Genomic DNA, 115,343 nt, shown 5'->3' on the forward strand with positions numbered 1-115,343 from the left:
AGAGTGTTTACCGAAAACACTTACTTAGTAGCGGGAACCGGACTCGAACCGATGACCTTCGGGTTATGAGCCCGACGAGCTACCTACTGCTCCATCCCGCGATATTGGATTGCAAAGGTACGAATATTTTTCACAAATCCTAATTTTTCTTTTAAATAAAGGACTTTTATGAAAACTATTTTATTATTTGTATCTTTGTTTTATGGCAAAAATATTAAAAATTTATCCGGACAACCCACAGGAAAATCTTGTGAATGAGGTTATTAAAACTTTAAACAATGGCGGGCTGATTATCTATCCTTCTGATACGATTTATGCCTTAGGCTGTAATATTTTTGATATAAAAGCCATGGAAAAACTGGCTCAGCTCAAGAAAATGAAGCTTGAGAAGTCTAAATTCTCAATCATCTGTAATGATCTTAGCCATCTTTCGGACTTTACAAGACCTATCGACACATCAGTTTTCAGATTTCTGAAAAGTCATCTTCCGGGACCATTTACTTTCATTCTTGAAGCCAATAAAAGTTTACCTTTAGCTTACAAAGGTCACAAAACAATTGGTATCCGTGTTCCTGACCATCCGATTCCACAGCTTATTGTTGAAAAACTGGGTCACCCTATTGCATCTACTTCCATCAAAGATGATGATGAAATTATCGAATATTCTACTGATCCTGAGCTTATTGCAGAAAAATATGATCACCTGGTAGACATTGTTATTGATTCAGGGTATGGGGATAATGTAGCGTCCACTATCGTAGACCTTACTTCAGGAGAGCCTGAGATTATCCGTCAGGGAAAAGGGATTATTTAATTCAAAGTTTAAAGTTCAAGGTTTAGGGTACTGATATGAGTCTTACCGGGAAGTATTCTGTAGGAGTTTTGCTCACGTTTACTGTTTTGGCAGCTGCAATGCTTTATGGTTTTTCAGCTGTTACGATGATAACCGGAGTAAAAGGAATTACAGAAGTTAATTTTTTTCTCAGCAGAATTCCGCTATGGATCATTCTTATCATCGTATTTCTGTACACTGTTTTTATTGAAAAAAGTACTTTTTTACTTAAAGAAGAGAAAAGATACCCTATTGCATTTTATAGCAAAGCTGTTCTGAGCTTATATTGTATCTGTTTGATTGGCGGAGGTATTCTGAATGCAGCCATCCAATTTTTTACACAGGAAAAAATAAGCGATAAACTTCTCAACCTTGTTCCCATTTTTAGGAATAATTATTTTTTAGCTATTTTTACATGCCTTACCGCTGCTATTGTAGAGGAATTTCTGATGCGGGGCTATGTACAGTCCAGGATTGAAAAAATTTATAGCAACCCAACGGTAGGAATTATTATTTCATCTGTCTTATTTGGAATTTTACATAGTACTTACGGTACCGTAAGCCAGGTTCTCGGACCTTTCCTGATCGGAACCGTGTTTGCTGTATTTTATAAACGCTATTCAAATATTAAAATTCTGATCATCTGTCATTTTATGATTGATTTTATCGCCATGATGATGATGAATTTTATTGATATTAAACACTTATCTGTATTTTAACATTATGAAAATTATAACATCTCCTGCCAAATTAATGAATGTGGAAAATTCAACAGACTTGTTGAAATCTTCTACTCCGAGATTCATTGAAGACGCAGCATTGATACAGTCTTATTTAAAAGAAAAATCGCCAAAATATCTTTCCGAGCTTATGGAAATATCACCTAAGCTTGCTGATGAAAACTGGGAAAGAAATCAAAAATGGAAATCCAAACCTACAGCAAAAGAGTCTGCTCCTGCAATGTTTGCCTTTACAGGAGAGGTTTACAGAGGACTGGATGCCAAAACGCTGGATAAAAATGCGGTAGATTACCTGCAGAAAAACTACAGAATGCTTTCCGGGCTTTATGGTTTACTGAAGCCATCAGATAAAGTAATGCTGTACAGACTTGAAATGGGCCGCCCTTTTGAATTTGAGCAATACAGAAACCTGTACGAATTCTGGAGAGAAAAGATCACAGAACAGTTGAATTCTGAAATGAAGAAAGGAGAAATCCTGCTTCACCTTGCCAGCAATGAATATGGAAAAGTAATTGACAGAAAGAAGCTGAACCACAAAGTAATTGATTTTGATTTCTATGAACTGAAAGATGGAAAACTGAAGACCATTGTTGTGTATACAAAGCATGCCAGAGGCCTTGTGGTGAGATTCTGTGCAGAAACCAATGCCAAAACACTGGAGGATGTAAAAGCATTCAACTATGAAGGATATAGAATTGATGAAGAGAAGTCTACGGATACAAAACTGGTTTTTACAAGATAAATGACAATTTCAGCATTTAAAAAATATTTCAAAACAGAACTTTCCGATCTTTATACAGAGTCGGAAAGTATGTTTTTATCGTCTTTATTCATTCATCAGATTGTAGGTTTTGATCAGTTTCAGCAGAGAAGATTCTCTGAACAGGAACTTCTGATTGATGATAAAGAAAAATTATCCCTTCTCGTTTCAGAACTTAAAACCGGAAGGCCCTATCAGCAGATATTGGGTGAAACAGAATTTTACGGAATGAAATTCTTTGTGGATGAGCATGTGCTTATCCCTCGCCCTGAAACGGAGGAACTGTTGGAAATTGCCATCAGGGAGATTAAAGATTCAAAGTTTAAGGTTCAAGGTTTAAAGATTTTGGATATAGGAACCGGAAGCGGAATTATTCCTTTGGTTTTAAAGAAACATTTCCCGGAAGCTAAAGTTTCATCCATTGATTTTTCTGAAAATGCATTGAAAACAGCCAAAAGAAATGCAGAACATCATCAATTGGATATCCGGTTTATTCATGCTGACTATCTTAATTTTGATCTGGCTGAAAATTATGACATCATCATTTCAAATCCTCCGTACATCGGGATTGAAGAAGAGATAGAAATTGCTGATTCTGTGAAAGAATTTGAGCCTAAAATGGCACTTTTCTCCCCTACTTCAGATGCCCTGATCTTTTACAGAAAAATTGCAGATGATGCTAAAAGGTATTTGGATGAGAATGGACTTCTGTTTCTGGAAATCAATCAGAAACTGGGACCTGAAACCCTGGAATTGTATCAGGATTTATCTGATGTCCAATTATTGAAGGATTTATCCGAAAATGACAGGTTTATTTACGGAAAAAAATAATTAATTACTCATACCATGATCATCAAATTACACGAAATCCATACTCTGAAAATTGCAGAAATTATCTCTGATGACATTATTATCCAGTCTGCTCAGGACGGGCTGGATCTTATGGGAGATATTTATTATCAGGGGTTTGATAAAGTTATTCTTCACGAAAAAAATATCACTCCCGAATTCTTTGATTTAAAAACAAAAATGGCCGGAGAGATTCTTCAGAAATTCTCAAACTATCGTATAGGATTAGCTATTGTAGGCAATTTCAACAAATATGAAAGCAAAAGCATGAAGGATTTTATTTTTGAAAGCAATACCGCAAGACATGTCAATTTTGTAAGCACTGTGGACGATGCGTTGAATAATTTTTCAAAATAGGCTATTTTTTAATTCTTTATATAAAAAAGGTGATTTTTTTCTTCAATTTCAATCATCAACACTTCAGTATTTACAGTTTTTTAAGATTTCTTAATACAATACGAAGATTTGCATAATAAAAACAATCTACCTGATTTATTAATTATGTAAAAATTTAAACTAAAAACTGGTAATTATTAATAGAAAACTAGAATTAATTCTATAAACACAAACGACTGGATATTTCTTTGTACATTTGCAAAAAACACGAGGGAATATGGATCTTACTTATTTAAGAGCTTACACGGCTACATAATCAATTTATTTTTTTCGGATAACTGCCCAGGTAGGCATAAGATATTTCTTTATGAAGTATACCTGCTATATCTGTTGATGAGCTTTTGAACAAAAGGTCTCATTAAGCTATTGTTTCAACATAGCAGTTCATGGTTTCAATGAACCGGAAATGATATCTATTGCCTTATGATTAAGACTACAAATATTCCTTTTTCTAAAAAAAACATACACACAGATAAAAAATTATTAAGACATCATGATTAAAAAATTATTTCTATCCATCGTTTTAGCAAGTTCGTTTTCTTTCGCTCAAGTGGGGATTAACACAGCCACACCTGATCAAAGTGCAATTCTGGATGTTTATAGCCCTAATAAAGGGATGCTGATACCCAGGCTTACCACAGCAAAAAGGGATGCTATTGCAAATCCTGCGAACTCTCTTCTTATCTATGACACCGACAAAAAATGTTTAAGTCAGAATATCGGGACTCCCACTAAACCGGATTGGCTTTGTATCAGCAGTAATGCTGTAAAAATGTTTTATATGCCAAGTGTTTCTTTTGACACTTCCACCACAGCCACTGGCCGAACTAAAGATTTATATACATTGTATAAAACCCAGTTTGGTTCTCCAAAGGCAAAGAGTACCAGTGCTCCGGCTTCAATTCCTTTTTTCCCGTCCAGTAAAGATCTTTACTATTATGTAACGGATGCTGACCCCAATGTATTCAGTAATATTTCTATTTCAGATGATGGGGTAATGACTTATGATGTAAAAGCTGCAGCAACGGACTGTTCTTTTATCAATATTGTTTTCGTTGTTAAATAATTGATTGGGTTATGATAAAAAGCAGCTCAATGTTACGATATAAAAGATTTTTGTTTGCATTTTCCTTGTTTATTTTTTCTCAAAGCATTCAGGCACAGAATGAGCAGGGAACCGGTTATCCGTATTTTGTAAACTTTACTCAGGGATTACAGCCTCAGGAAGCTTATAAGGTGGCTACCAGCGGGGTTCAGAATGATGCAACCTTTACGACAGATGGTCTAAGGCTTACCCGAAGCGTCAATAATATCTCAGGAGGAGTAATACTTGCTGATAAAATATTCAAAAGTGACCAGGGAATCAAGTTTGAGTTTGAATTCGCCATTTATGGAGGAAACACTAACGGAGGAGACGGTATTTCTATCTTTTTGGTAGATGGTTCTATTCCTAAAGACCAGCTTAATCTGGGATATTTTGGTGGTGGATTAGGGTACAGTTTTGTACGTGGAGGTGAATCTACAGAAGGGCTTAGAGGTGCTTATCTAGGGATTGGTCTGGATGAATTCGGGAATTTTAAAACGAGCTTTAACCAGAGCGAAAGGGTCAGAAATGGAATATTCGGAGTAGGATTAGCTGACGGACGAAGCAATGTTTCTTTAAGAGGAAAGCGTGGAAATCAGTATCTTTCATCCGCTGAACCTGCAGGATATAACGGCTATCCATTGCTTTACAGCATCGCGACCAATGCTTCTCCATCCAGCACCAACAGATCAGCCTACCTGGATACGGCAACAGGAAAATATATCGGCATTAAAAATACAACTCTTCAACAATTCAGCATTGAAAGTGGCGGAACTACAATTCCTCAAAATGAAAGTGATGTAAGATTCCGTAAAGCATATATTACATTGGTTCCCAATCCGGCAGGCGGTTACAATATATCCCTGGAAATACAGCATGGAACAGTGAAAGAAAAAGTGATTGACAACTATTACTATCCTACTTCTCTGAAATATACCGAGACTACCATTTCCAACAGTACGGTAAGAACTCTGGATACTTCGGCACCTTCTACTTTCAGAATCGGATTTGCTGCTTCTACCGGAGCTGCCAAAAATATCCATTTACTGAAAAACTTAGGGGTTACAAGACCTTATGCCGCTGAAGTAACAGATGATTTGTTTGCAGGTTGTCCAGGGATAAAGTCAATCTATTATCCTTTGCTTAATGATGCTGCCTATTCTTCAGCAAGTGGCCAAAACCCGCCAACACTTTCGTATAACAACCTTGATTTTAACTCATTCCGTTTTTTAGATAACAATGGAGCCGTGATTCCTAATATAACAGGGAATGTTTATACCAGCAGTCAGGGAACATGGACCTACTTTCCTACTACCGGAGCGCTTTCTTTCAAGCCTGCAACGGGATTTACAGGAGTAGCCCAGGTACAGTATGACATTAAAGGTGGCGGAAGCAATGGTACTGAAGCACCTTACAACAAGGAAGAATACAGATCATTGCCGGCATTGGTACAGGTTACTATTTCAAGTGCCAATAACTGCAGTAAAGCCTGCGTTATCTCCAATAAAAATGTAACTCAGAAAATCACAAGATAACCTGATAAAACCAGCTTTTAAGAGCTGGTTTTTTTATTTTTAACAGGATTTTCAATAAAATACCGAACAGCATCTTCAATCGCTTTATCAATCGGCTGGTAGTGAACTCCCAGCTCCTCTACTGATTTCTGATTAGAATAATAATTACAGATCTGCAATGCCTTCATATTGGAGGTACTGAGGCTTGTTTTTATTTTAAATTTTCTCAAACCATCCCCCATTAATCCAAGGAAGCTCAAAAGCTTGTTGGGGATCGGGATCATAACCGGATTTTGCCCGGTAATACTGTTTACTTTCTTAAAAAATTCTCTGTAGCTTATATTTTCGTTGGCTAACAGATATTTTTCCCCGGTTCTTCCATTTTCAATAGCCTTTATTATTCCGGTGGCTGCATCTTCCACATTAACAAAGTTCTTCCCTCCTTTCGGATAGAATACCAGCTTCTTTTTCCAGGTCCAGAAGATAATTTTCCCGGAACTTGGCTTGCTGTCATATCCTCCGATCATAAAGGTTGGATTAACAATGATAATGTCTGTATTATTACCATTTTTTAAAAGATAGTCTTCGGCTTCCAGCTTACTTTGAGCATACAGCGAATGGGTAAAAGGATAGCTGTGTGGTGCTTTTTCACTCCCCGGAAATGCAGTGTTTCCATATCCTAAGGTATTTGCTGTACTTACAAACAAAAACTTTTTTACGCCCACTGCTTCTGCTTGGGTCAACAGATTCACAACGGCTTCATAATTCACTTTCCGGTATTCATCATAACGGATAAGATTCTGGCGTGTTTCTGCGGCGATATGAATAATACAGTCAATATCGGTAAGATGTACTGAAATATCGGACAAAAGCTCAGCTTCCACCAGCTTCAGATTTTTGTTTTCTTCGCCCAGCCAGCTGCTTTTCTTGCGCACCAGAGCAGTAAGAGAATAATCATTTTGTAATAATTTAAGGATAACATTAGTTCCGAGGAGCCCTGTTGCTCCGGTTACACAAACTTTTTTCATGCTTCGATTTCTCTTTTTATAGCCTGGGTCATTAATGGCAGTTTGATCCATATAGGTACAATTTTCATCACCAGCCAGCTGATTGGGTTCACCATAATTACGGAATCTTTTTTAAACAATTGACGGATGCAGTATGAAGCTACTTTATCGGGATTTAAAAGGGTTAGTCTTCCCATAAGACCTTGTTTTTCTATTCTTTCACAAACATCTTTATTGGTTTTCATTGCTCCCGGATTCACAACGCTTACAAAAACATTGGTATCTTTCAGCTCTTCATGCAACCCTCTGGAAAATGAATGGATAAAACTTTTAGAAGCAGGATATACGGTTTTAAAACCAATGGGAGAAAAAGCAGCCATACTTGAAACATTCAGAATATAGGCTTTGGGTTGTTTTAAAAGATTGGGGAGCAGCTGATGAGTGATCAGTGAAGTGGCCGCTACGTTGACCTGTAAAATAGTATTGATATAATCAGAAGAAGCTTCGGTAAATTTTTTGGTCCCACCAAGTCCTGCATTGTTGATCAGGATATGAATATCAAAAGAACTATTGAGCCATTCTGTAAGCTTCATCACATTTTCATGAACTGAAAGATCTGTTTCATAATAATGAACTTTTACCTCATACAGCCTTTTCAGATCCTCGGAAAATGCTTTGAGATTCTGATTGGGAAGGCTGATCAGGATGACATTGATCTTTTGTTTTGCCAGCTGTTCAGCAAATGATTTTCCGAGTCCCTGGCTTGCTCCCGTAACAACAGCAAATGATTCTTGGGTATCCATATGTTTATATTTTATGGTACAAAACTATCGTGAAAAGCAGGCTTAAATGTTCCGGATTATCTGAACGAACCGATTTTAAGCAGGAAAAAAAGAATAACCAATCAATTAAAAATCAATCAATTAAAAACAATAAAAAGTAAAAGTTTATAAACCGGAACTTATTTTCTGAACTCAGAAGGGGTTTGTCCGGTTACTTTTTTAAAAGTTGTATTAAAAGAAGTTTTAGAATTGAATCCGGATTCGTAGGCAATCCCCAAAATGGATAATTTGCTGTTGGATTCTTTCAGCAGTTTTTTGGCATAGTCCACTCTATATTCATTCACATATTGGAAGAAGTTTTTTCCAAAGCCTGTATTGATGACATAAGAAAGATGATGAGTAGAAACAGAAAGCATTTCAGCCAGTTTAATAAGATTAAGTTCGCTGTCCAGATAAGGTTGTTGAAGTTCCATAATCCCTTCCAGTAAGGCTTTAATCTTTAGTAATTCTTCATCAGAAATAAGTTTTCTTTTAACTTCTTCCGGATCAGAATCTTCATCGATAGAGATCAGTTCCTGTCTCTGCTTTTCTTCTAAAGGATAAATTTCCTTCTGTTTCAGGGAATAATATCCTACACAGTAAATAACAGATAAAAAGACTGCATTGATAAAGAAATTCAGTGATTTCGGATCATAGAACAGGTTATAAATCACATAGATAATATTCACAATAAGAAGTACCAGAATAATATATTCCAGCCAGTTCAGATTGATTCCTTCGGTATTGGATGAAAACTGCTGGATTTTTTTCTGATGTTTCCTGATGGTAATATAAGAAAGTGCCGTATAAAAGAGCGCCTGAATCAGGATCAGAATAATACTGAGATATTCAAATGGTTTTTCATACCCTGATTTTACCAGTATCAGGCACAGCACAAAAGCTGCAGGAAGCAACAAAAATTTAAAATCTCTGGACTTTAAAGGTAAAAGATGGATTGGTATAAAACAGCACACTCAGGTAAAAAACGATAGGGGTAAAAAACTGAATGCATCTGACCAAAAACAGAGAATGAAACTCCACTATTGAACCGGTGATGAGAAACAGCACTTCGTCCAGCCAGAAGGTGGACCACAAAAAAAGAAATATACCGAACCAGAAATTGGCTTTACGGTTTACTTTTAAAGGGTTGGCAAGCTTTAACAGAGAAAGCAAAACCAATGAACCATAGATAAGTATCACGATGAAACTGTTTAACTCTGATGTGTTCATTGGTTTTGATATTTGATTAAAAATAGTCTTTTATCCTATTCGTTTCCGTACAAAAATTTCATATCCTAAATAGATTAACGGAAGAGACATGATTCCTAAGAAAAGAATATTGCTCATGGCCAGCTGCGGATGCATTACAATAGAGTAAACCAACCCGAAAAATGCTCCTCCGAGGTGAGCGGCATGCCCCAGATTATCCCACTGCTTTGGATTCAGCATCATATACACTGAGTATCCGAAATAAAGCGTTCCAAATAACCATCCTGGTAAGAAGTTGACACTGATTTCATTCGGAGCCATGGCAATGGAAGCAAAAATAATTCCGGAAACCGCACCTGATGCTCCAATTGCGGAATACCAGGGCTGATTTTTATAAATCTGCAGACTGAATAAATTCCCCAGGATCATAGATCCGAAATAAAGAATCAGAAATCCTAGTTCTCCAAAGAAACTAATAACGACTCCCTGGAAAAAATACAGGGAAAGCATATTAAAAAACAAGTGCATAAAGTCTGCATGCAAAAATGCAGAACTGATGAGCCTTACATATTCTTTACGATTCGCAATCGCTCCGACATTGAATTTATATTTTTCAAATAATGCTGTATTATTGAACCCCATGTAACTAAAGATACAAGTGGCTGCAATGATAATGATAACAACTATATCCATTGTATTTGTTTATTTTATATCTGAACAGATCTCAGATCTATTCATTTTCATTATTGCTGTCATCCTGGAACAGGTCTCCAATCATTCCGCCGTCTTCATCCATATCTCCTGTAGGTTCAGGATCTTCATATACTTCAGGCTCTTCTTCTACGGGTTCAGGAATGGTGATATTGATGGCTTTTACTTTAAATTTCGTAAACTGGTTTCCAATGGCTTTTATTCCTTTTACCGCTATGAATTCATCAATATTTACCGTTTCCGGCTCACGTTCTTTTCCTTTATCTTTTGCAAAAATAATTTCTGCAGTAACATCGTTGGCAACAATTACATTTTCGATGAATGATTTCGGGTGGTCAGAAGGCATAAAAGTCTGTACATTGGTTGTATTTTCCAGTAAGAACCTCTTTATGAAATAAATATCTTTTTCTCCGTCGTAATAGATACAGGTAATAGGTTGGGCAGGTCTCCATTTTTCCAACACCAGATATTCATCATCAAAACGGTTACCCAAATCAAAGGATATCAGTTTTACCTCACCGTTTGTGTTGATGGTCAAAATTTTATCATCCCCTTTGAAACTTCCCAACAATGTACCTCTTGCATCAGCATTCAATCTTCTTACGGTATCATCAAACCAGATTTTTCTAGGTGCCAGAGTAGATACTCCTTCCTCTTTCATATCTACTTTCTTTACCGCATATTTAGTGACCAGATTTCCTTTGGAATCACGTCCTTTGATAGCGAGATCAGAGAAGTTAATCTCCATTTTGTTCTTTCTGATTCTAGGATTTGGTTTCAAAAGCACGGTTACAGTTTCCGCTTCTCCATTAGGATTGGCCGAGAAATAGAGTGTTTCAGAACCTTTTTTATCTGAAGCGAGTGGATAATCTGTATTTCGGGTAACTCCGGTTACAGAAAAACGTTTCATATAATAAGGTCCTTCCCTGCCTTCACGATAAATCATATTATAGACAGTTCTCTTATCATTTTTCTTCCATATCGCAACGTGAAGAATATCTTTTCCAATGAACGTTTTTGCTTCCACTTTTACGACCTTCATACTTCCGTCTTTTCTGAATGTGATAATATCATCAATATCAGAACAGTCAAACAGATACTGATCTTTCTTCAGAGATGTTCCAATGAAGCCTTCTTCGAAATTTGCATAGAATTTTTCGTTGGCTACGGCTACTTTTGTAGCATCAATGGTATCAAAGATTCTAAGTTCAGTCTTTCTTTGTTTGTCTTTACCGTATTTTTTCTGAATATTTAAATAGTAATCGATAGCATAAGCGATCAGGTTTGCCAGGTTGTATTTCACCTGTTCTATTTTGCCTTCCAGCGATGCAATATTTTCTTTAAATTTATCTAAATCGAATCTTGAAATTCTCTTGATTCTGATCTCTGTCAGTTTTAAGATATCCTCTTCTGTAACAGCTCTTAAAAGATGTTTGGTATGAGGTTTTAATCCTGCGTCAATGGTTTTCAATACATCTTCCCAGGTTTTCACCTCTTCAATATCGTGATAAATCCTGTTTTCGATAAAAATTCTTTCCAATGAAGAGAAATGCCAGCTTTCCTGAAGTTCATGAAGTTCTATTTCCAATTCTTTCTTTAGTAATGAAACCGTATGATCTGTATTTGTTTTCAGAATATCGGATACATTCAGAAACATTGGCTTATCTCCTACAATCACGCAGGCATTCGGAGAGATTGTTACCTGACAGTCTGTAAATGCATACAGCGCATCAATGGTCTTATCCGGTGAAACATCATTATGAATATGGATAAGGATTTCTACTTTATCTGAAGTATTGTCCTCAATTTTTTTGATTTTGATCTTTCCTTTCTCATTGGCTTTTAGAATAGAGTCAATAAGATCCGTTGTTGTTTTGGAGTAAGGAAGTTCAGAAATTACTAATGTATGCTTATCGGTTTGGGTAATTTTAGCTCTTGCTCTTACTTTTCCTCCTCTGTGGCCGTCATTATATTCGGAAACGTCAAGATAACCGGCGGTTAAAAAGTCCGGATATAATTCAAACTTCTTACCTTTTAAATAGGCTACGGATGCGTTAATAAGTTCATTAAAGTTATGAGGAAGTATTTTGGTGGAAAGACCTACTCCAATACCTTCTACTCCCTGTGCAAGAAGCAGCGGGAATTTTACTGGTAAATCAATAGGCTCATTATTTCTTCCGTCATAAGACTTGGTCCAATCTGTAGTTTTAGGATTAAAGACTACTTCCAGGGCAAAAGGTGTCAGTCTTGCTTCAATATATCTTGCGGCAGCTGCAGAGTCTCCTGTATAAATGTTACCCCAGTTTCCCTGGGTATCTATTAACAGTTCTTTCTGCCCGATCTGCACCATGGCATCTGTAATGGAAGCATCACCGTGTGGGTGATATTTCATGGTATTTCCCACGATATTGGCCACTTTATTGTAACGGCCGTCTTCCAGCTCCCGCATGGAGTGCATAATTCTTCGTTGAACGGGTTTTAAACCGTCATATATCGAAGGGATAGCTCTATCCAGAATTACATAGGAAGCATAATCAAGAAACCAGTCTTTGTACAGCCCGGAAACTTTTTTTAAGCTTTCACCCTCATGCGAATATTCTTCTGTCGTCATTTATTTTATCTTTATTAGCTTTCACTACCTTGTTTAGAGAGAGTTTTAAATCGTTTACTTGTTTTCTGTTCAAATAAGAGATCTGGTACTTCAGGATAGTAGAACCATTATTCTTACTGGAAACGGTAATGTATAATCTTTTAAAAAAGAGAATGCTTACCACATCATATTTTATCAGTTTGTATTTTGGAAATTCGTCGTGAAGAGGTTTATCTAAAAATGGAATAATATTCCTGTTTTTAAAATTCAAAGCTTCTCCATCACTGTCATATTCAAAGATCTGCCTTCCGCTGATGTAAAAGATAATCAGCAGTAAAGCGGGAACAATAATCAATAAATAACTTTCTTTACCCATTGCATTAAACCTATACTCATTAGCAACAAATGCGATTACACAAAATACTGTGGTCATCAAAAGCAATGTGCATAAAGAATTATAAATTGATACTTTATTACGGTTACTTAGTCTCATTTTATTTTTTTGGCTGTGTAAGTACTATAATTCCTACTTCATCCAAAGTTGTGCTTTTTTCAGTCTGCAATGGCTTTACACCAGTTTTTTTAAGTTGTAGTTTATTTAATTTTCTACTTCATCCAGGAGTTCTTTTTTATCAATATCCGTATCATCTTCTACCACGAGATTTTCAAGAATGAAGGTCTGTCTGTCCGGCGTATTTTTCCCCATATAAAATTCCAGAAGCTGATCAATCGTCTGGTCTTTCCCCACTACTACAGGTTCTAAGCGGATATCTTTGCCAATAAAGTGCTTAAATTCATCCGGAGAAATTTCTCCTAATCCTTTAAATCGGGTGATTTCAGGATTTTTCCCCAGTTCGTTTAATGCTTTTATTCTTTCTGTTTCCGTATAGCAATATCGTGTTTCTTTTTTATTCCTTACTCTGAATAACGGAGTCTGAAGGATATAAAGATGTCCGTTTTTAATCAGATCCGGGAAGAACTGCAGGAAGAAAGTAATCATCAGCAAACGGATATGCATCCCGTCAACATCGGCATCGGTTGCAATAATTACCTGATTGTATCTCAGGTCTTCCAGACTTTCCTCAATATTTAAAGCTGCCTGAAGAAGGTTGAATTCTTCATTTTCATATACCACTTTCTTGGTAAGCCCATAACAGTTCAGTGGTTTACCCTTCAGTGAAAATACGGCCTGCGTTTCTACATCTCTGGATTTTGTGATGGATCCGGATGCGGAATCTCCTTCGGTAATAAAGATCTGAGTATCTCCTTTCCTTTCGGCTTTCTGATCGTTATAATGCTGTCTGCAGTCACGAAGTTTTTTATTGTGAAGAGATACTTTTTTTGCTCTTTCTCTGGCCAGCTTCTGAATTCCTGAAAGTTCTTTTCTTTCTCTTTCGGAAATTAAGATTTTTCTCTGAATTGCTTCTGCTATTTCCGGATTTTTGTGTAAGAAATTATCCAGTTTACTCTTTAGGAAATCAATAATGAATGTTCTTACGGTAGGTCCGTTCGGTCCCATGTCATTGGATCCTAGTTTTGTTTTGGTCTGGGATTCAAAAACCGGTTCTTCTACATTGATTGAGATTGCTGCAATGATAGACTTTCTGATATCGGAAGCATCAAAACTTTTATTGAAAAACTCACGAACTGTTTTCACATACGCTTCACGGAATGCATTCAGGTGTGTTCCTCCCTGCGTTGTATTCTGTCCGTTCACGAATGAGAAATAGGTTTCTGTCTGTGATTTGTCAGAATGGGTAATGGCTACCTCAATATCATCATCCTTTAAATGGACAATAGGATAAAGGATATCACTTTCCAGTTCTTCTTCCAATAAGTCTTTAAGACCGTTTTCAGAATAATAGGTTTCTCCGTTGAAGAGAATCTTAAGTCCAGGATTCAGGTAAGCATAGTTACGGAGCATCCTTTCGATATACTCTTTTCTGTATTTGAAATGCAGGAAGATTTCGCCATCCGGAATAAAAGAAATTTCAGTACCGTTTCTGTCCGAAGTTTCTTTCTCATCAAAGTTTTCAGTGATCATTCCTCGGGAGAATTCAGCAACTTTCATTTTTCCGTCACGAAAAGAACGAACTCTGAAATAATCTGAAAGGGCATTTACCGCTTTGGTACCAACACCGTTCAATCCTACCGATTTTTTAAACGCTTTACTGTCGTACTTACCTCCGGTATTCATTTTGGAAACAGCGTCTACCACTTTCCCTAGCGGAATTCCACGTCCAAAGTCACGGATGGTAACTTTGCCATCATCCAGTTTTATTTCAATTCTTTTCCCTGATCTCATTCTGAACTCATCAATAGAGTTGTCAAGGATTTCTTTTAACAGGATATAAATACCATCATCAGCGGAAGAACCGTCACCGAGCTTTCCGATGTACATACCGGGGCGCAGACGGATGTGTTCCTGCCAATCAAGGGTTCTGATATTATCTTCGGAGTAGGTTGGGTTTATTTCTTGTGACATATATGATTTCAGCAAACATACAAAAGTACAAAATTGTCTAAAATTATCCGAATTTTTTCAACTTGTTTTTTTCAATATTCTGCTGTAATCATTGTATTATTATTAATCAAATTATATATTTACGAAATTATCAATATCGTGTGAAAAATTTATTTACTTTCCTCACATTATCTATAGTTTTATTCTTTTCCACATTATTTTCTTCACAGATCCCCGGGATGGTGAACTATAGTGATGAGGAAGGATTAAACTGCTCCTATACCTATCATCTGAGACAAGATAAAAATGGCTTTATCTGGATAGGCAGTGATAATGGCTTATTCAGGTTTGATGGAAAAGAATTTAAACAATACGGTAAGAAAGAAGGTTTAAAGAATATTGATATCATATCCTGTGAGCCTTTGCCCAATGGTGAGGTATTCATCCTTCCCTTTCTGAATGATTTTGCTTACTTAAAAAACGGCTGCGTTATCAATCTGAACATTAATGATTATGTAAAAAACCAGTTTTCCAGCTCAATTCCGAAAGTTACCCGTGACGGAAACCGACTTTATTTTTATGGAAATTTTAATCCTCAGAATATTTTCACCTACGAAAATGGAAAAGTTAAAAAGATTCCGGTTCCATTAGAGTATGAGAAAAGATCTTTTGCAACGCTCAGGTTTGAACCTCACACTTACAATCTTTATTTACATGATCCTCATCAGGGAGAAATACTTGTCTACAATATCATTACCGGAAAAAAACAACATTTGAAAGGAGGTATTGGAAATATGATCTGTGAAAAAGATGATCTGTTTGTGTTCTTACATAAAAATACAATTGAAATTTATCAACTCTCTGCTCCTGAAGGTCTAAAAAAGATCCGGTCTTATAATTGTGGTACACAAGAAAATGTTTTCTACGGACTTATTGATAAAAATAATAAACTGTGGCTGAATATAAGCAATGGAGGGGTTTTATATTTCAATCAATCCCTTACTGAAAAGAAGAAAGCCCTCGATACTCCTATCAAAATACTGGATCGGTATGTGATCAATAATGTTCTGGTAGACAAGGATGACAATGTATGGTTCAATTCGCGGAATAATGGTGTGTTTTTTATTTCAAAGTCTCTTTTCGCCAATCATATCAATTTGCCTGTACAAAGTAATTCTGAGTATATAAAAGCCATTGCAAATGATAATGGAAATATTCTTCTCGGCTACAATCATTCTGCCGGCGCTCTTATCAGCAAATACAATAAAATACAGAATATAACCCTTGACGAAGGAGATAAAGATGAAAATATTGCGGTTTATTTAAAAGGTACTATTTCTATTTTCGGGTTATCAGGTAAGGTTATTGTTCATGATATGGCCAATAACACTTCTAAAAAAATATACTGTTCGCTCAAAAATATTGTCTCTTACACCCCTGATTCCCTGTTTTTCTGTACTTCAGGCGGTTTACTGACCTACAGTTTAAAAAGTAAAAAAATAACCACGCTATTTCAGGAGCGGGTATACACGGTTTTCCCTTATGACAGGGAGAATCTGTTTATCGGCAGCTTCAGTGATCTGTACAAATATAATGTCAGAACCCGGAAAAAAACTTTATTTTTAAAGGGATACTATTTTACGGATATCAAAAAATTAGATGATGATACATATTTGGGATCTACCAACCTTTATGGGGTTATTATTTTTAATGCCAAAGGAATTATAAAAAAAATCGGAAAGAATAATGGATTAATCAATGACCAGGTAAAAAAAATAGAGGTAGAAAATAAAAATACCTTCTGGGCCAGCACCAATTCAGGGATATCCAGAATCGAACTGGCAGGAAAGGATCAACATATCAATAACTTCACCCAGACAGACGGACTGCCTTCTGATGCAGTAGCCGGTTGCGTAATAAAAAATGACACCATCTTCATTGGAACCTCTAAAGGACTTGGAATATTTTCCATCAAAAAACTACTGACTCAGGAAAAATTCATTCATAAAAAAGTAATCATTAACTCGGTATCCATTGAAAATAATGAGCATTATGACCTACAGAAAAGTCTGACTGCCTACCCCCACAATACGGTTATTTTTAATCTGAGCTTTCTTGATTATAGTTCATTGGGAAAAATAAGCTATAAATATAAGCTGGAAGGCCTTAATAATTCATGGCAGATCAATAATTCTTCTAAAATCATCTTCAACTCTATTCCGCCAGGCAAATATACCTTCCGGGTTTACGGTTTAGGATATAACGGAAAACAATCTTACACCTCTTCAGACATCACCTTTGATATAAAACCTCTGTTCTGGCAGACATGGTGGTTCAGGCTGATAGTAGCCATTTTCGTTATCGGAGCGCTATTGATGGTTATCTTTTCTTATCTGCATAAAAAACGGAATAAGAAGCTGGAAAAAATGGAGTATGAAAAGAAAATTGCTGAACTTGAACTTCAGGCAATTAAAGCTCAGATCAATCCTCATTTTATTTATAACTGTCTTAATTCCATTCAATTTCTACTGTATAAAAAAGATTACCGCGAAACAGAAAACTACCTGAATATTTTCGCCAAGATGATACGAAAAACACTTTATTATTCAGAAAAGACCTTCATGTCTATTAAAGATGAAGTGGAATATCTCACGTTGTATCTTGGTATGGAAAAGCTCCGTGTAAAAGATCTTTTTGATTATAAAATCAGCATTTCTGAACACGTGGATCAAAACTGGACAATTCCTTCTTTACTGATACAGCCTTTCGTAGAAAATGCCATTAAACATGGTATTTCAGGATTAAAAGACAGAAAAGGAGAAATTACCATCAGCTTTGAATATACTAATGTCTCTTTATGTATTACCATTGAAGATAATGGCATAGGAATCTCCAGTAAGGAAACTTTGAAAAAAGATAACTCCTTTGGGGTAAAACTTTCTCATAAAAGGATTGAAACTTTTAAACAGCTTTTTGATACCAATATATTTTTAGAAATCAATACCCTTACTGAAAATAACCGACAGGGAACACAAATCAAACTTTATATACAACCTTATGAGAAATAAAATACAGGCATGCATTGTTGACGATGAAAAAGATGGAAGAGATTATATTGCATTACTTATGGAAAATGAATTTCCCGAGATCAACATAGAATTTCAGGCTTCCTCCGTTGAAGAAGCTTATATTTACCTTATCAAAAGTTCTCCCGACATTTTGTTTCTGGATGTTCAGTTAGGTGATGGAACCACTTTCGATTTACTATCAAAGCTAAATGAAGTTCATTCCCAGATTATTTTCATCACTGCTTACGAAAATTTTGCTATTCAGGCGATTAAAAATGGGGCTACAGATTATCTTTTAAAGCCTATAAAAAAATTGGATTTCATTATTGCCGTCAATAAAGCGTTGGATCAGATTAAAAAAATGCAGCCTTCACAACCTACTCTTTTAAAAGATAACAGAATCATTCTTTCTACTCTTCAGGGATTTAAAATCGTGGATATATCCTCCATTATCCGATGCGAGGCGGATTCAAACTACACAACTTTTTATCTTACCAATAAAACTAAAATCATGGTATCCAAAACCCTTCATGAATTTGAACCTATACTTCTTGAACAGAACTTTTTCAGGATACATCATAAGCATCTTATCAATATTGATCACCTGCAGGAATACATTAAAGGGAGAGGCGGACAGGTAGTAATGAGCGATGAATCTGTTCTGGATGTATCGTACCGTAAAAAAAATGATTTTCTTTCTACAATAGGAAAAACGGAATAAAAGCATTTCCTGCGCACTTGCTTGCTCATCCTCCACACTTACTAATTGTTCCTGTTTTGTATTACGCCTCTTTTCTATTTTCGTCATGTTAAACAAAAAAAATTATCATGAAAATCACCAGAAAAGTACTCGAGAGAAATCAAATGAACTCCATTATCGGAGGAACAGGTTTTATTACCCCAAGCAGCCCTGGAGCTATTTCTCAGCCCCAGCCTCCCATTGCACCCAATCCACAACCCATTGGAGGAATTCCTTTTATCTACACAATGCCATGGAATGGATTACCATGGATTGAACCTAAATAACCATTTAAAGATACATTCCAGTCTGCAGATTGGAATGTTATTTTTTTAAAGAAAAACATCCGGTAGTATGATTACCGGATCAGAAAACAATGCAAAAAAACTGAAAAATCAAAAACATGAGAAAAATAACCCTCTATATTGCCATGGCTTGCCTTTTAACGGCATCCTGCTCCGATACAATGGAACAATACAACACAGAAGCTTCCCATTCTCAACTCATGAACAGGAATCTCACTTCAGAGGATGAAACAAAATATGCTGAAGAAGGAGAACCAACGGTATTAGGAGAACAGCTCCCCGTTCCTTACACGATTGAAAGCATGATGGCTGCCTACAAATCATTACTGGCTGAACCCAAAGCAGAAGGCAACAGATCACTGACTGCTGTGAATATCCGTTCTACACACAAATACATTAAATTCAATCCTACCACAGAGGATGAACTGGAAGCACTTCAGCAATCCGGCCTTATTCTTTATGATTATCCGCTGGACAGAGAAGTATTGGTCGTCGGTAAATTCTATCATGATCCCGATGTTCCCGCTGATCAGCCTACACCTCAATACGCAACTGTAAAGAACGAGACTCCCTTACCTGCCGGGGTTAGCTATGAAATTCTTCAGGAAGTGTATCTTCCCGAGGAGGATATCGAACTTTTAGGCACGGGCAATATGAATTATAAATTCGTCTATAGCCTGGTCCACAGGGCAGAAAATCTATCCGGCTTCACACCTTGGGAGCCAAGTGACTATAAGCCATGGGATAATATAGGAGAACCCGGGCAATGGTATCCCAATCCAAACCCTAATCCTGGAGGCGGTGGAGGTGGTGCCCCAATATATGGTACCATCCGGATCTTCGATACAAGATTAAATACACTGATCCCTTTTGAAGGCGCCAAAGTTACCGCCAAAAGGAGTTTGAGAACCAGAGAAGGCATCACCAATGCAAACGGTCAGTACGGATTGAGCGGCACCCCTTTTCCCAACAACAGAAATGTAGATTTTAAACTGCATATGGATAGAAAGCACTTTGTCATAAAGGATAATATGGTAAGGCCTTCCAATGTTGTACGAAATAATATTAAAAGTAACCATTGGAGCCATGACATCATGCCTGGATATGAAAACATGCAGGGCCATATGTTCAGAGCAGCCTACCGCTATTTTTATAAAGATATTGGGGGCCTACAAAGACCTGTCAGACCAAGTGGAAACCGTTCACACATTATAGCTAAGAATACAGCTAAAGATTGGCAGGGAATTAATTATGTTGCTTTTCCCTACCTGAAAATAGCAAGATTCCAGCCTGGTTCAACTACAGAATACAACTCTGATGACTATTTCTCAACTACTGTACATGAACTTGCCCACACATCTCATGTGATCAAAATGAACACCGGATTAGTTCAGTATTCACAGGTTAACTCTATGCTTCAGGAAAGCTGGCCATGTGCTGTAGAATGGTTTGTAACAGGGATAGAATACAGAGAAAGAGGTATTTTGAATTATGGAACTCCCAATTATAATCCGGCTAATCCTCCTGTATTTCCTAACCGTTTCGGGTATCAGTTCTGGAGTTTGAATACAAATTCTGACTATACAAGCTTATTCATCAATTTAGTTGATAACTTCAACGAGTTGGGACAGTCATTCAGTCCTCAACCTATGGGAACGGTAAATGACCAGGTTACCGGCTATACCTTAGCAAATATTGAAAATAACTTCCTCAAATATTGTTACGGATTAAGCAGTTTAAGTGTTCAGCTTAAGGCGAACAGGCCCGCAGGAGTAAGTAATGCACAGATTGATGTATTATTAAGCTCTTACTAAGTGTATTCCTTTTAAAATAATGACCATCCTGTTATGAGGATGGTCATTTTATCTTAATATCTTAGGCTGTGCACATTTTTTTTTCCAGCTGCCCGATCATATTTTTAAGCATTGCTGGTACAATCAGTTTATGGAAAGGCCGAACTGGCAGAAAATACAGAACTCCCCACCAGTTATGAAATTTTACCGTAGTGGATATGGTAAGGGAATTCTGGCTGCTCTCTCTTTTATTATGGTCAATCAAAAGAGAAACCCTGAAATCCAGATGTTTGTCATCTTCTCCCAGAATAATTTCGTTGCTGGTTTTACCAAACACCTTAAAAAGTCCTACACGCTCTCCTACTTCGCACTCAAAATTCTTCTCTGTTTGTTGTCTCTCATTTTCAGAACCTGTCTTCAAGCCGAATACTCCCATTGCTTTATTTCTGAATGCAAACATTTTCTTTCCCCATTTCGGTCCGCTTGTAAAAAAAGCTTTTCCAATTTCTGAGATATCAATATTTCCGGCAACATCTGTAAGTTCTCCCTGAAAACTATCAATATAATCGAAATCTTTTTTTGCCGGAGATAAAATAGACTTTTCGGGAAATTCTGTCTTCTTAATACTCATTGTCATTGTTTTATGGTTGTTGTCTAACAAATGTAAGTATCTTTCCATTGATTTAAAAGAAAATTTAAACAAATGTTTAGATATTTATATACCCTGAAACCAATCATTTGATCTTAAAATTTTCTATCATTCGAATTAACCTGTTATTTTCTAATTTTTATTACCATAAGTTCAGACTGTTGTAAATATTTCATTAAATTCGATCAACAAAACTGTTTTTATGATACAACTTCCTTTATCGAAACTTTCCAATGTTGGAACTACTATTTTTAGTCAGATGACTCAGCTTGCCAATGAAAATGAAGCCATCAATCTGTCTCAGGGGTTTCCTGATTTTATGCCGGATTCAGAATTGTTAAATCACGTAGATCATTTTATTAAAAAAGGCTTCAACCAATATGCTCCTCTTGGCGGAATGATTGGTTTAAAGGAAGAAATTGCACGGAAAATCGAAAACAGTCATCAGGCAATATACCATCCGGATTCTGAAATAACAATTACTGCAGGTGGCACACAAGCCATTTTCACGGCTATTGCCTCATTTATTAAAAAGGATGATGAAGTGATTATTTTTGAACCTGCTTATGATTGTTATGAGCCTACGGTGGATCTTTTCGGAGGCATTGTCAAACGATTTGAAATGAAAGCTCCTGATTATGAAATCAACTGGGCAGAAGTAAAAAACCTTGTCAGTGAAAAGACCAGAATGATTATTCTTAATAATCCAAACAACCCTTCAGGAAAAATCCTGAAAGAACATGATTTACAAGAACTTATTGAACTGGTAAAAGGAACTTCTATCCTTATTCTGAGTGATGAGGTATATGAAAATATTGTTTTTGACGGGAAACAGCATGTAAGCATCTGTAGATATCCAGAATTAAAAGAAAGAAGCCTTCTTGTAGCCTCTTTTGGAAAACTTTTCCATGTTACGGGCTGGAAGGTAGGTTATTGTGCTGCCCCTAAAATCTTAACGGATGAATTCAGAAAAGTGCATCAATTCAATGTATTCTGTGTAAACACTCCTATCCAGCTGGCTCTGGCAGAATATATGAAAAATGATGAGCATTATACTTATCTGAATCAATTTTTCCAGGAAAAGAGAGACTTTTTGAGAAAAGGTCTTGCAGGTAGTTCATTCGAGCTTCTGGATTGTGAAGGAACGTATTTTCAGGCGGTAAAATATGATAAAATTTCAGACAACAATGATTTTGATTTTGCTTCAGAGCTTACCATCCATCATAAAGTAGCCAGCGTTCCTTTCTCTTCATTTTATAAAAACAAGCTGAATGAGAATGTAATCAGGCTATGTTTTGCCAAGAAGCAGGAAACGCTGGAAAAAGCGCTTGAGAATTTATCAAAGCTTTAACAGCTATCTATTAATAACCAGCACCTATCTCCCGTTGATTTTTCAGATTGGCAAATCAAACTGCCGCCTTTATCTGTTTAATCAATGGGAGTTTTTATTTATAATATCATTCCTGTCCGATGAAATAAAGCAGATTAGCAGGTCGCTCCTCCGGAGCTTTATTGTTTACAGGGCTCCATTTTTTCCACTAACAGCAGATCCCGATGGGATCAATCCAGATCCTATGAGAGCTTACTGATAATAGAACGTATTTGTTCTTAAAATTAGAGCTCCGGAGGAGCGACCTGTTAATTTATACATAAATATTGATATTTAAATCTTATTATCGGACAGTAATCTTATAATACTATCATAATCAATAACGAATGTTTATTTTTATCATTAAATAGTGATTTATTTAGTTTGTTTTTCTTATTTTTATCTAAATCAAAAAAAATAATAAAACTACCATGAAAAGCAAGAATGTAAACAAAGGAAAAAAATTAACCCGAAAAGAGCTTCATAGCTTCAATGGAGGGCTGGGTGATGTAAGATGTACAAATTCTTCAGGGTATTGCGTATACATCGGCCCCGGATGTTCAGAACAAAAATGCCAGCTGCCGGAGCCTCTTGAAGCTGTTGAATAAAATAAATTACTTCATATCCGGAATCGGCCGGCTCAGAATGAGCCAGCCGATTTATTTAAAGATAATGGTTGATTGTGATCACCAGTATCAAACTATAAGAACATTCCTCCTGAAACTTCTATTCTTTGTCCATTGATCCATCTTGCATCTTCCGTACACAGGAAGGCAACTACTCCACCGATATCATCAGGAAGACCTACTCTTCCCAGCGCTGTAGCACCAGCTACCATGGCATTGATTTCTTCATTGTCTCTTACTCTTCCGCCACCAAAGTCTGTTTCGATAGCTCCCGGAGCTACAACATTGGCTTTGATTTTTCTTGAACCCAGCTCTTTGGCCATGTATTTCGTAAGCATTTCTACACCTGCTTTAATTGATCCATAAATAGAAGACCCCGGTGTTGCAAATCTTGCCAGCCCTGAAGATACATTAATAATCCCTCCTCCATCATTAATAAAAGGTAATAGTTTCTGAGTCAGGAAAAACACTCCTTTAAAGTGAATGTCTACCACATCATCCAACTGCTCTTCCGTCACTTCTGTAATCGGAGAATACAAGGCTGTTCCTGCATTATTGATCAGATAATCAATATGAGTACTTCCCGTGTTTTGTTGCAAATGATCTGTTACGTTTTTTACAAAACTATCAAAACTTTTGATGTCTTTTGTATCCAGCTGAAATGCAACGGCATTCCTTCCCATTGATTTTATTTCATTCACTACCGTTTCTGCTTCTTCTCTGTTGCTTCTGTAGGTAATAATAACGTCTAATCCTTTTTGAGCAATTTTAAGTGCTGAGTTTCTCCCTAATCCACGGCTTCCTCCGGTTACCAGTGCAATATTTGTTTTTGTGTTCATTGTATTTTGATTATTTTGATGGTACAAAGTTGGGATATTTTCAGACTGAAGTGTTTGCTTGAATCAATCTGAAATTTGCAAAATTCAAATCAGGAACGAAATTCCAATGGAGTAAAAGTAGTTTTCCTTTTAAAGAAATTGGAAAAATGGGCAATCTCTTCAAATCCGAGAGCGTACGATATTTCTGAAACGTTCCATTTCGTCTGTTTTAAAAGTATTTTAGCTTCCTGGATAATCCGGTCCGAAATAAATTCTGTGGTGGTCTTTCCGGTGCTTTCCTTTAATCTTTTATTTAAGTAATTGACATGAACTGCCAGCCTGTCCGCATAATCTTTTGCAGTTTTCAATTGCAGTCTCTGTTCCCAGGATTCAATAGGGAACTGCCTTTCCAGCAATTCTACAAATAAAGAAACCACTCTCATGGAAGCATCCTTTGAAGCTGATATTCTGGATGCAGGCTGTAATTTCTGTCCATAATGAATCAGCTCCAGAACATAGTTTCTGATAAGATCATATTTAAATACATAATCTGAATCTATTTCTTTTTTAATCTTTTCAAAAAGATTTTCAATCTCTTCTGCCAGTTCATTATCAATTTCAAAGATTGGTACTCCACCCGGCTGAAATATAGGAAGATCTTCCAGATTGTAGTACGATTTATCTTTAATGAAAAAGTCTTCGGTAAATACACAGAAACTTCCCGACTGATCGGGATCTTCAGGAACCCAGTGATAGGGAACTTTTGGAGTTGCAAATAACAGAGCATTTTGTTGTATTGAAATGACTTTATCTGCATATTCTGCCCTATTTTTTCCTTTTATAAAGCTTATTTTATAGTATTTTCTTCTGTTATATGGCATTTCAGAAGTAGTCTTTATTCTTTCGATTGTTTGGGCAATATCAAAAACATTAAAGTGACCGATGTCTTTGTGAAGTCCTTTTGGGAAAATACTTTCAAGATCTTTGCCCAGTTTGGCAGCCATCTCTTTATAAAAATCTTCCAGTGAGGTAGGTGCTACTTTTTCCATCGCAAATGATTTGTAAAAATCAAATATACGAACTTATCAACCAACCTTTTTGAAAAAGATTACAGATTGTCAGGCGAAGCCCAAAAGTCATTTAAACCTTAAAAATAAAACCTTATTAACCTATTGAAAAATTCAGTGTATTTGCCGATTACAGTTAATATTCATCATCAATATCATAATAAATATTTAAAAAAATCACATTTTTTTCTATACACAGTGATATAATTCATTTGTTTTTATTACTTTAGTCGAAACTAACCCATTAAAAATCAATCCAATGAGAAAACAAATCAGTGAAATCGGAAAAAAATTAAACAAGAAAGAACTAAGAACTATTAAAGGAGGTCTTATTAACTGTATGGAACCAGTTTTATGTCCTACCCCTTGTGAGCCATCGTCTGATCCCTATGGATGTACGATTATTTCTCCAAAATGTGCACAGAAAGAGTGCAGACCGCAGTTATAATTAAAGTACCATTTTATAAACAAAAAACTATGAAAAAGATAGAATTAAGCAAAGGTAGAAAGCTTGAAAAAAAACAGTTAAAAATGATTCAGGGAGGTATGTTGGATTGTATGGAACCGCAACCATGCACGGAATTCCCATGTGAAACTTATCCACCTGACGATGTCAGAAACTGTACCAAGATTTCTGTTGGTTGTGCACAAAAAATTTGCAGACCACAACCTTAGGATATTATCATTCACTAATCCTCAATTAAAACAGTATGAAAAATCAAGATTTAACGCACGGCAAAAAATTGAACAAAAAACAATTAAGAGTTATAACCGGAGGAAAAGAAATGTGTCTGCTTCCAGATCTTACTTGTAAGAAATTTTCTTTTACCTGTGCAGAATTGCAGTGCCAGCCTGGCATTGAATTGTAATCAGTCAAAAAAAACTAAACCATAAAAACTTTAATGAATGAGAAATCCTCATTTAAACAATGGTAAAAAACTCAATAAAAAAGAGCTGAAGACCATTAAAGGAGGCGTAATGATATGTAGTACCGGTGGAGCAAACGGCAGAGTTTGTGCACAAATTCATCCGTTATGCTATGAACCGGAGTGCCGAAGCGGCCAGGCAGAGTTAAGATGTACAGATATCGTTAATAACTGTGTGGTTTTCTCTCTATCCTGTATAGAGCCAAAGTGCCGATTCGATATAGGTATTCCTCTTTAAAGATAAGACACCAGAATCGCTTCCTTACCGGAAGCGATTTTTTTATCGATATGCATTTAGCTAACCGTACCCCCAAGATCCTTTAGCATCCATTTTCCCTTTATATATTCTGCACCATAATCATTTGTAAAGCCACTTCCTGAAACGTAAATATAAAAAACATTCCGATCTTTATCATGGGTTTGAATTTTGGAAATACTTCTGTCCGTTACATCAGTCACTTTTACATAATTGGTTTGCTTATCATAATCTTCTGAGGTAAACAACACTCTGAAATCAGGATTAATCTGGTGAAAATAATCACAATCAGTTTTATAAATCTGAAATGTAAAATGCAATTTTTTCATATTAATCATCCCATTATTTGGCTGTAAAAGCTCATAGAGCTGAGTAAATTTATTCTTCTCAGATTTAAATAAAGGATTCATATCATCAAAGTCATTGATCCCATCTCCATCTGTATCATTATTATCTGGATTCAGTCCAAAACTTGTTTCAAAAATATCATTATAACCATCCTTATCGGAATCTTTCATTAAAGCTTTAAGATTTATTTTAAACAGTTTTCCGTCTTCCAGTGCAGAATAATCATCATAACCGGGGAGTCCGGCCATTTTTACAATTTTCACCAGACTTCCTTCAAACTGAAGAAATCCATTTTTAATAATGGGAAGCTCCTGAATTTCGTTGATATAATAATGGCTAAAACTTAACCCCAGAAAATATGCTTTAGGCTTCTCATTTTCAATGGCCAGAAGCCAGAACCCTACTCTGTTTCGTCCTAACCCATACATTATATTATCTACCTTCTGCAAGGAATAAAGCATAAACTGGTCCGAGAATTTCTCTCTGAAAACTTTGAATTCATGATCCAGTCTTTTTTCCATTTTTACATATACTTCAGATCCGGCATGGGTATAAGATTCGGTACTATCTTGCTTAAAGCTCCGGTATTTTTTACGGTTACCGATTTCCAAATAATCTGCTTTTTCTTTCAGGATCTGTTTTACAGTATACGGTTTCTGTTCTTTATAGTTTTCAAAAACCTGATCTTGGCTTCTGGCAAAACATTTTTTTTCAACAGATGGAGAGCAGGAAAGAAATACAATAAAAATTACGAAATAAAAGATTCTCATAGTCAAGTTTAGCAAATGAATGCAAAAAACGCTCCCAAATACATGGAAGCGCTTTTTAATATAACTAACTTTAATACTTTTCTTATACGTTGAATCTAAAGTGCATGATGTCACCATCCTGAACAATGTATTCTTTACCTTCTACAGAAAGTTTTCCGGCTTCTTTTACTTTTACTTCAGAACCGTAATTTACATAATCATTATACTTGATTACTTCCGCACGGATAAATCCTTTTTCAAAGTCTGTGTGGATTACTCCTGCTGCTTGCGGAGCCGTCCATCCCTGTCCGATCGTCCATGCTCTTACTTCTTTTACTCCAGCTGTAAAATACGTTTGAAGTTTTAAAAGATCATAAGCTTTTCTGATCAAACGGTTTACACCAGGTTCTGTAAGTCCTAGCTCATCAAGGAAAATTTCTCTTTCTTCGAAAGTTTCAAGCTCGTTGATATCAGCTTCGATTTGTGCTGCCAGTACGACTACTTCAGCACCCTCACTTTTAGCCATTTCTTCAATCTTAGCGATCCACTCGTTTCCGTTTTTGATAGAGTTTTCATCTACGTTACAAACGTAAAGCACCGGCTTATTGGTCAACAACTGAACTTCTCCGATAATTGATTTTGCAAAATCATCAGTAGCAAATTCTCTTGCATTTTTACCATCTTCAAGAAATTTCTGTAAATTCTGAAGCGTTTCGTAAGTAAGAATATCTTCTTTCTTCCCAGACTTGATGAACTTTTTAGCTTTTTCAACAGCTTTACCTACGGTCTCAAGGTCTTTCAGCTGAAGTTCTATATCAATAATTTCTTTATCTCTTAACGGATCTACTGAACCTTCTACGTGAACAATATTTCCATTGTCAAAACATCTTAAAACATGAATAATCGCTTCACACTCACGGATATTGGCAAGGAACTGATTCCCCAATCCTTCTCCTTTGCTGGCTCCCTTTACAAGACCTGCAATATCAACAATCTCAACTACAGCGGGTAAAACTCTTTCAGGTTTTACGATTTTCTCCAGTTCAAACAATCTCTGATCCGGTACAGAAACCGTTCCAAGGTTCGGTTCAATAGTACAGAAAGGATAGTTTGCTGATTGAGCTTTTGCATTGCTCAGACAGTTAAAAAGAGTTGATTTACCTACATTCGGTAAGCCTACGATTCCACATTTCATATTGTAAAATTCAAAGTTTAAGGTTTAGGAGTAACTCAAGGAATCTTCAACTTTAAACGTTGCACTCAGAACCTTGAATTACGAGTGTGCAAAGATAGTGATTTTTAAGAGAGTTTCATAATAAAAAAATCTGTCAGTATTCTGACAGATCTTAAATGGTTTAGGTTCACCAGATGTTTTATGGATTGTCTCCTGTGGCATTCTGAGCAAGCGGAACATCATTGGGTGCTTCCTGTAAAGTTTTATCTAAAGTAAATAAAGATTCGTCTGTTGCTCTGTCACCACCAGCAATTTTTAATTTATCGATTAAGTTCTGAGCTAATGTTTCTTCTTCAATCTGTTCCTGTACAAACCATTGCATAAAATTCCAGGTTGCCCAGTCTTTTTCTTCCATAGAAAGGTCTGCAATTCTGTAGATAGCGGTGGTATTATCCACTTCATGCTTAAAAACACCGTCAAAACAAGCAGTAAGGTTTTCCGGATCTGCCGGAGGGGCAGGAATAGCTTCTACCTTTGGTTTTCCGCCTCTGTTCAGAATATATTCCATAAATTTGATTGAGTGATTTCTTTCTTCCTGAGCATGGCGGTAAAGGAAATTGGCAATACCCTGATATCCTTTATCATCAGCCCAAATTCCGTACGATAAAAAAACGTGTGATGCGTGAATTTCTTTGTTCATCTGGTCACTGAGTGCCTTTTCCATGTTGTCGGAAAGTCTTTTAGTATTCATAATGTTATATTTTGGTGATTATGGAATTAATCATGCAAAAACAGTTCCGATAACGTTCTTATGGGGCTTAAAAACCCTCCCTTCACTTTAAAAAAGAACTGATTATCAATTAATTAAATTAATAATTTATAGTTATTCTAAAATAAATACCAGCTCTGTTTGAGAACTGGTATTTACATTTATTATTGAGATTGCTTCACCTGAAGGTTTGCAATGACATATTGTGACCGGGTTTTAACCCAACTATTTAATTTTTCTTGCCGTATAATCACTTTCATTTCCTAATCTGTCGATGGCTTTGATTGCAACTGCATTCAATTTTTTTCCGTCTTTAGATTTAGGAATTTCTTTTGAAAGGGTATCAAGCGTTAAAATTTCTGTTTGCCATACTCCGTTGTATTGAGTGAAAAGTACCCATAAAAATACATCAGCGGCGTTTTTTGTACTCCAGCTTGTCTGAGCAAAGCTTCCATTATCAGCAATAAACAAGGTAGGAGTCTGCAATGGAACCGCTTTAATCCATGGAGATTTCGGAACTAATGCTTTTTCATTGTATGGTCCGTTTTTCAAAGCGGGAAGCATATTAGGGTTTCTGGTAAGCCCGGCAATGCTCCAGTGAATTTCTCCGGCATCATTTTTAAGGATATTTCTGGAAATAGCGATCTGATTTTTAATTTCCGCAGGACGGTCTGAGACTTTAATTTCAACAGTATTCAATCCTGGCCACAGGTGACGGTTCATTGTATTTTCAGATTGCCACCAGCTTAATAAGGCTTCAAAACTTTGTCCCTTGGAATCTATAGGCCAGTACAACTGTGGTGAGAAATAATCCACCCATCCTTTATTTAACCATAATTTAGCATCTGCATAAAGTTCGTCATATTGAGAAGATCCTACAATTCCTGCAGGATATCCGGGTTTCCATATTCCAAACGGGCTGATCCCAAATCTTACATTATTTTTTTCTGCATGAATTTCTTTATAGATACGTTCTACAAATTTATTCACGTTATCTCTTCTCCAATCTGCTCTGGATAAAGTCCCACCGCTGCTTACATAAGCACTCCAACTTGCATTATCCGGAAAATCCGCACCTTTATTATAGGTAGCATAAGGATAGAAATAATCGTCGAAATGCACAGCATCAATATCATATCTTTTTACAATATCTTTCACTACATTGGAAACATGACCTTGTGTTTTCGGATTGGCAGGATCGAACCAGTACATTCCATTCTTTAGTCTTACCACAATATCGGACAATTTATTGGCCATTGACAGCTTATTCACAGCACCACCGTTGGTATGATGCGCACGATAAGGGTTTAACCATACATGCAATTCCAGACCTCTTTTATGGGCTTCTTCAATCCAGAACTGAAGCGGGTCATAGTTTGGATATGGAGCTGTTCCTGTTTCTCCGGTCAGGAAGTAAGACCATGGTTCGATATTACTTGTATACAATGCATCTGCGGAAGGTCTGATCTGGAAAATAGCCGCATTGAAATTATTGTCCTTCAGCATATCAAGCATACTGATTGCTTCTGCTTTCTGTTGATCCACTGTAAGGTCATTTCTCGAAGGCCAGTTGATATTAGCAACACTCGCGATCCATGCTCCGCGGAATTCTCTTTTGATTTCCGGAAGATTGGTTCTGAAATTTTCTTCAGTTGAGGCTGCTGTTCCTGTTGCAGGTTTTACAGCTACCGGATTTACTTTTGGAGGGTTTGTATTGTTGGTTGGTTTTGTCGGATTCTTTGTGGAAGGTGTTTTTACAACATTGTTCTGAACGGAACATGAGGTAGTGTAAGATGCAAAAACGCCCAATAAAACGATAAGTTTTAATTTATTTATTCTCATAGTCACAAAACTACTTTAAAATTTATTTTTATTTTCAGAGATTATTATGCCAAAATAAGCATTTTAATGGGTGGTATAGAAAAAAAGCCTCGAAAATCGAGGCTTTGATTTTTATATATAAGATTCAGATTATGCTTTTGCAGATCTTTCTACTCTTTTTCTTTCTTCTTCTGAAAGGATTTTCTTTCTCATTCTGATGAAGTTTGGAGTTACCTCGATCGCTTCATCACCCTGGATGTATTCCATACATTCTTCAAGTGAGAATAAGATTTTTGGAGCAACACCGGTATCTTTATCTTTTCCGGAAGCTCTCATGTTGTTCAATTGTTTTGCTTCCACGATGTTTACTACCAGGTCTCCAGGTTTGTTTTGTTCACCGATGATCATCCCTGTGTAGATTTCCTCTCCCGGATCAACGAAGAACTTACCTCTATCCTGTAGTTTAGCAATAGAATATTCAGTAGCCGGACCGGTAGTTTTGCTGATCAAAACACCGTTGTTTCTTCCAGGGATAGCACCTTTGAAAGGCTTGTACTCTGTGAAACGGTGTGCCATGATAGCTTCACCGGCAGTAGCTGTCAACATCTGAGAACGTAATCCGATCAGACCTCTTGAAGGAATTTCGAATTCCATGTGCTGCATTTCACCTTTAGTTTCCATGATGTGAAGGTCACCTTTTCTCTGCGTTGCCAGGTCGATAACTCTCGAAGCAAATTCTTCAGGAACGTCAACAACTAAAGATTCATAAGGCTCACATTTTTCACCGTCTATTTCTTTGAAGATAACCTGTGGCTGACCGATAGTCATTTCGTACCCTTCTCTTCTCATTGTTTCGATCAAAACTGATAAGTGAAGAATACCTCTACCGAATACAAGGAATGTATTGGCATCGTCAGTCTGCTGAACTCTTAATGCAAGGTTTTTCTCTAGTTCTTTTGTTAATCTTTCTTTAAGGTGGTTTGAAGTAACATATTTACCGTCTTTACCGAAGAAAGGTGAGTTGTTGATAGAGAACGTCATGTTTAGCGTAGGCTCATCAATTGCTGTTCTTTCCAATGGCTCAGGATTTTCAAGATCAACGAAAGAATCACCGATCTGGAATGCATCAAAACCTACTACAGCACAGATATCTCCAGCTTGTACTTCAGTTACTTTTTTCTTTCCTAATCCTTCGAAAACGTAAAGTTCTTTTACTTTCCCTTTTACAATTTTACCTTCTGCCTGAGCAAGACCAATCCACTGAGATTCTTTGATCTCACCTCTTGTCACTTTCCCGATTGCAATTCTTCCTAAGAAAGAAGAGAAGTCAAGAGAAGTAATCTGCATCTGAAGATTTCCTTCTGTTACTTTCGGTTCAGGAACATATTGTAAAATACCATCTAACAGTGGTAAGATATCTTCAGTTGGCTCTAATGAAGTATTGAACCATCCTTGTTTTGAAGATCCATAGAATGTAGGGAAATCCAATTGTTCTTCTGTAGCTTCAAGGTTGAAGAACAAGTCAAATACTTTATCATGAACTTCGTCCGGACGGCAGTTTGGTTTATCTACTTTATTGATAACCACTAATGGTCTCAATCCTAATTCCAATGCTTTCTGAAGTACGAATCTTGTTTGTGGCATTGGCCCTTCGAACGCATCCACCAACAAAATAACCCCATCAGCCATTTTCAATACTCTTTCTACTTCTCCACCAAAATCGGCGTGACCAGGAGTATCAATTACGTTAATTTTTGTGTCTTTATAAGTAACAGAAATATTCTTGGATAAGATGGTGATCCCTCTTTCTCTTTCAAGATCGTTGTTATCCATAATTAACTCCCCACTCTCCTGATTTTCTCTGAAAATGTTGGTAGCGTGAATGATCTTGTCAACCAAAGTCGTCTTTCCGTGGTCAACGTGTGCGATAATCGCAATATTTCTAATGTTTTGCATAAAAGATTTTTACGGGTGCAAAAGTAGTGAATTTTAATGAAAAAATATTTAGTTATCTAAATATTTAATAATTTGTTTAAAATACTTATTTACAAGACAATAAAAAAGAGTGTCCGAAAAACACTCTTTAAGTTATTTATACACAAGCTTGTATTTCGCATGGATCTATTACAGGCGGTTCACCGCATATGATGTCAAACTCTGCACAATTACTGGAGAAGCCGGTTCCCCAGCCCCATCTTACGGCACATGTGTCTGCATCTTTGCATCTTACCATTCCTTTAACGATTCCTCCCTGAACTGATTTCATTTCAGTTCTGGAAATTTTTCTAAGATTTCTCATGTTGTTTTGTTTATTTGTTATTAGCATGATAAAAATATAAAAAAATATAACACGAAACATCATATTTAAATTTTTAACATTTTTAATATCAATGCCTTATCAATCGATAAAAAAACACCAGATCAATTAAAACCACAAGAATGAATTTCACTAGAAAAGACTTTTTGGATACTTTGTGATTAAAAAGAATCATTCCGGAAGCCGCTCCTAAAATTCCTCCTAAAAGAGAGATTCCTAAAAGCATGTTCTCGGAAATTCTCCATTGATGTTTTTTGGCTTGCCATTTATCAAAACCAAAGACACCAAATGTAATAAAGTTCATGACCAACAGAAAAGGAACCATTTTCAATTATTTTGATGCAAAAATAAAGTTTAATCTAGAGAAGGTACTCAAACTTATAAAAATGTCCGATAATTTAACCCATCTAAGAAAAGATTTAACAAATAAGGTATGGTCAAGATTAATCATTCTCATTTTTTAAACTTACAATGAAGACTATTTTAATGATCTTAATGTTTAAATTTGCTCTTCTAAAAATAAATCAATGACAGTACACGATCTGGTGGGCACCTACTCTATTGAAGGAAGCAACCAAGCGGAGTCCTCTACACCAACTTATCATGGTATATTGACTTTAACTATTGATGAGAACAATCGTATTATTGCCCAGTGGATGATTGGCGATCACCAGCAAAATGGAACAGGATTTTATAAAGATCAGATTTTAGTAATTAATTTCAACTACGAAGGAGAAGATGATAAAATCTATAAAGGAGTTGCTGTTTACCGCTGCCTTAATAAAGACATCCTAGATGGATTCTGGTCTGAGAAACACGGCAATCCACTGTATCTTGGCAGTGAATATTGTGTAAGAATTCAGAATTCTAAGATTGTCAATTAGTTTCTTCATCCAGCGAACAAAAAAATCTAAATAAAAAGAGCTGCCTTCACGAAGGCAGCTCCAGTAATTATTAAACTTTAAATAACTTATTTTTTAGCTTTTACATCGATGGCAATCTCGATATCTTTGCTGATCATCCATTCTGCAGGATCTGCTTCAGAAGTACCGAATTTAAGCCCCCAATCTGCTCTGTTTACAGTAAATTTAGCCTGAATAGCTGCTGAATTTTCAGCTACCTCTACTTTCGCAGGGAAGGTAACGTTCATTGTTTTTCCTGATAATGTAAGGTTTCCGCTTACTGTTTTATTAGCTCCTGCTACAGCATCTTTTGGTGCTTCTTTCAAATCTGTAACACTTGTAATTTTGAAATCTGAAGTAGGGTTTTTAGCTACATCAAAGAAATCAGGATTTTTAAGGTGAGCTTCAAGGTCTGCTGGTTTTTTATCTTTCTCTGTTACTGAAGCCGGATCTACTTTGATAGAATTCATATCAATAATAAAGTTTCCTGCAGCAACTTGTCCACCATCAATACTAAGATCTCCGGATTTTACAGTAAGTGTTCCCCAACGAGGTGCCATACCTCCTTTATGGAATGCTTTCCAGTTTACTACTGAAGCTACTGTATCTACTGCCAGTGTTTCACCTTTGCTTTCAGCTACTTTCTGCTCCTGAGCTGTCGCTGCAGACTCTGCTGATTTTTCTTTATTACATGATGCTAAAAGCAATCCTACTCCTACTAATGCAATTACGCTAATTTTTTTCATATTGAACTGTTTTAAAAAGTTTATTGAAATTTTGTTGTTTTCGGATACAAAAATAGAAAAACCTATTTGGAGGAGCCTTAACATACATCAAGAAATGTGGTATTTTTTATATTATTTGCAGTCATACATCCATTTGCGATACACATCCCATCTGTATTGGGAATCATAATGACTGGAGAAATCCTTCTTCTTTTGAGTTCCATTCCTGGAGCAATCTTCGGAATTATCTTTCTGCGGATTTCCTTTTACAGTCCATCCCGTATCAGAATAATCAGTATAGGTACCATCATTACCGTTTTTTAAAATTACAGTCCGTTCGTATTCCTGTACGCTGCATTTACATTTTTTAGGAACTTCCGGGTCAGTGTTGATACAAGAGATCATAAAAGAATAACAGATGAATAATGTAAATATTTTTCTCATGTTTATTATGGTTATTAGATTTTAGGAGAGCATAAATAAGTAAATATTCAAACATCATTTCATAAGAAACAGAAAATTAAAAATTAGTTATCAATCTATTTAAATATATTTAACAGACCAATGAAAAGAGATTAATACATTTCGATTTACATTTTCTCATTCCAAAACCTTATTTTAGCTATCCGAAAACAGAACAATGACGACCGTAGAATTTATACAGAAGCAACTCAATATTTCCAAAAAGAGCATCAACAATACTTTACAATTATTATCCGAAGACTGTACCATTCCTTTTATTTCCCGTTATCGAAAAGACAAAACCGGGAATCTTGACGAAATACAAATCGAGCAGATCTCAAAAATCAGCAAGCAATTTGAAGACATTGTCAAGAGAAAAGAATCGATCTTAAAATCAATAGAAGAACAGAATTCTTTAACTCCTGAACTTCAGCAAAGGATAGAAGAAAGTTTTGATATCCAGGAGCTAGAAGATCTTTATTTACCTTTCAAAAAACGTAAGAAAACCAAAGCAGATGCAGCCAAGGAAAAAGGACTGGAACCTTTAGCCAAAATCATTATGAGTCAGAAAAGCAGTGATCTTCTTTTTCTGGCTTCAAAATATCTTAACAGCGAAGTGAGTTCTGAAGAAGAAGCACTGCAGGGAGCAAGAGATATCATGGCAGAATGGATTAATGAAAACATGTATGTCCGTAAGAACCTCCGCAGGCTATTTCAGCGCAAAGCAGTAGTGACCTCCAAGGTTATAAAAGCTAAAAAAGACGAAGAAGAAGCCCAGAAATTCTCCCAATATTTTGAATGGGAGGAAAGTCTTGGCAGAACTCCTTCTCACAGACTTCTGGCCATGCTGAGAGCCGAAGCAGAAGGTTTCGTAAAAACAAATGTAGGCATAGACAAAGAAGAAGCTATTGACTTTATTGAAAAGGCCATTATCAAATCTAATAATGAAAGTTCTGAACAAATTGCACTGGCAATAAAAGACAGTTATAAAAGACTTCTGGAACCTGCCATTTCCAATGAAACCCTGCAGGAAGCCAAAGAAAAAGCAGACAGAAAAGCGATTGAAATTTTCTCTGAAAACTTAAGTCAACTTCTGCTTGCTCCACCCTTAGGAGAAAAAAGAATTCTGGCAATAGATCCTGGCTACCGAAGCGGATGCAAAGTAGTCTGTCTGGATGAGAAAGGAGACTTACTGCACAACGAAACCCTCTACCCTCACGCCCCACAGAATGAAAGCGGAATGGCTATGAAAAAAATCCGTTCCATGGTAAATGCTTATAACATTGAAGCTATTTCTATCGGTAACGGAACTGCAAGTCGTGAAACAGAATTCTTTATCAAAAAAATTGCTTTTGATAAACCTTTGCAGGTTTTTGTAGTCTCAGAGGCTGGAGCATCCGTATATTCTGCAAGTAAAATTGCAAGAGATGAGTTTCCCTCGTATGATGTAACGGTACGTGGAGCAGTTTCCATCGGAAGAAGACTTTCTGATCCTCTTGCTGAATTAGTAAAGATAGATGCCAAATCTATTGGTGTAGGACAATATCAGCATGATGTAGATCAGACCCAACTGAAAAATGAGCTTGATTCCACTGTGATGAAATGTGTAAACTCTGTGGGAATTAATTTAAATACTGCCAGTAAGTCCCTATTAAGTTATGTTTCCGGAATCGGTGAGAAAATGGCAGAAAACATTGTAAATTACCGTACCGAAAACGGTGCATTCGAAGATAGAAAACAGCTTAAAAAAGTTCCGAGACTTGGAGAAAAAGCCTTCCAGCAAGCCGCTGCTTTTGTAAGAATCAGCAATGCCCGAAACCCATTGGATAACTCTGCTGTACACCCTGAAGCTTATGGAATTGTTGAGAAAATGGCAAAAGATTTAGGTATTAAAACCCATGAACTGATAGCCAATAAAGAAAAAATAGCTCTTGTAAAACCCGAGAACTATATGACAGGCGAAATCGGGATCTTAGGAATTAAAGATATTTTGAAAGAACTTGAAAAACCTGGATTAGACCCTAGAAAAGCAGCAAAAGTATTTGAATTCGATCCGAATGTTAAAAGCATTAAAGATTTAAAAACTGGCATGATCCTTCCGGGAATTGTCAATAATATTACCGCTTTTGGGTGCTTTGTAGATCTGGGAATCAAAGAAAGCGGACTGGTTCATATTTCCCAGCTGAAAGAAGGATTTGTATCAGATGTAAACGAAGTGGTAAAACTTCATCAGCATGTTCGCGTAAAGGTAACAGAAGTAGATGAAACAAGAAAAAGAGTACAGCTGAGCATGATTTTGTAATTTTTAACTGAACCCTATTTAAATTAAAACCTCAAATCAATCATTTTGAAAACAAAGAATCTAATCTTCGATCTGGATGGAACATTATGGGATTCCAGAGCTACGATTATCAAAATATGGAATAAAGTATTGAGCAAGCATCAGCTGATCCAAAAAGAACTGAAACCTGAAGACATGGATCAGTATATGGGATTATTAGCCCACGATATTGTAAAAGATATTATTCCCGGTATTTCAGACCTGCAGGCCCGGGAACTCCTTTCTGAAATTGTAGCCGAAGAAAATAAAACCCTTCACTTGGAAGGTGGGATATTATATAATGGTGTAGAAGAGACTTTAAAGAGCCTGGCCAACATCTATTCCCTTTTCATCGTAAGCAACTGCCAGGATGGTTATATTGAATCATTTTTAGATTATTATCAGTTCAATGATCTGTTTATTGATTTTGAGTCTCACGGACGAACCCAAAAAAATAAATCTGAAAACATACAGCTTCTCATAGAAAGAAATCAGTTATCCACTGAAGACTCAGTTTACATTGGTGATACTCAAACCGATTATAACTCAGCAAAATCCAATGGATTATTATTTATTTACTGTAAATACGGGTTTGGGAAGCTCAGTGATCCCTTGTATGAACCAGCAATTACTACCTTTTCAGAGCTGAATGTTCACATTTCTGACATTACAAAATAAAAGGCTTCTCTTCAGAGAAGTCTTTTTTATTATCAAACCGCGTATCCTTATTTCCACACTATATTCTGGAATTTAAGTCTTGTAAAAAAAAGTAAATATCCACATCCGATGGAATATTTAATTTTTTCCGTAATCTGTTTTTCTTAGTCTGAACTGATCTGTGCTGCATAAATCCATATTGTGCAATTTCTTTAGAAGAGAATCCCAGTTGTATCATGGCACAAAAGGAAAGTTCATTAATTGACAGCTTTGGATTAATTTCAAAAAGTCCTTCAACTAACTCAGGATAAGCACTTTTATATTCATTAAAAAATAAAGGATCATTTTTCCTGGCTAACGACATTAGCCTGTCATCGTTAACGGACATCTTTTTTATTAAAAATTCCGTCTCCAGTTCTCTTTCCTCTATAATTTTACGTTTTTTGATAATTCTTTTATTATAAACATAATATACAATTATAATAATGCCCAATAATGAAAAAACGATTACATTATACATATGGGTTGAGTTCTGCTGCTCTATCTCTTCTTTCTCTTTTTCCTCAGTCATTTTATCAACAGAAGTATTGATTGATTTATCCCATACCTTTTCCAGACTATCATTTAACTTAGCATATCTCACCAGATAATCTTTTTCTTTCGCTCCATTGTTTAATTTTTTATAGGTCTTGGCAATAGTCTGATATAATACAGGGATCTGATATACTCTTCGGGTCTTTTTAAGGATCTCCACTGATTTAATATAATAATCCAACGCCAAAGTATAATCCTCCTTTTCAAATAAAAAATTTCCGTAATAAAAATAAGTAAGAGCCCTCTGAGAATCCCAGTAGTCTCTTTTTCTTAAAAGAGAGAATGCTCTGTTAAAATATACCTGGGTTGAATCCTCATTTTTACCCAAAAGCATATAGTGATTAGCAATCGTGGAATTGATAACCGGTGTAGGTTTTACATCTAACGCTTTATGCAAATAAATTAACGAAGAATCAATTGAATTTGTTTCTCTTAAGAAATCAGCTCTGTTAGCATAAACCAGAGATAAAATTTCCTGATCACATTTATCCTTTATTTGTTTACCATAATAAATTGCCCTTGAATTATACTTAATGGCTTTTTTATAGAGGCCTATTACATAGTTGATCTGACCATACTCCTGATATAATTTCGTATACAGATAATAATCATCAGTTCCTTCAAGATTTTGTTCAGCAACCTGCAGGTGTTGAAATGCTTTTTCATAAACCCCAACAGTAGCGTAGATATTACCCAAATTAATAGAGGAAAGTATCTCCCCTTTTTTATAATCTTGTTTTTTACTGATATTGTAAAATTTATTATTAAGATCAATCAATTCCTTCTTTTTGCCAATTACTCTTAAATCCTCATTGACTTTTATCAGCATACTATCTATATATTGAGGACTATATGTCTGAGCATAAAGTAGGGTAGAAAATGAAAAATATATTAAGATGCTTAGCAATATTTTTAAAAATTGGGTAAGCTTTAATGTTTGCATAGTTAATTTTGATAATAAGTTTTCTAAAGTGATAAAAATGGCATCAGCCTTAATAAAATTTTTCAACCTGATACCACATTATGATTTTGCCTGCCATAAAAGTAAATAAAATAAAAATATATACAAAATATACATAAAATTCTTATTAATTTTAGTTAAAATGCAAATATATTCATTACTATAATCAATATTTATTGATTATTAACAATATCCTTGAAAAAATAATAATCAAACCTAAATAATTCACTAAAGCTTGATTTAAATAACGTAAACTCTTTGACACAGGGAACAATCTGATAAATTCCTTTTTTTTATATAAAATTCTGTAACCCTTCCCCAAAAAGACATTTCAGCGTCTGGAATCCCATTAATATGAAGTCAAAAAATCGATTGATGTACATTTGATGTATATGAAATTTTGCTTAAATAAAACATCATATCTAACTTTATGATAGTAAAATTTACTGATATAGCTTGGTATTTAAAAAACGAAAAAAAAGCTTGGTGGATTGAAAATTGACTAAAGTTTTTGCTTCTTACAACAAAATAACTCTTTTAATATTTAATTAACAAAATCAGTTTTCATTTTTGATTTTACAAAGATCTATAATTCTGATCAAAGTTGCTACTCCCGTTTATCGGGAGTTTTTTTTGAGCCTATATACCTTTAATAGAAAGTGATGTATTTATGTTGTATGGTTATTTGATTAGGAGAAAATAATCAGTGCTAAATTTGAACAAAAATGATGAAAAAGCTTTTATCTGTTATATTATCTTCTCAAGTAGGAATTAAGATCATCCGTCTACAATACAGTGAAGACATTCACTATAATTCAGATTCTTTTTTTCATCAGCCAAACAAAAGTAAGTCCTAAGGCTTTACTAATTTTTGCGAAAATAAATTTTAACATATAATACCGTTTATCTTGAATTTTAAAAAAATACATATTGGCAGCATTATTAAAGCCAGGTTTCTGGAAGAAGCATTGGATATGCAGAGGGCATGTAACTTTATGAAGTGTACTGAATCTGAAATTGAACAAATGTTTCTTGAAGAAGATCTGACAACTGATAAATTACTAAGATGGAGCAAACTGTTAGAATATGATTTTTTCCGGGCCTACTCACAGCATCTTATCCTCTTTTCCCCTCCTAAAAAGGAAATTTCCTCTAATGCTTCGCATAAGAAAACTTCTTCTTTACCAGAGTTTAGGAAAAATATCTATACTAAGGAAATTATAGAATTTATCCTGGAACAGATTGAAACAGGAAAGAAAACAAAGCTGGAAATAATAAATGATTATAAAATCCCAAAAACAACACTCTATAAATGGATTGCAAAGTATGCAGATAAAAACATATAGGTTTATGTATGTCTTGTACAGTTATAATTAGTTTTACAGTGAATACTCTATTGTAAAACAATATTCAATAAATACGAAAAAATAGACTAAGAAATTAGTCTATTTCTTTTGTTAGGAATTCAAATAAAATTAGAAGACACTATAATCACTCTATTTTAGACGTTTTACAGACATTTGAGTAACAGGACCTGAACCTGTAGTGCCTGAACTTAAATACCTGATAGTTACATCCACTGTATTATACACCCTGAAAGAATAGGTATGAGAAGCTAACATAGGAATTGACGTAATCAAAGTATAAGTCTGCTTAGGTCCGCCCCCAGCTCCACTTGACGCTCCGGCCCAATAAATATCATTCACACGTGCCACCCAAGCATTAATTGTATCATCCCATATACCCACCACTGGACTTGAAGGTGAACCATCAGCAGTGTTGATTGTTGATAACTGTGCGTTCATCATTATCTGATATACCCCATCTGCAGAAACTTTAAATGAATTAGCTGACAACGAACCCGTATACATGTTTTCATTATCTACAATTTCATTATTTAAACTTCCTATAGCAACCGGAACACCACCATTGGAACCACCTGTAACTATAAAATCATTAGTCATCTGTACTATTATTTCCTGAGCAACCACAAATTGGCCATTCAACGCAATCACAGTTCCTGTAGAGCTCGGAACACCTGCAATAGTTTGCCACGTAGGAGCATTGCCGGGTCCATTAGATTTAAGAACCTGCCCCGCAACTCCCGCAGAACCAGCAGTAGAAGCATTTCCTCCTACATTCAGTTCATTTACAACCTGCAAAGATCCGTTAACGTGCAGGTTTTTCATAGGAGTAGCAGTATTAATTCCAATTTGGGAATGATAGCATAATGAACAAAAAATACTTGCGATAAGAATAGTTTTCTTTTTCATACTGTATATTGTATTTTAATTTCATGCTAAAGTTACAATACAATACTTTTTTGATGATAAAACCTACTACAACAAGGATACATCATTAAGAAGTAACACCTACAAAGCTCTAAAAAATCAACATCCCGAATTTTATTTTAAAGAAATATGCCTATCTTAATTTATTATTCTCAGCCTAAATTATCTGAGATTTTTAAAGAAAAAATACAGATCAACATCTGAAGAAATATTTAATTTTTTTCTAAGCCTGTTCTTTTTATTCTGAACAGACCGATGTTCCACAAAAGTATATTGTCCAATTTCTTTTGATGTAAATCCCAGCCAAATCATGGCACAAAAAGTTAAATCAGATTTTGACAGATTAGCATTTATTGTAAGCATTTTTTTAATAAAGTCCGGGTATGCTTCCTGAAATTTGTTGAGAAAATTAGGATCATTTTTTTTAGCCAGATTAATGATACAATCGTAAGAATTACTGAGCTTTTCTTTTAAAACATCCGTTTCGAATTCCTTCTGCTTTATAATATCTTTATTTTTTTGATAATGAATGTAGAAAAAGAGCAAAATGACAATAAGACAACAAACTACAATATTATAAATTAGTAATATATTCTTTCTTGAAATATTTTCAGATTCTTTTTCTCTTATAATTTCATCAATTGAAGTATTTACACTTTCATTGGATATCCTGCTCAAACTATCTTTTAGTTTGGTATACTTTTCAAGATATTCTTTTTCTTTTTCTTCATCATTTAAAACACCATAAGTACTTGATATTGTACTGTAAAGCAGAGGAATATTATACACTCTTTTGGTTCTTTCCAGAATGGCAACTGATTTTTTATAATATAACAAAGCTTTTTCATGCTCTTTCATTTTATTAAGAAAGTTACCATAATAGTAATAGGTCAGCCCTCTTTGAATATTCCAGTAATTCATTTTCTGCAATAGCTTCAATGCATTATTTATGTAATACGAAGACGAATCCGTATTTTTTTTATAAACCATATAATAATCCCCTATCAATGAATTAACTACCGGGCTGGATTTTATTTTTAATGCTCTGTGTAAATAAATCAGCGAAGAATCCTCACGGTGAATATTATGCAGAAAATCTGCCCTGTTTGCATAAATATCTGATAGTATTTTCTTTTCGTCATGACCGGAAATCAGTTTACCATAATAAATAGACTGTGCATTGTATTTCAGAGCTTTTACATATAAGCCAATAGCATCATTAACCTGTCCGTATTCCTGATAAAGTTTTGCAGATAAATAAGCATTATTACTTTTTTTGATGTTTTTTTCAGCTTTCTGCAAATAATAAAAAGAATTTTTGTAATCACCTATGGCTGCATGCATATTAGCAATATTAATATAACCTAAAATCTCTCCTTTCAGATAATTCTGATTTTGAGAAATAGCAATAAATTTTTCATTTAAAGAAATTAACTCTTTTTTTTGACCTCTTATTCTAAGTTTCTCGGATTTAGTTATTAATGCATCATCTATTTGCCCTGGAGTATAATTTTGAGAATATAAGACAGTGAAAATAGAGAGACAGCCAAAGACCATCATTAAAAATTGAAATATTCTTTTTATGCTCGCTCTGATCATATTGTATATTCAATTACTGTTCTTTCGATAATAGGTTAAATTAATTTGGAAATAATGCCGTTTATTATTCTTTTATTTTATGAAAAACTATTTTTTTTGAATCTGATTTCTGAATGATAATAATTGTGTTGGGAATTGTTGTAAAACTATGCTGAGGTCCTTCAATTACTTTATAAGAATACACGATATTCTGTTCGTTTTCCTGAAGACTTATAGGTATAATCTTCACTTCCAAGCTGGTTTTAGGGTAAATGAGAGCAAGTACATTTTCTTTTGAGAAATCAATAGGTGTTGGTTTCCCATTGATACCCATTGTTGTTGCAGCTCCAAAAACCCGCTCAAACTCATCCTGTGAAGTAATTATTTTTTCAGTAAGATCTTTATTATCGTAAGCATTTTTTACAAAATATTTCTTTGCTTGTTTATATGAAATATTTTTTTGAGGGGTATTTACAGTACACGAAGAAACCAGTAGCATACTTATTAAAATTATGATGATATTTTTCATTTTTTATCTATTGTGTATAAAAGCCATACTAATCATTTATCAAAACTTTAGAGAACATTACCCTGAGCAACAAATTCAGATCCTGCTGTACGTACAATAGAATCATTAAAATCAGTTCCGGGTACTATTCTTGCATTAGCATCAGAAGAATTATTAATAAATGTATCGTTGGTAATGTTAAAATCTCGATTATCCAGTTTTGTCCACACTTTACTATCAAAGAAAAACTAACCGGAAGAAGTTATATTCAATGTTTGACCGGAAGATGCAGTGTCAGCATTGGTAGCAAAAACAAAAATTTTTCTTTCAGCAGAATTATATTTTTTTGTTTTACGTTGAACTCCATTGATTATACTGTCCAGTATAGTTGGCCTCATTGAGTTTCGTCCTATATTTTGAGTAGTGTCAGGACAGGAGATATTAATCTCGACTTGGGAATGCATACCTAGCCAATATAATATTAACAAGGTTAATACAATTTCTTTTTCCATACAAATTACTGTTCTTTGGTTTCGCCGCAAAAGTATAAAATAAGCATTGCGCTGTACCAAATAACACATACATCATAGATACAACAACATATAAAACATACATGTTTTCAGGCAAATAGATTTACCTTAATGTAAGAAGCAGTCAACTTGTACTGATAGCGAATTTTCCTATTTTTCCGCCACCCAGCAGAGGCTGTATGCATGATGTATTCAAAATATTGGAATATATAGGACAGAAAATATACTTTTGCGCAAAAACACAAACTACATATTTTTTATTAGCATGCACATCATTTAGTTGATATTAAGACCAAAAATACTAGAGCCGTAATAGGCATCAAAGAATAAACTATTATAAAGTTCAAAAGCAGTTTACTTTGTTATTTTCAATATTGAAAGCATTATTTATGATTGGTTGAGACACCTTCTTTAATTATTTACGAACTCTAGTATTTATTCAAATACAGCCATTAAAAATGGCTTATAAATTGACAAAATCTACATCATTATATTACAATGAATCATTACAAACAATCTCCCTCAGTGACGCCTGATTACAAAAAAATTTACAGTGATCTTGTTGACATGAAATATCCGGAGAAAAAGCATGAGTGTGAAAAAATTTTATCGAAGAAGAATCTCTCGGCATTTGATGTGATAGAAATTAATAGAATAATATTTAGTTACAGCCAAAACATCAAGGCCAATCAGTCTCATCGTTCTTACAATAAAGAAACGATTTATAAAATTCTTGAATACCAGAAAAAGAATTATCTTAATAATACGCAGCTTGCTCTGCATTTTAAGCTGAGTCGCAATACCGTTGCAAAATGGAAAAGTTTATTCAATATTTAATCCATTCACATTCTCTATACATTTATTATGATATCCTATTTACAGTATTCATATTAAGGATTGCAGAATCTTACCTCTTTCCTATTTAGATTTAGGTTATGAGGAGCCATTCTATTTCCTAGAAGTTCATAATAAAAAATGCCATTATGGGCTAAAACATATATTTATTATTAATTTTAAAATAAATGTTTAGCCAATAATGGCGAAAAAAGATATGATATCAGAATATCACACCTTTTCTTTCTTGTTGTGAATAAGATTCTATTTATAATCTTTAGAGCTTCTTCTAGGCTCTTTTACTTCCGGCCACTTCACAGTCTCTCCTTTTTCATCCTGAGGCATTACTCTTTTTTCCCGATTACTGAATTCAGGATCTTCGGATGCCATATAAGCTAATGCTGCGGTTAAAACCACATTATTTTTCACCTCATCAAAAACAATCTTGTCATAAGTATCTTTGGTGGTATGCCAGGTATATCCAAAATAGCCCCAGTTCAGAGAACCTAACGAAATTCCGGGTACTCCTGCTGCCACAAACGAAGCATGGTCAGAACCTCCTCCGCCTGGCATTCCTGGGAAATCAGTTTTAATATGACCTCTTACTGCTTTTGGAACTCCGTCAAGCCATCGTCCTACGTAATCATAAGCTTTTACAAATCCTTGTCCGCTGATATTGACAACACGTCCTGTTCCGTTATCCTGGTTAAAAGCAGCCTGTACTCCTTTAATAATCTGAGGATTATCCATCACAAAACCTCTCGAACCGTTTAATCCCTGTTCTTCACTCCCCCAAAGTCCGATTACAATAGTTCTTTTATTATTAGGATAATATTTTTTCAGAATTCTCATGGTTTCCAGCATGGTGATTGTTCCGGTTCCGTTATCTGTAGCTCCCTGAGCTCCGTCCCATGAATCAAGGTGAGCTGAAAGAATTACATATTCATCCGGCTTTTCTTTTCCTTTGATCATTCCAATTGTATTAAAACTTTTGGCTTCAGGAAGTACTTTTGACTGGGCATCAATTTTGATTTTAGGCTGAGTTCCTTTTTCAGCCATTCTGTAAAGCATTCCATAGTCTTCCACATCGATATCAATCATTGGAATCTTGCTTGTTTTCGCTCCAAATATTCTGTTAGCTCCCATAATACCCGTCCAGTTTGAAATGGCAATACCTGCCGCTCCTGCTTTTTCCAATGCTTCGGGAAGGGTGTTATTATCATAGCCGATGTTCTTTATATAAGCAGCAAAATCTTTGGTAGCCTGCTCTTTTTCGGCTTTCAGTTTTTCATACAATTCCTGCGTTGCAAATTCTTTGATCTGCTCATCAGAACGACCGATTTTCTGGTATTGTGCCATCAATACAATTTTCCCTTTCACAGCAGGAAGCCATTGATCAAATTCAGCTTTAGAAGATACTTTCGGAAGAACAATCACTTCTGCCTCAATTGCTTTTTTAGTAGCCGGGCTCCATGCCAGCTGTGTTGCGGAAAGAGATTTTACTCGCGGATATGTCATATCAACATGGGTAGTTCCTCTTTGCCATCCTTTCCATGTCCCGAATTGCTGAAGGTTAGCGTCTACTCCCCACGAACGGAGTTTACTGGCACTCCATTCGTTTGCTGCCAGCATTTCGGGAGTTCCCACAAGACGGGGTCCGATCCCATCCAGCAGTTCAGATGCAAGATTTTCCAGCTGGGAATTATTATTAACTTCATCTACAAAACTTTTTACGATAGGGTTAAGCCTTTCTTTTGGGTCAACCTTTACCTGAGCCCATGAAAACTGAGCAGCCAGCATTACTGCAGGCACTGCAAAAAATCTATTTATCCTCATACTATTTATTGATTGGTTTAAAGATAAAGGAAATTGGGGAGATGATGAAAGATTAAGCTTAAAAAAGAAACTTTACAATTATATTATTAACTATTTTATCCAAAAAAAATAATAAAAATCTACAAACAACTATAACTCACAAAAAAAGACTATCAATACGACAGTCTTTGTATTCTTTAGAAATAGTATTTCATTTTCCCTGATAATAGCTTTAACTTGTTTCCCATTAAAACACTATTGAATTCAGGCAAAAAAAAACCGGCTTCAAAAAGCCGGCTAAAGGAGAATTATTTCTTAGCTTCTTCTACAGAAACTTTTCTGAATTCTTTGAACAATTTGCTTAGTTCTAAAGCTGCTTTACGAGCTCTTGTACCAGCTGCTTTGTTTCCTTTTTCCGCTTGTTGGTTTGCCTCAGTTGTGAACGCTTCAAATTCTGCGTTGATTTTTTCAATTAGTTCTTTCATTTATTTAAAAATTTAGGCTGCAAATATAGGTTTTATGGCGATTCCAGCCTAATTGTGTCGAAAAAAAATAGTGGATTTAATCATTTTTTCTAAGTCTTCCGTAAATTCAATTTAATTTTTAAAATAAAATCGAATTATTGTAGAAAACCAGCCATGTATTGGGTACTATATTAAGCAGTAGTTAATATTTAAATAAACCATTCAAAATCAATAAGAATCAAAAAAAACAAACCAAGATTCTCTTAATAAATTTTATGCAGGAAACCATTTGAGTTTCTTTACCTTACTTCATTGTTCTTAAAGTTTTAAAACTGCAGCTCTTTTGCTTTCGCGCCTGCATTTTTCAGTAAAACAATGCTTTCAGAAGTAATTCTTTCGGTAAAAATCACCCTGAAATGAAAATAATATTTATCCGTGAAAGAAAAAGTATTTCCGGGGGTGAACAAAACCTGATGCTCTTCACAATATTGGTAAAACCTTTTCATATCAGTATTCTCAGGAAGCTGTCCCCAAATACTGTAACCTCCTTTGGGCCTGTGAAAATAAGAGCCTTCAGGAAAGGAATTTCTTAACACCTCTACTACCTGAACAGCCTGCTGGCTGAGTTTTTTCCGGAATAACCGAAGGTGTCTTTCATAACTGCTTCCCTGTAGCAGTTTCAGAACCAATTCCTGATAAACAGGAGAAACGGTGCGCCCTAAAGCAAACCTTACTCTTTCGGATTTTGCATAAAAACTTCCGGCATATAACCAGCCTAAACGAATTCCGGGAGCTAACGTCTTTGAAAACGATGAATACATCATTACTGTTCCTTTTTTATCAAAACATTTTATACTTTGCGGTCTATGTTCTTCAAAATAAAGATCGGAGTACATATCATTCTCAATAATACAGAACTGATACGTTTCTGCCATGCTCAGAACTTCTTTTTTTGTTTCATCTTTCATTACAACACCGGTGGGATTGTGAAAATTGGGAGTCGTGACAAGAGCACAGATCTTATTTTCCTCACAGATCGTTTTGAAATATTCAGTATCAAAACCTGTTTTATAATGTACAGGGATTTCTATGACTTTCAGTTCAAGATGCGTAAGTACTTCCAGTACAGAAAATACACATGGACTCTCAACAGCCACTACATCTCCTGCTTTTGTAACCGATTTTAAAGCAATTGTAAGGGCCTGCAAAGCCCCATCAGTGATAATTATTTCGTCCGGATTTAATACACAGCCATAAGCTCCCATTTGTTTTGCAATATGTTTCCTTAACAGCTCCAAGCCGTTTGAGGGATAATACCTGAGCAGTGATGCTCCTTTCTCGCGAATAACTTCCTGCATTGTTCTGAGGATAAGCTTCTGCGGAATCAGGAGATCTCCGGGTACAGCCGTATTGAAAGAACTGAATTCTGAAGTTCTTTTGGAAGTAAGCATCATATTTTTCATAAATACCTCATCCCTCACTACGGCCGGAAGCTTTGTTTTTACTTCCGGAATATTTTCCTCCTGAATTCCTGTGACAAAATAGCCAGACCGTGGATTGCTCCTGATCAATCCTTTAATCATAAGATATTCAAATCCACTTTGTACAGAGCTTGTGCTCAGTTTGTATTTTTCCTTAATGATACGAACGGAAGGAAGCCTGTCATTTTTCTGTAAAATTCCATTGTAGATCTGCCTCTCTATTTCTGCTGTAAAAATTTCGTACTTATAGGGTTTCATCATAATACATCAACTGTACTGAACAAATTTACAAAAATACCTTTCTGTACCGATGATATTTTAGCGAACTGTATCCTTTTTAAATAGATTAATCTTATAATTTTGAATAAAAAAAATCCCATGGATATCATTTCAAAATTTACAGTAGGTTCTGAAGAGGGAATTTCTGATCTTATAACCATTATTGATTCTTCCATTTATACATTGCACAAAGAGTTTGTAAGTGAGGAAGACATAAAAAAATATATTCAGCATGAAATAGATCCAAGAAAGATGATCAATGATCTGAATGACCTTTCCAACCAACTGATCATGATGTATGCTGATCAAAAACCCATTGGATACAGTATTATAAAAAGTGGTTCTTTGCACATGGGAATTCCTGAGGGAAAAAGGGCTACAGAAATCAGTTTTGTAATTCTTTCAGAGTTTGACACTCCGCAGACAAGACAGTCTCTTTGGAAAAAATGCAGATCCGCAATAAGCTTTACGGATATTATATGGACCAATATGCTTGATCATGATCCTCTTTCTGAATTTTTAAAAGAGTCCGGTTTTATAGCTATGGAAAGTTCAAAGGCTGGTCCTTTCCAGCTGCCATCACATATTTTGGAATTGGAAATCAATAAAAGCTAACTTACTTCATCCTGAAACACTGATTTCTAAAGGTGGTAACCTATATTTTATGATGGCAATTCCTTATCATATTGCTGATATTGAGAGAGACTATAATTCATATTTTCATTATCTGGCTTACAATTAATTTGAGTAAGCAACAGTTTACCTATCTTTGATTTTTATAATTTTTACTTATGAGCGATCAGCTGGAAACGATAGAAGATTATTACAGACGCATCCGTAAAGATCAGATCAAAATATTTGATTCTGAGGATTTTGAAACCGGAAAATCCCATTTCAATATTTCCATGCGGAGATACTGTAGTTTCAAAAGTCCCTACAACCGTCGTGATTATTATAAAATAAGCTTTATCATTGGAAAAGGAACTATTCATTATGGTGCACATCAGCTTTTTATAGATGGTCCCGCCCTATTTTTTCCTTCTCCAAGTATTCCTTATTCATGGGAATGCGAAAGTGATGTTCAGGAAGGGTATTTCTGTTTGTTCAACCAGGAATTCTTCACTGGAAATTCAGAATTTAACCTGTTTAAAAAAACTTCAATGTTCAAGGAATGGAGCAAGCCCGTTGTTTTTCTGACAGAAGAGCAGGCCCAGCTGGCTACTCTTTATTTTGACCAGATCTACCGGATGAATAATTCTTCATATCCTTTCCGTTGCAGCAGTATCAAAAGCAATCTTGCTTCTGTAATGCATCTGGCACTGGAAAACCGTGTAGAAGATATCAATCCTAATGAACTTCCTGCGAATGTGCGCTTGTACAGGTTATTTGATGAGTTGCTCAACAAACAGTTCCCTTTGGATTCTCCTGCTTATCCGCTGGCATTAAAAACACCTTCTGATTTTGCAGAACACCTGAATGTGCATGTCAATCATTTGAATTCTTCTGTAAAATCTGTAACGAATCTTACTACAACACAGATTATTAAAGAAAAAATGTTTGAAGAGTCTAAAAACCTGCTGAAATATACGAATTGGGATATTGCCCAGATAGGTTATACTTTAGGGTTTGATCAGCCTGCGCATTTTAATAATTTTTTTAAAAAGCATGCCCGGACTTCCCCCTTAAAGTTTAAGAATTTATCTTAATATTTGATTTTTGTAATTTTTGCTTTGTCTTTTAAAATCGGGTTTTGTATTTCTTGACTTATTTTTGCAATGTAAAAAATGAATGAATATGTTGAGAGAAGCATCTGAGCAAAGAATCAGATTAATTACCATTATGGCTTTCGTGTCTATCCCGCTTTCCGGGTTTGTCACGGATATTTATTTACCATCGTTCCCTTCTATGGCCAAAGAAATGATGGTTTCAGAAAAAGATATTCAGATTACCCTGACTTCATATCTGTTGAGCTACGGAATTTCTCAATTGTTTGTAGGGGGAATTCTTGACAGCATTGGCCGCTACCGTCCCAAATTGATAGCATTATTTCTGTTGATTCTGACCAGTATTTTAATTACCATGACAAATAGTATTTTACTGATCTGTTTGCTTCGTATTCTTCAGGGAGCTGCAGTTTCAGTGCTTGTTGTGGCAACACGTGCTATTTTTGTGGATATTTATGATGCAGAAAGGGTGAAACATTATTTAAGCTATTTTACCATTGTCTGGTCGTGTGGCCCTATTCTGGCGCCTTTCCTTGGTGGATATCTTGAGAAAATCTTTAACTGGCATGCTAATTTCTATTTTCTGGCAGCTTATGCCGGATTTCTGTTTCTTTTCGAATGGTTTTTTAGCGGGGAAAGTCTTCCACAGAAAAAGAAGCTGGATCTTTCAGAGAATATAAGTCTTTATAAAATGATGCTTAAAAACAGGATTTTCATGTTGGGGATTTTCATTTTAGGACTGAGCTACTCTATTGTTATGTTGTTTAATATTACCGGACCCTTTATTATTGAAAACACCTTTCATTTTACACCGGTGGTTATTGGATACTGTACTTTAATCTTAGGATTCTCATGGATGATTGGAGGGTTTATAGGAAAACGAAGACTGACTCTGGATTTTAAACCACGAATTCTACAGCCTATTCTTTTGCAGCTGATTCTGATTGCAGGACTGATCACTACCAGTTATTTTGCAGAAAGCCTTTTCATTATGATTCCTTTTGCCTTTTTTATTCATATCTGCTCCGGAATTTTATTCACCTCATTTTTCACGACAAGTATGCTTTACTTTCCTAAAAATGCAGGTACTGCTGGTGGATTGATGGGTGGATTGGTATATGTGATCACTTCGGTAACAAGTTTCATTATCTCGGTAAGTGGAACGGTAACGGATCAAAAAGGTCTTTCCTGGCGCTATCTGATCATTGCGTGTTTCCTTTTGGGGATTATTCTAATTATGCATCAAGCCGTTAAAAAAGAAAAAGCAGAGAACTAATCTCTGCTTTTTTATAGTTATTAAAAGATCAATGGATTGGCAATTAATTCTAAAAAGGATCTGCAACCGTATTGTTCATTTTTACTTCGAACTGCACATCAGGGGTTAAACTTGTTCCATTCAGGTAAATCCAATCTGTTCCTGACTTTTTATATACCTGAAGATAATAGGTATTTCCAATTCCTGTTGTATCCTTGAAAGCTACAATATCTCCATCTTCAACACTTGTTGAAAGATTTCCTGCTTTTTTCTTTACAATCTGAATCCTCATGTTGTAAGTTGTCTTTCCATGTTTCGGATAAAAATAATAGCTTCCACTCCCTGTTGAGTACCAATACCAGAAATGATTAAGCCTTTCACTGGTTTCTACTCTTACATATCCTTCTTTCAGATCAAAATAATTATCAGAATCGCCGATATTTACAATATTGAACCAGGTACTTGCATCCGGTTGTGAAGAAGAGACCGTCAGCCAGTCATTAGGTGTTGAAAGATTTGAAGTGATATATTTCCCTGAAGAGACAGATTTTAATGAAATACGGTCATGCTTTCTGAATTTCAGACTTTTTGTAGGTGTCTTCTCATCCGAGTAAACATTAGCTTCTACAGGATAGTGATCTGAATATTCTGCCCAATGATATTGAATTCCGGCTATATTTGTATACGTCATGAGATTTGAAGATACAGGGTCAAAAACGATATTCTGCCACGTTGGTGGTACAAGATGATCATTGGAAACCAGGATATAATCAAGATATTCACGTTTATTTTCCGGATAAGGATAATGATAGGAAGCCATTATATTGGTTTTCGGATCCCATGAATAAGGCAATCCTTTGTATATGGGAGCACTTACATTAAGCGTTTGCAGCATATCAGCATATTCGGGAGTATCTTTAATGATATTAAAATCTCCGCCATAGATCACCATTTCATCTTCAGGTATATTCAACCGGTCTACAAATGTCTTCATCATTTGCAGCTGCTGTTTACGGATCGCTACCTCATTCCCATTACAGGAAGGTTGTGTAGACTGTGCGTGTGTTGCTATAAAATGGACACGTTTTCCATCTTTTAAGATTCTGACATACACAAGGCCCTTCAGACAGTTTCCATCATAAGAACATCCTGCCGGAAAAATATATTGCTCTTTTCTCTCTATGGGATATTTACTGGCAATCATCACTCCTCCGTCTTCGAATCCTCCGGAAATAAACTCACGCCAGTAACCGGAAGTCTTATCCCAGCCATCTTTCGTCTGTCCCAATACAGGAGTCTGATAAGGGAAGCTTGGAAGAAGTTTGTTACGCAGCTTAGCAGCGGCAGAATTATCAAAGCATTCCTGAAGCATAAGAACGTCATAATTCTTTAAAAAGGACGCTGCCCCCAGCCTCTCGGCTCTATTTTGCTGAGACCATTGCGTCATACCAGATACCAGGAGTTCTTTCAATAGGAAAGTATTGTAAGATAATACCTTAATATTGGGGAAAGAACCCCTCATTGCATTTTCTTTTGCAACAGGAAGTGTTTCATCAGGCTGAAACTGGTCTGATCTGCACGATAAAAGGGTAAGAAGAAAAAGTACCGATAGAAACCGGCACAACGAAATTCGCATGTGATTCATAAGTTTTTAAGTTAAAATTGTTTTGTTTTGTGTGGCCAAAGTATGATTTACCCCATTAACTAAAATGAACCCAATATTATCTAAATGATAATTTTCTGCTACGCGATTTAACTATTAAAAAAGGTAAGAATCTAACGGCCTAATTAGTTTTAATTAAAACTAATTTTACGTATATTTGTTAAGGTAAGTTTATGCTGAAAATCCTTTTGACAGATACCTTATCCTGCTATATTAGTATAAAAGTATGTCCGCAAAACAGAATAACATATCAGAACTTGCATTGGAGCTTGGCCTTGCCATGAGTGAAATGAAAAGCCGTCTTCGACAGAAGATTCAGACTATTATTAATGATTATGATCCGGATTTGTCTTTTGAACTGATTGAAATCCTCGGATTGCTTTCACGAAATTGTGGTATCAACCAGCAGGAAATAGGAAATAAAGTAAGCAAAGACAAGTCAAGTATTACTTATCTTATCAACAGTCTTGTCAACCGAAATCTTGTTGAACGGATAGCTGATAAAAATGACCGCAGAAATAAACAGATCTTTTTAACTCCAAAAGGTAAACAGATTGTAGAAACCGTTTATCCCTGGGCATTGAACCTTTATAAAAAGGCAGCAGATGATATTCAGGAAGAAGAAATCATCAAAGCTCTGCTTCTGGTAAAAAAAATGACAGCAAACCTGGAAGAATCAGGACCAAAACATCATACAATATGAGAACAATCCTTGTACCTGTTGATTTTACATCAACTACGGAAAATGCAGTAAGAATTGCTGCAGATTGGGCAAAAGCCTACGAATATCAAAATATTATCCTACTCAAAACAGCAGGAGAATCTGAATTTGATTATCTGCATATCGCAGAAGGGCATTCATTTGTGAATGAAGAAAGTGTCAATAACCTGTTGCAAAGGACAGAATTGTTATTCGATCAGCTGATAGGAATTGTTGCTGAAAAATCACCAGAAATAAAGGTTTCCAAAGTATTGAGTGATTGGACATTAACCAGAAGCATTAATGAGCTCTTAAAAAATCAGCCGTCTGTAGAACTGATTATTCTGGGAAGTGATGATCAGACTTCCTCCACTGAGAGTTTTGTTTCGGAGCATATTATAAGTATTGCAAGAACAAGCCCTGTAAAAACACTAATTGTACCGCACAGCTACCAATATACTCCTGTTAAGAATATATTTATCCCTTGTGATATCAAGGGTATTAAAAGATTGGAGAGACTGTTTCATCACAAATCTGTTATTCATAAACAGGATGTTCGTCTTTCATTTTTAAATATCAATACCCGCGAAAAAGAAGACGAGAACCAGAAAAAGGAACTGGAAGATTATATCCGCGAACATTTAACAGAGATTCCCAGCAGCATTCATTATTCTCACGATGAAAATATTATAAAAGGTATCCTGAACTTTGCGGCATCTGATAACGCAGATCTTATAATAGCGCTACCCGGTAAACATAGCTTTCTGTACTATCTGGCAAGCAGAAGTATTTCCGAGGGAATTTACCAGAATACCCATCAGCCTGTTTTAATTTTAAAATAATAAGTGAACGGAAAGTGAATAACTAAAAGCTAATAATAAATTTTAGTGCTTTCAATTTTAACCATTTTCTGCTCTTCCATTTTCTTGACATACCGGATCACCGTCTCCACCCGAAGACCGGTTAAGGTTGCTATTTGCTGTCTGGTATAGGGAACCAGAAATGAATAGGGCTCTTCAAATCCGAAATATCTTTTAATATGATCAAAAAGCTTCATGAGCTTTACAATAGGATCTGAAATGGCCAGAAAGCTGGAAATCATAAACCTGAAATGCATTCTGTCTGCCATGTATTTATTAATCTCAAGGAGTAATTCCGGATTTTCCATCAGTATTTCGAGAACTTTGGTTTTGGAAATTCTAATAATTTCACACTGGGTAACGGCAATAGCATTAATGGCGTAATGATGATCAGTAAATAAATAGCTTTCACCAATGCAATGCCCGTCAAAAGGGAACCCATGAACAAATTCTTTTCCGTCTTCCAAAAACGTATTCAGTTTCACGGTGCCTTGTCTGATCTGGAAATAATATTTCGCTGCAGTACCTTCCTGAAAAACAGCATCTCCTGCTTCATAATTTTCCAGGGTGGCTTTGTGAAAAAATAATAAGTCTTCGCTTATGACCATCTTGTTATTATTAATTTGAGTAAAAATAGTTAAAGTGTAAGCAATGCTACAACTTATCAAATACCACAAAAACATAGTATTCCTAATTTTAACACTACACTACGATCTTTTTATCAGGCTGTAATTTTCTTTTTATGTCTTGCTCCCCAATCTGCCAGTGCAGCAATTACATCTTTCAGTGATTCGCTATATTCTGTGGGAACATATTCTACCAACACCGGCTTCTGATCTGTAATAACGGTTCTTTCTACCAGATGATTAATCTCCAGCTTTTTCAGTTCACTGGATAATACTCTTGCTGAAATTCCACTAATGGTTCTTTGCAGTTCATTGAAGCGTGTATGGCCTCCCAAAATAGCAATCATCACCCGGATGGTCCATCTGCCTCCCAGAACATACAAAGCATCCTCTGTAGCAGACAGATGATTACTGCATTGCGGTCTCGAATACACAATTTTCTCTTCTTCCATTGTCTCTATTTTTTTATTACTAACCTAAATGTTATTACTAACCTTTTGGTAACTACTATCTTTTTATTAGTAAATATAGATAATTTTGAAACATCAATTTTAAAAAAAATAAAAAATGAAACGAGTACTTCATATTACTTCAAGCCCAAGAAGCGGGTCATCCATCAGTAAAAAGCTGGGAAATGCTGTTGTAGAAAAAATTACGGACAAATACCCAGATAGTGTTTTAAAGAAACGGGATTTAACAAATCCTCTTTTTCCTCATTTGGAAGAAATGCATATCAATGCATTTTTCACTCCAGCTGAAAAACGTACTGCTGAGCAGCTTGAAACTGTAAAACTTTCGGATACCGTCATTGATGAATTGCTTGAGGCTGATATTATCATTATTGAAGCTCCTCTATACAATTTCAGTATCACGTCAACATTGAAATCATGGCTTGATCATATCGCCAGAGCAGGAAAAACATTCAGCTATAGTGAAAATGGTCCTGAAGGTCTTGTGAAAAATAAGAAAGTTTATCTTGCTTTTTCGAGTGGCGGAGTGTACTCTGAAGGGGAAAGACAGGCCTATGATTTTGTAGTTCCTTACTTAGAAAAAACTCTTGGTTTTATGGGAATTACGGATATTTCTGTTGTACGTGCAGAAGGGCTTTCTGTTCCGGTTATTCAGGATACGGCTCTGCAGAAAGGAATTGAAAGTATTGTTGTAGAGTAAAAATTAAAAATGCTGTTCCTCTGAACAGCATTTTTTGTATCAGAATCTCATGATCAATGCAAGCGGTATTTACAGAATTAAAAGAATTTTTTTCTCAATATATGTAAAGGCTTTTCCGATTTTTTTCTCTCATTTTTACTTTATTAAATGAAAGATTATGGAAAATAATAAACAACCGAAACTGATTAATCCTAGCGGGCTATTTAATCCCGGTCCTTATGGTTTTTCTCACAGTATTTCTGTGGAAACTCCTTCCAGGATCTGTTTTATATCTGGACAGAGTGGCGGCGTAGGTGAACATCACGTACTGGCAGATGACTTTAAAACTCAGGTTCAGGATGCTTTGAAAAATTTACAGCTTGTTTTACAGAGCCATTCAATGACATTTGAAAATATAGTTAAAATCACCTTGCTTATTGTTGATCACAACCAGGAAAAACTTGAGATATGGGCAGAGGAAGCTAAAAAAACATGGACATCTTCATGGCTGCCTACCAGTACTCTTATTGCTGTAAGTCAGCTGGCTTTACCCGGAATGTTGTTTGAGATTGATGCCATTGCAGTGAAAAATTAGTTTCTGTTAAGACGCTCAATGATTAATGATGAAAAACTTTTAACTCCGGTTCTGATACTTTCTTCATCCACCTGAAAATTGGGAGCATGATTCATAGCGATCATTCCTTTTTCAACATTGGAACCACCCAGGAAGAAATATACTCCTGGGATTTTTTGTTGAAAATAAGAAAAATCATCATTAAAAAACGGAACCTGACCATAATCCGGAGCAACTGCATTTTTACCATACAGATTCTGAAGTATTTCTGTTACCGAACGGGTCAGTTTTTCATCATTAACAACTGTTGGATTTCCCTGAACAAATGAAACGGAAAGAAGATGATCTTTATATCCGCTGTCTTCAATAGCTTTTTGAACGGTAGGAATTATTTTATCCAAATTAAAGGAATTGGTCTCATACAAATAGGTTTCAAGAAAAGACTCGTTGTTTTTGGAATACATATTGAATTTCCCGTCTGTGAACAGATAATCTTTGAAAATAGTATCGGGATTTGTCAGCCCTGCTTCAGGATCAACAATGGATTGTATTTCCCAGGGTTTACTGCCGTTAGAAGTCCGGAATAAAGAATGACTGATCTTTTTTCCCAAGCTGTTAAGTTCTTCTTCAGACAGTCCATTTTTTAGCTGAATTCTTATTCTTTTCTGATAAGCAAACATTTCGTTGGATTTCACCATAATTTGCCCGACCGGTATAGCTGTCACATGCAATCCGTAGATTTCATCGGGATTTATTTTGGAAAGCAATCCATTATTCAGCATTTCTTTTGCTCCCTTGAAGGTCTCCTCTTCAGGCTGAAATATAAAATAAACGGTTCCTTTTACTGACTTTTTATTTTTTGCGAGAACCTCTGCAATTCCTAATCCAATGGCCATATGGATATCGTGACCACAACCATGCTGAACTCCTTTTATTGTTGATTTGAAAGTTTCCGGATCGGAATATTCATTCGGAAGGGCATCCATATCTGATCTCCAGGCAATTTTTCTGCCTTTTTTATCTCCCTTCAGAATTCCTACAACACTATGTCCGTAGGTATCTGTTTGAACTTCCATTCCCAAATCCAGAAGGTACTTTTTTATTTTTTCCTGAGTTTGCTTCTCCATTCCTGCCAACTCCGGGTTTTCATGAAAATCCCGTCTGATATTCACCAATCTATTAAATATCTTGTCTGTTTCCTTTTGAATAGCTTGATGTACTATTTGCTCATTCAAAATCCTGGAATGACTAGTTGCTTCTTTTTTGTTATTAAATCCTTGTGCAGGTAAAACAGAGGAAGCAAAGCATAATAAAGTAATGGTAAGTCTTTTCATGGTCGGGGATAATTGCGTTTATTGTTGCTGGTTATTGGGTTAAAAGTTCATTTATTAAGATTAGACATTTACTCTTCGCTTTCGTTACATTCTGATCATCAATTTAAGTATTATTTTTCACGGGTATTGACTTTCCGACATTACAATCGAATTCTATATTTGATACCACATTATTTAAAATAATTCTAAACTAGGTGAAAATACAATCTCCTGAAACCACCTATCAGAAGGACTTTTTTACAAAAAATTAAAATAAAATAAAAACAAATTACGTAGAAATACTGAATCGTATCTGATGAGTTCTGATTAATTTCGGATAAACAAAATTGATAACTATGGACGGCTTGAAATACCTTCAATCATTTCTGAAAAAGAGGTGGGATCTGAAAAATCAGCAGCTGTAGATCAACAGGCTTGATAACCTCCTGATGAAAGGAGTTGAAGATATCTAACCCAAATTTTTTACGAAATGAATATTATTAACAAAATTCTCAACGTCGACGATTATTATTTCGACGTGTTTATGTCTATCTCGGAAGCGCTTGCCGGATTTACGGTAAACGAACTACAGTCAACAGGGCTTGCAGAAACTTATTACACCTATGTTTTAAAAAGCCTGGAAGCAGCCACTTTCGTAGAATTCCTTACCGTTTCTAAAAATATTCTTGAAAATTCTTCCGGTGAAGAGGAATTAAAAAAAGCCATTCAATCTGAAATCATTGGCAACCCGGGAATGAATGACATTGCCGGAAAAGTAATCACCATGTGGTATTTGGGAACCTGGGAAGGAGCCTATATCAATGATCTTTCTTATAAAGAAGGTCTTGTCTGGAATCTGATGCACTCGCATCCTCCGGGAGCAAAACAGCCGGGATATAAATCATGGAATATTAAACCTGTAAACAGCAACTCATGAGCCAGACTACCAACAAAAAAGATGTGATCATCGTAGGAACGGGGATCGCAGGATCATTGATCGCAAAGCTACTGTCCGATCATGTATTTGACGTAACCAAAGGAAAAATGATCCACCGTGCAGATGCCGGAAAATCGGATCATATCAAAGAAATATCAATACTCATGTATGAGGCGGGGCTGGAAGCAGGTATTGAACTGGATTCCGTATCCTCAATGACCACTTATAATGAATATATCCGTACTTTTTACAGAGAGGAAGCCAAAGTTCCCAACTCTCCTTATCCCAACTTAAAGCAGGCACCTTCTCCCAATGTGTTGGATATGGAACATATTATTCAGCCGTATCCGGATAAAAAAGGGTATCTGGTGCAATTCGGACCGATGCCCTTTGCCAGTGATGCCATAAGAGTGGGAGGCGGAACAACCCTTCACTGGCTGGGAACTACTCCAAGAATGCTTCCCAACGATTTCAAACTTACAGAAAAATATGGCATTACCATTCCAAAGCCGGGTTCTGCTGAGCAAACACCTGTTAACTGGCCGATAAGCTATGAAGAATTAAGACCTTATTACGAGATGGCTGAGTTTGAAATCGGGGTTTCCGGGGATGTTTCGAGACAGGAATATCCTATTGATGAAAAAACGGAAGAATATTATGGAAATTATGTATTTCCTATGGAAGAAATTCCTCAGAGTTACATGGATCATAAGATTATTGAGGGGCTTAAGGGCACAAGCGTGAAACTAAATTCAGGAGAGATTCCTTTAATGATGGTACCTTCTCCACAGGGAAGGAATTCCATTCCAAATCCAAAATACGGAAAAACAAAGATCATCAAAGCTGAACCGAAGGATTCCGGATATCAACTGGTTTTAGACAGCTCAGAAAAAGAAGAATACAAAGCTCTTGGTTCTGTATGGAATCCTTACATGGGAGAACGCTGTGAAGGAAACGCATCCTGTGTTCCGATCTGCCCCGTTCAGGCGAAGTACAATGCATTAAAAACATTGAAAAAAGCTTTATATAAACTTAATGATAATGAAAATCTTAAGCGCAATCCATACATGCAGATTCAGGCGCAGAGTGTGGTTTACAGGCTGAGCATTGACCCCAATGATAAAGATAAGATATCCAGGGTTCACTTAAGAAGATATGCTTCAAAAGAGAAAACAGATTTTATTGAAGAATCCGTTGATACTTCGGATGCCATTGTGATTCTGGCTGCTAACGCTTTTGAAAATCCCAAAATTCTGCTGAACTCCAGATATACCGTTAACAATGTTGAAAAAACGGCTGCTAACAGCAGTGATCAGGTAGGAAGAAACCTTATGGATCATATGGTAATGCTGACATGGGGACTTTTCCCTGAACCCGTTTATCCTTACAGAGGTCCAGGTTCTACTACAAACATTTCGTCTTTCCGTGACGGAAATTTCAGAGGTGAATTTTCAGCATGGATTTCTCCGCTTGACAATTGGGGATGGGGATGGCCGGCATTTTCTCCGGGATCAGATGTTACCTATTTTATCACAGAGGAGAATCTTTTTGGAGCAGAATTAAGAAAAGAACTTGCCAACAGGCTTTCAAAACAGGTATTATTCCATTTTGAGATTGAGCAGTTACCTAATCCCAATAACAGGGTTACCATTAACGATCAATATCTGGATGTGCTTGGAATTCCGCGTCCTGTCATTCATTATGAACTGACAGAGTATGAAATGAAAGCTATGGAGCAGGCAAAAGATGCGTCGGATCAAATGTTTGAAAGATTAAACATTAAGGATTTCACAAAATATACTGCAGAAGACAAAAACTCTGTGATATACAATGGGAAAAGATATTCTTACAACGGAGCCGGCCACATCGTGGGAACTCACAGAATGGGTTCTAAAGCCGAAGATTCTGTAACCAACAGCTATTGCAAAACCTGGGATCATCCGAATTTGTACGTCGTAGGCGCAGGAAATATGACCACGCTGGGAACTTCAAATCCTACTTTAACATTATCAGCATTCACGATCCGTTCTGTAGAATCTATCCTTGCTGATCTTGAAATTCAACTTAAAAAATAATAACATGAGACAAAGACTTATCAATAAAACAGCGCAACCGCAGGAAACCCTATTAACCGCAGGAAGAATGGCAGCAAGAAGCGCCGTGGTTACAGAAGCCATTTCATTACCTTCTTTATTATTTGATTCAACATTGAGCAAAGAAGACTGGATAGAAGGATTAAAACATCACAGCAAAACCCTTACTAATCTTTTATTGAATGATCAGATTGAGGACTTTAATGCCTATCTGGAAGCTCAATTCGGTTCTGTAGCTCCAGAAGTAAAAAAAGGAGTAACAGAAATTGATTACAAACCTGTTTTGCAGGACCTTTTGCAAACAGCAATCCTTATCGAACATTCTACCATTCCTCCTTACCTTACGGCTTTATACTCCATCAAGGATGGAGCCAATGCTCTGGCTTCGCAAATTATCAGAAGTGTGGCTGTAGAAGAAATGCTTCACCTGATTATGGTTTGTAATGTTCTGAATGCCATCGATATTCAGCCTTCTGTCAACCAAAAGGAGAACTACCCTACTTATCCTATGAAATTACCAATGAATGTGGATTTCTATGTGGGTCTGGAAACATTTTCAAGCAACAGCATTGCCACATTTATAGCCATTGAAAGTCCAAGCAAACCTTTGGTAAAAGCTCCGAAATATGATTACGAAACCGATTCTTCTTCATTATATTCTCAAAGAGCAGCAGTACAGGATAGCAACTTCTGGACTCTTGAAAATATGAAAGGTTTCATCATGGAAAATGTACACACAATTGGGGAGTATTATGATGTTTTATTCTTCTACATTGTTGTTTTTCAAATTATTGCTTATTACAAAGAGCATGGGAAACTTCCAACAAATTTTGAGGAATTAAATACCGGAGGAATTTTCACTGGAAACCCGTCAAAACAGATCCGCCCTGAGCAATATTATGGAAGTGGTGGAAAACTGCATTCTGTAGAAGCTTTAGCTGGAGTGATTGCTGTTTTCCAGGAAATTAAAGGCCAGGGGGAAGGTGCTGATGATTCTATTTTTGATGTGGACCCATCTCAGTTTGAAGAAGGAGTTGAACTGGCTCATTATTTCAGATTTAAAGAGGTTTTCCACGAGCACTTCTATCTGGGAGGAAACTATGAAAATTTCATGGATGAAAATGGAATGATGCCTGTAACAACGCCTCCTACAGGAAAAGATCTTCCGGTAGACTGGAATGAGGCCTATCCTATGAAACCCAACCCTAAAGTTGAAGATTACATCAAAAACAAAGAATTACACGCCCAGGGTGTTGAGTTCAATAAAACCTACAGACGTTTATTAGATGCTATACAAAGTGCTGTGGAAGGAAACCAGAGGGAACTGGAGAAATCTATTATGTACATGTATGCTTTGAAAGAACAGGCTGTTAATCTGATGAAACAACCGTTGGATGCTCAAAATAATGCAGGTCCGACTTTCGAATACACTGAATTATAACCATAAAAACGATATATCATGCTTAAAAGAAAAAAAGAGAGTCCGGAAGCGGGAGGAGAACAGTTATTCCGCAAAATGCCGGGTCAGAATGAAGTTAATCTGGCGCAAGTAATGGACGGATATTCAAAACTTCTTATCGATGATCCGGTAAGACCATTCAGAGAAGACAACCTGCAGGCCATTGAAAATAATGTAGATTATGGAATTCTGGCTGCGCTGGATGGTACATGGGTTAGTTATAATGTTAATTACAATGAAAATGTTGCCAGGCCATCATTAGCAAGCGGAGTACATACTACTATCATGCCTTCACCCGGAACCAATTCAGGAACCATACCGGGGAAATTCGCTTTTGACAGTGAAGAATATATTGAGAAACTGACATTTTCCATCGTTCCGGGAGGAGTACGTAACCGTGGCGGTGCCAGTGAACTTTTCTGCGGGGCAGTTAAATACGAACAGAGCATTAAAAGTGTTAATGCAATACCAGGGCAGGATGCTCTGAAATACACACCCATCCACGAAGAAAACGGAATGTACCTGTGGCTGAGTGACGTCTATAATCATGCAGCGACAAACGAATCTATTAAGAGAGACCGTGGTATTCATGCCGTTTCGACAGAAGATGCCAAGTATGGATATACCGGTGAGTACAGAGATGAGCCTTTGCTAAGGATAACACCAGACGGAGAAGCTAATCCGAAATATGTCCTTCAAAGCCAGCTGCAACCGGGACAGCCTTATTACGAAATCATTCCTGCACAGGAAATAAAGCCTGGAGCAGGGCTTGATGGTCCTTATTTTATTCCGGACTACTCTATCTCCCGAAGCGGTGTTATTCCTCATGGAAGCACTATTACTTTGCTTGGAGATATCGTTCCTCAAAATAAAGATAATACAACGTTCTATTTAATTGAAGGTTCTCCTCAGTTTCCTTATGGTAAAGAGGCGTGGGAGACCAATCATCTTTCAATTTCACGTACCATGGGAAATGCAGGAGTAACTTCGAAAGAAATCATTGACCTTGATAAACCTGCGCCGGATTGGGTTCATGAAACTCTTGATGATAACAATGATCCGGGTTCAAATAAGATTTATACCCAGAGAATATTGGCGGACGATTTATATCCTTATTCTGTACGGCCTGATCTGCGACTGAGAGATACCTTAAGAGGCCAGAAAGTCAGCAATTATGTTCATGTGAAAATGTCTTCCAAAATGAAAACCGGAGCCCAGGGAGGAGTTTTGAATGTTCCTTTTGTAAACCGTTTCGTTCCGACTGTTGAAGTGGATATGGACATGTGGATTGAAACAGTAATTGAAGACGGAAAAGAAATTCTTCAGCTTCAATATGAACAAATCGTATTCTTTGAGTTTGATTTCGGGAACGATGGGGGAACAACAAGCTGGCCTCATATCCAGGTAAATACCCTTCGTAAAATACAGGATATTCCAGAGGACCAGAGGAAGGTAATTGAAGAGCAGTTCTTTAATACCAGTGGAAATGGTGCAGCTTCAGGATGTCCTTATCATAAAGGATAAACTATAATAAATATCAAACAAAAAAGAGGCAATAATCTGCCTCTTTTTTATGCTCTTTATCATAGATTAAAGATTATCGTGGGTCTGTTCTACCATAAAAGATATTGCCTTTTTGATTTTTTCCCGTCCTTCAGGAGTATTGGTATCTATACCACAGAAAAGACTGCCATTCAGAGAAGAAAACATATTCAGGTAGTATAGTCCGGAAACCATAATCGCCATAATAGAACGGTAAATATCCATTTTATCTTTAAAACGGGATTCCATCAATAATTTGAAGATATATTCTCCGTTTTCTTCCTGAGTGTCAATCAGTTTTTTTAATGATTTCCGAGGCTCAGAAATAGTCCACAACAATAGTTTTTGAGCTTCTTTATTGGCGTATACATAATCAAACTGTGAAAGAAGCATATGCTCGATAAATTCTCTACCCCCATCTTCAAGATTCGGTTTCATCTTTTCCACTTCCTCGCTGGTTACTTTTACCCAGAAATCCTGTGTACGAACATATTCGTCCATGAGACCATCCATTCCTCCAAAATAAGTATAGATCATTTTCTTATCTACCCCGGCAGTAGCAGCGATATCATTAATCTTCAACCCTGCATGTCCCTTCGTTTTCAGTATTTTTCCAACGGCATCCAAAAACTTTTTTTTGCTGCGTTCCTTATTTCTAATACTTCCTGATGCTGACTTTCTTTCCATGACTAAACATTCAATATACAAGTTTAAGAAATTTTTTTATCATTTTAGACACCAACTAGTGTCTAATTTAAACTATTTGTATATATTTGCACAAACTAAAACCATTATATATATAAAACACTATCGAAGTTGAAAATTTAAAAACTATTCAGATTGTATCGTTAGTTCCCTCAGTTTAAAATATTTCGAACATCAACGACTGAGGTAAAAACACAACCAACAGCATCATTTTCCATAATGATGCTGTTTTTTATTTACAATTTGATCTGATATTAAATAAAATAACTTTTTCGATAGAAATTTTTGATCAGTTTTTCTTTTGTACTTAAAAGTGCTATTATTTTTAAGACATCCGTTGCTCTATTTTACAGGCTTAACTAAGCAATACCACAAATTAATAGAAATTTTTACACTCAATATGAAAATTAATTCATTGAATTTCAGAATATTAAATAAAATTAAGAAAAATTTTATCATTTTAAACACTTCACAGTGTCTTATTTTATATATTTGTACAAACTAAAACCAACTATATATTTTAAAACACTATTAGGTTGAAAAATAAGACAATCCAAATTGTATTATTGAGTTCCCTTCCTTTAAGACAATTCGAATAAGAAACAACTAAAGAAGTAACACAACTTATAGACAGACCATTAGAACTCTAATGGTTTTGTTTTTTTATGGAATTCAGGTTTCACACAAAAAGCTACAGGTTTTTGTAAGTATGATCCAGCATGAAAGAAACGGCTTTCCTGATATTATCCCGCCCTTTAGGACTGTCAACATCGATCCCGCAGAAAATACTTCCATTAAGAGACGCAAACATATTCAGGTAATAAAGTCCTGAAACCATAATCGCCATAATGGAACGTGCATCTTCAGCATTATCTTTAAAATAGCTGTCCATCAAAAGTTTAAAAATATATTCTCCGTTTTTTTCCTGGGTTTCAGTAAGTCTCTTTAAAGATTTACGGGATTCTGATAACCGCCAGAGAAGTAGTTTTTGTGCTTCTTTACTGGAATAAACATACTCGAACTGAGATAAAAACATATTTTCCATGAAGGATTTTCCTCCATCATCCAAGTGGGACTTTAATTCTTCAGTCTCTATTTTACTCCAATAATCCTGTGACCGGATATACTCATCTATTAAACCGTCTATTCCTCCAAAATAAGAATAAATCATTTTCTTATCCACCCCGGCTGTAGCAGCAATACTATTCACTTTCAAGGCAGTATATCCTTTTGTTCTCAGTATTTTTCCAACTGCATCCAAAAATTTTTTTTTACTGCGTTCTTTGTTCCGGATACTTCCTGCTGCCGACTTTCTTTCCATGGTACACTTTTCAATCATACAAGTTTATGAAATTTTTTTCATTTTAGACACTTTTTAGTGTCTAAATTTATATATTTGCATCAACTAATAACCATTTTTACTTAAACAGACAATCTGAGTTGTGAGGTTGAGAGAGATTAGATTGCACCGTTAGTTCCCTCAGTATCAATAGTACTGAGGTAAAACATTACAGCGGCAGCATCATTACACAAATTAATGATGCTGCTTTTATTAATGACAATATTTTTAAGAGGTTACGCCATCTTATTTCAGTTTTTGACTGGTTTTAATCTACTTTTATAAATTTTCACTTTCATAGAACGCCTTATAATAAAGGGTTTTCGTTAGATTTCAAATGACTGATAAAATAATTTTCATTTTTTTTAAATTTTAGACACTTCGCAGTGTCTTATTTTGTATATTTGCTCCAAACTAATAACCATTTTATATAGAAACACAATGTAATTTGGAAAAATTAAAAGTTTCGAACAAAAAGCAACTAAGGTAAAAACACTAAATGCAGCAGCGTCATAAATTCTCTAATGATGCTGTTTTCATTTAGTATGACTTATTTTTATTTTACTCTGCAGAAAATTGTATATACCGGGAATTCGGTATGAGAATAGTTGATATGAAGAGAGACTGTCCCCGGACAGTCTCTTATTTTTTTAATATTGAAAATCTATTAACCTCTGGCTTTTTCGTCTGTAAAAAACTGAAATCCGTCCTTCTTCTCAATAAGTTGCATTGGATATAGTGAAGGGTTATATTCACCATTCAAAACTTCGTTCAGCGCATGCTTTTTGGATTCACCAAATGCAATAGCCAGAATATTATCTGCATTATTGATGATAGGTGCTGTTAATGTGATTCTGAACATTTCCTGAGACTTAAGATAATAGGCAGACACCCATTTTTCCTTTTCATTTAAAACTTCTTCCCCTGGAAATAATGAGGCTGTATGACCGTCATCTCCCATTCCCAGCAGGATAAAATCAAAAATACCATCATCACCCAGAACAGTTCTGATCTGCTGTTCATATGCTTTTGCATAATCTTCAGGAGTTACTCCTTCAGCATACATAGGAAAGATATGGTTTTGATCTACCGGAACCTGATGAAGAAGCGCCTCATCCGTCATTCGGAAGTTGCTTTTATCATCGTTTAAAGGAACCCATCTTTCATCTACCCAAAAAAAGTAGACTTTATTCCATTCTATCTGTTCTTTATATTCCGGTGTTGCCAGTAATTTGAAAATGGCTTTAGGAGAAGAACCTCCACTTAACGCCACCACAAAACGGTCATTTTTCTGAATAGATTTTTTTGAAAGGTCAACAAATACATCTGCTGCCTTTTTGTACAGTTTTTCCAGATCGTCAAATACTGTAATATTCATTTTTTTGTCTGTTTAAATTTATATTGTTTTATACCCAGCTATGGCCTTGTCTTTCCACCAAAGCATTAACGTCTTCCGGTCCCCAGCTTCCTGCTTTATAATTCGGGAAAGATAAATCTTTATTGTTTTCCCAGGCTTCCTGGATCGTTGTGACAACATCCCAGGCTTCTTCCACCTGATCGGAACGCATAAATAAAGTAAGATCTCCTAAAAGAGCATCCTGTAACAAGGTTTCATAAGCTTCCGGAGTATCTTCTTTACAGGCAAAATTATCAAAAATCATTTCTGCAGGTTTCAGATCCAGTGTCAGTCCCGGTTTTTTGGTCATGAACTGTAGTCTGATATCCATCATGGGCTGAATATTAATAATAAGTCTGTTAGCTGATAAATGATGCGGACTGTCTGAGAACGTTGAATGAGGAAGCGGTTTAAACTGGATGGTAATGTAAGAGTGCTTTTCTTTCATTTTCTTTCCGGTACGGACATAGAAAGGAACATCCTGCCATCTTTCGTTATCCAGATAAAACTTGATCGCTGCAAAAGTCTCTGTATTGGAATCCGAAGCAATTCCGTCTTCCTGACGGTAGCCTTTCACTTCCACTCCATTTATGATTCCTTTGGCATACTGGCCTCTTACCGCATAATGATCAACCTGATCGGAAGATATTCTCCGGATTGATTTCAGCACATCAACCTTCCGGTCTCTGATTTCGCCGGACTGCAATGAAGCAGGTGGCTCCATGGCCACCATACACAGGATCTGCAACAGGTGGTTCTGAATCATATCCCTTAACGCGCCAGTCTGTTCATAAAACGCTCCTCTTGTCTCGACCCCAACTTCTTCTGCTACTGTAATCTGTACAGATTCTATGTATTTATGATCCCATAACGGTTCAAAAATTGAATTTCCGAATCTGAATGCCAATATATTCTGCACCGTTTCTTTTCCAAGATAGTGGTCGATACGATAGATCTGCTCTTCTTCAAAAGTCTTTGCCAAGAGGCTGTTCAATTCAATCGCTGACTGTTTGTTATGCCCAAAAGGTTTCTCAATAATGATACGGTCCTTTTTCGGATCAGAAGCTAATGAGGTTGTCTTGATATGATTGGATATCGTAGAAATAAAATTAGGTCCTATGGACAAGTAGAACAATCTGTTTGCTCTCATCCCATACACGGAATCAAATTCCTGCAATTTCTGCTGCAGCTTCTCATAAGAACTTTCCTCATCCAGCTGATGCTGAAAGTAAGTAATATGAGCCTGGAAACCTGCCCAGTCTTCCGAAGTCACTTTTTTTCTGGAGAAACTCTCGAGATTTTCTTTGATATAATTTCTAAAATTCTCGTTGGTATTTTCTGCCCTTCCCAATGCTACAATATTAAAGCCTTTGGGCATTCTGCCATCGATATATAAGTTATAAAATGCCGGAAAAAGTTTTCTTTTTGCCAGATCTCCTGTAGCACCAAAGATAACGATAGTTGTTGGCTGCAAGATTCTATTTTGATTCATTTCTTCCGAATTTTTAATTGTTTGCACTTTGCCAAGATGTATGAAAAACACCTTCTCTGTCAATACGCTGATACGTATGAGCTCCAAAATAATCACGCTGAGCCTGGATCAGGTTTACAGGAAGAGATTCTGTAGTGTAGGCATCAAAATATCCCAAAGCCGTTTGGATTCCTAAGCTTGATATTCCGTTGACAGCAGCATATCCCGCTGTTTTTCTTAACGCTTTGATTTTTGATTTTACCAGTTCAGAAATATCGTGATCAAGAAGAATATTAGAAAGATTAGGATTCTGGATATAAGCTGAATAGAATTTTTCCAGCAGTACGGAACGGATAATACATCCTCCTCTCCAGATTTTCACAACATCTTTAAGAGGAATTTCAAAACCATATTCTTCAGATGCTTTTACCAGTAAAGATAAACCTTGTGCATAGCTGATCAGTGTAGAAAGGAAAAGAGCATCGCCTACTTCCTTAATGAATAATTCTGTATTTTCCGGCTTTACAATTTCGCTTTCAGCATATATTTTTGAAGCCTGAACTCTTTCGTTTTTATAGGCAGACAAAATTCTTGAAGTTACCGCAATATCAATCGTAGGAATAGAAACTCCGATTTCCATAGCTTGTTCGGAAGTCCATTTCCCTGTTCCTTTTGCTCCTGCTTTATCTAAAATCTGATCCACAAGATAGCCCTCTGTTAATGAATCTTTTTGGGTGAAGATATCTCTGGTAATTTCAATAAGGAATGAGTTCATTTCACCATTATTCCATTCCTTGAAAACCTGATAGAGCTGCTCATTACTTAGCCCTGCTCCTCTTTTAAGAAGGTCATAGGCTTCACTGATCAGCTGCATAATAGCATATTCAATACCGTTATGTACCATTTTCACATAGTTTCCGGCAGATCCTTTTCCCATGTATGCTGTACAGGCTTCATTATCTACTTTTGCAGCAATGGCTTCCAGCATTGGTTTCAGAAGTTTGAATGCTTCCGGATCACCTCCCGGCATTATACTGGGTCCTGTTCGGGCTCCTTTTTCACCTCCTGACACTCCCATTCCCATAAAATGCAGTTTTTTGGATGCCAGGTCAGCAACACGTCTGTTGGTATCTTCGAAATAAGAATTTCCTGCATCAATCACGATATCACCTTCACTCAGGAGTGGGGTAATATTTTCCAGCACAGCATCTACAGGTTTTCCTGCAGGAACCATAAGAATAATTTTTCTTGGAACCTCCAGCGCAGATACAAAATCTTCTAAAGAGCCTGTACCTTTCACCTTCATTTCTGAAGCAGCTCCGCCTTCTAATTCTTTCACTTTTTCCTGATCAAGGTCAAATCCTGCGATTGAAAACCCGTTGTCAGCAATATTATAAAGCAGATTCCGCCCCATTACTCCAAGGCCAACCATTCCATAACTATATCTTTCCATTATATCGGTATTAATATGAATTTTGTTATACAGACAATAAAATTACGGAAATGCCTAGTATGAAAAAAATAAAAGGAAATAAAAAGTTGAGAGCACTTTTGTTTTTCCCTCATTTATAATCCCCTAATATTCACATTTTCACATGATTTTGTGTTTACAGAATAAAATTCAATCATTAATATGGGAATGATCTATGAAAACAGTCTGTTTTTTGGCATAATTAAACTTATATTTGCCAAAATTTATAAAGTAATGAACTATAAACTTGAACTCAACACTCAGGAGCCTAATTCTAAAATCGTTTTTAATAATATCATATTTGATTCGTTCAAGATTAATATAGTTGAAAGATATATCGGGTCAATGAAGGCTCGTCCTACCTTATGTGAGGTTTTATTTAAAGTAAGAACTTTAGATAATGTCATTATCAACAGAAAAGATGGTCATATAAGAGTAAAGGTAAAGGGAGATGATTTTGAAACATATCAAAAATTATCCAGAGACCTGAATTCTTACGAATACAAAAACAAACTGATTAACAGAAAAGACGTAGAACAGAATTATGTTCATTTCATCCTGAGTTTAGTAATTACAAATTATCAGCTTAACTAAGCTGTTCCGACCATTCTCCTTCTATCATTTGGAGAAGGAGAACGGTCAGAAAACAATACACAGAGAGCAGCCGGTTTTTAAAATAAAAACGGTAAGTGATACTGAGCATTCTATTTTAATTCTCAGCGATTTTGAGCTGGAAATATTTAAAAAAGTATAGTTTAAATCAAATTATTCGTTATTACGTAGGATATTGCTTCGATGATATTTTTCACTCCGATTCTTTCAAACAATTTGCTTCTGTGAAACTTTATTGTACTTGGAGACACAAACAACTGCTCTGCGATTTCTTCTATTTTTAATCCCTGAAGGTAAAGCCGAAGTATTTCAATTTCTCTCAATTTCAGGGCAACTTTAGATTCTTCCGTCCATTTTCCCGTGGAGAGATTATATTTCCAATAGGTTTCTGAGGCATTGGAAACGATCCTGATATTTCCTGCAGACCGGTTGAGGGAATAAGAGGCTACGCAGACTATTTTGGAGATTTCTCCGTCATCATACAGTTCTATGGGTGTAATCTTATGATTGACCAGTACATCTATGCTATTGGTATATTTTAGATGGAAATCATAGGTAATGGTGTGTACTTTTTTCTCTTCAGGTGAAAGACATTCAAAAAACTGGAATCCATAAGTACTTACTTTCTTTAAAATTTCAAGATCTTCCTTCTTGGTATATTTACGAAAAAAGTTATAACCCATTTTTTCAACTTCAGCAGAACTTAAGCCGGAGAAAAGAAGAGGATTCTCAGAAATAAACTCTAATTTCTTTGTTTTAAGATCAGCGATATAAATACAGCCCAGACTGGTTTCCGAGACTGCTTTAAGCACATTTAAATATCTGTCGGATGCGTTCTTTTTTCCAGAAACTGATATGCCTGACGCATTCCTGGTATACAATGAATTTATTTTATCACTCATATTTTTGACATGATAACAAGGGTTTCAAAACTATTTTTATTTGGCTACTTTCTGCAAACATATTCATAATTATGCTAAATAAAAAATCTGTTAAAACTTAAGTATAACTAAAATTAAAACTACAAAGCATTTATTTTAATATCAAAAAAATCTACACTTTGTTATTTTATTAAATTTTTACTATTTCTAAAAAAGCACTTTACGTCTTATACTGGTGCATAAGCGGGTTAAAAGATGTAAAAACAAAAAAAAGATCAGAAAAAAGCATGCATTTTTACGGTGACTTTTTTACATTGGCCTTTCTAAAAGCATTTTACACGGAACATTCCCCACTTAATTCATTAATATTTGATTTAAAACTATACAAAAGTATAGTCATATTAAGTTTATATTAAATTATTTTTACCCAAACCATAATAATAAAAAACTAAACTAAGAAAACTATGAAAAAATGAGAGAAATCTAAAAACATTCAACCCATAACTACTTGTGCAGCAAAGTGAGTGATTTTTATTAAAAAATATCAAACAGTCGCTTACCCTGTAACTGCAATTATTCCCACTTACTTAGACCCTACTATTTTTCTGTTTATCCATTGCTCACCTTTTATATAAAGAGGTGATGTGGAAATGCAGTGATATGTTTTAACCACTTATTGTCTTTATAATTGACAAACAGAGGATTGGCTAATAGATTTCTGAAACAGATCTATAGAATGATTCCGCGTTTCCTTCTAAAAAACAGTAAGTGAATTGAATAACAGACTTTAACTTAAAATGAAACTATATGAGAAAAATTCTACCCATTATCTTATTTCTAATGACTTTTTCACATGCCCGGGGACAAACCTGCGCGGCTGTTCCGGTGCCATTTGCAGAGTCATTCGGTACTGGTGCCTTACCGGCTTGCTGGACCAGTCAGAATCCTTCTTCAACCTCTACAAATGCCAATGTAAAGTGGAAATTTTCCGGATCTGCCGGATATGGAGCCACGGGAAACGGAGGAAAACCGGCTGGAACTTTTGCATGGGTTGACGCCTCTTCCCCATATGCAGGTGAACACACTGTGGAACTTATAAGTCCTCAGATCAACTTAGCGGGATTAACAAATCCTTATATCAAATTCGAATGGTTTAAAGATCATCTGACCGGACTCAACGGTACAGTACCTGCCGCCGATCATAATCAGCTGAAACTTGCGGTAAATAACGGTTCGGGCTGGGTACAAGTCTGGTCGAGTGACACCAATGCTCCTGAATGGAGAACTGTTGGTGTTTCTTTGGCGGCAAGTTATGTGGGAACAACCATTCAGTTAAAATTTACAGTGGATAAAGATGCAGCAGGAAATGGAAATTTCTATGATGATGTCTTATTGGATGAAGTTCAGGTAATACAGGCTCCTACCTGTTTTGAACCTGTCACTTTACCTGCTTCCAATATAGCCCCTGCTTCTGCAACATTGAACTGGACAGCTCCGCTTGCTCCGGCACCGGCACCAGCCAATGGTTATGAATATTTCTACAGTATAAACAATACTCCTCCTGCTGCCGCAACATCAGGCACACCCAATCCCGGAACGAGCGTTAATATCAGCTCCCTTACTTCCGGAGCTACTTATTACTGGTGGATAAGGTCTGTTTGTTCAGCAACGGACAAATCACCATGGGTTGCAGGCGCTCCTTTCACTCCCGGGCAGATTGGAGGTGGTACAGCTACTCATGCTTTTCTACCTGTGTATTCCTGTTCAGGATTTAATTATTCCCAGCAGATTTATATGGCTTCAGAGATTGGGGCGGCTGTCGGAACAAATAATTATATAACCGCTATAAGGTTTTTTGTTTCCACCACTGCAGCTACCCAGGCTAATTATAACCAATGGGTAGTATCTATGGGAAACACGTCACAAGTAGATTTTCCAACCACCTCAAGCTGGATACCTTCCACTTCTTTAACACAGGTATATTCCGGTACTTTGCCAACAATGACAGCGGGCACATGGGTTGAAATTCCTCTAAGTACTCCATTCTTATGGGACGGCGTCAGCAATGTGGTGATAAGTGTTGACGAGAATTCAACAGGAACATCATGTACCGCCAACTGGGGAAGTTATTCTGCGGGAAATAACCGTGGAATGATTTATTACAATTCAACGACCAATCCGGACCCGGCAAATCTTCCTGCTGCAACAAGCAGATATGCTGTATTACCAAGGGTACAATTAACAGGAACCACATTACCAAACTGTACCAATACACCTCCAGCCAATATTGCAGTAAATAATATTACAGCCACCTCAGCCAATGTTACCTGGACTGCAACAGCCAATGCCACCTATGTCGTAAGATACAGAATCCCTCCTTCTCTTACATGGCAAACAATCAATGTAACAACTCCTTTTACCAATAGTGTAACGCTTACCTCCTTAACTGAGCAGACTCAATATGAGGTAGAGATTGCAACCATTTGCGGAACCCAGGGAATATTTTCTGCTCCTGTTGGTTTTACAACTCCTGCGCTGACTTATTGTAATGCTGCAACAGCTACCGTGACGAATGGCTATATCAACAATATTACGATGATGGCTACCAATGTTCCTTTAACAAGTAATACTTCCGGGCCAACAACGTATACAGATTATTCTACAGATCCTGCAAAGACAATTACACTTCTGAGAAATTCAGTTAACAATACACTGTCTGTAGGAAGATCAATTATATCAGGAACCTATTCTACCAATGCGTGGATAGATTTTAACGGAGATGGTATTTTTGATAATAATCCGGCAACAAGCCCTGGTGGGGAAAGAATCATGAATCTGGGCTATTCAAATACAACGCCTGTTACGGCTGCTTTTGATGTTCCAGCCAATGCCTACGTGGGAACAAGTAAAGTAAAAATGCGCGTCATCGTATATTCTCTCACTCCACCTAATGCTTGCGGACCTTTAACCAGCAATGGAGAAGTGGAGGATTATTATGTGAAGTTTATAGATTTACAGCCTTGTACTACTGCCGCTCCCGCTACTATTGCGGTGAATAACCTTACGCATAATTCTGCCTATGTATCATGGATGCCTGCTTCCAATGCTACTTATATTATCAGATGGAGACAGGGAAATACAGGGGCATGGCTTCCAGCTGCAACAGGCCAGACACTTCCGGCAGGACAAAGCTTTTATACCATAACGGGACTTGCCGAGCAGACCGGATATCAGGTACAGATTGCAACTCTCTGTAATGGAAATCAGGGGGTATTTTCTCCAAGTGTAAGTTTTACAACTCCGCCTTTAACGTATTGCAACATGACCGGAACGGGAACAAACGATTATATTTCAAACGTAAAAGTTACCCCTGTCAATTTCCCGGTAATGGACAATACTTCTGTTCAGACAAATTACATCAGTTATACATCTGCTGCTACACTTATTAATCTTGAAATAGGTTCTCAGGGAAATCAGCTGTCAGTTTCCAAAGGCTGGGAAGGAACTCAGTATGCTGATGCTGTAAATGCATGGATCGATTGGGACAGAAATGGAATTTTTACAGATGCTGAAAAAATAATGACTTCTGCAGCAAGTACAACAACTCCTGTAACCAACACTTTTGATGTTCCTGCAACAGGTGTTTATACAGGACCTTTAACAACAACTATGAGAGTGGTCATGAAACGAACCAGTGCTCCTGTAATGTGCGCAGATGCAGCCAACGGTGAAGTGGAAGATTATGCAGTAAGATTAAGACCATGTAATAATGCAACACCGGGAAATCCTGTATTCACCAATATCACCCATAATTCTGTGAATATCAGCTGGACAGCGGCGGCAAACAGTAATGCTTTTGTTTTAGAATACAGACCTGTTACAGTACCTGTTTCTGCATGGACCACTTTAAACCTGTCTGTTTTAGGAGGAAATCCGCCCGTAACAATCAATGCTTTAACTCCTGCCACGACTTATGAAGTAAGAATTGCAGCAGTTTGCGGCAGTACGGGAACTGGAGTGTACACTCCGATTAAAACATTTACAACGAGATGTGATCCTACTCCACCATTTGTAACGATAAGTAATGTAACATCAAGCTCAGCCGTGATCACCTGGAATCCGGTTGTTCCAAGTGCTTCTTATATTTTAAGATGGAGAGAAGTAGGCACTGGCCCATGGAACACGCCAACGATCCCTCAACCACCGGCAAATTCATATACCATTCCAAACCTTGATTCATTCAAAACATATGAAGTACAGGTGGCCAATATCTGTAATGGAGAGTTAACACCCAATCCGTGGTCTAATCCAAAAGTATTTACTACGGAAAGAATATGTGAAATTCCTCCCCCGGGGCTTATGATCACTCAGATTATGCCAACAACGGCAGAAGTTGTGTGGGATCCTTTTCCCGGAGCCACTTATCTGTTAAAATACAGAAAAGTAGGAATTCCAAGCTGGACCGATGTTGTGGTTTCTACGAACACTTATACTATCACAGGATTGCTGGAACTCACCAAATACGAAATGCAGGTATCCAATATCTGTAATGGAGTACCTGGAAATTTTACAAAACTATATTATTTTACAACTCCTACCGTCATCTACTGCCCGATGTCAGCGGCCAATTCTACAACTGAATTTATTTCAAAGGTAACCGTGAAACCTAATGGCAATAAGGAAATGATTAATGAATCTCTTGCATCAACCTATTCAAATTTTACGGGAAATCCTTTAAAGTTTATTGAATTGATTCAGGGATCAAAGGGCAATCAGATTACGATTGATAAGACTTTAAGTTCAGGAACTAACGCCGGCGTTGCAGTCTGGATCGACTTCAACAGAAACGGAGAATTTGACATCAATGAAAGAATTCTGGCAGACGGCCCCAATGGAAGCCCAACAGCAAGTAGCACTTTCTCGGTTCCTGACCATGCCTTCATAAGCATGACAGATTATAAATATGTAGTCATGAGAGTCGCTTTACAAAAGGATGGTATTCCTGTGAACTGTACCAATTTCAAAGATGGTGAAGTAGAAGATTATACGGTCAGAATTTCTAAACAACCTGTACCGAACTCTCTTAACCAAGCAGATATCCACATTTACCCCAATCCTGTCAGCTCAGTATTGCATGTAAAAAATATCAGTACAAAAGCTCAATATAAAATTTACAGCGCTGCGGGAAGATTGATATCGAATGGAATCATCCTGAACAATGCAATTGATGTGAGCAATCTTATCCACGGAATGTATATGATAGAGATAGAAGATGGAGGTATAACTGTTCAGAAGAAATTTATAAAAGAATCATAACCTTTTTTATTAATGAAGATTCAATTTTTAAAATCAAAATTATGTAATTCATGAAAAACATTATATTCAGTTTATTATTCATCTTATTGAGCATCCCTGTTTTGGCACAAAGAGACACAGACCATTGGTTTGCTCCTTATTATGCTTCAACAAGTTACACACAGGCATTATACCTTTCTACTGATTCTGCAACCCCTTTTGTTGTTACGATTAATAATAACAATGCTCCGATTGGTACTGTCACAATCAGTAAAAATGCCCCACAGATATTTGTTGTACCCATTGCCGTTATCGCTGCCAATGTTACATCAGATGCATACAGTGTGATCAACAAAGGACTGCATGTGCAGGGGACGAAGCCATTTTACTGTTCGTTAAGAATAGTAAGCAACACTACTCATGCCGAAATCATAACAAGCAAAGGGAAAGCAGGAATTGGTAAGGAATTTTATGTGGCCGGAACTCCTACTACCTCATCACTCAGCGGCTATAATTTCACAGCAGGAATACTGGCCACTGAAAACAATACTGTAGTAACCGCTACATGGAGTGGAAACGTAACGTTCTTTGGAGCAGCTCCGGCTACCAATACTCAGACTATTACTCTTAATAAAGGACAGTCTTTTATTTTTGCAGGAGGCCCCGGAACGGGAGGACAAAACCAATCTGCTTTTATCGGAGCTAAAATTGTTTCTGATAAACCGATTACGCTTACCAACGGGAATGTGAATGGAAATTTTGGGAATAATACCGGATCGGGCTCTGATGCTATCCTTGATCAATCTGTACCTACAGAAAGACTGGGGAGTACTTTTGCCATGGTAAGAACCAGGTCTTCCTCAGATGACCTGGAAGGAGGTATCATCATTGGGACGGAAGATCATACCCAAATATTCATTAATGGTTCCACTACCCCTATAGCAACCATTAACAGTGGTGATTTTTACAGGATCACCGGGAACAATTACGTTCAGCAGGGAAATTCCGGGCATTTTAATATGTTTATTACCACTTCAAAAAATGTTTATTTATATCAATTAGTTTCGGTTAATAACAGCAGTGCAACGTGTGGGTTTAACTATATCCCGCCATTGAACTGCTTCTTACCCAGAAAAATTGACGAAATCGGGAAGATCAATGAAATGCCAACCGGAACGGGAACAACAAGTACGGTTCCGAACGGAACTGTCGTAAAACTGAATATTTTAACGGAAGCCGGAGCTAATGTAACAGTCAACGGAAATCCTCCGCTGGCATCAGAAGGTCCTTTTCCATTAACCGGAAATAACAGCTGGGTGACCTATGCCATTCCATCGATAACCGGGAACGTAACGGTTATTTCTGACAAAGCTGTAACAGCAGGGATCAATGGAGGATACAGTACCTCAGGATACGGAGGGTATTTTGCAGGATTTTCTTCTATTCCGTTAATTGCCAAACAGACAGGAGAATGTATCCCGGGTATTGTCCTTGAAGTAGATGACAGCTATGATACCTATCAGTGGTATTTAAACGGTAATCCTATTACAGGTGCCAATGCCAATGCTTATACTCCATTGGTTTCCGGAAATTATACAGTGAAAATTGCTGTAGGTTCATGTACACCGGCAATCACTCCGGTTTACAAAGTATTTACGTGTCTTGAAGAGTCTACCAAGGCAATGACGGTCTGCGAAGGATATCAGTCTATTGTACCTCAGTTTACCAATTCTACTCAAAGCTATGTTCCCAGCACGGTAACAATTCTGACACCTCCGGCAAATGGTACGGCAACCATTGATCCGGCAGGAGTAATTACCTATGTTCCTAATTTCGGTTATATGGGTACGGATACTATTGTTTATAAGTTTTGCGGAAACAATCCTGATTTTACAGATTGTGAACAGGTAACGTTAACTTTAACTGTTTCTGAAAGTCCAATTGTTAAAGACGCTGCTTTAAGATCATGTTTTGAGCCTTCCAATCCTGTACTTGGCATATTTAACCTAACTTCAGCAGGAGTGAATGTACAGCCGGGAACGATTAAGCAGTATTACCCTTCTCCCGCTGACGCCCATAACGGAACCAATGAAATTCTGACTCCTGCCAATTATATCGCCCCGGACGGAGTAGTTTATATTAAAGTAAGCAATGCCAACGGATGTTACAGAATTGCGGAAGTTACCCTTACTGTTATTCCACCTACCTATTCAGAGGTATTAAAGGATAAAATTATCTGTATGGAAAGTACTACCACACTGGATGCCGGACCCGGATACACTTCTTATCTGTGGAGCACCGGAGCAACCACCCAGGCCATCAATAATGTGGGGGTAGGAACCTATTGGGTAGATCTGAAAACCAGAGAATGTACCACCAGACAGACCGTAAAGGTTTATCCTTCCGAACATCCTGTGATTGCAGATATTAACATCAGCAACAATACGGTTACCCTGACTGTAATTGGAGGAACAGCTCCTTATCAGTATTCAATGGATAATATCAGCTGGCAGAATGAAAATGTATTTACCAATGTTCCGAGGGGGAGCAATACTTTTTATGTAAAAGACTCTTATAACTGTACTCCTCTGGAAGTAGAAATTACAGTTCCCAATCTTATTAATATCATTACTCCCAATGGTGACGGAATAAATGATGTGCTGGACTATTCTGCGCTGGCCGGGAAGCCTAATTTCACATTCAGTATTTATGACCGATATGGAAGCAAAATACATGAAGGAGGTAAAGTAAACGGATATCAATGGGATGGCAGCATTGGCGGCAAGAAAGTATCCACAGGAAACTACTGGTTTGATATGGGCTGGAATGAGACCAACAAAAAACAGACTCCGATAAAATATACGGGGTGGATTATGGTAAAAAACAGAAATTAACCCAACCTCTAAAATATCAATTTTAAGTATGAAAAAGCTATTATATATATTTCTTGTGTTCTTTTCAGTTATGATTGTGGCTCAGAAAAACACCTATGTAAAGTTTGCCGTTTACAATAACGCCATCGGAACTGCCAGCATGTTTGATCTTTATAAAGACAGCATTGAAAAGGTAAACATTTTTAAAACAAAAGCCAGCTTGCCTTCTCATTTAAAGAAATTTGACTATCTCGCTGATAACGGTTTAACAGAAATAAAGTTTAAAAAAAATGCAGGCTTTCCTGATAGTTTATCGCTGGAAATGCTGAATGAGCAGAACAATCTGCCCAAAGACCGACCTGTATTTATTGAAGGATATCAGTTTAATGATACCTCTACCCTTGTCTATAATGATATGATCAGCAATATTGAGCTTAAAGAGGCCAACGGACAGAAAAACATCCATATTTCAACTATAAAAAATTAATTGCTGATATCAATCGGAAGTTAATTTAAAAGCAGAGACTATTTCGAAATGAAATAGTCTCTGTTGCTTTTCACAATATTCTTAATCTTTATTTCAATAGTTTTGAAAACCAGACATAAATGTCCATATCACCGGGGATATTCAGTTTTTTCCTGAGATTGTATTTCTTGGTCTGCACAGTTCTTACCGAGGTGTGGGTATATTCCGCAATATCTTTTGTAGAAAAATTCAGATAAATGTAGGCGCAAAATCTTACTTCTGAGATTTTCAACACTGAAACTTTAAGGAGTTCTTCTGAAAAATGCGGACAGTATTCGTGGAAACGGGTCAGAAACTCAGGGCTGTTTTCTTTAGCAAGCCGTATGACTTCTTTAAAAATACACTCCTGTACCGGCAGTTTATGAGGTATATCAATTTTATCCTGTCCTTTGCTTTTATGTTTTTTGTAATAGCGTAAGAACAGGAAAATAAAGAGAATACATATGACTGCGCTGACCAATAAAATAAAGAAAAGCCCCTGTGTTAGTTTTTTTTCATTCTTCTCATCAGTCTGATCTTTTTTATCAATGATATCTTTTAAAACCTGATTCTGTTTTTCTTTTGCAGTTTGAATATCCAGTAACTGATTTACATAGTATGCCGTACTGTCTTTTTCTTTCATTTCTTCATACAGACTCTTCAATTCTTTGGCTACAGACTTTTGATGGAATTCATCCTTAAAATGGTGTCCGGCAATTTTTTTACACATCCACAGGTAATGCCGGGCACTTTTAAAATCTTTAACAGCTCTATAATATTTTGCTGCATTGAACAGATTAAAGTACAACAAACTCTTATTATCATTTTTTTTAAGATCATTAAGAGATTCCTGAATATAACCTTTTGCCAGATCATGCCTGCCCATATCAATATATATTGCAGCCATGTAAGAAGTTGTCATAAAGCTCCAGCTCAAATGTGCTTTGTGTATTTTATACCTGTGATTTTTATTTTCTCTGTATATTTTTGAATATTTGTAAGCGATTTTTATTTTCTCCAGTGCTTTTTCTCTCTGATTCATTTCATTATAAAACCCTGCGTACTGCCAATTGATCACATACGTGTAATAGGCATTATTTTGCCTGATGGTTTCTTCATAAATTTCATCCAGAAGGCCAAAGGCCGTAACTCTTTCTCCCAGATTAAAATACAGCAGAGATTTGATTATGTGTTGATATAGAACGATTTCAAAATCAGATTCTTCATTGATCAGGTTTTCTTTATCCACTTTATCAATATAATAAAATGCTTTTTTTACCTCATTATTTTTATTGTATATGTTGGCTGTTTTAAGATATCCCAATGCCATACCATCATGGTAAGAATACTTTCGGCAAATGGTAACAATACTGTCAATTTCACGTATTTCTTTGGGACCTGCCGTACAAAATTCAACATCAAAGAGAATATTTTTCAGTTCTTCTTCTGTTTGCTGTGAATAAAAAAATGTGGAAAATAAAAAAAACAAGAAGGTCAGCTTTCGTATCATGGTTTGTTCATAATCTGAATTACAATATTAATACTAACGTTCTACCATATCACTCAAACTACCTACGTATCACATACACAACATCACAAAAGGACAATTAAACACCATTTAAATTACAGAATTACCAATTACTTTTGTCCCGAAAATTATTCTATGCTTTTATATTAAAGTAGAAAATTGTGGAGACTTCAAAGTATCGGCCTATGACAACAGCTTATTATCTACCCATAAGACTTTCAATAATAAAAATACGATTACAGCATACCCTAATCCGTTCAGCGATGCTGTTACTATTTCTGACCTCTCACAAGTGGTGTCGGTTTCGGTTATGGATGCTTCCGGAAAGACAGTTAGAACGATTGAGAAACCTGCATCTCAGATCTATTTGAATGATGTAAAAGCAGGATTGCATTTCATTATTTTAAAAATGACGGATGGCACTGTAAAAAGAATAAAAGCGATTAAAAAGTAACACTTTTTCAGAATCAGAAAATAGTTTTTAATAATTAGTCTATCGTGTACCTGTAGGTTTCGTGTTATTTTCCTGCAGGTACTTTCTTCAAAGTTTTACATAAATTCAAAACAATTATACTTACCACAAAGGTTATTTCATAATGAAATAGCCTTTGTTTTTACAGATATTTTAAGCCTTATTTCAATAATTTTGAGAACCAGACGTAAATATCCATATCCCCGGGAATATTCAGTTTTTTCCTTAAATTATACTTTTTAGTCTGCACGGTTCTCACTGAGGTAAAAGTATATTCAGCAATTTCTTTGGTAGAAAAATTCAGGTAGAGGTAGGCGCAGAATCTTATTTCTGATATTTTCAAAAGAGAATCCTTAAGAAGTTCTTCCGAAAAACGTGGATAGCTTTCATTGAAACGGGTTAAAAACTCTGGATTATTTTCTTTGGCAAGCTGTATAAGTTCTTTAAACGCGCTTTCATCCACGGAAGGCTGATGAGGAATATCTATTTTATCAAGATTTTTACTTTTATGCTTTCTATAATAATACAGGAAAAGGAAGATAAAGAGAAGACATACTCCAATGCTTACAGATAAGATCAAAAAGAGTCCTTTTGTTTCCTTCTTTATATTGCTTTTTTCCAATTCATTCTGTTTGTCTACAGTATCATTCAATGTTTGATTTTGCTCGCGGTTTACCTCTTCTATTCCCACCAGCCAGTTGGAATAGTAACCAATACTGTCTTTCTGACCAATACTTTCATATAAAGCATTAAGCTCATCTCCCACTGCAATTTGATAGTTTTCGCTTTTAAAGTAATTCTTAGCAATATTTTTAGCACTCCATAAATAGTACTGAGCCTGTTCAACATTCTTAATGACTCTGAAATATCTTCCGGCATACAGAGAAGTAATATATTTCAAACTGATATCATCTACTTTTTTTTCATTCTGAATGGCTTCTTCAATATAAATTCTGGCAGAATCCAATTTATTGAGATCTGTATATATTCCTCCGAGATAAGCTGAAGTTTTATAACTGTTACTCAATCTGTTTTTATCAATCCGGTAGCGTTTACCTTTATTTTCTCTGTATATTTTTGAAAATTGATACGCAATTTTGCTATACTTTAATGCGAGCTGCTTATTGGTTTCAATATATTTATCAGCATACTGTCTGTTGATCAGATAAATGAAATAAGCATTACCTGTCTTCATTGCATCATCATAGATTTCGTCCAATTCCTTAAAAGAAGCAACCCTTTCGCCCAATTTCCGGTATAAAAAAGATTTTTGCAAATGAACATAAAAAATGACTTCAAAATCAGTGTCAGAATTAATGAGGTTTTCTTTTTCTACTTTATTGATATAATAAAAAGACTTCTTGGTGTCATTCATTTTATCATAGATATTCGCAATCTTGAGATATCCCAATGCAACACAATCATTGTACGAATCTTTTTTACAAACTGCAATAAGACTGTCAATCTTTTCTATTTCTTTAGGCCCGGCGCTAGAAAAGTCTATATCAAAAAGAATATTCTTCATTTCTTCTTCTGTATGCTGTGCATAGAAAAAGGAAGAAATAAAAAAGAATAAAACAGTTAGTTTTTTCATCATAATCTATCAAAATAAAAATATACTATTAACACTACGCAATCGCCAAAAACCTAAAAATACATACGTATTACATACACAATGTATTAAAATCGCAATATAACATTGCTTATAATACAAAATTAGCAATTACTTTTGAATCACCGAATATTATATTCATTCTTTACAAAACCACTATTTAAATACCTAATTTTTAAAATGAGAAAAACTCTATTATCATTATTTTTGATTTCAGGTTTCTGTCTTTCCAATGCCCAAAGATGGGAACCCTCTTCACAGAAAGTATCTGAAATCAGGAGAGAGGTAAAAATCAAGTATGCTTACAAAACTGATATTAATGCATTGATACAGTTATTAAAAAACGCTGAGGAAACCGGCGCTAATGCAAAAGCAGTAACGATTCAATTACCAACGGCAGAAGGAACTGTAGAAAATTTTGCGGTATACAGTAACCCTGTAATGGAAAAATCTTTGGCTGAAAAATATGGATTAGGATCTTATGTAGGGGTGGGAATTGATGACCCTTCCAAATATGTAAGATTCAGTATATCACCAGCAGAAATACAGTCAATGATTATTAAAAACGGTGTCTTTCAGTTCATAGAACCCATTACAACGGATAAAAAGACCTATGGAGTATTCTATAAAACCGAAAGAACAGAGTCTGAGCATGGCTTTAGCTGCAGCATGGAAGGGAAAAAAGAACTGGACATTAAATCTTTAAAAAACTCCGGGAAAAATAAACTTGCCGGAATCAATATTACCGGAAGGCCTGCCGCTTCTAGATACAGAACCTACCGACTGGCCTTATCTGCAACGGGTGAATATACAGCTCTTTTTGGAGGAGTTGCAGGTGCACTTGCTCAAATGAATAATACGATGACCAGGGTAAACGGTGTTTTTGAAAAAGAATTTGCCATCCATCTTACGATACAGAATCTTCCCAATATCATCTATGCCAATCCGGCTAATGATCCTTATACCAATGATCTAAACGGACAGCTGCAACAAACCTTAAGCGCTCAGGTAGGTGATGCCAATTATGATATCGGGCATGTCTTTAATGCAGACGGAGGAGATGGAAATGCAGGGTGTATAGGTTGTATCTGTACCAATCCAACAGCTGCAGAACCTTTGGGTAAAGGTTCCGGGTATACCCAAAATCAGAACCCTGTAGGAGACACCTTTGATATTGATTATGTAGCTCATGAAATGGGACATCAGCTTGGAGGGAATCATACGTTTTCGACAGTAACTGAAAGTTCAGATGTCAATATAGAACCGGGAGGAGGTACAACTATTATGGGCTATGCGGGAATTACTGCCAATAATGTACAGATGAACAGTGATGCTTATTTTCATTATTCATCCATCAATCAAATCCTTACCAACCTTGAAGGCAAAGTGGGATGTGGTATAGCCGAAAATATTGCCAATAATGCACCGGCTATTACTCCGCTTATTTCCTATAACATTCCTAAAGGGACAGCCTATTATCTGGATGCCAATGCAGTAGATGCCAACGGGGATCAGTTTACCTACAACTGGGAACAGTATGACAGCGTAGGATCTACCAGTTCAATCTCCGGAGACAGCGGTTGGGGATTCAATCCTGAAGGTTCACTTACCCGTTCTTTTCCTGCAGTGGCTTCCGGAAGAAGATATTTCCCAAGCCTGCCTGTTGTGATGAGCGGCAAACTGACCAATAAAGATACATGGGAAACAGTTTCATATATCCCAAGAGTGTTACATTATGCGGTAACTGTACGTGATAATAATCCGAACAGACCTTTAACTATTTCTGCTGAAAATACAGTAACGGTTGGAAATGACGGCCCTTTCAAATTCAGAGGATTAAGTGCTTCTACTACTCTTTATAACAATGCAACCAACACTATTTCATGGGATGTTGCCAATACCAACCAGGCTCCCTATAATGTTGCCAATGTAAAGATTGAATATACAACCGACCTTATTAATGGATCGGCATGGACAGAACTGGTAGCTTCAACGCCTAATGACGGAAGTTTTGAAATACAGATGCCTGCTGCGCTTCAGGGAAATATTAAGCTGAGAATTTCAGCGGTAGGAAATATATTCTATGCGGTTTCTCCTACACTGACCGTAGGAAATGCCCCCGCTTCTCTGAATAATCCTCCAACAGGGCTTGCTGTTTTTGAAAATGATATCTTAAAAACCTCAGCAACCGTTTCATGGAATCATGTACCTGGAGCAACCTATTCTGTGAATTACAGAAAAACAGGAGCCGGAAACTGGTCCAATGCTGCCAGCCCTGTTAATTCAGTATTCCTGAATAACCTTGAAGATGAAACTTCTTATGAAGTTCGTGTTGCATCAGTAATCAATAATGTTGCCGGTGAATTTTCCCCTGTGTATAATTTTAAAACAAAAGGATTACGTACAGGATATGATTACTGCCTGATGACTACAGGAGGAAATACTACAAACAGTCCGTATTTCAGTGGAATATTAAGAGTGACTTTAGCGAATGTGGATTTAGCCGGAAATGGGACAACCGTTCAGCACGCTTATAAAGATTATTCGGAAGATCCAGCCAGACTGATTCAGCTTACTCAGGGTGCTCAATATAATCTGAACTATATTGTGTATGCTAACCGTGCAGGCGGAAACTTTCAGGATTGGGTACTGGTGTGGATTGATTACAACAGAAACGGAGTATTTGAAGCTTCAGAAAGAGTAGGTATTAACGGAGCTGTTCCCAATGCCAATAAAAGACACCAGGGAAGTTTTGCATTTACGGTTCCGGCTGATGCTTATAATGGCGACAAAACATTAAGAATGAGAGTTGCCAGCGGTTTTTACAATGCGTCAGTTGATGCGTGTACAAGCCCTTCTATAAATGATAATGGAGATCTTTTCTCCCGTGGCTCAGTATGGGATTTTTCTGTAAAGATCAATGCGGCACTTGGGGTTAAAGAATCAGCTCAATCCTCATCTGCTGATATTGAAATTTATCCTAATCCTGCGGATACATTTATAGAAGTAAAAAATCTGAAAGGTAAAGCTGATTACAAAATTTACAGTGCAGACGGAAGACTTGTTCAGGAAGGACAACCGGACGGAAAAAGAATCAATGTTGCGTCATTGATCAAAGGAATGTACGTCATCACCATAAAGGATGATAAGACGACTTATAATACGAAATTAATCAAGAAATAGTTGTAATAATTAGTGTACCGCGTACCTGTGGGACATCTGTAATACCCGCAGGTACTTTTCCAGATCTATTTAAAAAAAATAAAACCCAGTCATTAACTCATAGTAAATCAAAAAATCTCGAACAAAGTAAATAAACTAACATTTTCATTTAAACACCTTTTAATCTTGTGCCTGCAGTATAGATTGGGTTTCCTGCAGGTACTTTTTAAGGGGTTTAATAAAAACAGATAAAGAAAAGTATAATTCTATATTGATAAAAAAACATTTTTAATCATCGTTTGTATTGTGTACCTGCATAATAAGTGGTTGTTTGCAGGTACCTTTTTTAAATAAGAATCTAAAAAACATATGATATGATAAAAAAACTACTCTTTCTGATATGTACTGGTTTTTCAGTCTTATCATTCTGCCAGTCTGATGAGGTACTGTTTATTGGAAACAGTGTCACCTATTTTAATGACATGCCTGAAATTTTCAAAAATATAGCGGCTTCAAAGGGAAAAAATGTTTCCATAACGACGCATACGCCGGGAGGAACAGGATTTGTGAATCACGTAGATGATCCGTCACTCTATCAGAAAATAAGATCTAAAAACTATCAATATGTCATCATGCAGCCAGGAACTGCTGAATCTGCCGGCCATTCCTACCCTGTTTCAGTAACCGCTGAACGTGGTCGTAAAATCAGGGATTCTATTCGTAAATACAGTCCTTGTTCTAAAATATTTCTGTATGAAATTCCTTATGGAGTACCCTCTGCGAATGAGTACAATACGTATTTTGCATTTCAGCAGAAAATTAAGGATTCCATTACAAAGATGTCTAATCTGATGCAGGTGGAAATGGTACCTGCCGGTGAATCTGCAAGGCATTACTACAATTCTTCCCAGGATCTGGCACTTCACGGATCTTATAATGATATTCATCCTGGACCTAAAGGAAGTTATCTTGTGGCAGCTTCTATGTATTCTGCAATTTTTCAGGATCATGTTTTTCCATCCTCTTTTTATAACGGGCTGCCTCAAAATACTGCAGAAAATTTTCAGACTATTGCAGATCTCGTTTTTTTTGATAATCCGGCGCAATGGAACAGCAATACGTTTCATCTTCATTCGGATTTTATAGCAGGAATTAACGGGACGACGGTAAATTTCACCAATCACTCTGCCAATTACACTTCAGTATTATGGAATTTTGGAGATGGTACCACCGATTCTTCATTGAATCCGGTTCATCAATATATGGTTCCCGGAACTTATACTGTTTCACTTACTGTCAACAAAAACGCCTGTGCAGAAACTTTCAGTAAAACAATTACGATTGGTTCTCTGGGAACTGCGGATACTAAAATGCCGACTGAACTTATATTTTACCCTAATCCTGTGAAAGATTTCTGTTACCTCAAAAGTAAAGAGAAAATGAAAGACATTGTTGTTTATGATATGGCCCAACGCAGGGTTTTTGACAGAAAAAACCTTTACACTCATGATATAAAATTAGATTTTTCAACGTACAGTAAAGGTGCCTATCTGATCAGTATCCTTTATGAAAATGATAACAGGGAAAGCATTAAGGTTTTGGTTAAATAATTGAATAACAACAAAAAGAGAACTCATCTGAGTTCTCTTTTTTATCGGATCATGAGATTAGCCTGCAACAGCCTCTTCTCTATATACCACCCCTTCGTAGCAGGCATTATAAATCGCTTTCAATTCCTCTAAAACAGGAACCCTCGGATTGAAACCTGTACAAGGGTCTGCTAAAGCATTGGCTGTGATATAATCAAGATTCTTATCCCAGTCTTCTCTTGAAATTCCGAAATCTTTGATCGCCGACTGATTATTGACTTCAGAACGTAATGTTTCAATAGCCTGGGCCAGGTCTTCAGTAGTTTGCTTCCCGATTACTCTTGCCAGATCAGGATAACGTTCTGTAGCCAGCGCATTGTAACGGATCACATTCGGAAGAAAAATAGCGTTTGAAGCTCCGTGAGGAATTCCATACAGCGCTCCTACCTGATGAGAAAGAGAGTGAACAATGCCCAGCCATGCGTTGTTGAAGGCTAAACCAGCCATAAATGATGCGTCATGCATATTCTGACGGGCCTGAATATTATCTGGATTTTCTACAGCTTCTTTAAGGTTATCAAAAACAATCTCTAAACCACCTTTAGATAAGGCATCTGCGATATTATTATCAATATTTGAAACATAGGCCTCTACACAATGTGTCAGTGCATCAAGTCCTGTATTGGAAGTTACATGTGCTGGCATTGAAGCACAGATTTCTCCGTCAATAATAGCAATATCCGGTGTCAGTTCGTAAGAAACAACAGGATATTTTACCCCTTTCTCTCTATCGGTAATCACCGCCAGCCCTGTAGTTTCAGTTCCTGTTCCACTGGTAGAAGGAATCGCAATAAATTGGGCTTTATTTCTTAACACCGGAACTGTGAAAGGTTTGATTAAAGCATCAAATTCTACTTCTGGATATTCGTAAAATACCCACATAATCTTTGCTGCATCGATGGCAGAACATCCACCTAAACCGATAATCCAGTCAGGCTGAAAAGTATTCATTATTTCCGCACCTTTCAGACATGTTGCTGATGAAGGGTCTTCTTCTACCCCTTCGAAAATCTGTGTTTCGATTCCTGCTTCATTAAGATACGCTACCGCTTTGTCAAGGGTTCCGCTGTTTCTCATAGAACTTCCACCTGTTACAATAACAGCTTTTTTTCCTTTGATATTTTTTAATTCATCAAGACTTCCCGCACCATGGAAGACTTCACCTGCAATAAATAATTTGCTCATTTTCTTATCTGATTTTAATGATACAAAATTAGACAAGCCTTCATGAGCTCTGTTATACAAACGGGACTACGCGTTATACATTTGCGCCAGTTCCTGCTGAAGTTCGGTAGGAGTTTCTTTGAGTTTTGCTTTTACAAATTTATTGAGGGCTGAGGGAGAATTAAATCCCAGATCAAAAGCAATTTCCTTATGAGAAAGGTCAGAAAACATCAGCTGGCGTTTAATTTCTGTTAAAATACGGTTATGTATGGCCTGAATGGCTGTCTCTCCACAATGCTTTTTGGTGACAGAGTTTAATTTTTTTGGGGTAATAGCCAATTCCTCTGCATAATACTGAACGGTTCGGTAGTGTTTGTAATGCTCGTTTAACAGCTTTTTAAATCTTACATATACAGGCTGGTCTGCAGTTTTTTCATGCAAAACCGGATGCAGCCCGTGAATAGATTCAATGAGTCCCAGAAGAATAATTTTAATATAAAATCTCGCCTGTTCTTTTTTGATCAGTGTTGGCTGTTCGTAAATCTCTTTAATGATGAAAGTGTTATGTAAACTTTGTTCAAAGTCTTCACGGGAAAGCACCGTACAATTCAGGTGTGTGGAAAGATTGACGTTATAGGTACTCAGTTCATTTTTCAAAATGTCAGAACAAAACAGGATCTCCTCAAACAGAATAATCTTTCCTGTGAGATCTTCGCTTGAATCTGCCACAAAGTGGACCTGTTCCGGAAATATAACAGATATTTTTCCAGCTTTCATCCCATGCATTTTATCTTCAATACAAACCTGCAGTTTTCCCTGTTCTACAATAAAAATACAAAAATGGTCTTTTTTGTGAGGTTGTGCATATAGATCCAAATGATCTTTATTCAAATCAAAAACCCGGAAAGACAGATTTTTATCTTCCTGCTTCTGAATATTTTTTTTAATCTCCAGTTTCTTCATAGTTCCTTTTACCACGGCAAATTTAGGATTAAAAAAAGTTATTCGCTATTAATATTGACTTGTCAGCCTAATAATAGTGATTGGTTCAAAAGCTGTATTTCCCCTCTATCACAAGGCTGACAAGAATATTTGTATATTTTTTAAAATATTAATACAAAAAGTTTGCTTTTATGACCAATCGGTCATATATTTGCATCATTATTTACTATCATTATGGCCAAAGGGGAAGAAACCAGACAGTTCATTATAGAAAAAGCAGCTCCAATTTTTAATACAAAGGGGATTGCAGCTACTTCTATGAGCGATATTATGGAGGCCACCAAGTTGTCTAAAGGCAGTATGTATGTTCATTTTGAAAATAAGGAAGTACTTGCCTGTGCTGCTGTTGAGCATAATATGCAAATGCTGAGTGATCAACTTCAAAAAACTTTAAGCAGATTCAAAACTTCCAGGGAACAGTTATTCGCCTATATTGATTTTTTTAGTGATCCCAATCATCCACCTGTAGTTGGCGGTTGTCCCCTGTTAAACTTTGGAACAGAAGCTGATGATACCAATCCAGTCGTTAAAGGAAAGGTAAACCATGGAATAAAGCAGGGAGAAAAATTAATTTGCGGTATTATAGAAAAAGGAATTGCCAATAAAGAATTCAGAGCGGAATGGGATGCGGAAGGTTTTGCAACAGTTTTGTTTGCCATGCTTGAGGGTGGACACTTAATGTCAAGAATGGCTGGTAATAACGATAAAATGGTAACTATTGTCAATTATCTTAAAAAAACGATCGAGGAAAATACAGTGTAATTTTTTTATCCAAAATATGACCGATCGGTCATTTATGTATACAATAATTCTTTATAAAAATATAATCATAACAATTTAAAAAACAGAACAATGTCAAAAACAGTTTTAATTACAGGTGCATCAAAAGGTTTCGGAAAATCATGGGCTGAAGCTTTTTTAGCAAAAGGATACAATGTGGCAGCAACAGCCAGAAATGTAGAAACACTTCATGATTTAAAAGAAAAATATGGAGATTCTGTACTGCCTTTAACTCTAGATGTAGATAAAAGAGAAGAATCATTAGCTGTTGTTCAGAAAGTACATCAGCACTTCGGCAGCATTGATATCCTGATCAATAACGCAGGATATGCATTAACAGGCGCAGTGGAAGAAACCAATGAACAGGAAGCAAGAGCACAGTTTGAAACGAATTTCTTTGGAACTTTATGGCTTACACAGGCAGTGCTTCCTGTTATGAGAGAGCAGAAAAGCGGTCATATTATTCAGGTTTCTTCTATTTTGGGATTAGCTACTTTACCTACCATGGGACTTTATAATGCGTCTAAGTTTGCATTGGAAGGATTAAGCGAAACGTTAGCAACGGAAGTAAAAGGATTCGGAATCAATGTAACTTTGGTAGAGCCTAACGGCTATGCTTCCAATATCTGGCATACAGGAATTAATACCCAAAGCAATCCGGTATACGATGGTGTTAAAAAGGCTTTCTCTGAATCTGAAACATCTTTTGGAAATGTAGAAGCTACTGCTCCTGCACTGATAAAGTTAGCAGAAACTGAAAATCCTCCACTGCGTTTATTGCTTGGAAAAGTAGCACTTCCGTTTGTAAAACAGAATTACGAACAGCGTCTAAAAGTCTGGGAAGAATGGAATGATGTATCCGTAGAAGCTCACGGATAATTTCCCCAAAATGCATTATAAAATAAGCTCCGTCTCTGTCAGAACGGAGCTTATTTTATTTTTCATGCTTCATCCCCGTATCGTTTTCCTTTTCACCAGCTGCAATGTCTGTTTCGCTGTGAAATATGACTAATTGAACAAGTTATTGATTTCTAAGCCTCTTTTCAGGACATAATTTTGTCTCATCAAAAAAGAAAAACAGATTTAAAATCTAATACAGCAAAGCAATGAAAACAACAATTTCAACAATTCTTTTAGCAGCAACTTTTATCTTAGGTACGCCTGCTATTTCTAAGGCACAAAAAAATGATACTGCTACTCTATTATCAAAAAATGATACCAGTATCCGTCCTTTTCACATCAATATTCCGCAATCTCAGCTGGATGATCTTAAAAAACGTATTTCCGAAACCCGATTCCCGGATAAAGAGACGGTGAAAGATGCTTCCCAGGGAATTCAGCTTGAACAGTTAAAAGAACTGATCACCTACTGGGGCAACGGTTACGACTGGAGAAAAGTAGAAAATAAACTGAATGCGCTTCCCCAATTTGTAACAAAAATTGACGGACTTGATATCCAGTTCATCCACGTACGTTCAAAAGAGTCCAATGCAATGCCGGTGATCCTCACGCATGGCTGGCCGGGATCTCCACTGGAGCTTATCAATGCTATAGATCCTTTGACAGATCCTGTAAAATACGGAGGGAAAGCAAGTGATGCCTTTGATGTGATTATACCGGCAATTCCCGGATATGGTTTTTCAGAAATTCCAACGGAAACAGGCTGGAATCCGGACCGCGTGGCCCGTGCATGGGATGTATTGATGAAAAGACTCGGCTACAAAAAATATGTTTCTGAAGGGGGTGACCACGGCTCCGTTATTTCTGATGCATTGGCTAAACAAGCTCCCTCAGGCCTTTTGGGAATTCACCTGACGATGCCGGCTACCATTCCTGCTGAACTTGTAAAGCCCATCAATGCCGGTGACCCTGCCCCATCAGGGCTTTCTGCATCAGAAGCAAAAGCATACAATGCAATGAGTACATTCTTTGGAAGAAATGCAGCCTACGGAGGAATGATGGTGACACGCCCACAAACAACAGGATATTTACTTTCTGATTCTCCAACAGCTTTAGCAGCATTCCTTTACGAAAAAATTGCAGAATGGAGTGAAAGTGATCTTCATCCTGAGAATGTCATTGGCCGTGATGCTATCCTCGATGACATTACTCTTTACTGGCTAACCAATACGGGAGCATCTTCTTCCCGCTTCTACTGGGAAAATAACAAAAATAATTTCAGTGCCGAGGCACAGAAAACGAAAGACATTAAAGTTCCTGTAGCTATTTCGGTATTCCCTCACGAAATTTATCAGGCTCCGGAAAGCTGGTCAAAACAAGCTTATCCTACTTTATATTATTACCATAAAGCTTCCAAAGGCGGACATTTTGCAGCATGGGAGCAGCCACAAGTCTTTACGGAAGAGCTAAGAGCCGCTTTCAAAGATTTAAGAAAAAAACTTTAATCATAACTATCAATCAACAATATCGTTTAATTTAAATAATAAAAATATGGAACTAAGTACCATTCAGGAAGTAGAAAATACAACAGTAGTTAACATCAATAAAGTGTTGTATTCCGGTAATGTCGTTGTAACCGGAGGTCGTAACGGCGAAGCAAAAAGCAGTGACGGAAAGTTGGATATTGAATTAACTTCTCCCGGTTCAAAAGGAAACGGAACCAATCCGGAACAGCTATTGGCGGCAGGATGGTCGGCTTGTTTTATTGGAGCTATGCATCTGGCTTCTGCAAAAATTGGGATTACTCTTCCTGCAGGCCTATCTGTCAATACCTCTGTGGACCTTGCTACCAATGATGATGGATTTTTCCTGCAGGCTCACCTGCAGATTCTTTTACCCGGTTTAGCAATAGACCAAGCAAGAAAAGTTGTAGAGACAGCTCATGCAACATGTCCTTATTCAAAAGCAACCCGTGGAAATATCAATGTAAAGATCGATGTAGTAGTTTAATTTTCACAATGTTTAGCCCATTTTGACGAAAACCTTCCCTGCTAAAGCAAGGAAGGTTTCTATTTGTTTAAATCTGTCTGAAAAAGATATTCCGGATATAAAAGTCTGTTATATTAATTTCCAAAATTGACAAAATGAGGAACATCCGTAGCAAAGCTGTTCAGTGGTAAAAGATTATTTCTGTTACTGTTAAAGTCAAAAACAGAATTATTATCAAAAGGAACACGTGGATAATACATAAAAGAAATCTGAATCCTGTTGAAAACCAGATAGGGATTATTAATTAAAACACCTATTCCGATTTTTGCATTGGCTTTGGTTTTCAATAATTTATCATCAGGCATTCCCAGCCAGCCCACTGCGGTAGTCAAATACGGACTGAAATGGAAATTCTTCCAGGTTTTATTAATAAACAATTGAAGCTGATACCTCAACACTATTTTTTTTGTTCCGATATAATCCGAATTATAAACAGGAAATTCATCTGCAGAAGAAAGGTTGATCCTATCCTTATACGAGTAATTATGCTGTGGATTTCCCAATGCTAATGTTGGAGAGAAAAAATGTCTTACTTTGGCAAATTTCCAGTCCATCAGGTTGGTAAAATACGTTCCGTCAAAGCGAAAAGATTCCCTGTTCTGGCTGTCTTCATTAAAAAACCTTCCAAACTGTGCTTTCACAGTGAAATATCCCAGTTTTGTAAAACGTCCGTAAGATGCAGAAATCCCCACATACGGATTTACTTCTTTATTTCTTGATAAACTTCCTGCAATGATGTTTACAGAATTACCATACGCAATATCCTCCGGCAAATCATACTGGAATATATTCTTCTGAACCGAGAAGTATCTCTGAATAAACCCAACAGACATCAGAAAACTGTTATAAGAACTGAAATATTTATATTGATCAATTCCTGGACTGTCTTTGTACTGATAGTTTTGAAATCTTCCTATTATGGCAATATTACTGGATACCTTTTCACTGGGATCAGATGACACCGGGATCTGATAACCACCCCATAAATCTTCACTGTACACCTTGATCTGAACTTCCGGAAACGGAGTATCCGTATTTATCGGCAATAAAACTTTCCGCATAAAATATTCGAATGTAAAACCACCTGCCCATTTCGTTAAAGGTGAGAAAAAATCTCTTCTGAGGCTGAAATTAATCCTTTCATTTCTTGAAAAGTCCCGTTCTCCAAGGATCTGGGCATTGATATAGGTACCAAAAAGATTATGGGTGGTATAGCTTCCTAACAGATAGTCCTGCTTTTCTTTGGAATCGTTTCTGTAGAGGAAGTCCAGGGTGTGGCCCAGTCCCAGCACATTCTCTTCAGTCACGCCAAGGCCAATTTTGCTTCCGGAATAACTGATTCTCGGCTTCAGACTCCAGGAATCAAGAACTTTTACCACAACATCTATAGAATCTTTGCTGGAAGTGCTGTCTGAAACACTGATATTAACTCTGTTTATAAAAGGCATCGCTCTTAGCAGACGTTCAGATTCATAGAGCTTTTGGGCGTTGTATTCTTCTCCTTCTTCAAAAAGTAAAAAATTATTAACGGTCGATCTTCTGGTACTGGAATGAAGGTGATCCTTTATCCAATCATACCATTTGCCTATTTCCTTACTGTCTTTAGAGCCATATCCAAAAGGGTCAATGGTCTCTATCCTGATATTTCTGATAATTTTTTTATCATAAGTTTTCTGCGAAAGTTTTTCAGTACTGGACTTCACGGAAGTAGAATCCGGCTCTCTACGAAATATAAAGCGGTGGATGAATTTGGTAACTTTTCTTTTGTCCGAAAATTCTTCTATCTTATAATAAAGTGAATCTTTCTTCTCCTGTGCATTTAAAAAGAAAAAACCACTTAAAAGGAAAATCAGAGTTAGAGTCGTTCTAGTCATTAGTCATCAAAATTCAATAAAGTTTCTTGTATCAATTTATACGCCAATAAAGCTTCAATACCTACCACATTTAAGAAATTTTTTTATGTAAAGCTCACTTTATTCGATAGTCTCATTTTATAAATAAAAGAGTGTCTGTATTTTATTATAAATTCATGTCAGATTAAGCCTAACATCAGTATTACATTCAGCGTGAAATAAAACAATAGCAGAATAAACAGTTCTTTCAAAAAAGGTCTTTTTTTCCTGTAAATTTTGCTTACTATTGAAGATAATCCTAAAAATAATAATCCTACCACTGTCAAAAAAAATACTTCTGACCAGTAATGCTGGAATCAATTCATTACCCATCATTTGCTCCAGTTTTCTTTTGATCCTAGTCAAATCCTGAGATCTTTACTAAACTGAGACATCCGAATGTATAAATTATGGTTTTTAAAAGAAAAAAATAGTTGTTTTACTGGTGTATTCCATTCAGATTACAATATAGTAACCTAAAATTATAAAAAAATTTCCTTCTACAGTTTAAAAAAGAAGTAAACCACGGCAACCCATTCTTTTTTTATACCATGGGCGTAGCCTATTGTGCTGCGGCTGGCATTTTCAACGGTTCCGTCATCTTTAATATATCCCAAGGTAGAACGGCTGCTGTTTTCTACAGTTCCGTCTTCCCTTACATAACCTACTGTAGAACGGCTTTTATTTTCAATAGTTCCGTCATTTCTGATATAACCAATCGTAGAATGGCTGCTGTTTTCAACAGTACCATCACTCCTGATATAACCGACTGTGGAATGGCTGCTGTTTTCAATAGTTCCATCAGTTTTAATATATCCTATGGTACTCCGGCTGCTGGATTCAATGGTTTGTGCTTTTATCAGTATCGTGCCTGTTACAGTGATCATTAAAAATAATATTTTTTTCATTTCATTTTAATGTTTTATCCAGGTCTAAGTTAAGATTCTCTTTTCAATTTCTTTATTTAAAATTCAAGCTGAAAAACTAACGTAAATCATATAACAGGAGCATCAAGTACAATCTTTTTTTTGTTATTTTTACTCATTATAAATAAAAATAATACATGAAGAAAATTGTACTTACAGGAATAACAGTGATAGGAGGATTTCTAACGGCAAATGCACAGTGCAAACCCGTAACCGCTCTTACAGAAAGTTTTGATACCTGGAAAGATATTAATAAATGCTGGACTGCTCAAGCGGGAAAAGCGATGCTTTATGCAAGTGACAAAAGAATTATATTTTATTCAATGAGCAATCCTGGAGAAAATATGTATCTGGTAACACCCGAAATTAAAGCGGGAACCTATACGTTGTCTCTTGATCTTTCTGATAATGGAGGTGAAACAAGCTTAGAGCTTTTCTCAGTAGACAACCCTTCTGATGTGAAAACTTATGTTTCAATCACTAAACCTTCCAAAATAACAGGAGAGAAAAAAACATTTACCGTTTCTTTAAAAAAAGACTCCCATTTAGGGTTGAAAGTCTTACTGAATGGAGTACATCAGGCTGTTTATATGGATAACCTGTCTCTGCAGACAAAGAAGTAGATTTAGGATAATGCCAGGTGAGCACCAGTAAAACTATGTCTTAAGAAAAAACTAAAACATTCTTAACAGTATATATTCAATACAAAAACTCAGAGTGAAATTTCGCTCTGAGTTTTTTATTTTTAGTTTTAAAAGGATTATGATTACGGTAGAATCTAATGCTTAAGCTCATTCAAATTTCCAAAAAATACACACTATGGAAATTAATAAAAAGAGTATCACTGCGGATACTCTTTAAAACTTAGAAAAAACGTGCTAATATATACTTCATTACTTGAGAATAAAAAGCAGATTATACTAAAAATATCCGCTTCCACTTTGTAATGGTATTTCTGCTTAATTTAAAATGCTTCGCTAACTGACTGTTATTTAATTGATGCTTTTTTTGATAATCAAGGATTTCAAAAATAGTCTGTTTATCATAAGATTTGAACTTTTGATTTTCAGATGACCCATCAAAAAATATAATATTATTAACTTTCAAAACATCAGATAAAGACATTGTTTCTTTTGATAGATATTTCTTTACATATTCTAATTTTTCCGGACATTTAGACTTTATGAAATCATGATAAATCCTTTTATAATTAGGTCCTGCATTTATTATTTGTACTTGCTTATCCATTTATTCAATGTTGATTTTGGGATCCGGTATTGAGTAATGATTTCTACCGAAGTCTTTTTTTTATTTTTTAAGAGCTCCAATATATAGTCTATAATTTCCTTTGTATAGAGACTTTTCCGGAACTGAGGCAGTTTTGATTTCACTCCATTTTTATTTTGGCTGGCGATGGGAGCGTATAATATTAAATGATTGGAATAGAGACGGAAAAAATCATATTTCAATAATTTCGACCATTTTAGAAGTATATCAACGTCTAATGATTTCTTAGAATACATTTCGAGAATCTCCTTTTCTGTTGAATGTAAGAATCTGCAGATTCTGCTCATCTCAATATCCTGTTCATTGACACATTCATACACCAATGCACCAATGTGAATGTCTTTCAAATTTTCCATCTTTAATTAATTTATATCTGTATTCGAAAAGTAATATTTTATAAGAAGTAAGTTCCTGATTTATCCTTTATTAAATTGTTGGATATATCCCCTAAAAGCTTGTGGATTTCATTCTCACTACAAAATGTAATATCAATATTTTTTCTTAACAGCTTCCCTGAAGAATTTGAAAAAAGAATAATTAAATATTTTCGATAGGTCCTTTCCAGTATTTCTATCCTTACAATTTTTTTTTGTGGCATTTCAAAGACTGGATTTCTTCCATTTGAAAGCCATTGATAGCTTTTAATAGAAATCACCTTTCCGGAATTCTCATATTCAAATATAAACCGGTTTTTTAACAGCCCATATACCAGTACCAATAAAACGACCAGGGAAAAAACCTCTGAAGTAAAAATGTATCCAAAAAACATGAGAATACCAATGCTCAAAGAAAGTAGCGACAATAGAACTAACTGAACAATCATATGATGACTTACTCTCTTCTTATTATTTATTTTCATTACCCTTCAATTATTAAATTTGTCTATTCTTATTTATTTTCTCTGTATATATTTTGAATTCAAATGGCGGAATACTGTTATTCCATTCATTCCGGGAGCTTGTACAAATACGCTGATTGCACTCTCTTACAGCCCTGCTATTAAAAATGTAACTTTTATAATTTTAACCATACTTAATTTTCCATGTACATTGATTCACCTACCACTCACCTTTTATTCTTTAAGACAAAGTGACTTCATTAATAATTTAATTAACTAAAGCATGTTATTTCTTTAAAAACAAGAATAAAAACATCTCACAAAAGTGAAATAAATACAGAATTTTGTTTAAAAAATTTGAGAATTTATTTAACTTTTAATGGTTAAACAAAGCATTAAAGTTACTAATGCAAATGTCTGATAATCTTAACAAAAGGTAAAATAATTACTGTAAAAATAGATTAGCAATATTGTAATTTTTAATTGCGTATCATGTAGTTTTTAAATGACATTTAATTCTTTCAACAATGATTTATTTTTACTACATTTATATTAATTGAACCGAACAAACACAAATGTACCAACGCTCCTCAATGTATCATAAAGCAGTTATATTGCTGCTATTATTCCGGATACTGCTATGCTATAGCCAGCAAACAGCTTCTGTATGGTATGACACAGATAATGGTCTTCCACAGAATAGTGTAAAAGATATTACTAAAGATCAATACGGATTTATATGGCTGAGTACAGAAAACGGTTTAGTACGCTACGATGGATATAATTTTGTAACGTATAATCATCTTGATCTTAAAAACAACAGATTTACTTCTTTTTTCGGAAGTATTGAAAAAGATTCCATTTATAATTCTACAGCTTATACGGAAAACATTGTTTTATTGTCCAGAAGAAATGTAAGTGTTTTACATCAGATGAACAGCTGTACTCAAAAAATGTTGGATGAAAGCAAGTTATATGGATTATTTGTAAAAAACGGAACTCCTGAAAAAATAGATCATAAAGACTTCTTCATTTATTTTGACAGAAAGAATTCCTATCATCTGTTTAATAATGGAACTATACAATATAATGATAAAAAGATAGTATCCCTAAAGGAACTGCATAAGCATTATATAGCCGATACTTTTTGTTTTGGGCAAAATATTTTTATTATTGATAAGAGGTTAAAAAAAATCATCAGAATATCTTCAGGGCAAATCAGTTATTTAAATGCTTCAGAGATTTTCTTCCAGAATCACGTCAAAGTATACTGGAGTCAGATTAACAATCAGTGTTTTATCTTTCATAATAAGTCATTGTATAAGGTATCCTATCAAAACAATACCATCGGATTAAAAAAAATGATAGATTATGATCTTAATGAAAACTCTTTAGCATCTGTTTATCATGATGAGATTAATAATAAAGTTTATCTCGGTACCTTATCAGACGGTTTGAATGTAGTGAAGTTTAATAATTTCCATGTGGCCAACCGGTCAAACAAATCTTATGAAAATATTTTTTATTCGATACTTCCTTTTGAAAATGATAAAGTAATTACTGCATCTGGAGATGTATACAACGAAAACGGACTGATAAAGCAATATCATTTTAATACAACCAGCAAATATTTTTTATTCTATGATCCACAAAAAAATATTTTTGTTCAAAACGGCAGATCACTACTTCGTTTTTTCAAAGGTTCCGATTATTCAAAACACGAATCCCTGTATTTCAAGGAAACACCACCGTACGTTTTCAATGTCAACCATTGCTATATTACAACGTTACATCTGCCTTCATTACAATCTCAACTTTCTTTTTATAAAGATTCCGGTTTCAAACAGCCGTTTTTACAGTTTTCAATACCCAATATTGTTACATCAGTACAAGAGCTGGCCCATAATAAATGGCTGATAGGAACCAGGGATGCCTTGTATTCGATGGAAGAACCCTCTTTTACTCTTACAAAGATCTCTACCCGTTCATTACATGTAAGAGAAATTACAAAAGCAAAAGATGGGAATATTTGGATCATGACCCAGGGAAATGGCTTCTTTCTATACAAAAAGGGTCAGCTCATTAAAATGCCCGAAGATAAAAACGGATATCTTTCATTTTCACATACGATTCTGGAAGACAAAAATGGTTTTCTCTGGATCAGCACCAATAATGGTTTATTCAAGGTGCTGAAAAGTAACCTGCTGCAATATTTAAAAGATAAAAAAACGTTACCCTACTACTACCGGTACAGTAAGGAAGATGGCTTTAAAACCAATGAATTCAATGGAGGCAGTTCTCCAAGTGCCGCAGCTCTCCAAAATGGAAGTTTTGTGTTTCCATCTATCAAAGGACTGGTATTCTTTGATCCTGAAAAAATAAGAAGCTATTACCCTAAAAATTTCTTTTTGGAAAGGGTTATATTCTATGATTACAAAAGTAGGATACAGGGAAAGCATATTAATCTGGAAAACAATTTTTATAAAACGATAATTTTAATAGATGTTCCTTATTATGCTAACAGAGCTAATTTGGTTATTGAAGGAAAACTGAAAGGTTCCAAGAATGAAAGATGGGAAAGGGTAAGCAGTGACGGCAAATATTATATCTCAAATCTGGAACCGGGCCAATATCAGCTTATGGTGAGAGTATTGACTTCTCCGAAAGGAAAATACATCTATAAAACAATGGATATCAGTGTAAAATACTTGTTTTACCAAACACCTATTTTTAAATTCTTTATTGTTTTACTATTGTCTCTTATTGTATTTACATTCTTTAAAATAAGAATAAAAAGGCAGGAACAGAAAAAAAGAGAACTTGAAAAAATCATTACCATAAGAACCCGGAAACTTTCAAAGACCGTCTCCAAACTGGAAGATACCAAGGAACAGCTCCGAAAAGAGAGTGTACAGCAGAAAAAACTTTTGGAGACCATAAGTCATGATATCATTACGCCCATAAAGTATTTATCCATTACCGCCCAAAAGTTATATGAGACAGACGAACATGATCGTTACATACAAAAGAAATATTTCGAAAGTTTCTACACATCTTCTGTAGAGTTTTACAATTTCGTGAAAACGCTAAAGGAATATGCAGAGATATATAACATTTCTGAAAAAAATGAAATTTATAATATTTATGAGGTGGTAGAAGCTAAAAAAGCTCTTTTTGAGGTTGCAGCGAAAGAACAAAACACTCTTATTATCAACAATATTAAAGATCCCACTTACTCAAAAAACAACCAGAATGTGATTGCTGTCATCATTCATAATCTCATAGATAACGCGGTTAAAAATACAATTAATGGAATCATAGAACTTTCTACCACTGAAGATAGCAGGACCTTTTTCCTGGAGGTAAAAGATACGGGTAAAGGAATGAGCCGGGAACAGATGACCTATTATGAAAAGCTTCAGGATAATATTGAAAATGAGAAGCTGGTTTTACAAAAATACAGTTTAGGACTACACCTTATCCTTCAGCTGCTTATGATGATTAATGGTAGAATTGAATTTAAAAATAACACACCCAACGGAACCATAATATCCATTAAAATAAAAAAACAAAAAGATGACTAGAAAAATTATTATTGCCGATGATCACTTCGTAGTAAGATTAGGCACTACCCTGATTCTGGAATCACACTACAAAGATGTAAAAGTTTCCTGTGCAGAATCCTATATGGAACTCACAGAAAAATTATATGCAGAGTCGTTTGACCTGCTCATTTTAGATATCAATATGCCGGAAAGCAAATATTTGAGTATGATTGGTGAAATAAAAACAATACAGCCCAATCTTAAAATCCTGGTCTTTTCAGTATATGACAACGATATTGCGGTACAATATATCATTGAAGGAGCGGATGGTTACATTAATAAATTATCGGATGAAAATAATATCCTGGAAGCCGTTCAGCAAATATTAGAAACCGGAACGTATTACTCCCCGGATATTGTAAAAAAGCTTGTTTCTTCCGCTAAAAAAGACACTCCCATCAACCCACTGGAAACATTATCCGAAAGGGAGAAGGAAATATTTGATCTTCTGGTGAAAGGATATGGGAATATTGAAATATCGAATGAACTCAACCTTCACCTTTCTACGGTGAGTACTTACAAAGCAAGAATTTATAAAAAATTAAATATTAAGAATACTGTGGATCTTGTAAGGTTGGGCGATAGAAATCAAACGCACAAACATAAATAAATGTACGATTTTTGGTATTCTCAAAATTGACTGAAGCACTGAGTGTATGAAAAAACGGAATAAATATTCCGTTTTTTTTGTAATGATTATGACAATTGTATTACTGTTTTTTTGACTTCATTTTCTTTTGTAATTTCTGGGTTAAGACAACTAGTTTATTAATTTGTTCTTTTTGGAAATCAATCTGCCTTTGCTGTTTTATAACATGTAAGTAAAGCTCTTCCACCTTCTCCAGTGTCTGGGTTGAAAGTTCTGATAAATTAAATGAATAGAGTCCATTTTCCGTTTTTGCTAAATCATTAATAGAAGTTACCCCCGGTAAATGATTGTTCTGTTTAATAAATTTTTCTGTATCATAAATATTTAAGAATTTATATTTAGAATTCAGTAAAGATTTTCCAGTGTAATACTCTTCAAATACATAATCAGGGTAAGTGGCTGTTGCTGTTTTAATACTTCCATTTACATTTAATTTTTCTGAACCAAAAGCAGGTTCCGTAGCATACCCTACTGCCAGATTATTAGTTGCTGTAATATTCCCTGCTGGCGAAATATGCATCCGTACCTCGCCTAAAGCATCTCCAGCCGATGTTGTTATAAAATCTATTCCAGAAGGAAAATGTGTATTTGTGGTTCCTAAAGTAAGGACTGAACTTTTTCCGGTAGCCATAATCTGTGCTGCCGAATTTGTATCACAATAGATAAATAAAGAATAATTTCCATTATTGGAAAAACCCATTGAAGATCTTGTTCCTGTACCAGAATCCTGCACTATACCAAGGCCGGCACTATTATTAATAGTGGTCGTCTGTTGATTCACGAATTTCAGATCACTTCCATTTTGGGTAACCGTTCTGGTATTGGTAAGAACACCATCTGCATTATAAATATTATTATAACTACTGATCAGCTTCTGCCATACTACCCCATCAAAATAATAGTATCCAATTGCATCAATATTCACTCTTGGTCCGCTATTGTCACCCGTTGAGATATCTGTAATATAAATTAATGCTCCTTTTTGATTAGTTCCATAAAGAGCATCTCCTTTAGCAGAAAGCTCTGCCCGGGTAAGTCGTGGTGCCTGAAGTCCGTCAAGATCAGTAATCCCTAGTTTTCCATTAATATCCAATGTGGAATTAGGCGCTGTAGTATTAATCCCTACACCTGCATTCTGTGCAAAAATGCCAGAAGAAGCTGCCAATAAGGCTGCTGTTAATAAAGTTGTTACATTTTTTTTCATTGTTTTTATATTTGTGTTTACACTTTTTATGAAGTGGATAATATGAGATAAGCAAGTACATATAATTCTTATACCAATTTCTGCATGATTAGCATAAAAGGAATATCCGTTTGCTTAAAAAATAGAATAGAAAAAAGGCCTTTTGTTTAAGGATAAACAAAAGAATAAAATTTTTACAGAGGCTCTATAACCTGAGATAAATGTAGTATCCTACAGATGTTTTTTCTACTTTTTTGAAGTTTAAATATATTTTATTATTCTTTCATTTGCATTTTTTATCATTAGTGATCTGACAATTCTCTTATTAAGAATTAAACTCATTTATTTTAATGATGGTACAAATTTAATAGATGAAATCTGAAAAATTTAATTCCTTGCGTCAAAACAAATTGTCAGTCATGTAGTATTACATCTTATTTCTGTAGTTTAAAAATTACAAACCACCATAATGAATAAACTGACAGCAGGTGTTTTACAGTACGAAGATTCCTGCTGATGCACTGTAAAAGAAAACCCTCAATAGCAGGATTTTCAAAGGTCCCGGATAAAAAATCAACTATTGCGTCATCCAAAACAGCAGCTGCAACCAGTTCATCAACGCCTTCCGCTTCTCTTACATGACTTCTTATTGGGAAGTTCTCTTTCTGTCAAAAGCACAATTATACGTGGACCACACTTACTATTTTTTATAAAATAGAAATGAAAAATTAAACTACCTATTGAAAAATGACAATTAAAATTGTATTATATGTAGTTTTATAACTACAGGTTAAAAAAACTCTTATAGAGAACATTTATGTACTTTTACGAAAAATATATAATTGATAATATATTGACAAAAATAATAGAGAGTTACTGCCAATTTTTAAGAGAATTCATCTTTTAAAAATAAAAATCAACTATTTACCTGTCTGATATTGATTTTATTCTATAACAGATGTCATTAATCATAATTATCAATTATCAAAAACTATTCAACAGAATATCAAAACAAATAAGCTGCGAATCATCAAAGAATGCAAAGTTTAGCAGGTATTTAATTATCCTCTACAGCTTACTCTGAAAGCCTTGGAAATTGAGACAACTATCATTTTAAATGTAAAAGCATCTGGTTTTACAATGACACTCGATACTTCTACCGGCTTTTAAAATTGCAAATTTTTACAATTCTATACCATGAATACTTTATAATGACAAGTATTAAAAATGTTTTACAAACAACTTATAGTTCTATTTTTCATCAATATACAACTGTATTGCAGCCAACAGACGGCTTCGGTATGGTATGATACAGATAGAGGACTTCCTCAGAACAGCGTAAAGGATATTATTAAGGACAGGTACGGATTTATCTGGATCAGCACAGAAAATGGTTTGGTACGTTATGACGGAAATAATTTTGTCACCTATAATCATCTTAACTTTAAAAATAACAGATTTACCTCTTTTTTTGGAAATGCAAAGAAAGATACTATTTATATTACAACAGCTTTTGATGAAAATATTGCATTAATATCCAAAAGAAATGTAAGTATTCTGAGTCATCAACTTGGCTGCCTTCAAAGAGTATTACGCGAAAGCAGATCGAACCTTATTTTTACTAAGAATACAATAGAGGATAAGTTTGAGGATACCGATTTCTTTATTTATTTTGGTAAGAACAACTATTATCATTTGCTGCATGACGGGACAATACAATATAGGAATAACAAAATTACAACGCTGAAAAATCTTCGTCAAAGTTATATTTCAGATACATTTTGTTTTGACAAAACTATTTTTATTATTTGCAGATCTTCAAAAAAAATAATTAAAATTTCTCCAACCCGGATCACTTATCTGGATGCACCTGAAATTTTTTTTAAGAACGATACCAAAGTATACTGGAGCCAGGTAAACAATCAATCCTTTATCATCCAGAATCACATGTTGTATAGAGTACATTACGAATACAATAACTTCAGTTTAAAAAAATTAACAGATTATGACCTTAATAAAAATTCTTTATCTTCCATCTATCATGACGAAGCGAACAATAAGCTGTACCTGGGTACATTATCTGATGGATTGAATGTCATAAAATTCAACAATTTCCATGTTTCCAATAAATCGGATAAATCTTATGAAAATATTTTTTACTCCATACTTCCTTTTGGAAAGGATAAGGTCATTAATTCCTTAGGGGATGTATACAATAAAACCGGGCTGGTAAAACAGTATCATTTTAACACAACCAATCATTTTTTTTTACTGTATGATACTCATCAGAATATTCTTGTTCAGCAGAGATCAGGCTTAAGACGTTTTTTCAAACAGTCTGATTATTCTGAAAAAGAAAATCTTATTTTTAAAAATGAACCCTCCCGTGCCTGGAAACTGAAAAATTATTTTATTGTAACATTTCACAAACCTATTTTAAAATCTACGCTTTCCCTTTATAAAGATTCCAGTTTCAAAAAGTCGTTTTTACAGTTTTCCATTCCCAATATTATAACCACTGTGCATGAATATGGGCGTAATAAATGGCTGATAGGTACGAGAGATGCCTTGTATTCAGTAGAAGGACCTTCTTTTAGTCCTAAAAAAATTTCTACACAGTCATTACATGTAAGGGAAATTACAAAAACAAAAGATGGAAATGTTTGGATCATGACCCAGGGAAATGGCTTCTTTCTATACAAAAAGGGTCAGCTCATTAAAATGCCTGAAGATGAAAACGGATATCTTTTATTTTCGCACACCATTTTAGAAGACAAAAAAGGTTTTCTCTGGATCAGCACCAACAATGGTTTATTCAAGGTACTGAAAAGCAGCCTGCTGCAATATTCTACAGACAAAAAAACGTTACCCAGCTATTACCGGTACAGCAAAGAAGACGGTTTTAATACGAATGAGTTCAATGGAGGATTTTCTCCAAGTGCGGCAGCCCTCCCCAATGGAAATTTTGTATTTCCTTCTATCAAAGGTCTTGTATTTTTTGATCCTGAAAAAATAAGAAGCTATTATCCTAAAAACTTCTTTTTAGAGAGGGTTATATTCTATGATTACAAAAGTAGGATACAGGGACAGAATATTAATCTGGAAAACAATTTTTATAAAGCGGTCATTTTAATAGATGTTCCTTATTATGCCAACAGGGCTAATTTGGTTATTGAAGGAAAACTGAAAGGTTCCAAGAATGAAAAATGGGAAAGGGTAAGCAGCGATGGCAAATATTATATCGCCAACCTGGAGCCGGGACAATATCAGCTTATGGTGAGGGTACTGACCTCTCCGAAAGGGAAATACATTTATAAAACAATTAATGTCAATGTAAAACATCTGTTTCACCAGACATTGATCTTTAAATTATTCATTATCTTGCTATTAGCACTTATTGTATTGACCCTCATTAAAATAAGAATAAAAAGGCAGGAACAGAAAAAAAGAGAACTTGAAGAAATTATCGCCATAAGAACCCGGAAACTTTCAAAGACCGTCTCCAAGCTGGAGGATACCAAGGAACAGCTCCGAAAAGAAAGTGTACAGCAGAAAAAACTTCTGGAAACGATAAGCCATGACATCATTACGCCCATAAAGTTTTTATCCATTACCGCCCAAAAACTCTATGAAACAGACGAGCACGACCATTACATACAAAAGAAACATTTTGAAAGTTTCTACAAATCTTCTGTAGAGTTTTACAATTTCGTGAAGACCTTAAAGGAATATGCAGAGATTTATAATGTCTGTGAAAAAAATGAGCAGTATAACGTCTACGAAGTTGCGGAAGCTAAAAAAGCTCTTTTTGAAGTTGCTGCCAAAGAGCAAAACACTCTTATTGTCAACAATATTAAAAACCCGACTTATTCGAAAAACAACCAGAATGTGATTGCGGTTATCATTCATAATCTCATCGACAATGCTATTAAAAATACCACCAATGGAGTTATAGAACTTTCGACGACTGAAGATATCACTACTTTTTTCCTGGAGGTAAAAGATACGGGTAAAGGAATGAGCCGGGAACAGATGACCTATTATGAAAAACTTCAGGATAATATTGAAAATGAAAAGCTGGTTTTACAAAAATACAGTTTAGGGTTACACCTTATCCTTCAGCTGCTCATGATGATCAATGGTAAAATTGAGTTCAAAAACAATACTCCAAAAGGAACTGTTGTATCCATTAAAATTAAAAAAAAATATGACTAGAAAAATTATTATTGCAGACGATCATTTTGTCGTAAGATTAGGCACTACTCTGATTTTGGAATCACACTACAAAGATGTGAAAATTTCATATGCTGAATCCTACACAGAGCTTACGGATAAGTTATATGCAGCACAATTCGATCTATTAATTCTGGATATCAATATGCCGGAAAGCAAATATCTGAGTATGATTGGTGAAATAAAAACAATACAGCCTGATCTTAAAATCCTGGTCTTTTCAGTATATGACAATGATATTGCCGTACAATATATCATTGAAGGAGCGGATGGTTACATTAATAAATTATCGGATGAAAATAATATCCTGGAAGCCGTTCAGCAAATCTTTGAAACCGGAAATTATTACTCCCCGGAGATTGTAAAAAAACTCGTTTCTTCAGCTAAAAAAGACACTCCCATCAACCCACTGGAAACATTATCCGAAAGGGAAAAAGAAATATTTGATCTCCTTGTGAAAGGGTATGGGAATATTGAAGTATCAAACGAACTCAACCTTCACCTTTCTACGGTGAGCACTTATAAGGCAAGAATTTACAAAAAACTGAATATAAAGAATACTGTTGATCTTGTGAGATTGGGAGACCGCAATCAGGCCTATAAAAAATAACTAAAATCATCGTACTTATTTTAAACATGAGGTTTTATTGTATTGTTTACTCTGCTCATATTCCCTGTGAAAATCTTAATTACAGAAGACCGTAGAGAATGATAATCAACATTATGGATTAAATGAAAAATGAAGATTATGGCTGTGAGGTCAATCGGAGGCTCAAATAACATTTCAAAAAATTGAAACTTTTTCTAAACCTTTACTACTTTCTTATTTCCATACCAGGATAAGAACTGTTTTCAGGAAGAGGATGCCCTCCTATATTCTTTTTTACTCAGATTCAATACTATATTATCCTATAATACAGCACTTTACAACTATTACAATAATCTTATGAAATCAAAAAAAATTTATCAGCAGCTTTATTTTCAGGTTGTTATTGCTATCATTGGCGGAGTAATTTTAGGCCGGTTTTATCCTGAAATTGGTGAGAAAATGAAACCCTTGGGTGACGGTTTTATCAGGCTGGTTAAAATGATTATTGCACCGGTTATTTTTATTACTCTTACATTGGGAATTGCTCACATGACAGACCTTGCAAAAGTGGGCAGGATTGCTCTAAAATCAATGATTTATTTTCTTACCTTCTCTACCCTGGCACTTTTCATTGGGCTTATTGTAGGAAATCTGCTACAGCCCGGATCCGGATTAAACATAGATCCGGCTAATCTCTCCGGTGATATTTCTCAATATCAGCAGAAAGCGCATGGAACAACAATCACGGAATTTCTCACCAATATTATTCCCGACACTTTGTTGAGCCCCCTGGTGGGTGATAATATTCTTCAGATCCTATTGGTTTCAATTTTAATGGGGGTTGCTTTGGTATTAACCAAAGATAAAAGCCAGAGTATCATCAATTTTTTGCAGGATTTATCGGCACCTGTTTTTAAAATTGTTCATATACTGATGAAGCTTGCTCCTATTGGGGCTTTTGGAGCAATGGCATTTACGATCGGAAAATATGGTCTTTATTCTGTTTTAAATCTTATTTTTTTGGTAGGTACTTTTTATTTCGCTTCCCTTCTGTTTGTCATTGTCATTTTAGGGGCTGTGGCGTGGTATAATGGATTTAATATTTTCAAACTCATCATTTATCTTAAAGAAGAAGTTCTTATGGTATTGGGAACCAGCTCTTCAGAATCTGCCCTGCCCGGGATTATGGAAAAGCTTGAAAAAGCAGGCTGCTCAAAAACTATTGTAGGTTTTGTAGTCCCTACCGGTTATTCTTTTAATCTTGACGGAACCAATATTTATATGACTCTTGCTTCACTCTTTATTGCCCAGGCTCTCAATATCCAACTATCAATCGAAAAACAGCTGGTTCTACTTCTGGTTGCTATGTTAAGTTCCAAGGGTTCAGCAGGAGTAACAGGAGCCGGTTTTGTTACTTTGGCCGCCACATTGGCTGTTGTACCTGAAATTCCTATTGCCGGAATGACTCTGATTTTAGGAATTGATAAATTTATGAGTGAATGCAGAGCTGTCACCAATGTTATTGGCAATTCTGTGGCTACCGTTGTTGTGGCTAACTGGGAGAATCAACTTGACAAAAAGCAGCTTCAGCTATGCCTTAGCCATCCCAATAAAGATCTTACTGAATAAAAAAGTATGACCTATCCCTTTTAATAATAATCGCTTCGACAGGCTCAGCCTGACAGCTTAAAAATTTCGATTGGTATTAAAGGTGTGACCCTGAGCCCATCGAAGGGCTATCAATAAGAAAACATTTTTAATCGTTAATATGGAGCAGTAATTAAAAAGACTGGTTAAAAAAAAGTATTTCAATATTTAACTTTATAAAGCCCGGTTTTTAACATTTTAAAACCGGGCTTTTACAACTCTAAACTTTTAGTAATCACAACAAAAACTTCATCCATGTCATTAAATAACTACAACTCTGATAGCCTTTTAAACTATATAATTCTATAGCTTTGCTTCAAACATCAGAAGTTATTTTGCTTATACCTATTTCTATTGACAAGCCTTAAATAAGCATTCATTAAACATTCATTCTATTTAGCTACCTGTATTTTTAGATGATACAGGATTAAGATGAGCTCAATGAGCTCATCTTTCTGTTTATCCTTCCGTAAAACAACAACTACATCATATAACAATTTATAACTTCATAGATATAGTTTAATGTCTACAACTTATATTTCTTATTACTAAGCTATTTCAATAATTTTGTCAAACATTAAATTGTTTATGTATACTGTACTGTTAATACTGAAGGTAAATAAAAGTTAGAAGGACTTCTTTGAGTACAAAACTATATCTGCATGGTCAATTTCCGATTTTTAATACTATACCATTATTCATAATATAAATTCATCATTTTAAGCTTTAAGGTATATAAGTCGGAATAAGCCAGGAGACTTTTAAAGATATAGCATAGTATTATTAGTATTTAAGTGTACAATGAAAGATGGGCGTTTTGCTCATCTTTCTTTTTTCACCATTCATTCTAGCTGCTTGGATAGCATTTACTATATGAAACCACGGAACCAAAAGACATCTCCAATTAAGATGACTGACAGTAAAATAGTGGATTTTAAACTGAAAAGTGAAGCTACAAGCTTTGGGAGAAAAAGAATATCTTGAATGGTTTTGTTATCATAGACACAAACACAAAAGGATCACCAGAAACTCCCTTTCTTTGAGTCTACTCGTCAAAGTGGGAAGATATGATCATCTCATTTAAAGAGACGAGTGTAAGCGATATTAAGACCTAATCAAAGAAGATCTATGGTATCGAAATCTACTTCCTCGATTGCTATGATACATGTAGATATAAAACATATTGATGCCGCTTCCACAAAGGAAGCGGCCAAAAAACACTTTGGATCATTACCATCCAATGCAGTACATATTTATATGCTTTCAAATCCTGCAGAAATAATTGAGCCCCTTACAACAGCAATATATATACTATTTTTCTGCTAAAATAATCTCCTATTATTAATTCAAAATATCCTTTATTTTCAGACAAAAAACATTTATTATTTGATAAATTTTTATATTTCTTTATTCTGGATATTATATTGTTCTCCGATATAGTTCCATAAAGTAGTATTTATAGGCCTTAATATATTATTGCATGTGTTGGAAGCATTTTCTCTCAGTACGATGATGGCTGCGTGCCTTGAGAGCTGGTCACCAGATTCAATAACTTTCAACA

98 protein-coding genes and 1 tRNA gene (1 of these 99 only partly in view) are annotated in these 115,343 nt (G+C 35.8%); 49 read left to right on the forward strand and 50 right to left on the reverse strand.

The features are described 5' to 3' along the window. Positions 1-28: 28 nt before the first annotated feature. Positions 29-101: transfer RNA gene (locus tag FB551_RS08380), tRNA-Met, on the reverse strand. Between the two features lie 101 nt (positions 102-202). Here FB551_RS08380 and FB551_RS08385 point away from each other — a divergent pair. The 7 genes from FB551_RS08385 to FB551_RS08415 all read left to right on the forward strand — a co-directional run bounded on the left by FB551_RS08385 (position 203) and on the right by FB551_RS08415 (position 6,196). Then, entirely contained in the window at positions 203-814 is a 612-nt protein-coding gene (locus tag FB551_RS08385; protein WP_034696488.1) for an L-threonylcarbamoyladenylate synthase, read from the forward strand. 35 nt (positions 815-849) lie between these two features. Then, positions 850-1,551, forward strand: coding sequence for a CPBP family intramembrane glutamic endopeptidase (locus FB551_RS08390; protein WP_142016711.1), 702 nt, complete (start codon positions 850-852; stop codon positions 1,549-1,551). Between the two features lie 4 nt (positions 1,552-1,555). Then, positions 1,556-2,314, forward strand: a complete 759-nt coding sequence (gene yaaA / locus FB551_RS08395; RefSeq protein ID WP_047433400.1) for a peroxide stress protein YaaA — start codon at positions 1,556-1,558, stop codon at positions 2,312-2,314. After that, on the forward strand, positions 2,315-3,163 hold the full coding sequence (gene prmC / locus FB551_RS08400) for a peptide chain release factor N(5)-glutamine methyltransferase (RefSeq protein ID WP_142016713.1): 849 nt from the start codon (positions 2,315-2,317) through the stop codon (positions 3,161-3,163). It begins immediately after the preceding gene. A 15-nt stretch (positions 3,164-3,178) separates the two neighbouring features. Beyond that, on the forward strand, positions 3,179-3,538 hold the full coding sequence (locus FB551_RS08405) for a DUF4180 domain-containing protein (RefSeq protein ID WP_142016715.1): 360 nt from the start codon (positions 3,179-3,181) through the stop codon (positions 3,536-3,538). A 532-nt stretch (positions 3,539-4,070) separates the two neighbouring features. Next, positions 4,071-4,643, forward strand: a complete 573-nt coding sequence (locus FB551_RS08410) for a hypothetical protein (protein WP_142016717.1) — start codon at positions 4,071-4,073, stop codon at positions 4,641-4,643. 29 nt (positions 4,644-4,672) lie between these two features. After that, positions 4,673-6,196 carry an L-type lectin family protein gene (locus tag FB551_RS08415; RefSeq protein WP_142016719.1) on the forward strand — a complete coding sequence of 508 codons (1,524 nt, stop codon included), beginning with the start codon at positions 4,673-4,675 and terminating at the stop codon, positions 6,194-6,196. A 17-nt stretch (positions 6,197-6,213) separates the two neighbouring features. Here the strand turns inward: FB551_RS08415 and FB551_RS08420 are convergent, their stop codons facing one another. From FB551_RS08420 to FB551_RS08450, 8 genes are all read right to left on the reverse strand, one after another. Then, entirely contained in the window at positions 6,214-7,203 is a 990-nt protein-coding gene (locus tag FB551_RS08420; protein WP_142016721.1) for an NAD-dependent epimerase/dehydratase family protein, read from the reverse strand. Further along, positions 7,200-7,985, reverse strand: coding sequence for an SDR family NAD(P)-dependent oxidoreductase (locus FB551_RS08425; RefSeq protein ID WP_142016723.1), 786 nt, complete (start codon positions 7,983-7,985; stop codon positions 7,200-7,202). Before FB551_RS08425 ends, FB551_RS08420 begins: the two co-directional genes overlap by 4 nt. A 158-nt stretch (positions 7,986-8,143) precedes the next feature. After that, positions 8,144-8,920 (reverse strand): helix-turn-helix domain-containing protein, encoded by a 777-nt coding sequence (locus FB551_RS08430; RefSeq protein ID WP_226798649.1) that lies wholly within the window; start codon positions 8,918-8,920, stop codon positions 8,144-8,146. 4 nt (positions 8,921-8,924) lie between these two features. Continuing rightward, a complete protein-coding gene (locus FB551_RS23485; RefSeq protein ID WP_226798650.1) occupies positions 8,925-9,233 on the reverse strand; it encodes a hypothetical protein in 309 nt (102 codons plus the stop codon). A 30-nt stretch (positions 9,234-9,263) separates the two neighbouring features. Further along, a complete protein-coding gene (locus tag FB551_RS08435) occupies positions 9,264-9,905 on the reverse strand; it encodes a rhomboid family intramembrane serine protease (RefSeq protein WP_047433406.1) in 642 nt (213 codons plus the stop codon). Between the two features lie 37 nt (positions 9,906-9,942). Then, complete coding sequence (locus tag FB551_RS08440) at positions 9,943-12,534, reverse strand: DNA gyrase/topoisomerase IV subunit A (RefSeq protein WP_142016725.1); 2,592 nt, start codon at positions 12,532-12,534, stop codon at positions 9,943-9,945. Further along, positions 12,509-13,006, reverse strand: a complete 498-nt coding sequence (locus FB551_RS08445) for a hypothetical protein (protein WP_047433408.1) — start codon at positions 13,004-13,006, stop codon at positions 12,509-12,511. The genes FB551_RS08440 and FB551_RS08445 overlap by 26 nt, the downstream gene beginning before the upstream one ends. Positions 13,007-13,111: 105 nt before the next feature. Then, complete coding sequence (locus tag FB551_RS08450; protein WP_047433409.1) at positions 13,112-14,998, reverse strand: DNA topoisomerase IV subunit B; 1,887 nt, start codon at positions 14,996-14,998, stop codon at positions 13,112-13,114. A gap of 140 nt (positions 14,999-15,138) precedes the next feature. Between FB551_RS08450 and FB551_RS08455 the strand changes: the two genes are divergently transcribed. From FB551_RS08455 to FB551_RS08470, 4 genes are all read left to right on the forward strand, one after another. After that, positions 15,139-18,045 carry a sensor histidine kinase gene (locus FB551_RS08455; RefSeq protein ID WP_142016727.1) on the forward strand — a complete coding sequence of 969 codons (2,907 nt, stop codon included), beginning with the start codon at positions 15,139-15,141 and terminating at the stop codon, positions 18,043-18,045. Next, positions 18,035-18,766 carry a LytR/AlgR family response regulator transcription factor gene (locus FB551_RS08460; protein ID WP_142016729.1) on the forward strand — a complete coding sequence of 244 codons (732 nt, stop codon included), beginning with the start codon at positions 18,035-18,037 and terminating at the stop codon, positions 18,764-18,766. The genes FB551_RS08455 and FB551_RS08460 overlap by 11 nt, the downstream gene beginning before the upstream one ends. Positions 18,767-18,873: 107 nt before the next feature. Further along, a complete protein-coding gene (locus tag FB551_RS08465) occupies positions 18,874-19,071 on the forward strand; it encodes a hypothetical protein (RefSeq protein WP_047433412.1) in 198 nt (65 codons plus the stop codon). A gap of 116 nt (positions 19,072-19,187) precedes the next feature. After that, positions 19,188-20,903: a hypothetical protein gene (locus FB551_RS08470; protein ID WP_142016731.1), complete on the forward strand. Its 1,716-nt coding sequence runs from the start codon at positions 19,188-19,190 to the stop codon at positions 20,901-20,903. A gap of 61 nt (positions 20,904-20,964) precedes the next feature. Here FB551_RS08470 and FB551_RS08475 read toward each other — a convergent pair whose 3' ends face one another. Continuing rightward, positions 20,965-21,513 carry a DUF2867 domain-containing protein gene (locus FB551_RS08475; RefSeq protein WP_052187062.1) on the reverse strand — a complete coding sequence of 183 codons (549 nt, stop codon included), beginning with the start codon at positions 21,511-21,513 and terminating at the stop codon, positions 20,965-20,967. A gap of 220 nt (positions 21,514-21,733) precedes the next feature. On the opposite strand from FB551_RS08475, the gene FB551_RS08480 reads away from it, so the two are divergent. Both FB551_RS08480 and FB551_RS23235 read left to right on the forward strand, forming a co-directional pair. Further along, positions 21,734-22,882 (forward strand): methionine aminotransferase, encoded by a 1,149-nt coding sequence (locus FB551_RS08480; RefSeq protein WP_142016733.1) that lies wholly within the window; start codon positions 21,734-21,736, stop codon positions 22,880-22,882. A 449-nt stretch (positions 22,883-23,331) separates the two neighbouring features. Next, a complete protein-coding gene (locus tag FB551_RS23235; protein ID WP_167497835.1) occupies positions 23,332-23,508 on the forward strand; it encodes a hypothetical protein in 177 nt (58 codons plus the stop codon). A 92-nt stretch (positions 23,509-23,600) separates the two neighbouring features. Here FB551_RS23235 and FB551_RS08485 read toward each other — a convergent pair whose 3' ends face one another. Continuing rightward, complete coding sequence (locus FB551_RS08485) at positions 23,601-24,365, reverse strand: SDR family NAD(P)-dependent oxidoreductase (protein WP_047433415.1); 765 nt, start codon at positions 24,363-24,365, stop codon at positions 23,601-23,603. A gap of 89 nt (positions 24,366-24,454) precedes the next feature. Further along, the gene (locus tag FB551_RS08490; RefSeq protein ID WP_142016735.1) at positions 24,455-25,393 is read right to left on the reverse strand and encodes a helix-turn-helix domain-containing protein; all 939 of its coding nucleotides are present in this window, start codon (positions 25,391-25,393) and stop codon (positions 24,455-24,457) included. 277 nt (positions 25,394-25,670) lie between these two features. On the opposite strand from FB551_RS08490, the gene FB551_RS08495 reads away from it, so the two are divergent. From FB551_RS08495 to FB551_RS08505, 3 genes are all read left to right on the forward strand, one after another. Further along, a complete protein-coding gene (locus FB551_RS08495) occupies positions 25,671-25,859 on the forward strand; it encodes a bacteriocin (protein ID WP_142016737.1) in 189 nt (62 codons plus the stop codon). Between the two features lie 262 nt (positions 25,860-26,121). Continuing rightward, positions 26,122-26,280, forward strand: a complete 159-nt coding sequence (locus FB551_RS23240) for a hypothetical protein (protein WP_167497836.1) — start codon at positions 26,122-26,124, stop codon at positions 26,278-26,280. 37 nt (positions 26,281-26,317) lie between these two features. Then, on the forward strand, positions 26,318-26,575 hold the full coding sequence (locus FB551_RS08505; RefSeq protein ID WP_142016741.1) for a bacteriocin: 258 nt from the start codon (positions 26,318-26,320) through the stop codon (positions 26,573-26,575). A 56-nt stretch (positions 26,576-26,631) separates the two neighbouring features. On the opposite strand, the gene FB551_RS08510 is transcribed toward FB551_RS08505, so the two are convergent. The 7 genes from FB551_RS08510 to FB551_RS08540 all read right to left on the reverse strand — a co-directional run bounded on the left by FB551_RS08510 (position 26,632) and on the right by FB551_RS08540 (position 34,096). Then, complete coding sequence (locus FB551_RS08510) at positions 26,632-27,711, reverse strand: hypothetical protein (RefSeq protein ID WP_142016743.1); 1,080 nt, start codon at positions 27,709-27,711, stop codon at positions 26,632-26,634. Positions 27,712-27,793: 82 nt separating this feature from the next. Beyond that, positions 27,794-28,885 carry a redox-regulated ATPase YchF gene (gene ychF / locus FB551_RS08515; protein WP_047433419.1) on the reverse strand — a complete coding sequence of 364 codons (1,092 nt, stop codon included), beginning with the start codon at positions 28,883-28,885 and terminating at the stop codon, positions 27,794-27,796. Between the two features lie 178 nt (positions 28,886-29,063). Beyond that, on the reverse strand, positions 29,064-29,615 hold the full coding sequence (locus tag FB551_RS08520) for a ferritin (RefSeq protein WP_047433420.1): 552 nt from the start codon (positions 29,613-29,615) through the stop codon (positions 29,064-29,066). A gap of 243 nt (positions 29,616-29,858) precedes the next feature. Then, positions 29,859-31,475, reverse strand: a complete 1,617-nt coding sequence (locus FB551_RS08525; protein ID WP_142016745.1) for a glycoside hydrolase family 10 protein — start codon at positions 31,473-31,475, stop codon at positions 29,859-29,861. A gap of 129 nt (positions 31,476-31,604) precedes the next feature. Then, positions 31,605-33,410, reverse strand: a complete 1,806-nt coding sequence (typA, locus tag FB551_RS08530; RefSeq protein WP_047433422.1) for a translational GTPase TypA — start codon at positions 33,408-33,410, stop codon at positions 31,605-31,607. Between the two features lie 136 nt (positions 33,411-33,546). Further along, on the reverse strand, positions 33,547-33,753 hold the full coding sequence (locus FB551_RS08535; RefSeq protein WP_142016747.1) for a bacteriocin-like protein: 207 nt from the start codon (positions 33,751-33,753) through the stop codon (positions 33,547-33,549). A gap of 88 nt (positions 33,754-33,841) precedes the next feature. Continuing rightward, positions 33,842-34,096 (reverse strand): DUF1294 domain-containing protein, encoded by a 255-nt coding sequence (locus tag FB551_RS08540; protein WP_142016749.1) that lies wholly within the window; start codon positions 34,094-34,096, stop codon positions 33,842-33,844. A gap of 202 nt (positions 34,097-34,298) precedes the next feature. Here FB551_RS08540 and FB551_RS08545 point away from each other — a divergent pair, with 202 nt between their 5' ends. Continuing rightward, a complete protein-coding gene (locus tag FB551_RS08545; protein WP_047435782.1) occupies positions 34,299-34,655 on the forward strand; it encodes a hypothetical protein in 357 nt (118 codons plus the stop codon). Between the two features lie 86 nt (positions 34,656-34,741). Here FB551_RS08545 and FB551_RS08550 read toward each other — a convergent pair whose 3' ends face one another. Continuing rightward, entirely contained in the window at positions 34,742-35,419 is a 678-nt protein-coding gene (locus FB551_RS08550) for a YceI family protein (RefSeq protein WP_047433425.1), read from the reverse strand. Between the two features lie 111 nt (positions 35,420-35,530). Next, a complete protein-coding gene (locus FB551_RS08555; protein WP_142016751.1) occupies positions 35,531-35,842 on the reverse strand; it encodes a hypothetical protein in 312 nt (103 codons plus the stop codon). Positions 35,843-36,038: 196 nt separating this feature from the next. Here FB551_RS08555 and FB551_RS08560 point away from each other — a divergent pair, with 196 nt between their 5' ends. After that, positions 36,039-38,162, forward strand: a complete 2,124-nt coding sequence (locus FB551_RS08560) for a Tex family protein (protein ID WP_142016753.1) — start codon at positions 36,039-36,041, stop codon at positions 38,160-38,162. Between the two features lie 45 nt (positions 38,163-38,207). Further along, positions 38,208-38,858: an HAD family hydrolase gene (locus FB551_RS08565; RefSeq protein WP_167497837.1), complete on the forward strand. Its 651-nt coding sequence runs from the start codon at positions 38,208-38,210 to the stop codon at positions 38,856-38,858. Positions 38,859-38,916: 58 nt separating this feature from the next. Here FB551_RS08565 and FB551_RS08570 read toward each other — a convergent pair whose 3' ends face one another. Then, positions 38,917-40,260 (reverse strand): helix-turn-helix domain-containing protein, encoded by a 1,344-nt coding sequence (locus FB551_RS08570; protein WP_167497838.1) that lies wholly within the window; start codon positions 40,258-40,260, stop codon positions 38,917-38,919. A 1,040-nt stretch (positions 40,261-41,300) separates the two neighbouring features. Between FB551_RS08570 and FB551_RS08575 the strand changes: the two genes are divergently transcribed. Further along, positions 41,301-41,738, forward strand: coding sequence for a transposase (locus tag FB551_RS08575; protein ID WP_047433430.1), 438 nt, complete (start codon positions 41,301-41,303; stop codon positions 41,736-41,738). Positions 41,739-41,888: 150 nt separating this feature from the next. On the opposite strand, the gene FB551_RS08580 is transcribed toward FB551_RS08575, so the two are convergent. The 4 genes from FB551_RS08580 to FB551_RS08595 form a co-directional block, all read right to left on the reverse strand. After that, a complete protein-coding gene (locus FB551_RS08580) occupies positions 41,889-42,665 on the reverse strand; it encodes a hypothetical protein (RefSeq protein WP_142016759.1) in 777 nt (258 codons plus the stop codon). A 180-nt stretch (positions 42,666-42,845) separates the two neighbouring features. Continuing rightward, entirely contained in the window at positions 42,846-44,027 is a 1,182-nt protein-coding gene (locus tag FB551_RS23490) for a helix-turn-helix domain-containing protein (protein WP_226798651.1), read from the reverse strand. A gap of 319 nt (positions 44,028-44,346) precedes the next feature. Beyond that, entirely contained in the window at positions 44,347-44,790 is a 444-nt protein-coding gene (locus FB551_RS08590; RefSeq protein ID WP_142016760.1) for a hypothetical protein, read from the reverse strand. 227 nt (positions 44,791-45,017) lie between these two features. Next, positions 45,018-45,281, reverse strand: coding sequence for a hypothetical protein (locus tag FB551_RS08595; RefSeq protein WP_142016762.1), 264 nt, complete (start codon positions 45,279-45,281; stop codon positions 45,018-45,020). Between the two features lie 516 nt (positions 45,282-45,797). Here FB551_RS08595 and FB551_RS08600 point away from each other — a divergent pair. Beyond that, the gene (locus FB551_RS08600) at positions 45,798-46,136 is read left to right on the forward strand and encodes a hypothetical protein (RefSeq protein WP_047433433.1); all 339 of its coding nucleotides are present in this window, start codon (positions 45,798-45,800) and stop codon (positions 46,134-46,136) included. A gap of 261 nt (positions 46,137-46,397) precedes the next feature. Here FB551_RS08600 and FB551_RS08605 read toward each other — a convergent pair whose 3' ends face one another. The 3 genes from FB551_RS08605 to FB551_RS08615 all read right to left on the reverse strand — a co-directional run bounded on the left by FB551_RS08605 (position 46,398) and on the right by FB551_RS08615 (position 50,154). Continuing rightward, on the reverse strand, positions 46,398-47,969 hold the full coding sequence (locus FB551_RS08605; RefSeq protein WP_142016764.1) for a M28 family peptidase: 1,572 nt from the start codon (positions 47,967-47,969) through the stop codon (positions 46,398-46,400). Between the two features lie 287 nt (positions 47,970-48,256). Further along, on the reverse strand, positions 48,257-48,433 hold the full coding sequence (locus FB551_RS08610; RefSeq protein WP_002978882.1) for a histone H1: 177 nt from the start codon (positions 48,431-48,433) through the stop codon (positions 48,257-48,259). A 305-nt stretch (positions 48,434-48,738) separates the two neighbouring features. Continuing rightward, positions 48,739-50,154, reverse strand: a complete 1,416-nt coding sequence (locus tag FB551_RS08615) for an aminotransferase-like domain-containing protein (RefSeq protein WP_142016766.1) — start codon at positions 50,152-50,154, stop codon at positions 48,739-48,741. A gap of 117 nt (positions 50,155-50,271) precedes the next feature. Between FB551_RS08615 and FB551_RS08620 the strand changes: the two genes are divergently transcribed. The 3 genes from FB551_RS08620 (at position 50,272) to FB551_RS08630 (ending at position 53,172) form a co-directional block, all read left to right on the forward strand. After that, positions 50,272-50,787, forward strand: coding sequence for a hypothetical protein (locus tag FB551_RS08620; protein ID WP_142016768.1), 516 nt, complete (start codon positions 50,272-50,274; stop codon positions 50,785-50,787). 176 nt (positions 50,788-50,963) lie between these two features. Next, entirely contained in the window at positions 50,964-51,878 is a 915-nt protein-coding gene (locus tag FB551_RS08625) for a helix-turn-helix domain-containing protein (RefSeq protein WP_047433436.1), read from the forward strand. Positions 51,879-51,966: 88 nt separating this feature from the next. Then, the gene (locus FB551_RS08630; RefSeq protein ID WP_047433437.1) at positions 51,967-53,172 is read left to right on the forward strand and encodes an MFS transporter; all 1,206 of its coding nucleotides are present in this window, start codon (positions 51,967-51,969) and stop codon (positions 53,170-53,172) included. 49 nt (positions 53,173-53,221) lie between these two features. Here the strand turns inward: FB551_RS08630 and sph are convergent, their stop codons facing one another. After that, positions 53,222-54,787 carry a sphingomyelin phosphodiesterase gene (gene sph, locus FB551_RS08635; protein WP_167497839.1) on the reverse strand — a complete coding sequence of 522 codons (1,566 nt, stop codon included), beginning with the start codon at positions 54,785-54,787 and terminating at the stop codon, positions 53,222-53,224. A gap of 253 nt (positions 54,788-55,040) precedes the next feature. Between sph and FB551_RS08640 the strand changes: the two genes are divergently transcribed. After that, positions 55,041-55,517, forward strand: coding sequence for a MarR family winged helix-turn-helix transcriptional regulator (locus FB551_RS08640; RefSeq protein WP_142016773.1), 477 nt, complete (start codon positions 55,041-55,043; stop codon positions 55,515-55,517). Further along, a complete protein-coding gene (locus tag FB551_RS08645; RefSeq protein WP_142016775.1) occupies positions 55,514-56,356 on the forward strand; it encodes a universal stress protein in 843 nt (280 codons plus the stop codon). Before FB551_RS08640 ends, FB551_RS08645 begins: the two co-directional genes overlap by 4 nt. A gap of 29 nt (positions 56,357-56,385) precedes the next feature. On the opposite strand, the gene FB551_RS08650 is transcribed toward FB551_RS08645, so the two are convergent. Together FB551_RS08650 and FB551_RS08655 are read right to left on the reverse strand one after the other, a co-directional pair. Next, entirely contained in the window at positions 56,386-56,982 is a 597-nt protein-coding gene (locus tag FB551_RS08650; protein ID WP_167497840.1) for a Crp/Fnr family transcriptional regulator, read from the reverse strand. 113 nt (positions 56,983-57,095) lie between these two features. Beyond that, complete coding sequence (locus FB551_RS08655; RefSeq protein WP_047433441.1) at positions 57,096-57,452, reverse strand: winged helix-turn-helix transcriptional regulator; 357 nt, start codon at positions 57,450-57,452, stop codon at positions 57,096-57,098. A gap of 115 nt (positions 57,453-57,567) precedes the next feature. Here FB551_RS08655 and FB551_RS08660 point away from each other — a divergent pair, with 115 nt between their 5' ends. Continuing rightward, positions 57,568-58,170, forward strand: a complete 603-nt coding sequence (locus tag FB551_RS08660) for an FMN-dependent NADH-azoreductase (protein ID WP_142016777.1) — start codon at positions 57,568-57,570, stop codon at positions 58,168-58,170. Between the two features lie 157 nt (positions 58,171-58,327). Next, positions 58,328-58,744 (forward strand): RidA family protein, encoded by a 417-nt coding sequence (locus FB551_RS08665; RefSeq protein WP_142016779.1) that lies wholly within the window; start codon positions 58,328-58,330, stop codon positions 58,742-58,744. Here FB551_RS08665 and FB551_RS08670 read toward each other — a convergent pair. After that, positions 58,741-60,057, reverse strand: a complete 1,317-nt coding sequence (locus FB551_RS08670; RefSeq protein ID WP_142016781.1) for a M20 metallopeptidase family protein — start codon at positions 60,055-60,057, stop codon at positions 58,741-58,743. The genes FB551_RS08665 and FB551_RS08670 overlap by 4 nt on opposite strands. A 469-nt stretch (positions 60,058-60,526) precedes the next feature. Between FB551_RS08670 and FB551_RS08675 the strand changes: the two genes are divergently transcribed. From FB551_RS08675 to FB551_RS08690, 4 genes are read left to right on the forward strand one after another with little or no spacing between them, the layout of a single operon-like run. Beyond that, entirely contained in the window at positions 60,527-60,973 is a 447-nt protein-coding gene (locus tag FB551_RS08675; RefSeq protein ID WP_047433444.1) for a hypothetical protein, read from the forward strand. After that, a complete protein-coding gene (locus tag FB551_RS08680; protein ID WP_142016783.1) occupies positions 60,970-63,048 on the forward strand; it encodes a GMC oxidoreductase in 2,079 nt (692 codons plus the stop codon). Before FB551_RS08675 ends, FB551_RS08680 begins: the two co-directional genes overlap by 4 nt. Before the next feature lie 4 nt (positions 63,049-63,052). After that, on the forward strand, positions 63,053-64,507 hold the full coding sequence (locus FB551_RS08685; RefSeq protein ID WP_142016785.1) for a ferritin-like domain-containing protein: 1,455 nt from the start codon (positions 63,053-63,055) through the stop codon (positions 64,505-64,507). Between the two features lie 18 nt (positions 64,508-64,525). Then, complete coding sequence (locus FB551_RS08690) at positions 64,526-66,049, forward strand: peroxidase, FMP-type (RefSeq protein WP_142016787.1); 1,524 nt, start codon at positions 64,526-64,528, stop codon at positions 66,047-66,049. A gap of 66 nt (positions 66,050-66,115) precedes the next feature. Here FB551_RS08690 and FB551_RS08695 read toward each other — a convergent pair whose 3' ends face one another. The 5 genes from FB551_RS08695 to gndA form a co-directional block, all read right to left on the reverse strand. Beyond that, a complete protein-coding gene (locus FB551_RS08695) occupies positions 66,116-66,754 on the reverse strand; it encodes a TetR/AcrR family transcriptional regulator (RefSeq protein WP_047433448.1) in 639 nt (212 codons plus the stop codon). Between the two features lie 709 nt (positions 66,755-67,463). After that, complete coding sequence (locus FB551_RS08700) at positions 67,464-68,093, reverse strand: TetR/AcrR family transcriptional regulator (RefSeq protein ID WP_142016790.1); 630 nt, start codon at positions 68,091-68,093, stop codon at positions 67,464-67,466. Positions 68,094-68,778: 685 nt separating this feature from the next. Beyond that, positions 68,779-69,489: a 6-phosphogluconolactonase gene (gene pgl / locus FB551_RS08705; RefSeq protein ID WP_142016792.1), complete on the reverse strand. Its 711-nt coding sequence runs from the start codon at positions 69,487-69,489 to the stop codon at positions 68,779-68,781. A 28-nt stretch (positions 69,490-69,517) separates the two neighbouring features. Continuing rightward, on the reverse strand, positions 69,518-70,999 hold the full coding sequence (gene zwf / locus FB551_RS08710) for a glucose-6-phosphate dehydrogenase (RefSeq protein WP_047435794.1): 1,482 nt from the start codon (positions 70,997-70,999) through the stop codon (positions 69,518-69,520). 13 nt (positions 71,000-71,012) lie between these two features. Next, complete coding sequence (gene gndA / locus FB551_RS08715) at positions 71,013-72,431, reverse strand: NADP-dependent phosphogluconate dehydrogenase (RefSeq protein WP_142016794.1); 1,419 nt, start codon at positions 72,429-72,431, stop codon at positions 71,013-71,015. 252 nt (positions 72,432-72,683) lie between these two features. Here gndA and FB551_RS08720 point away from each other — a divergent pair, with 252 nt between their 5' ends. Continuing rightward, positions 72,684-73,043, forward strand: a complete 360-nt coding sequence (locus tag FB551_RS08720; RefSeq protein ID WP_047435795.1) for a hypothetical protein — start codon at positions 72,684-72,686, stop codon at positions 73,041-73,043. Positions 73,044-73,204: 161 nt separating this feature from the next. On the opposite strand, the gene FB551_RS08725 is transcribed toward FB551_RS08720, so the two are convergent. Next, on the reverse strand, positions 73,205-73,963 hold the full coding sequence (locus tag FB551_RS08725; protein WP_142016796.1) for a response regulator transcription factor: 759 nt from the start codon (positions 73,961-73,963) through the stop codon (positions 73,205-73,207). 786 nt (positions 73,964-74,749) lie between these two features. Here FB551_RS08725 and FB551_RS08730 point away from each other — a divergent pair. Genes FB551_RS08730 through FB551_RS08740 form a run of 3 tightly spaced genes read left to right on the forward strand, consistent with a single transcriptional unit; the run spans position 74,750 to position 82,597 of the window. After that, positions 74,750-79,258: a GEVED domain-containing protein gene (locus FB551_RS08730; RefSeq protein ID WP_142016798.1), complete on the forward strand. Its 4,509-nt coding sequence runs from the start codon at positions 74,750-74,752 to the stop codon at positions 79,256-79,258. Positions 79,259-79,308: 50 nt separating this feature from the next. Beyond that, complete coding sequence (locus FB551_RS08735) at positions 79,309-82,131, forward strand: T9SS type B sorting domain-containing protein (protein WP_142016800.1); 2,823 nt, start codon at positions 79,309-79,311, stop codon at positions 82,129-82,131. A 28-nt stretch (positions 82,132-82,159) separates the two neighbouring features. Further along, positions 82,160-82,597, forward strand: a complete 438-nt coding sequence (locus FB551_RS08740) for a hypothetical protein (RefSeq protein WP_047433453.1) — start codon at positions 82,160-82,162, stop codon at positions 82,595-82,597. Between the two features lie 88 nt (positions 82,598-82,685). Here the strand turns inward: FB551_RS08740 and FB551_RS08745 are convergent, their stop codons facing one another. Next, a complete protein-coding gene (locus FB551_RS08745; RefSeq protein ID WP_142016802.1) occupies positions 82,686-84,125 on the reverse strand; it encodes a helix-turn-helix transcriptional regulator in 1,440 nt (479 codons plus the stop codon). 253 nt (positions 84,126-84,378) lie between these two features. Between FB551_RS08745 and FB551_RS23665 the strand changes: the two genes are divergently transcribed. Further along, complete coding sequence (locus FB551_RS23665) at positions 84,379-84,597, forward strand: T9SS type A sorting domain-containing protein (RefSeq protein WP_226798712.1); 219 nt, start codon at positions 84,379-84,381, stop codon at positions 84,595-84,597. Positions 84,598-84,775: 178 nt separating this feature from the next. Here FB551_RS23665 and FB551_RS08755 read toward each other — a convergent pair whose 3' ends face one another. After that, on the reverse strand, positions 84,776-86,212 hold the full coding sequence (locus FB551_RS08755; RefSeq protein ID WP_142016804.1) for a helix-turn-helix transcriptional regulator: 1,437 nt from the start codon (positions 86,210-86,212) through the stop codon (positions 84,776-84,778). Positions 86,213-86,407: 195 nt separating this feature from the next. On the opposite strand from FB551_RS08755, the gene FB551_RS08760 reads away from it, so the two are divergent. Continuing rightward, entirely contained in the window at positions 86,408-89,410 is a 3,003-nt protein-coding gene (locus FB551_RS08760; RefSeq protein ID WP_142016806.1) for a reprolysin-like metallopeptidase, read from the forward strand. Between the two features lie 353 nt (positions 89,411-89,763). Next, the gene (locus FB551_RS08765) at positions 89,764-90,999 is read left to right on the forward strand and encodes a PKD domain-containing protein (RefSeq protein WP_142016808.1); all 1,236 of its coding nucleotides are present in this window, start codon (positions 89,764-89,766) and stop codon (positions 90,997-90,999) included. Positions 91,000-91,056: 57 nt separating this feature from the next. Here the strand turns inward: FB551_RS08765 and FB551_RS08770 are convergent, their stop codons facing one another. Together FB551_RS08770 and FB551_RS08775 are read right to left on the reverse strand one after the other, a co-directional pair. Continuing rightward, a complete protein-coding gene (locus tag FB551_RS08770) occupies positions 91,057-92,223 on the reverse strand; it encodes an iron-containing alcohol dehydrogenase (RefSeq protein WP_142016810.1) in 1,167 nt (388 codons plus the stop codon). A 66-nt stretch (positions 92,224-92,289) separates the two neighbouring features. Further along, positions 92,290-93,165: an AraC family transcriptional regulator gene (locus FB551_RS08775; protein WP_047433457.1), complete on the reverse strand. Its 876-nt coding sequence runs from the start codon at positions 93,163-93,165 to the stop codon at positions 92,290-92,292. Positions 93,166-93,378: 213 nt separating this feature from the next. On the opposite strand from FB551_RS08775, the gene FB551_RS08780 reads away from it, so the two are divergent. The 4 genes from FB551_RS08780 (at position 93,379) to FB551_RS08795 (ending at position 96,894) form a co-directional block, all read left to right on the forward strand. Then, complete coding sequence (locus FB551_RS08780) at positions 93,379-93,966, forward strand: TetR/AcrR family transcriptional regulator (RefSeq protein ID WP_047433458.1); 588 nt, start codon at positions 93,379-93,381, stop codon at positions 93,964-93,966. A gap of 90 nt (positions 93,967-94,056) precedes the next feature. After that, on the forward strand, positions 94,057-94,863 hold the full coding sequence (locus FB551_RS08785) for an SDR family NAD(P)-dependent oxidoreductase (protein ID WP_142016812.1): 807 nt from the start codon (positions 94,057-94,059) through the stop codon (positions 94,861-94,863). 227 nt (positions 94,864-95,090) lie between these two features. Then, entirely contained in the window at positions 95,091-96,389 is a 1,299-nt protein-coding gene (locus tag FB551_RS08790) for an epoxide hydrolase family protein (RefSeq protein ID WP_142016813.1), read from the forward strand. 46 nt (positions 96,390-96,435) lie between these two features. Beyond that, positions 96,436-96,894 carry an organic hydroperoxide resistance protein gene (locus FB551_RS08795; protein WP_142016815.1) on the forward strand — a complete coding sequence of 153 codons (459 nt, stop codon included), beginning with the start codon at positions 96,436-96,438 and terminating at the stop codon, positions 96,892-96,894. Positions 96,895-97,007: 113 nt separating this feature from the next. Here FB551_RS08795 and FB551_RS08800 read toward each other — a convergent pair whose 3' ends face one another. Beyond that, complete coding sequence (locus FB551_RS08800; protein WP_047433461.1) at positions 97,008-98,807, reverse strand: hypothetical protein; 1,800 nt, start codon at positions 98,805-98,807, stop codon at positions 97,008-97,010. Positions 98,808-99,325: 518 nt separating this feature from the next. Next, the gene (locus FB551_RS08805; RefSeq protein ID WP_142016817.1) at positions 99,326-99,733 is read right to left on the reverse strand and encodes a 5-fold beta-flower protein; all 408 of its coding nucleotides are present in this window, start codon (positions 99,731-99,733) and stop codon (positions 99,326-99,328) included. 155 nt (positions 99,734-99,888) lie between these two features. Between FB551_RS08805 and FB551_RS08810 the strand changes: the two genes are divergently transcribed. After that, a complete protein-coding gene (locus tag FB551_RS08810) occupies positions 99,889-100,374 on the forward strand; it encodes a hypothetical protein (protein ID WP_047433464.1) in 486 nt (161 codons plus the stop codon). Between the two features lie 292 nt (positions 100,375-100,666). Here the strand turns inward: FB551_RS08810 and FB551_RS08815 are convergent, their stop codons facing one another. From FB551_RS08815 to FB551_RS08825, 3 genes are read right to left on the reverse strand one after another with little or no spacing between them, the layout of a single operon-like run. After that, positions 100,667-100,999 (reverse strand): transposase, encoded by a 333-nt coding sequence (locus tag FB551_RS08815; protein ID WP_047433465.1) that lies wholly within the window; start codon positions 100,997-100,999, stop codon positions 100,667-100,669. Beyond that, complete coding sequence (locus tag FB551_RS08820) at positions 100,978-101,394, reverse strand: hypothetical protein (RefSeq protein ID WP_047433466.1); 417 nt, start codon at positions 101,392-101,394, stop codon at positions 100,978-100,980. The genes FB551_RS08815 and FB551_RS08820 overlap by 22 nt, the downstream gene beginning before the upstream one ends. Before the next feature lie 38 nt (positions 101,395-101,432). Beyond that, on the reverse strand, positions 101,433-101,897 hold the full coding sequence (locus FB551_RS08825) for a hypothetical protein (RefSeq protein WP_142016819.1): 465 nt from the start codon (positions 101,895-101,897) through the stop codon (positions 101,433-101,435). Between the two features lie 572 nt (positions 101,898-102,469). Here FB551_RS08825 and FB551_RS08830 point away from each other — a divergent pair. Together FB551_RS08830 and FB551_RS08835 are read left to right on the forward strand one after the other, a co-directional pair. After that, complete coding sequence (locus tag FB551_RS08830; protein WP_142016821.1) at positions 102,470-105,460, forward strand: ligand-binding sensor domain-containing protein; 2,991 nt, start codon at positions 102,470-102,472, stop codon at positions 105,458-105,460. Then, complete coding sequence (locus FB551_RS08835; protein WP_142016823.1) at positions 105,453-106,091, forward strand: response regulator; 639 nt, start codon at positions 105,453-105,455, stop codon at positions 106,089-106,091. Before FB551_RS08830 ends, FB551_RS08835 begins: the two co-directional genes overlap by 8 nt. 100 nt (positions 106,092-106,191) lie before the next feature. Here the strand turns inward: FB551_RS08835 and FB551_RS08840 are convergent, their stop codons facing one another. Then, complete coding sequence (locus FB551_RS08840) at positions 106,192-107,334, reverse strand: hypothetical protein (RefSeq protein WP_142016825.1); 1,143 nt, start codon at positions 107,332-107,334, stop codon at positions 106,192-106,194. 1,206 nt (positions 107,335-108,540) lie between these two features. On the opposite strand from FB551_RS08840, the gene FB551_RS08845 reads away from it, so the two are divergent. The 3 genes from FB551_RS08845 to FB551_RS08855 all read left to right on the forward strand — a co-directional run bounded on the left by FB551_RS08845 (position 108,541) and on the right by FB551_RS08855 (position 113,764). Continuing rightward, a complete protein-coding gene (locus tag FB551_RS08845) occupies positions 108,541-111,528 on the forward strand; it encodes a ligand-binding sensor domain-containing protein (RefSeq protein WP_142016827.1) in 2,988 nt (995 codons plus the stop codon). After that, positions 111,521-112,156 (forward strand): response regulator, encoded by a 636-nt coding sequence (locus FB551_RS08850; protein WP_142016829.1) that lies wholly within the window; start codon positions 111,521-111,523, stop codon positions 112,154-112,156. The genes FB551_RS08845 and FB551_RS08850 overlap by 8 nt, the downstream gene beginning before the upstream one ends. Positions 112,157-112,492: 336 nt before the next feature. Further along, a complete protein-coding gene (locus FB551_RS08855) occupies positions 112,493-113,764 on the forward strand; it encodes a dicarboxylate/amino acid:cation symporter (RefSeq protein ID WP_142016831.1) in 1,272 nt (423 codons plus the stop codon). Positions 113,765-115,179: 1,415 nt separating this feature from the next. Here the strand turns inward: FB551_RS08855 and FB551_RS08860 are convergent. Beyond that, positions 115,180-115,343, reverse strand: the 3' portion of a protein-coding gene (locus FB551_RS08860) for an EboA domain-containing protein (RefSeq protein WP_142016833.1). It continues 694 nt past the right edge of the window; only the last 164 of its 858 coding nucleotides appear in the window; its start codon lies beyond the right edge, outside the window; its stop codon occupies positions 115,180-115,182.

It is taken from the genome of Chryseobacterium aquifrigidense (assembly GCF_006716485.1).
Taxonomy (GTDB): Bacteria; Bacteroidota; Bacteroidia; order Flavobacteriales; family Weeksellaceae; genus Chryseobacterium; species Chryseobacterium vietnamense.

Coding starts and splice junctions, on each gene's coding strand:
- FB551_RS08560 (WP_142016753.1), top strand. CDS start 36,039: ATGACGACCGTAGAATTTATACAGAAGCAACTCAATATTTCCAAAAAG.
- FB551_RS08520 (WP_047433420.1), bottom strand. CDS start 29,615: ATGAATACTAAAAGACTTTCCGACAACATGGAAAAGGCACTCAGTGAC.
- FB551_RS08420 (WP_142016721.1), bottom strand. CDS start 7,203: ATGAAAAAAGTTTGTGTAACCGGAGCAACAGGGCTCCTCGGAACTAAT.
- FB551_RS08445 (WP_047433408.1), bottom strand. CDS start 13,006: ATGAGACTAAGTAACCGTAATAAAGTATCAATTTATAATTCTTTATGC.
- FB551_RS08415 (WP_142016719.1), top strand. CDS start 4,673: ATGTTACGATATAAAAGATTTTTGTTTGCATTTTCCTTGTTTATTTTT.
- FB551_RS08815 (WP_047433465.1), bottom strand. CDS start 100,999: ATGGATAAGCAAGTACAAATAATAAATGCAGGACCTAATTATAAAAGG.
- FB551_RS08425 (WP_142016723.1), bottom strand. CDS start 7,985: ATGGATACCCAAGAATCATTTGCTGTTGTTACGGGAGCAAGCCAGGGA.
- FB551_RS08495 (WP_142016737.1), top strand. CDS start 25,671: ATGAGAAAACAAATCAGTGAAATCGGAAAAAAATTAAACAAGAAAGAA.
- FB551_RS08650 (WP_167497840.1), bottom strand. CDS start 56,982: ATGGTCATAAGCGAAGACTTATTATTTTTTCACAAAGCCACCCTGGAA.
- FB551_RS08770 (WP_142016810.1), bottom strand. CDS start 92,223: ATGAGCAAATTATTTATTGCAGGTGAAGTCTTCCATGGTGCGGGAAGT.
- FB551_RS08725 (WP_142016796.1), bottom strand. CDS start 73,963: ATGAGTGATAAAATAAATTCATTGTATACCAGGAATGCGTCAGGCATA.
- FB551_RS08480 (WP_142016733.1), top strand. CDS start 21,734: ATGATACAACTTCCTTTATCGAAACTTTCCAATGTTGGAACTACTATT.
- FB551_RS08795 (WP_142016815.1), top strand. CDS start 96,436: ATGGAACTAAGTACCATTCAGGAAGTAGAAAATACAACAGTAGTTAAC.
- sph (WP_167497839.1), bottom strand. CDS start 54,787: ATGCGAATTTCGTTGTGCCGGTTTCTATCGGTACTTTTTCTTCTTACC.
- FB551_RS08595 (WP_142016762.1), bottom strand. CDS start 45,281: ATGGAAAAAGAAATTGTATTAACCTTGTTAATATTATATTGGCTAGGT.
- FB551_RS08630 (WP_047433437.1), top strand. CDS start 51,967: ATGTTGAGAGAAGCATCTGAGCAAAGAATCAGATTAATTACCATTATG.
- yaaA (WP_047433400.1), top strand. CDS start 1,556: ATGAAAATTATAACATCTCCTGCCAAATTAATGAATGTGGAAAATTCA.
- FB551_RS08590 (WP_142016760.1), bottom strand. CDS start 44,790: ATGAAAAATATCATCATAATTTTAATAAGTATGCTACTGGTTTCTTCG.
- FB551_RS08685 (WP_142016785.1), top strand. CDS start 63,053: ATGAGACAAAGACTTATCAATAAAACAGCGCAACCGCAGGAAACCCTA.
- FB551_RS08730 (WP_142016798.1), top strand. CDS start 74,750: ATGAGAAAAATTCTACCCATTATCTTATTTCTAATGACTTTTTCACAT.
- FB551_RS08810 (WP_047433464.1), top strand. CDS start 99,889: ATGAAGAAAATTGTACTTACAGGAATAACAGTGATAGGAGGATTTCTA.
- FB551_RS08475 (WP_052187062.1), bottom strand. CDS start 21,513: ATGAGTATTAAGAAGACAGAATTTCCCGAAAAGTCTATTTTATCTCCG.
- prmC (WP_142016713.1), top strand. CDS start 2,315: ATGACAATTTCAGCATTTAAAAAATATTTCAAAACAGAACTTTCCGAT.
- FB551_RS08850 (WP_142016829.1), top strand. CDS start 111,521: ATGACTAGAAAAATTATTATTGCAGACGATCATTTTGTCGTAAGATTA.
- FB551_RS08465 (WP_047433412.1), top strand. CDS start 18,874: ATGAAAATCACCAGAAAAGTACTCGAGAGAAATCAAATGAACTCCATT.
- FB551_RS08840 (WP_142016825.1), bottom strand. CDS start 107,334: ATGAAAAAAAATGTAACAACTTTATTAACAGCAGCCTTATTGGCAGCT.
- FB551_RS08450 (WP_047433409.1), bottom strand. CDS start 14,998: ATGTCACAAGAAATAAACCCAACCTACTCCGAAGATAATATCAGAACC.
- FB551_RS08385 (WP_034696488.1), top strand. CDS start 203: ATGGCAAAAATATTAAAAATTTATCCGGACAACCCACAGGAAAATCTT.
- FB551_RS08665 (WP_142016779.1), top strand. CDS start 58,328: ATGGAAAATAATAAACAACCGAAACTGATTAATCCTAGCGGGCTATTT.
- FB551_RS08525 (WP_142016745.1), bottom strand. CDS start 31,475: ATGAGAATAAATAAATTAAAACTTATCGTTTTATTGGGCGTTTTTGCA.
- FB551_RS08510 (WP_142016743.1), bottom strand. CDS start 27,711: ATGAGAATCTTTTATTTCGTAATTTTTATTGTATTTCTTTCCTGCTCT.
- FB551_RS08670 (WP_142016781.1), bottom strand. CDS start 60,057: ATGAAAAGACTTACCATTACTTTATTATGCTTTGCTTCCTCTGTTTTA.
- FB551_RS08780 (WP_047433458.1), top strand. CDS start 93,379: ATGGCCAAAGGGGAAGAAACCAGACAGTTCATTATAGAAAAAGCAGCT.
- FB551_RS08820 (WP_047433466.1), bottom strand. CDS start 101,394: ATGGAAAATTTGAAAGACATTCACATTGGTGCATTGGTGTATGAATGT.
- FB551_RS08690 (WP_142016787.1), top strand. CDS start 64,526: ATGCTTAAAAGAAAAAAAGAGAGTCCGGAAGCGGGAGGAGAACAGTTA.
- FB551_RS08490 (WP_142016735.1), bottom strand. CDS start 25,393: ATGGAAAAAGTAGCACCTACCTCACTGGAAGATTTTTATAAAGAGATG.
- FB551_RS08485 (WP_047433415.1), bottom strand. CDS start 24,365: ATGAACACAAAAACAAATATTGCACTGGTAACCGGAGGAAGCCGTGGA.
- FB551_RS08785 (WP_142016812.1), top strand. CDS start 94,057: ATGTCAAAAACAGTTTTAATTACAGGTGCATCAAAAGGTTTCGGAAAA.
- FB551_RS08640 (WP_142016773.1), top strand. CDS start 55,041: ATGTCCGCAAAACAGAATAACATATCAGAACTTGCATTGGAGCTTGGC.
- FB551_RS08765 (WP_142016808.1), top strand. CDS start 89,764: ATGATAAAAAAACTACTCTTTCTGATATGTACTGGTTTTTCAGTCTTA.
- FB551_RS08540 (WP_142016749.1), bottom strand. CDS start 34,096: ATGGTTCCTTTTCTGTTGGTCATGAACTTTATTACATTTGGTGTCTTT.
- FB551_RS08645 (WP_142016775.1), top strand. CDS start 55,514: ATGAGAACAATCCTTGTACCTGTTGATTTTACATCAACTACGGAAAAT.
- FB551_RS08800 (WP_047433461.1), bottom strand. CDS start 98,807: ATGACTAGAACGACTCTAACTCTGATTTTCCTTTTAAGTGGTTTTTTC.
- ychF (WP_047433419.1), bottom strand. CDS start 28,885: ATGAAATGTGGAATCGTAGGCTTACCGAATGTAGGTAAATCAACTCTT.
- FB551_RS08390 (WP_142016711.1), top strand. CDS start 850: ATGAGTCTTACCGGGAAGTATTCTGTAGGAGTTTTGCTCACGTTTACT.
- FB551_RS08620 (WP_142016768.1), top strand. CDS start 50,272: ATGGATATCATTTCAAAATTTACAGTAGGTTCTGAAGAGGGAATTTCT.
- FB551_RS08675 (WP_047433444.1), top strand. CDS start 60,527: ATGAATATTATTAACAAAATTCTCAACGTCGACGATTATTATTTCGAC.
- FB551_RS08825 (WP_142016819.1), bottom strand. CDS start 101,897: ATGAAAATAAATAATAAGAAGAGAGTAAGTCATCATATGATTGTTCAG.
- FB551_RS08830 (WP_142016821.1), top strand. CDS start 102,470: ATGTATCATAAAGCAGTTATATTGCTGCTATTATTCCGGATACTGCTA.
- FB551_RS08545 (WP_047435782.1), top strand. CDS start 34,299: ATGACAGTACACGATCTGGTGGGCACCTACTCTATTGAAGGAAGCAAC.
- FB551_RS23490 (WP_226798651.1), bottom strand. CDS start 44,027: ATGCATGCAGCCATAGGTGATTACAAAAATTCTTTTTATTATTTGCAG.
- FB551_RS08790 (WP_142016813.1), top strand. CDS start 95,091: ATGAAAACAACAATTTCAACAATTCTTTTAGCAGCAACTTTTATCTTA.
- typA (WP_047433422.1), bottom strand. CDS start 33,410: ATGCAAAACATTAGAAATATTGCGATTATCGCACACGTTGACCACGGA.
- FB551_RS08600 (WP_047433433.1), top strand. CDS start 45,798: ATGAATCATTACAAACAATCTCCCTCAGTGACGCCTGATTACAAAAAA.
- FB551_RS08555 (WP_142016751.1), bottom strand. CDS start 35,842: ATGAGAAAAATATTTACATTATTCATCTGTTATTCTTTTATGATCTCT.
- FB551_RS08580 (WP_142016759.1), bottom strand. CDS start 42,665: ATGAAAAAGAAAACTATTCTTATCGCAAGTATTTTTTGTTCATTATGC.
- zwf (WP_047435794.1), bottom strand. CDS start 70,999: ATGAATCAAAATAGAATCTTGCAGCCAACAACTATCGTTATCTTTGGT.
- FB551_RS08440 (WP_142016725.1), bottom strand. CDS start 12,534: ATGACGACAGAAGAATATTCGCATGAGGGTGAAAGCTTAAAAAAAGTT.
- FB551_RS08410 (WP_142016717.1), top strand. CDS start 4,071: ATGATTAAAAAATTATTTCTATCCATCGTTTTAGCAAGTTCGTTTTCT.
- FB551_RS08740 (WP_047433453.1), top strand. CDS start 82,160: ATGAAAAAGCTATTATATATATTTCTTGTGTTCTTTTCAGTTATGATT.
- FB551_RS08775 (WP_047433457.1), bottom strand. CDS start 93,165: ATGAAGAAACTGGAGATTAAAAAAAATATTCAGAAGCAGGAAGATAAA.
- FB551_RS08745 (WP_142016802.1), bottom strand. CDS start 84,125: ATGATACGAAAGCTGACCTTCTTGTTTTTTTTATTTTCCACATTTTTT.
- FB551_RS08435 (WP_047433406.1), bottom strand. CDS start 9,905: ATGGATATAGTTGTTATCATTATCATTGCAGCCACTTGTATCTTTAGT.
- FB551_RS23235 (WP_167497835.1), top strand. CDS start 23,332: ATGAAAAGCAAGAATGTAAACAAAGGAAAAAAATTAACCCGAAAAGAG.
- FB551_RS08760 (WP_142016806.1), top strand. CDS start 86,408: ATGAGAAAAACTCTATTATCATTATTTTTGATTTCAGGTTTCTGTCTT.
- FB551_RS08460 (WP_142016729.1), top strand. CDS start 18,035: ATGAGAAATAAAATACAGGCATGCATTGTTGACGATGAAAAAGATGGA.
- FB551_RS08605 (WP_142016764.1), bottom strand. CDS start 47,969: ATGAGGATAAATAGATTTTTTGCAGTGCCTGCAGTAATGCTGGCTGCT.
- FB551_RS23240 (WP_167497836.1), top strand. CDS start 26,122: ATGAAAAATCAAGATTTAACGCACGGCAAAAAATTGAACAAAAAACAA.
- FB551_RS08610 (WP_002978882.1), bottom strand. CDS start 48,433: ATGAAAGAACTAATTGAAAAAATCAACGCAGAATTTGAAGCGTTCACA.
- FB551_RS08700 (WP_142016790.1), bottom strand. CDS start 68,093: ATGGAAAGAAAGTCGGCAGCAGGAAGTATCCGGAACAAAGAACGCAGT.
- FB551_RS08695 (WP_047433448.1), bottom strand. CDS start 66,754: ATGGAAAGAAAGTCAGCATCAGGAAGTATTAGAAATAAGGAACGCAGC.
- FB551_RS08805 (WP_142016817.1), bottom strand. CDS start 99,733: ATGAAAAAAATATTATTTTTAATGATCACTGTAACAGGCACGATACTG.
- FB551_RS08505 (WP_142016741.1), top strand. CDS start 26,318: ATGAGAAATCCTCATTTAAACAATGGTAAAAAACTCAATAAAAAAGAG.
- FB551_RS08615 (WP_142016766.1), bottom strand. CDS start 50,154: ATGATGAAACCCTATAAGTACGAAATTTTTACAGCAGAAATAGAGAGG.
- FB551_RS08720 (WP_047435795.1), top strand. CDS start 72,684: ATGAACTATAAACTTGAACTCAACACTCAGGAGCCTAATTCTAAAATC.
- FB551_RS08405 (WP_142016715.1), top strand. CDS start 3,179: ATGATCATCAAATTACACGAAATCCATACTCTGAAAATTGCAGAAATT.
- FB551_RS08855 (WP_142016831.1), top strand. CDS start 112,493: ATGAAATCAAAAAAAATTTATCAGCAGCTTTATTTTCAGGTTGTTATT.
- FB551_RS08755 (WP_142016804.1), bottom strand. CDS start 86,212: ATGATGAAAAAACTAACTGTTTTATTCTTTTTTATTTCTTCCTTTTTC.
- FB551_RS08735 (WP_142016800.1), top strand. CDS start 79,309: ATGAAAAACATTATATTCAGTTTATTATTCATCTTATTGAGCATCCCT.
- FB551_RS08655 (WP_047433441.1), bottom strand. CDS start 57,452: ATGGAAGAAGAGAAAATTGTGTATTCGAGACCGCAATGCAGTAATCAT.
- FB551_RS08535 (WP_142016747.1), bottom strand. CDS start 33,753: ATGAGAAATCTTAGAAAAATTTCCAGAACTGAAATGAAATCAGTTCAG.
- FB551_RS08625 (WP_047433436.1), top strand. CDS start 50,964: ATGAGCGATCAGCTGGAAACGATAGAAGATTATTACAGACGCATCCGT.
- FB551_RS08845 (WP_142016827.1), top strand. CDS start 108,541: ATGTTTTACAAACAACTTATAGTTCTATTTTTCATCAATATACAACTG.
- FB551_RS08550 (WP_047433425.1), bottom strand. CDS start 35,419: ATGAAAAAAATTAGCGTAATTGCATTAGTAGGAGTAGGATTGCTTTTA.
- FB551_RS08470 (WP_142016731.1), top strand. CDS start 19,188: ATGAGAAAAATAACCCTCTATATTGCCATGGCTTGCCTTTTAACGGCA.
- FB551_RS23485 (WP_226798650.1), bottom strand. CDS start 9,233: ATGAACACATCAGAGTTAAACAGTTTCATCGTGATACTTATCTATGGT.
- FB551_RS08660 (WP_142016777.1), top strand. CDS start 57,568: ATGAAACGAGTACTTCATATTACTTCAAGCCCAAGAAGCGGGTCATCC.
- FB551_RS08570 (WP_167497838.1), bottom strand. CDS start 40,260: ATGCTGATAAAAGTCAATGAGGATTTAAGAGTAATTGGCAAAAAGAAG.
- pgl (WP_142016792.1), bottom strand. CDS start 69,489: ATGAATATTACAGTATTTGACGATCTGGAAAAACTGTACAAAAAGGCA.
- FB551_RS08835 (WP_142016823.1), top strand. CDS start 105,453: ATGACTAGAAAAATTATTATTGCCGATGATCACTTCGTAGTAAGATTA.
- FB551_RS08680 (WP_142016783.1), top strand. CDS start 60,970: ATGAGCCAGACTACCAACAAAAAAGATGTGATCATCGTAGGAACGGGG.
- gndA (WP_142016794.1), bottom strand. CDS start 72,431: ATGGAAAGATATAGTTATGGAATGGTTGGCCTTGGAGTAATGGGGCGG.